The following is a 110,504-nucleotide window of genomic DNA, read 5'->3' on the forward strand; positions in this document are numbered from 1 at the left end:
CGTCGGGGCTCGCGAGGAACGCGACGACGCGCGCGATGTCGTCGGGCTGGCCGAGCCGCTCGAGCGGGTTCAGCTTCGCGAGCCGATTGACGAGTTCGGGGCTCTTGCCCTGCAGGAACAACTCGGTCGCGACCGGCCCCGGCGCGACGGCGTTCACGCGGACGCCGCGCCCGCGCATTTCCTGCGCGAGCACCTGCGTGAGGCTTTCGACCGCCGCCTTGCTGGCGACGTACACGCCGTAAGTCGGCATGCGCATGCCGATCACGCTGGTCGACAGGTTGATGATGCGTCCGCCGTCGCGCACCCGTTTTGCCGCTTCGCGGCATACGTTGAACGTGCCTTTCACGTTGATGGCGATCGTTTCGTCGAAGAGCGCATCGTCGCAGTCGGCGATGGCCGCCAGCTTCATCACGCCCGCGGAATTGACCACCACGTCGATGCCGCCGAATGCGTCGCGGGCGGCGTCGAACAGCGCGGCCACGGCGGCCGGGTCGGCGACGTTCGCCTGCACCGCGACGGCATGGCCGCCGTCGGCGACGATCGCGTCGACCACCTCGCGGGCCGGGCCGGCGCTCCCGGCATAGTTGACGACGACCCGGAAGCCGTCCCGGGCGAGCTGGCGGGCGATTTCCGCGCCGATGCCGCGCGACGAACCCGTGACGAGGGCGACCTGTTCCGATGTGCTCATGTCCTGCTCCTGGTGAATGGATGGGTGCCGTTCGATCCGGCGACAGGACTACTGTAGGCTTCCTCGGTGAATAAAAATAATGAATAATGATCAGCCAATGAATGACTAAAAGTATGTCTCATGGGATTCGACAGCAGGCTGCTCAGCGGTATCGGCGTGCTCTCCGCGGTGATCGAGGCCGGCACCTTCGCGCGGGCGGGCGAGGCGATGGGGCTGACTCAGCCGGCGGTGAGCCGCGCCGTCGCCCGGCTGGAAGAGCGGGTCGGCATCCGGATCTTCAACCGGACGGCGCGCGCGATCACGTTGACCGACGAAGGACGACGCTTTTACGAGGCGGTCGCGCCGCTGCTGGCCGGCATCGAGGAGGCGGCGCTCGACGCCGGCGAGTCGAAGGCGCGCGTGAGGGGGCGGTTGCGGGTCAACGTGGACGGCACGTTCGGTCATTACGTGCTGGCGCCGCGGATGGCGGAATTTCTCGATCGCTTTCCCGATCTGTCCGTCGAGATCAGCGTGCGCGACCGGATGGGCGACCTCGTCGCCGACGGCTTCGACGTGGCGGTGCGCTTCGGCATCCCGGAGCCGTCGTCATATCGTGCGCGACTGCTGCTCGAGACGCGCGTGCTGACCTGCGCGTCGGCGGCCTATGTCGAACGTCACGGCGAGCCGCGTCATCCGCGCGATCTCGCGCACGGGCATCGTTGCGTGCTGATTCGCGACCCGGTGACGGGGCGGCCGTATGAATGGGAGTTTCATCGGGGCAAGGAGGTCGTGCCGATCGACGCCGCCGGCAGGCTGATGGTGAACGACACAGGCGGGCTGCTCGGCGCGTGCCTCGGCGGCGCGGGCATCGCGCAATTGCTGGAACTCTACGCGCGGGACATCGTTGCCGACGGGAAGCTGGTCCTGCTGCTGCCGGAGTGGACGGACGAGACATTTCCGCTCTACGCGTATCACCACGCGTCCAATCTCGTTGCCGCGAAGGTGCGCGTGTTTCTCGACTTCGTCCGCGAGTTGACGGTCTGAGTGTCTGCACGGCGAAGGGCGGCCGGCAGGTCATTCGGTGCGATGGGGAATGTTGTCCGGGAACGGATAGGGCGCATGCGGCCCGGGCCAGTCGGGTACCGGCGGCGCGCTCAGCACGTCGCACCCGTCAAGCATGAGCGCCAGCCCCGCGGCGAGCACGCCGCGGCAGATCCGGCATGAAATCGTGCGCATGAACATGGGTGGCCTCCGTGGTCGGCATTCCCTGATGCTTGGACTGCCGGGCGGGATACCTGTTGCGGCGAACGCGGCGCAAAAACAAAAAACCCGCGAAGCGGCGAGCTTGCGCGGGTTTCGACAGTTGCAGCGCATGACGCTGCGAAATACTGGTGCCCAGGGCCGGAATCGAACCGGCACGCCTTGCGGCGGGGGATTTTGAGTCCCCTGCGTCTACCAATTTCACCACCTGGGCTTGATCCTGGCCGCGCATGCGATGTGCAGATTGTGCGCGGCGAAACGCGGATTATGGCGGAAAACCGCGCACCCGGCAAGCAGCCCGGCACCCGGCCGCATACGACTTACTGGCTCAGGTAGACGAACTGGCCATGTTTGACGATCCCCATCACGCTCGCGCGCTGATCGAGCCCCACGTGATCCTTGTCGCTCGTATTGACGACGCCGTTAGGCACGACGAGCTCATGTGCGCGTTCGAGTTCGCGCCGCAGCGCGGCACGGAAGGCCGGCGTGCCGGGCTGCGCGGCCTTCAGCGCGCGACCGACCGCGTCCGCGAGGCGCAGGTACACGCCCGCCGCGTCGCCCGCGAACTGCGTGACGGTGCCTGCGCCATATCGGGCTTCATACGCGTCGACGAATGCCAGCGCGGCCTTGCGCGCCGGATGGTCGGCCGGCAGCGTGCGCGCGACGACGACCGGCTGGGTCGGGAACAGCGTCCCGTCGACGTCCTTGCCGCCGAGCTTGATGAATTCCGGCGTCGCGATCCCGTGGGTCTGGTAGATCGCACCCTTGTAGCCGCGCTCGATCAGCGTGCGCTGCGGCAGCACGGCCGGCGTGCCCGAGCCCGCGATCAGGATCGCATCGGGTTTCGCCGCGATCAGCTTCAGCGCCTGGCCGGTGACGCTCGCGTCGGTGCGGTTGAAGCGCTCGGTCGCGATCACGCGGATCTTGCGCAGGTCCGCGAAGCGCGTGAATTCGTTGAGCCAGCTGTCGCCGTAGCTGTCCGCGAAGCCGATGAAGCCGACCGTCTTCACGCCGTGGTTGGCCATGTAGCGCGTCATCACGTCGGCCATCGCGCTGTCGCTCTGCGCCATCTTGAACGCCCAGGTCCGCGCGCCTTCCTGCGGCTCGACGATCGCGCCCGAGCCGACCAGCGTGATCATTGGCGTCTGCGCGGCGGCCACCGCGTCGAGCGCCGCGAGCGCGGCCGGCGTGATGTTCGGCCCGACCACGACGTCGACGTGATCCTCGTCGACCAGCTTGCGGATGTTGCGCACGGCGGCGCCCGGGTCGGACGCGTCGTCGAGCACCGTGACCTGCACGGGCTGCCCGGCGATCGTCTTCGGCCACATCAGGATCGCGTTCTTGCTGGTGATGCCGATCGCGGCGGCCGGGCCGGTCGACGACAGGTCGACGCCGACCTTCAGGTCGGCATGCGCGGCCGCGCAGGCCAGCACGAGGGCGGCGCCGGCGGCGCGGCGCAACAGGGCGGGAAGCGTCATGCGGGAATCTCCATCTCCGTCGGGCAACAAAAAGGGGCGCAATATGCGCCCCTGTGTTTATACCTGTCCGTCAAAGCTCGTACGATTCGGATTCGCCCTTGAGCGCCTGCTCGATCAGCTTGCGGTTCAGCGTCGGCGACAGCAGTTCGACCAGCGTATACACATAGCTGCGCAGGTAGGCGCCCTGCTTGAGCGCGACGCGCGTCACGTTGCTGCCGAACAGGTGGCCGACCGGAATCAGCCGCAGGCCGCGATCGCGCTCGGGATTGAACGCGATGTCGGCCATGATGCCGACGCCGAGGCCGAGTTCGACGTAGGTCTTGATCACGTCGGCGTCGATCGCCTCGAGCACGATGTCCGGCGACAGCCCGCGCAGCGCGAACGCGTGATTGATCTTCTTGCGGCCCGCGAACGCGTCGTCGTACGTGATCAGCGGATATTGCGCGAGATCGTCCAGCGTGACCGGCTTGCGTTCGAGCAACGGATGGTCGGCCGGCACGACGGCGGCGTGATGCCACTGGAAGCAGGGCAGCGACACGAGTTCCTTGTAGTCGGAGATCGCCTCGGTCGCGATCGCGAGATCGGCCTGGTCGTGGATCACCATCTCGGCCACCTGCGTCGGGCTGCCCTGCAGGATCGACAGGTGCACCTTCGGGAAGCGTTTCTTGAACTCGGCGATCGCGGCCGGCAGCGAGTAGCGGGCCTGCGTGTGGGTCGCCGCGATGGTCAGGTTGCCCTGGTCCTGCGCTGCATAATCTTTTCCGACCCTTTTGAGGCTTTCAACCTCCTGAAGAATCCGCTCGACCGAAGCAAGAATGATCCGGCCCGGCTCGGTGAGCGAGCGCACGCGCTTGCCGTGCCGCGTGAAGATCTCCACGCCCAGCTCGTCCTCGAGCTCGATGATCGCCTTCGATACCCCCGGCTGCGACGTATAGAGCGCCTTGGCGGCCTCGGTGAGGTTGAAATTCTGCCGGACGGCCTCGCGCACGAAGCGGAATTGGTGCAGGTTCATTTATAACCCCTTGGCATATCAAAAGATTTTTTTAGTCGTTTGAAATATAAGGGGAGTTTATTACGATTCACCGGAGTTTTTCAAATATGGATATCTGTTTTCGTCATTAGCAATCCAGCCGGCAGCGGATGGCCGGCGGCGGTGACGACGGAACGGAAATTCGGGCGCGACGTGGCTAGGACGTCGCGCGGTCAACACGAAAACCCTGGGGTCCCCGAATGTATCAGTACGACCAATACGACCAGACGATCGTCGACGAGCGAGTCGCGCAGTACCGCGACCAGGTGCGCCGCCGGCTGTCGGGCGAGTTGAGCGAAGACGAATTCCGTCCGCTGCGTCTGCAGAACGGCCTGTACATGCAGCGTCACGCGTACATGCACCGCATCGCGATTCCGTACGGCAACCTGCGCAGCGAGCAGCTCCGGATGCTGGCCCGCATCGCCCGCGAACACGACCGCGGCTACGGCCACTTCTCGACCCGCTCGAACATCCAGTTCAACTGGATCGAGCTGGAAGAGACGCCCGAGATCCTCGCGAAGCTCGCGTCGGTGCAGATGCACGCGATCCAGACGTCGGGCAACTGCATCCGCAACATCACGGCCGACCAGTTCGCCGGCGTCGCGCAGGACGAAGAGATCGATCCGCGCCCGTGGGCCGAGATCCTGCGCCAGTGGTCGACGTTCCATCCCGAATTCGCTTGGCTGCCGCGCAAGTTCAAGATCGCGGTGTCGGGTTCGAAGCATGACCGCGCGGCCGTGCAGATCCACGACCTCGGCGTGTACCTGAAGAAGAACGCGCAGGGCGAGGTGGTCGCGAGCATCCTCGCGGGCGGCGGCCTCGGCCGTACGCCGATCGTCGGCGCGGTGATCAAGGAAGACCTGCCGTGGCAGCACCTGATCACGTACTGCGAAGCCGTGCTGCGCGTGTACAACCGTTACGGCCGCCGCGACAACCTGTACAAGGCGCGCATCAAGATCCTCGTGAAGGCGCTGTCGCCGGCGAAGTTCGCGCAGCAGGTCGAGGAAGAATGGCAGCACCTGAAGGACGGCCCGTCGACGCTCACGCAGGCCGAGCTCGACCGCGTGTCGCAGTATTTCAAGCCGCCGGTCTACGAGAAGCTGGCCGACACCGACGCATCGTTCGAACAGCATCTGCTCGAGAACAAGGCGTTCGCGCGCTGGGTCGAGCGTAACGTCGCGCCGCACAAGGTGCCCGGTTACGCCGCGGTCACGCTGTCGCTGAAGGATCACCGCGTGGCCCCGGGCGACGCAACCGACGCGCAGATGGATCTGGTCGCCGACTGGGCCGACGCGTACTCGCTCGGCGAACTGCGCGTGTCGCACGAGCAGAACCTGATTCTCGCGAACGTGAAGAAGCGCGACCTGTTCGCGTTGTGGGAAAAGGCGAAGGCAGCCGGTTTCGCGACGCCGAACATCGGCCTGTTGACCGACATCATCGCGTGCCCGGGCGGCGACTTCTGCTCGCTCGCGAACGCGAAGTCGATCCCGATCGCCCTCGCGATCCAGCAGCGTTTCGACGATCTGGATTACGTGTACGACCTCGGCGACCTGTCGCTGAACATTTCCGGTTGCATGAACTCGTGCGGTCATCACCACGTCGGCAACATCGGCATCCTCGGCGTCGACAAGGACGGTGCCGAGTGGTACCAGGTGTCGCTCGGCGGCGAGCAGGGCACGGGCCGCAACGGCGCGCGCCTCGGTCGCGTGATCGGGCCGTCGTTCTCCGCGGAAGAAGTGCCGGACGTGATCGCCAAGCTGATCGACACGTTCGTCGAAGCGCGCATCGACGGCGAGCGCTTCGTCGACACCTACGATCGCATCGGCATCGCGCCGTTCAAGGAGCGCGTGTATGCGGCGCGCCAGGCAGTGAACGCGTAACCAACCGGCTAGAAGGAATTTGCAGATGGCTTCGATTATCAAGAACCGCGCAGTGATCGACGACGCATGGCAGGTCGTGCGCGCGGCGGAAGACGGTGCGCTGCCCGCGGTCGACGCATTGCCGGCCGGCAAGGTGCTGGTGCCGTTCGCGTTGTGGCAGGCCGAGCGCGCGGCGCTCGTCGCCGCGAAGACGAAGGACGAACTCGGCGTGTGGCTCGCGCCGGACAGCGAACCGGCGAACCTCGCGGCCGACTTCGGCGCGATCTCGCTGATCGCCGTCGAGTTCCCGCGCTTCGCGGACGGCCGCGGCTACAGCATCGCGCGCCTGCTGCGCGAACGTCATGGCTGGACCGGCGAGTTGCGCGCGATCGGCGACGTGCTGCGCGACCAACTGCTGTACATGTCGCGTTGCGGCTTCGACGCCTTCGCGGTGCGTGCCGACAAGGACATTCACGACGCGCTGAATGCGTTCACGGAATTCACGCAGCGTTACCAGGGCGCGTTCGACGAGCCGGCGCCGCTGTTCCGCCGCCGCGAGGCCGCGGCCGACAGCAAGGTGAGCGCATGAGCACCGCGACCGCCACCGAACTGACGCCGGAACTCGCCGCGAAGGTCGAGCGCCTCGACACGCTGCTCGCGCAAATCGGCGCCCGTCACGACAAGGTGAAATTCGCGAGCAGCCTCGCGGCGGAAGACATGCTGCTCACGCACGCGATCCTGTCGAAGGGCGTGTCGATCGGCATCTTCTCGCTGAACACGGGGCGCCTGCACGCGGAAACGCTCGGCATGATCGACCGCGTGCGCGAGCGCTACGGCTACGAGATCGAGCAGTTTCATCCGCAGCAGGATGCGGTCGATCAGTACGTCGCCGAGCACGGCCTGAACGCGTTCTACGAGAGCATCGAGCTGCGCAAGTCGTGCTGCCACATCCGCAAGGTCGAGCCGCTGAACCGCGCGCTGTCGGACGTCGGCGCGTGGGTGACGGGCCAGCGCCGCGAGCAGTCGGTCACGCGTGCGGAGCTGCACGAGGAAGAACAGGACGAAGCGCGCGGGATCGCGAAGTACAACCCGCTCGCCGACTGGACGGAAGCCGACGTGTGGGCGTACCTTAACGCGTTCGACGTGCCGGTCAACCCGCTGCATGCGCGCGGCTACCCGAGCATCGGCTGCGAGCCGTGCACGCGCGCGATCCGTCCCGGCGAGGACAGCCGCGCGGGCCGCTGGTGGTGGGAATCGCGCGACACGAAGGAATGCGGGCTGCACATCACGACGATCACGCCGATTCCCGCGAATGCCGAAACCGGCGCCGCGCACTGAAAGCAGACAAGAAACTGAATATTGCGCCGCCTGCGACAGCGGGCGGCACGAACCCGGAAGAGAAGGACTGAAATCATGAGCACGACGCTCGAGCAATCCGCCTTTGCCCCGCCCACCGGCGCCGACAGCCGCATGGGCCACCTCGACTGGCTCGAAGCCGAGTCGATCCACATCCTGCGCGAACTCGTTGCCGAATGCAGCAAGCCGGCGCTGTTGTTCTCGGGCGGCAAGGATTCGGTCGTCGTGCTGCATCTGGCACTGAAGGCGTTCGGCCTCGGCGCGAACCGCAAGACGACGCTGCCGTTCCCGCTCGTGCATATCGACACGGGCCACAACTACGAGGAAGTGATCGACTTCCGCGACCGCCGTGCGCAAGAACTCGGCGCCGAGCTGGTGGTCGGCCACGTCGAGGATTCGATCAAGCGCGGCACGGTCGTCCTGCGCCGCGAAACCGATTCGCGTAACGCCGCGCAGGCCGTCACGCTGCTGGAAACGATCGAGCAGCACGGTTACACGGCGCTGATCGGCGGCGCGCGCCGCGACGAAGAGAAGGCGCGCGCGAAGGAGCGCATCTTCTCGTTCCGCGACGAATTCGGCCAATGGGACCCGAAGGCGCAGCGCCCGGAACTGTGGAGCCTGTACAACGCCCGCCTGCACAAGGGCGAGCATCTGCGCGTGTTCCCGATCTCGAACTGGACCGAGCTCGACGTGTGGCAGTACATCGCGCGCGAGAACCTCGAACTGCCGTCGATCTACTACGCGCACCAGCGCGAGATCGTGCGCCGCAACGGGCTGCTCGTGCCGGTCACGCCGCTCACGCCGATGCGTGACGGCGAGACAAGCGAGCTTGCGCAGGTGCGCTTCCGCACGGTCGGCGACATCAGCTGCACGTGCCCGGTCGAGAGCGACGCGGACGACGTCGAGAAGATCATCGCCGAAACGGCGGTGACCGAGATCACCGAGCGCGGCGCGACCCGAATGGACGACCAGGCGTCCGAAGCGGCGATGGAACAGCGCAAGAAGCAAGGTTATTTCTGAAGCACACGAGGACATTCACATCATGAGCATCATCGAAAATCACGAAGACCTCGGCGTGCTGCGCTTCATCACCGCGGGCAGCGTCGACGACGGCAAGAGCACGCTGATCGGCCGCCTGCTGTACGACAGCAAGGCCGTGCTGTCCGACCAGCTGTCCGCGCTGTCGCGCGCGAAGAACAAGCGCACGGTCGGCGACGAGCTGGATCTCGCGCTGCTGACGGACGGGCTGGAAGCCGAGCGCGAGCAGGGCATCACGATCGACGTCGCGTATCGCTATTTCGCGACCGCGAAGCGCAAGTTCATCATCGCCGACACGCCGGGCCACGAGCAGTACACGCGCAACATGGTGACGGGCGCGTCGACCGCGCACGCGTCGATCATCCTGATCGACGCGACGCGCGTGACGATCGAGAACGGCATCGCGGACCTGCTGCCGCAGACCAAGCGCCACAGCGCGATCGTCAAGCTGCTCGGGCTGCAGCACGTGATCGTCGCGATCAACAAGATGGACCTCGTCGACTACAGCGAGGCGCGTTTCAACGAGATCCGCGACGCGTACGTCGCGCTCGCGAAGCAGCTCGGCCTGACCGACGTGCGCTTCGTGCCAGTGTCGGCGCTGAAGGGCGACAACATCGTCGGCGCGAGCGAGCGCATGCCGTGGTACGCGGGCGAACCGCTCCTCGACGTGCTCGAGTCGCTGCCGGTCGAGACGCAGGCGCATGACGCGCTGCGCTTCCCGGTGCAGTGGGTCGCGCGCCAGGACGGCAGCTCGGCCGACGATTTCCGCGGCTACATGGGCCGGATCGAGTCGGGCGAAGTGAAGGTCGGCGACGCGATCGTCGTGCTGCCGTCGAACCGCACCGCGACGGTTGCGGAGATCGTCGCGCCGGTGCCGGGCGGTACCGCGTCCGTCGCGCACGCGTTGGCGGGCCAGACGGTGACGCTCCGTCTCGCGGAAGATGTCGACGTGTCGCGCGGCGACATGTTCGTCACGACCGCCGAGCCGGTCGAGCCGGCCAAGAAGCTCGAGGCCGACTTGTGCTGGTTCGACGAGACGCCGCTGTCGCAGCAGCGCAAGTACCTGCTGAAGCAGACCACCAGCACGGTGTTCGCGAAGATCGGCTCGGTCAAGCAGGTGCTCGACGTGCATACGCTGTCGCACGCGACCGACCGTCAGGAACTGAAGATGAACGACATCGGCCGCGTGGCGCTGACGCTGCAGAAGCCGATCGTCTGCGACACGTACGATGCGCACCCCGGTACGGGCGCGTTCGTGCTGATCGACGAGGCGACGCATCACACGGTCGCCGCAGGCATGATCCGCGCGTTCTCGGCGTAATCGTCAATCCGCGCGGCGGCGAACCGGCCGCCGCGGCAGGACCCTAGCGAAGCGACAAACATGGGCAAGGTATATCTGATCGGAGCGGGGCCGGGCGCGGCGGACCTCATTACGGTGCGCGGCATGCGGCTGCTCGAGCAGGCCGACGTCGTGCTGCACGACGCGCTCGTCGAGCCCGCGATGCTCGACTATGCGCCGAACGCGCGGAAAATCGCGGTCGGCAAGCGTTGCGGGCAGCGCTCGACCGCGCAGCATTTCATCAACAAGCAGATCGTCGACGCGGCGCGCGAGCATGCGTGCGTGGTGCGGCTGAAGGGCGGCGATCCGATGCTGTTCGGCCGCGCCGAAGAGGAAATGCGCGCGCTCGACGCGGCCGGCATCGACTACGAGGTCGTGCCGGGCATCACCGCGGCGCTGGCCGGCGCGGCGACGCTGAAGCGTTCGCTCACGTTGCGCGGCGTGTCGCGCAGCGTCGCGTTCGCGACGCACAGCCGCGCACCGGGCAGCGACGAGATCCGCGAGGCCGCACGCGCCGATTCGATCGTCTACTACATGGGCCGCGACAGCGCGCCCGGCATCGCGCAGGAATTGATCGACGCCGGCCGTGCGCCGACGACGCCGGTGGCGATCGTCGAGGCATGCAGCACCGCACGCGAACGCACGCTGACGCTGACGCTCGCGCGGATGGCGGCCGGCGACGCGCAGGCGTGGCTCGATCCCGCGGAACCGAGCCTGCTGATGATCGGCGATGCATTCGCCGAACGCACGCGGCAGGCACAGGCGGGCGATCCGATGCGCAATGCCGCCTGAGCGCGGCTCGAGCGCGGTCCCAAACGAAAAAAGCGCCGGCAGATGCCGGCGCTTTTGCGTTGGGGGCGGCGAATGCGTCGGCCGCTACGCGTCGTCGCCGAGCTGGTCGACACAATAGCGCGCGACCGCGTCGAGCACGCCGTCGTCTTCGCCAACGGCCGTCGCGCAGCGGATCTCGACGCCCGGATGTGCGGCGCGGCATGCGTCGACGAGCTGCGGCAGGTCGCGGCGGACATGGCCGCCCTGGCCGAAGAACACGGGCACCACGGTGATGCGGGCGCAGCCGGCCGCGACTTGCGCGGCGACGGCCTCAGCGAGCGACGGCGTCATCAGTTCGAGGAACGCGAGCGACACCTGCGCGGCAGGGGAGCCGGCGCCGCGCAGCCGCGCGGCGAGCCGCTCGAACGGCTCGGCCCAGCGCGGGTCGCGGGCGCCGTGGCCGAACAGGACGATACCGTGCGAATGCATGTCGAAGCCTCCGTCGCGACGCGGCGCTCAGTGCCGGTCGACCCACTTGAGCGCGAACAGGCCGAGCGCGAGATAGATGAGGCCCGGCGTCGCCGCGGTGAGCGGCGCGGGCCACGTGTTCAGCGTGCCGATGTGCGAGAACAGCGTGTTGAGCAGCTGGAAACTCATGCCGAGCATGATCCCGCCGAACACCTTCACGCCGACCACGCCCGCCCGCGTGTGCAGGTACGCGAACGGCAGCGACAGCACGAGCATCACGAATACGGCGAACGGATACAGCAGCTTGCGCCACAGCGCGATGTCGTAGCGCTGCGTGTCCTGCTGGTTTTCCTTCAAGTGCTGGATGTAGCGGAACAGGTTGACGATCGACATGCGCTCCGGCGACACGAGCAGCACCGACAGGATCTGCGGCGTCAGGTCCGAACGCAGCCGGTATTCGGGCAGCGATACCTGCTGCGACCGGAACACGGGGTTCAGCGCGTCGGCCGGCTGGCCGCTGATCGGCTTGATCGGCGTCAGCTCCGTCTCGGTGACGCCCGTCAGCAGCCAGTGGCCGGGCGGCTCGTAGCGGCCGGTTTGCGCGATCCGCACGTTCTGCAGCTGGAATTTCGAGTCGAATTCGTAGATGCGCACGTTGCTGATCGTCGAGTCGGGCGACAGGCTGCCGACGTTCACGAAGCGCGTGACCTGCTCGCCGTTCTCGCGGGCCGCGAGCGTGTCCTTCACCCACACGCCCGACTGGAAGTTCGACGACACCGATGCGCCGAGCGCCTGCAGCCGCACGCGTTCGGACAACTGGTCGGCGTACGGGCCGACGAATTCGCCGATCAGGTAGGTGACGATCACGAGCGGCACGCCGATCTTCAGCAGCGAACGCAGCGCCTGGTTGGTCGCGAGGCCAGACACGCGGAAGATCGTGAATTCCGAGTTCGCGGCCATCTGCGCGAACACGTAGATCGCGCTGATCAGCGCGGCGACCGGGATGATCTCGTAGAAGCGCGACGGCGTCTGCAGCGCGACGCGCAGCACCGCGTAGCCGAACTTGTAGTTGCCGTGCCCGACCGAGTTCAGCTCGCTGATCAGGTCGAAGAAGAAGAACAGACCGGAGAACGCGAACAGGATGAAGATGAACGTGACGTAGATCTGCCGCGCGAAGTACTTTTCATAGAGCCGCATCGATCATGCTCCCGAGCGGCCGAACAGCGCGCGTGTCAACAACGGACGATTGCGCACGCGCAACCAGAAAATGAACGCGACGATCGCCGCGACGAGCACGTGCAAGCCGACGAGACCGACGCCGAACGACATCTTGCCCTGCTCGATCTGCGCCTGCACGACGTTCAGCAGGTTCGAATACGTGAGGTAGATCAGCACGGCCATCACGAGGTTGATCGTGCGGCTGCGGCGCGGGTTCTGGTACGCGAGCGGGATGCCGAGCACCATCAGGTTCAGCGCGATCAGCGGCAGCCCCGCGCGCCACGCGAATTCCGCGAGATTGTCGCGCGTAGGGTTGCGCAGCAGGTCGGGCGTGGGCGTGCTGTTGGTGGTCTGGACGTTGACGACCGGCTTGCTGGTGATCTTCACGCCGTAGCGCTCGAACTCCATGATCTTGAAGTTCGGCTGGCCGGGCGTGCCGTCGTAGCGGCGGCCGTCTTCGAGGACGACGAAACGATCGCCGTCCTTCGAGGTTTCCGTATGGCCCGTCTGCGACACGACCACGTTGAGCTTGCCGTTTTCCGTCGACGTGACGAATACGTTCTGGACCTTGCTCTGGTCGGGCGTCATCTTCTCGATGAAGAACACGCGATGGTTCGCGGCCGATTCGCGGAACTGGCCCGGCGCGAGCAGCGAGATTTCGTCGCGCTGCTGGAAGCGCGCGCGGATCATCTTGCTCTGCTGGTTCGACCACGGCCAGCCGACGAACGCGAAGAACGTGATCAGCAGGATGATCGGCGCGGCGAACACGCCGATCGGCTTGATGAGGCGCGTGAGGCTCACGCCCGATGCGAGCCACACCACCATTTCGGAGTCCCGGTACCACCGGGTCAGCACGAACAGGATCGACACGAACAGCGTGACGACGAGCATCACGGCGAGGTAGCCGATCACGGTGAGGCCGATCAGCACGAGTACGTCCCGCGGATCGATTTCGCCGGACGCGGCGTAGCCGACGATGCGAATCATCATCGTCGTGAGCATGATCGTGAGCAGCACCATGAACACGGCACCAGCCGTATACGCAAGCTCGCGCTGGAGGGAGCGTTCGAAGATCATTCTTGATGAGAAGAGGGCGGGAGGCTGCGCACGCGTGGTGGAGCGCTCGCGCCGCCACGGGAAAAATAGCGGATAATTGCGGCTTTCATCCTTAGCCCAGATTTTATCCGAGGACAAGCGCGATGGACTTTAGCATAAAAGGCTGTGATTGGAGCAAAGGCGAGGCCAAGGGGTTCCTGACCGGGAAGTCCGACTGCATCGTGCTCGGCATCTTCGAGGCGCAAACCCTGTCGGGCGCGGCGCTCGACATCGACACGGCCACCAAGGGGCTGATCTCGCGCGTCGTGAAGGCCGGCGACATGGACGGCAAGCGCGGCAAGACGCTGTTCCTGCACGAAGTGTCGGGCATCGGCGCGTCGCGCGTGCTGCTCGTCGGGCTCGGCAAGCAGGATGCTTTCAATCAGAAAGCCTACAACGACGCCGTGACGGCCGCCTGGCGCGCGCTGCTGGCGACCAAGGTCGTCCAGGTCACGTTCTCGCTCGCGCAACTGCCGGTCGACGAGCGCAGCTCCGACTGGGGCGTGCGCGCCGCGATCCTCGCGCTGCGCAACGAGACCTACCGCTTCACGCAGATGAAGAGCAAGCCGGAACCGGCGTCGCACACGCTCAAGCGCGTCGTGTTCAGCGTCGACCCGGCGGACGAAAAGGCCGCGAAGGTCGCGGTCAAGCAGGCCGTCGCGCTCGCGAACGGGATGGATCTCACCCGCGATCTCGGCAACCTGCCCGGTAACGTCTGCACGCCGACCTATCTCGGCAACACCGCGAAGAAGATCGCGAAGGATTGGGGCCTGAAGGCCGAAGTCCTCGGGCTCAAGCAGATCCAGGCGCTGAAGATGGGGTCGTTCCTGTCGGTCGCGCGCGCGTCGGTCGAGCCGCCGCAATTCATCGTGCTGCACTACCAGGGCGCCGCCGCGAAGGCCGCGCCGGTCGTGCTGGTCGGCAAGGGCATCACGTTCGATACGGGCGGCATCTCGCTGAAGCCGGGCGAAGCCATGGACGAGATGAAGTACGACATGTGCGGCGCGGGCTCGGTGCTCGGCACGATCCGTGCGGTGGCCGAGATGGGCCTGAAGATCAACGTCGTCGCGATCGTGCCGACCTGCGAGAACATGCCGGGCGGCAACGCGACGAAGCCGGGCGACATCGTCACCAGCATGAAGGGGCTGACGATCGAGGTGCTGAACACCGACGCCGAAGGCCGCCTGATCCTGTGCGACGCACTCACGTATGCCGAGCGCTTCAAGCCGGCCGCCGTGATCGACGTCGCGACGTTGACGGGCGCATGCGTGATCGCGCTGGGCGGCCACAACAGCGGGCTGTTCTCGACGAACGACGCGCTCGCGGGCGAACTGCTCGACGCGTCGCGCGAGGCGAGCGACCCGGCATGGCGCATGCCGCTCGACGACGAGTACCAGGATCAGCTGAAGTCGAATTTCGCGGATCTCGCGAACATCGGCGGGCGTCCGGCCGGCGCCGTGACGGCCGCGTGCTTCCTGTCGCGCTTCACCGAGAGCTATCCGTGGGCTCACCTCGACATCGCGGGCACCGCATGGAAGGGCGGCGCCGCGAAGGGCGCGACGGGCCGTCCGGTGCCGTTGCTCGCGCAGTTCCTGATCGACCGCGCCGGCCAGTGATGGCGGGGCTGACGACGCTGCGGGTGCGCGGGCAATGACGCGAATCGATTTCCACTCGAACGTCGGCGATTCGCTCGCGTACGCGTGCCGGCTGCTGCGCAAGGCCTATCAGGCCGGGCAGCCGGTCGTCGTGCTCGCCGAGCCCGCGCGCCTGCGCGCGCTCGACGAGCGGCTCTGGACGTTCTCGCCGCTCGATTTCATCCCGCATTGCGGCGTCGACAGCGAGCACGCCGCCGGCACGCCGATCGTGCTGGCCGCCGATCTCGACCGCGTGCCGCATCATCACGTGCTGCTGAACCTCGGCGCGACCGTGCCCGCGCAGTTCGCCCGCTTCGAGCGCCTGCTCGAAGTGGTCGGCAACGTGCCGGACGAGCTGGCCGCGGGCCGCGAGCGCTACCGGTTCTACCGTGACCGCGGCTATGCGCTGAACAACTACAAGCAGGGCGGCTAGCCGCAACCGTCGACGGAGTGTTCCCGTGACAGAAGCCGATTCATCCTCGATCCCGACGCTGACCGACGTGCTGGTGCCGGGCAAGCCGGCGCCGGCGCGCTCGCCCGCGTCCGCCGCCCCCCGGCCGCACGATGACGCGGCGATTCCGGTGCTCACCGACGTGATCACGCCGGCCGCCGCCGGTGCCGCGCCGGCTGAATCCGATAAAACCGAAGCCGACCCCGATTCCGTCATGGTCGAACCCGTGCCGACACCGCACGTGCCGACCGTGGAGCTGCCGGGCGATGCGGCAACGGCAACCGCCGCGGGTGAGACCGATGCGCCGGCCGAGCCCGGCGCCGCGGAGCACGTGGTCGCCGAAGACGCGGCGGCGATGACGGCGCCGCTGCGCTCGTCGCTGGTCGATGACGACACGCCGCCGCACACGTTCGCCGCGATGGCGCGCGAGGCGGCCGCATACGTGCCCGAGCCGGCGATGCCGGAGGCGGCCCTGCCGAGCGCAGCGCCGCAGCCGGATGCGCAGGCCGCAGTCGCGCTGACACCGGAAGATGCGCAGCACATCGCCGAACGGCTTCGCAATCGCCTGACGAACTATCTGACCGGGGCAGGGCGCGAGGCCATCGAAGCGCGTTGTCGCGATGCGCTGCACGAGCATTCGGCCTGGCTGGTCGGCCAGGTCACGCGCGAAGTCGCACTCGCGCTGGAAACCGAAGTGATGGACTGGGTGCGCGATGCGGTCGATGAAGAGATCGCCCGTCGTCGCGCCGGCCATTCCGGCTGAACGCGCAATCGTTCGCGGTGGCGAAAAAGAGGGTGCAGGTTCGGTAAGCGCCTGCTAAGCCCGCCGGGGAGGCGCGCTGGTTGGTCGGGCCGGCCCGTCCTCTTGCGACGTCCTGCACCCAATGCGGGTACGCCGCGCGGGTATCCGCTTCAGCGTACCGACAGCACCCACTGAGCGAGCGTGTGGGCCTCGGTGCTCGTCAGTTGCGTATTGGCGGGCATCGGCACGCTGCCCCATACGCCGACGCTGCCTTTCACGATCGATTGCGCCAGGTAATCGGCGCCGTCGCCGCGCGTCGCGTACTTGCCGGCGATGTCGCGGAACGACGGACCCATCAGCGGCTTGCCGATCGCATGGCAGGCCATGCAATTCTTGCGCTGCGCCAGCGCGAGCCCGTCGGCCTGGTCAGCATGCGCCGCCGCCGCGCTGCCGGTCAGCAGCATGGCGAGCAGCACGCGCGATATCGTCTGTTTCATGCGGTTCTCCGCCGGCGGGGACGGCCGGCTTCATGGTCCGCGCATTATAGAAGCAAAGGGGAAGCACGTTTTGCGCGTTCCCCCCGGGCGGCCCGATTATCGGGGCCGCATGCCGTGGCGCCTGTGCATCAACCCGTGACCGCCCCCAGGTTCGCCGGCCGGGCGAGCGCCGCGAATTTGGCGAGCACGCCGCGCGTATAGCGGGGCGCCGGCTGCTGCCACGCAGCGCGGCGGCGCGCGAGTTCCGCATCGTCGACGTTCAGTTGCAGCAGCAGCCGGTGCGCGTCGATCGTGATCGAATCGCCTTCCTGCACCAGTGCGATCGTGCCGCCGACGAACGCCTCCGGCGCGACGTGGCCGACCACCATGCCCCAGGTGCCGCCCGAGAAGCGGCCGTCCGTGATGAAGCCGACCGATTCGCCGAGCCCCTTGCCGATGATCGCGGACGTCGGTGCGAGCATTTCCGGCATGCCGGGGCCGCCCTGCGGGCCGAGGTAGCGCAGCACGAGGATGTCGCCCGCGCGGATCCGGTCGCCGAGGATCGCATCCATCGCGCTCTGCTCGTCGTCGAACACGCGCGCCGGGCCCGTGATCACCGGGTTCTTCAGGCCGGTGATCTTCGCGACCGCGCCGTCTTCCGCGAGATTGCCCTTCAGGATCGCGAGATGGCCTTCCTTGTACAGCGCGCGGTCGATCGGGAAGATCACGTCCTGATCCGCGCGCGGCACGCTCGGTACGTCCTTCAACTCGTCGGCGATCGTGCGGCCGGTGATCGTCATGCAGTCGCCGTGCAGCAGCCCCGCATCGAGCAGGATCTTCAGCACCTGCGGAATCCCGCCGGCCCGGTGCAGGTCGGTCGCGACGTACTTTCCCGACGGCTTCAGGTCGCAGATCACCGGTACGCGCTTGCGGATGCGCTCGAAGTCGTCGATCGTCCAGTCGACCTCGGCCGCGTGCGCGATCGCGAGATAGTGCAGCACCGCATTGGTCGAGCCGCCGGTGGCCATGATCACCGACACCGCGTTCTCGATCGATGCCTTCGTGATGATGTCGCGCGGTTTGAGGTCGCGCTTCACGGCCTCGACCAGCACCCGCGCCGATTCGGCGGCCGAATTGACCTTCTCCTGATCGGGGTTCGCCATCGTCGACGAATACAGCAGCGACATGCCGAGCGCCTCGAACGATGAACTCATCGTGTTCGCGGTGTACATGCCGCCGCACGAACCGGACGTCGGGCACGCGTTTTTTTCGACGCCTTCGAAGTCCTCCTGCGACATCCGGCCCGCGGTGAATTCGCCGACGGCTTCGAACGACGACACGATCGTCAGGTCGCGGCCCTTCCAGTTGCCGGGGCGGATCGTGCCGCCGTAGACATAGATGCCCGGCACGTTCAGGCGCGCGAGCGCGATCATGCCGCCGGGCATGTTCTTGTCGCAGCCGCCGACCACCACCACGCCGTCCATCCACTGGCCCTGCACGCAGGTCTCGATGCAGTCGGCGATCACTTCGCGCGACACGAGCGAGTACTTCATCCCTTCGGTGCCCATCGACATGCCGTCCGAAATCGTCGGCGTGCCGAAGATCTGCGGGTTCGCGCCGGCCGCCTTGACGGCGTCGACGGCTGCGTCCGACAGGCGCTGCAAACCGGAATTGCACGGCGTGATCGTCGAATGGCCGTTCGCGATGCCGACCATCGGCTTGTCGAAATCGTCCTTCTGGTAGCCGAGGGCGTAATACATCGAGCGGTTCGGCGAACGGGCCACGCCTTGCGTGATGTGCTTCGAGCGACGGTTGTACGACATGGGGGACTCCATCGTTGTGTGGGCGTCGCTCGGGAGGGCGCGCCGGTTCGGGTCGAACAAGCATGGAGTTTCCCGATTGGGATGTCCAATATATTATTTGTCGCCTATTAAGTCGTTTTGCGAATGAGTCGAACATGGCCGATCTGATCCCCGACCTGCGCCAGTGGCGCTATTTCGTGACCGTCGCCGACGAGCGCCATTTCGGCCGTGCGGCCGAGCGCCTGTCGATGACGCAGCCGCCGCTGTCGCAGGCGATCCGCGCGCTCGAGGACGCGCTGGGCGTCGCGCTGTTCGTGCGCACCAAGCGCTCGGTGGCGCTCACGGCGGTCGGCGCGGCGCTGCTGCCCGACGTGCGCCGGCTGCTGGCGTCGGCCGATGCGCTGCCGCCGCTGGCGCGGCGGCTCGCGCGCGGCGAGGCCGGTTCGTTGTCGCTCGCGTTCGTGTCGACCGCCGATTACGGGCTGTTGCCGTCGTTGCTGCGTGCCTTCGGCGCGCGCTATCCGCAGGTGCGGCTGCAACTGGTGGAAGCGACGAGCGACGTGCAGATCGACGAACTCGTCGCCGGGCGCATCGACGCCGGGCTCGTCATTCCGCCCGTGCCGCCGCGTCACGCGGCCGGGTTGTCGTACCTGCCCGTCGTGCGCGAGCCGCTGGTGGTCGCGATGCCGAGTACGGCCTCCGACGCGCCCGAGGATGAGCCCGTGCAGCTTGCCGACGTCGCCGCGTTGCCGCTCGTGATCTTTCCGCGTCGTTTGGCGCCCGGCTTTTATGACATCATTACGGGCTGCTACGGCGCGGCGGGGGAAACCCCGCGCATCGGCCAGGAGGCCATCCAGATGCAGACGATCGTCAGCCTCGTGTCGGCCGGCATGGGCGTCGCACTGGTGCCGCAATCGCTGCGTAACCTGCGGCGCACCGGCGTGGTCTACCGGCCGCTGGCCGGCCATGCGCCGGTCGTCGAGACGGGCCTCGTGTGGCGCACCGGCGACGTGAGCCCCGTGCTCGCCGGGTTCATCGACGTCGTGCGCGCGCAGGGTCTTGCCGCGTGACGTGAACGATGGCGTGCCGGCGCCGTCCAACGCGCGGTGCTGCGCGCGTGCGACGGCCGTACCGTATTCGAAAACTTCTTCGCTAATCCATGATCATTCACCCGAATTTCGACCCCGTTGCGATCCATCTCGGGCCGCTGGCCGTGCGCTGGTACGGCCTCATGTATCTCGTCGGCTTCATCGCGGCGATCGTCGTCGGCCGGATCCGCCTGAAGCTGCCGCATGTCGCGGCGCAGGGCTGGACCGCGAAGGACATCGACGACATGATGTTCTACGGCGTGCTCGGCACCGTGCTCGGCGGCCGGCTCGGCTACGTGCTGTTCTACAAGGCCGATTTCTACTTCTCGCATCCGCTCGACGTGTTCAAGGTGTGGGAAGGCGGCATGTCGTTTCACGGCGGCTTCCTCGGCGTGACGCTCGCGATGATGCTGTTCGCGTGGCAGCGCAAGCGGCACTGGCTCCAGGTCACCGATTTCGTCGCGCCGATGGTGCCGACGGGGCTTGCGGCCGGGCGCCTCGGCAACTTCATCAACGGAGAGCTGTGGGGCCGCGTGACCGACCCGACGTCGCCTTGGGCGATGCTGTTCCCGGGCGCGATGCGCGACGATGCGGCATGGTTGCCGAAACATCCGGAGCTCGTCGAGAAGTGGCATCTCGCCGACGTGTTCATGCAATACCAGATGCTGCCGCGCCATCCTTCGCAGCTCTATGAAATCGCGCTCGAGGGGATCGCGCTGTTCTTCGTGCTGTTCTTGTTCGCGCGCAAGCCGCGGCCGATGGGCGCGATATCCGCGCTGTTCCTGATCGGTTATGGCCTCGCACGTTTCACGGTCGAGTTCGCGCGCGAGCCGGACGACTTCCTCGGGCTGCTCGCCCTCGGCCTGTCGATGGGACAGTGGTTGTCGCTGCCGATGATTCTCGCGGGTATCGCGCTGATGGTCTGGGCGTATCGCCGCCGCGCGGCGAACGCGAATGCGACTGCATGACGGGGTATCGATGTACGCGTGATCGACGCGTGCATCGGCTACCCGGACGCGCATGAAAAACGCCGGCCCTCGGGCCGGCGTTTTTCGTTTCCGACAGCCGCGCGATGCGCGTTACTTCATCTGCACCGAGCCGTTGACGGTGACCGACACGGTGGCCTTGCCGCCTTCGACCGCGATCGGCGCGCTCATCTTCGCGCTGTCCATCGGCGCCGCGGCCATCGCCATCATGCGCGTGTACGGCTGCACGTTGCGGCCGCTGCCGACGTTCACGTCGCGGATCGTGTAGCTGCTGTAGCCGAACGCCTTCGCGGCTTCGTCCGCGCGGGCGCGGAACGACTTGATCGCGTCGGTCGTGAGCTTCTGCTCGGCCGTGCGCTGCGCTTCCGGCGACAGCGAGAACTCGACGTTCGCGACCTGCATCAGGTTCGACAACTGGCCTGCCAGCTTCGACGCCGCGGCGAAATCGCGCGATTCGAGCGCGACCTCGGTGCGCCCGCGCCATGCGGAGATCTTCCCGTCGCGATCGGTGCTCGGATACACGGAGAACGCGCCCGTGTGCGCGGTGACGCCCGACACGCCCTTCGCCTGCGACAGGGCCGCGTCCGCGCGCTGGTTCAACTGCGCGGTGAGGCTGCCCGGATCCTTGGCCTGCTGCTCGTAGAACAGCGTGATGTGGATGATGTCCTGCGGCACGTCGGCACTGGCCTGCGACGAAAGCGACAGCACGCCCGCCGGCTCCGGAAAGTGCGGGTTCGCCGCCTGGGCGTGCGCGGCGGGCGACGCGAGCGTCAGCGCGACGGGAACGGCGGCGGCGAGGGCGAGCGACAGCGCGAGTGCGGTTTTCTTGGTCATTGTTGGACTCCTTGTGCGAGGGCGCGCACGCGGGTCACGCGTGCGCGACGCGGGCGTACCGCGCGACGAAAAAACGACAGCCGGCCCGATCGGCCGACAGCGGTTGCTTAGGCTGCGCGAAAGTGCCGCGAGTTCCGTTACGGCAGCGCGTCCTGACCGGATTTGACCTTTGACGCGCGTCTACTTCATCAACTTTTCGGTGATGAATCGCCATTCCGCACGCGTGACGGGCGTGATCGACAGCCGGTTGCCGCGCGCGAGCACGCGCATGTCGGCGAGCTCGTCGTGCTCGCGCAGCGCGGCGAGCGGCACGAGCGGCGACTTCTTCACGAAGCGCACGTCGACGAGCAGCCAGCGCGGCGCTTCCTGCGTCGATTTCGGGTCGTAATAGGGGCTTTTCGGATCGAACTGCGTGGGATCGGGGTAGGGCGTCGACGATACTTCGGCGAGGCCGGCGATGCCCGGCTCGGGGCAGCTCGAGTGATAGAACAGCACGCCGTCGCCGATCTTCATCGTGTCGCGCATGAAATTGCGCGCCTGATAGTTGCGTACGCCGGTCCACGGCAGCGAGCGCTGCGGTGCGTGGGCGAGATCGTCGATGCTTGCTTCGTCCGGTTCGGACTTCATCAGCCAGTATTGCATGGTCGTGATCGACGCAGAAAAGGCTGCCACAAAAGAAAACGGCACCGGGACTTGCCCGATGCCGTTGGATAGGCCCCCACCTTGGCCGCTAGGCCGGCATCCTGAACCTGAGGTTCAGAGTTGGTCGCAGTTAGCAGCACTTCGGGTACATCAGACAGTGTGACGCGCGCGCCCGTGCTACAAATTTCCGCAACCGTGCACATGGCATTGGTTCAAGGAATATATGACCTTGGCGAACCAGGCAGGGAAGCTGACTGAACTGTGATTCGATGCGCCAATTTGACCACCGTTGACCGTCGAGATCAAGGGAAATCGACGCACCGTTTGAAACGTTACTGCGTCTCGTGCTGTGCGAGCACCGCGCCGAGCTGTTCGTTCATCTGGTGCATTGTACGACGGATTTCCTCCGCCGGAAATGCTTCACCATGCCGCACGCTCGTTTGCAGCCGCAGCAATTCCGATGCAAGCGACAGCGCCGCCATCACCGCGATGCGATCGGTGCCGCGCACCGAACTGTTCGAGCGGATTTTCGACATTTCGGCGTCGACGCGCGCGACCGCTTCGAGCAGCGCCGCTTCGGTCTCGGCCGAACAGGCGAGCCGATAGGGCTGACCGAGAATCGAGACTTCGATCTGCTTGGTGCTCATGCATGTTCTCCGTGGCTGGCCGCGTCATCGCCATCCGCGCGCGCCTGCGCATCCAGCAGGTCGAGCTGGTTGTCGGCTTGCTCCGCGCTCTTCGAGCGCGGCAGCTTTTCGAGAATCGCGTTCAGTTTCACCTGGGCGTCGTCGATTTTCGCCGACAACGTGTCGCGCTCGGCCGCGAGCGCATTGCGTTCGTCGCGCAGTTGCGCGAGTTCCGCGCGGACCGTGTCCGCTTCCGCGCGCAATTGCGCGACCTGCTCCTCGAGCGCGAGCCGTTCCGAGTGATAGCGCTTGTTCAGCGAAATCAGACGGCCAATATTTTGAGACAGGGTTTCGAGTTCGTTGAGCATTTGCTGCGTCCTCTAAAGACCCAGCATTTTAGCGCGGAATAACGCGCAATCCGACATCTGTAACGTTTCCAGTCGTAACACCCCTGCTTCTTGCCGCGAATAAGCGCGTCCCGCGCGGGTCCGGACGCTTCCTTGACGCTCGCGCGACCGGCTCCTAAACTGGCGCCGCCTCGGTGCTCGCGCGCAGGACGCGCGGTTAAACGGGAAGCAGGGTGCGGGCTCCAGGAGCGCGCCAACCTGCGCTGCCCCCGCAACGGTAAGCGGCCGCGTCGCGTGACGCAGGCCGGCTCGGGCGCGTTTCGCGTGCAGGTCGCATGCGGGCGCGGGCCACTGCGCGTCATGGCGCGGGAAGGCGAGCCGGACCGCCGCCAGCCCGGATACCGGCCGAGACGGGGAGCCCGCACGGGCTCCATGACGCGCGGCCTGCGGGGAAGCGGGGCGCGCAATGTTTCACGGAACGTTCTTCGATGCCGACCCCAATCGTCCGCCCTGCGCCGCTGTCGCGCCCGGCCGACTCCCGCAAGCGGATGTGCCGCGCGTCGTGCGCGCGGCCGTGCGCGGCATGAGCGCCGCGCGCGCCGTCGCGATCTGGGCCGCGCTGGCCGCTGTGGTCGCGCTGCTGTTCGTCGCGTCGCTGTCGATCGGCAGCGTGCCGATGTCGCCGTGGCAGGCGCTCGCGTCGCTCGTGCCGCACGGCGGCGATACCCTGTTTGCCGATATCGTCCGGACGCTGCGCCTGCCGCGCTCGCTCGCGGGTTTCGCGTGCGGCGCACTGCTCGCGCTCGCCGGCGCGTTGTTGCAGGTGCTGCTGCGCAATCCGCTCGCGGAGCCGTACGTACTGGGCGTGTCCGGCGGCGCGGCCGGCTTCGCGCTCGTCGCGATGATCGCGGGCGGCGCATGGTGGCTCGTCGACGCGTCGGCGTTCGCCGGTTCGCTCGTATCGGTCGCGCTCGTGCTCGGTCTCGCGAGGCGCGAGCTGTGGCGCGGCGAATCGCGCGACGCATCGCCGCGGCTGCTGCTCACGGGCGTCGTGATCGCGGCGGGGTGGGGCGCGCTCGTCACGCTGTTGCTGTCGCTCGCGCCCGACGCGCGGCTGCGCGGCATCATCTTCTGGCTGACGGGCGACCTGAACGGCGCGACGGCGCCGTGGTTCGCGTGGGGCGCGCTGTTGCTGAGCGCATGCGTCGCGCTGCCGGCCGCGCCGCAACTGAACGTGCTGCTGCGCGGCGACGCGACCGCGCTCGCGCTCGGCGTGCCGGTCGCGCGCCTGCGCGTGCGGATCTATCTCGTCGCGTCGCTGGCTGCCGCGGCCGCCGTGACGACGGCCGGCACGATCGGCTTCGTCGGGCTCGTCGTGCCGCATGCGTTGCGGCTCGCGTTCGGCAACGACCAGCGGATGCTGCTGCCGGCCGCGATGCTGGCGGGCGGCGGCGGCGTGATGGCGGCCGACCTGCTCGCGCGCACCGCGATCGCGCCCGCGCAATTGCCGGTGGGCGTGATGACCGCGTTGATCGGCGTGCCGGTGTTCCTGTGGATGTTGCTGAGGAGGCCGATGTGATGACGGGCACCACCGCACCGCACGCCGCTGCCGGCGACATGTCCTGTACGGCCGTGGACCTGACGCTGAAGGCCGGCGCCCGCACGTTGCTCGACCGCTTCACGCAGGGGTTCCGCCCCGGCGAGATCTGGTGCGTCGCCGGACCGAACGGCGCGGGCAAGACGACGCTGCTCGCCACGCTCGCGGGATTGCAGCCGCCCGTCGGCGGATACGTCGAGATCGACGGTCGGCCGCTTGCCGCGTGGCGCCCCGAGCAACTCGCGCAGCGTCGCGCGCTGATGCCGCAGCAATTGCACGATGCGTTCAGCGCGACCGTGTTCGACACAGTGCTGCTGAACCGCTTTCCGTATCTCGGCGGCTGGGGCTGGGAGCGCGACGGCGATCGCGCAGCGGCGCGCGATGCGCTCGCGACGTTCGACCTGACCGCGCTCGCGTCGCGCGACGTGATGTCGCTGTCGGGCGGCGAGCGGCAGCGGGTCGCGCTGGCCGCGACGCTGTGCCAGGATGCGCCGCTGATGCTGCTCGACGAACCGCTCGCGCATCTGGACCTGCATCACCAGATCGACTGCCTGACCGCGCTGGCCGCCTGGCTCGCGGCAGGCCCGCGCGCGGTGATGTTTTCGTGTCACGACCTGAACCTCGCGCGGCGTTTCGCGACGCATGCGCTGTTGCTCGACGGTCGCGGCCATGCGTGGGCCGGCCCCGTGCACGACGTGCTGACGCCCGAGCGCGCGAGCGACGCGTTCGGCTATCCGCTCGTGCTGATCCGCGAGAACGGCCGCGATGCGTTGCTGCCGGCATGGCCTGCGCGACAATGACCCTTCCTGTTCCGATTTTTCCGATGCGCGGCGCATGCCGCGCGCACGACACGGCTCCTCGATGACGACTCCGACCCATTTCCCGCCCGCGATCGCGCCGCTCGACGACGCGCTGCGCACGCGCCTGCAACATGTGATCGACCACAAGACCAAGCCGCCCGGCAGCCTCGGCCAGCTCGAGGCGCTCGCGCTGCAGCTCGGCCTGATCCAGCGCACCGAGCGGCCGGTCGTGCAGCGTCCCGTGACGATCGTGTTCGCGGGCGACCACGGCATCGCGGCCGAAGGCGTCAGTCCTTATCCGCAGGCGGTGACGGCGCAGATGGTCGCGAACTTCCTGGCCGGCGGTGCGGCGATCAACGCGTTCTCGGGCGTCGCGCAGAGCACGCTCGAGATCGTCGATGCGGGCGTCGCGTCGCCGCTGCCGCTGTCGGACCGGCTGGTGTCGCTGCCGGTCGCGCGCGGCACGCGCAACTTCGCGGCGGAACCCGCGATGACGCGTGAAGAAGCGATGACGGCGCTCGAGGCCGGCGCGGCGCGCGTCCGCCTGCACGCGTCGCTCGGCACGAACGTGATCGGCTTCGGCGAGATGGGGATCGCGAACACGTCGTCGGCCGCCTGCCTGATGAGCCGCCTGCTCGACGTGCCGATCGATGCCTGCGTCGGCCGCGGCACGGGGCTCGACGACCAGGGCCTCGCGCACAAGCGCGCGGTGCTCGGCCGCGCGCTCGTCAAGCACTCGCATGCGCTTGCGCCGCTCGACGTGCTCGCGACGTTCGGCGGCTTCGAGATCGCGATGATGACGGGCGCGTACCTCGCGGCCGCGAGCGAGCGGATGACGATCTTGGTCGACGGCTTCATCGCGACCGCCGCGCTGCTCGTCGCCGAGCGCATCGCGCCCGGCGTGCGCGACTACTGCGTGTTCTCGCATACGTCGCACGAGGCCGGCCACCGGCGCATGCTCGAGCATTTCGGTGCGAAGCCGCTGCTCGCGCTCGATCTGCGGCTCGGCGAAGGCACGGGCGCCGCGCTCGCGCTGCCGCTCGTGCGCGCCGCGGCCGCGTTCCTCGGCGAGATGGCGAGCTTCGAATCCGCCGGCGTCGACAATCGTGACGCCTGAGCGCACGCGCGGCATGCGGGCCGAACTGCGCTACTTCTTCGTCGCGCTCGGCTATTTCACGCGCGTGCCCATGCCGCGCTCGATCGGCTACGCGGCCGGCGACCTTGACCAGGCCGCGCGTTATTTCCCGCTCGTCGGCGCATGCGTGGGCGCATGGGGCGCGCTGGTCTATCTCGTTGCGCTGCGCGCGCTGCCCGCGTCGATCGCGGTCGGGCTGTCGATGGCCGCGACGTTGCTCGCGACCGGCGCATTCCACGAAGACGGCCTTGCCGACAGTTGCGATGCGTTCGGCGGCGGTTACACGCGCGACGACGTGCTGCGCATCATGCACGATTCGCGGATCGGCACGTTCGGCGCGGTCGCGCTCGTGATCGCGCTCGGGCTGAAATGGCAGGCGCTGACGTCGATGCTGCCGTTGCGCGCCGCATGGACGATGATCGCCGCGCACGCGGCGAGCCGCACGATGGCCGTGAGCCTGCTGATGTCGCTCGACTACGTGCGGCCCGAAGGCAAGGCGAAGCCGGTCGCGCAACGGATGAGCGCACGTGCCGCGTGCGTCGCGGCGGTGTTCGGACTGCCGTGGCTGTTCTGGCCCGACTGGCGCATGGGCGTTGCCGCATGCGTGGCGCTCGTCCTGGTGCGCGCGGGGCTGGCCCGCTATTTCGTGAAGCGGATCGGCGGTTATACCGGCGACTGTCTCGGTTTCGCGCAGCAACTGGGCGAACTGGCGATCTATCTCGTGGTGCTCGGATGGACATCGTCCTGATCCGCCATCCGGCCGTCGGCATCGAGCCCGGCATCTGCTATGGGCGCAGCAACGTGCCGCTCGCCGATTCGGCCGAGGGCGGCGCGCAGGCCGTGCGTGCGCATGTGTCGACACTGGGCGCACCGATGCCCGAACGGGTCTGGACGAGCCCGCTCACGCGTTGCGCGTCGATTGCCGAACGGCTCGCGCGGGCATTCGACGTGCCGCTGCGGCGCGATGCCGACTGGCAGGAAATGGATTTCGGCGCGTGGGAAATGCAGCGCTGGGACGATATCGACCGCGCGGCACTCGATGCGTGGGCGGCCGACCTGATGCATGCATGCGCGCACGGCGGAGAAAGCGTGGCGCGATTCGTCGAACGCGTGGCGCGGCAGGCCGATACGCTTGCGGAGCTCGACGGCTCGCAATGGGTCGTCACGCATGCGGGCGTGATCCGCGCATTCGCGTCGCATGTGTTGCGCATGCCGCTCGACACGCTGCTGTCGCGGCCCGTGCCGACGGGCGGGGCCGTCTGGCTGCGCACGCACGACGGCGCGCAAACATGGGAAGTCGTGCACTGGGATGCATAGGCGTACGTGCGTCCGCAGGTGAACGACGACGCTGCGCACGATCGGTCCGTCTCGAGCGCCGGACGCATCCGGCGTCGGTGCGCGACGAACGCGCCGGCCGCCGGAAATCAGCGCGCCGGCCGCCGCGCACGCGCGGCATCCAGATCCTCGCACAGCGCGGCCGCGCCCTGCACGATCCGCGGCGACGGCCGCGTCAGCAGATCGCCGTCGATCGCGAACAGGTTGTGGCGCGCCACGGCCGTCAGCGCGGGCCACGCGCGCCAGCGCGCGAGGCTCGGCAGCGGTTCGTTCGAACGGGTCGCGCCGGCACTCGTCGTCACGATCGCTTCCGGATTCGCCGCGAGCACGGCCTCGTCGGTCACGGTCGGCGCGAGCGGCTTGAGCGACGCGAACACGTTGCGGCCGCCGCAGAGTTCGAATACTTCGTCGATCAGGTGCGTGCCGTTGAGCGTCGTCAGCGGGCGGTCCCACACCTGGAAGAACAGCGTGACGGGCGGGCGTGCCGCGTAGCGTGCGCGTAGTGTCGCGAGGTCCCGTGTGAAGGCAGCCGCGGCGGCATCGGCGATCGGTTGCGTGCCGAGCAGCATGCCGAGCCGGCGCAGCGACGACGACACGTCGTCGAGATGCTTCGGCTCGCTGAAGAACAGCGGGATGTGCAGCGCGCGCAGCGCATCGGTCTGCCGCTCGGCGTTGCCGTGCCGCCAGACGACGATCAGGTCGGGCTTCAGCGCGGCGATTCGTTCGAGATCGAGCGCCTTGTTGTCGCCGACGCGCGGCACCGCTTGCGCGGCGGCCGGGTAGTCGCTGTACGTGACGGTGCCGACGAGCTTCGCGCCACCGCCGGCCGCGTAGACGAGTTCGGTCGCGTGCGGCGCGAGGCTGATCACCCGCTGCGCGGGCGCGGGCAGCGTGACCGTATTGCCGGCGTCGTCGCGCGTCGTGACGTCGGCGTGGACGAGCGGCGCGCGAGCGAGCGCCGCCAGCAGCGCGGCCGGCGCGAGCCGGCGGAACATGGGCGGACTCATGCGGCGGCCCGCGGCAGCAGCGGCACGCAATGCGCGAGCGCGTCGCCGAGGCGCCGCCATTCGGCTTCGCTGCCCGGCAGGCCGACGCGCACGCTCGACGGCATCGGGAAGTGCCGCGTCCAGATGCCGCGCGTCGCGAGCGCCGCATGCAGCGCCGCGGCGCGCGGGTCGTCGGTCCAGCTGAAGAGCGGCGTCGCGCGAACCGCGAAGCCGTGCGTGCGCAGCAGCGCGGCCAGTCGTTCGCCGTCGGCCGCGAGCCGCTCGCGGGCGGCCGCTTGCCACGCGCGATCGGCGAACGCCGCGGCGACGACGTGGCGTGCGGGGCCGCTCACCGTCCACGCGCCGAGCCTGTCGCGCAACGCGACGATTTGGTCGGGGCACGCGAGCACGAAGCCCGCGCGGATCCCGGCGAGCCCGAAGAACTTGCCGACCGAGCGCAGCACGACGAGCCCCGGATGATCGACCCGCGGCGCGAGCGATGGCGTGGCGCCCGTATCGGCGAACGCTTCGTCGACGATCAGCGTGCCGCCGCGTGCCGCCAGTTGCGCATGCCAGCCGAGCAGGCGCCCGGTCGGCACGAATTCGGCGGTCGGATTGTTCGGATTCCCGACGATGACGTGGCGCAGCGTCGCGGGCAGCGTGTCGGCGCGGATGTCAAGCGCGACGACGCGATGGCCGTGGCGCGCGAACGCGGGCGCGTATTCGCCGTACGCGAGCGCCGCGACGCCGGCGTCGCCGGCCGGCAGCAAGCCGGGCAACGCGCGGATCGCGGCCTGGCTGCCGGCGACCGGCAGCACGTGCGCGGCATCGGGCGCGTGGTAGTACTGCGCGGCGCGGGCCGCGAGGCCGTCGCCGTCGTCGGGCAGCCGGCGCCATGCGTCGGCCGGGACGGGCGGCACCGGAAAGCCCGCCGGATTGATGCCGGTCGACAGATCGAGCCACGCGTCGTACGGAATGCCGTGGCGGCGGGCGGCTTCATGCAGGTTGCCGCCGTGCGCGATGGATGAGTCAGACATGATGGGTGGCCATGACGAGTGCGCCGCTCGCGACCAGCAGCGCGAGCCACAAGGCGAGCGTGCGCGTGACGAGCGACAGCGCGGCGACGACGTGGACGGCCGTGGCCGTGGCGCCGGTGCCGAGCGCCGGGCGATCCTCGATCTCGCCGTGATAGACGGCCGGGCCGCCGAGCTGCACGTTCAGGCTGCCGGCGCCCGCGGCCATGACGGGGCCCGCGTTCGGGCTGTCCCAGTGGCGCGCCTGCGTGCGCCAGCAGCGCCACGCGGCGGCCGTGTCGCCGAGCAGCGCGTAGCTCGCGGCGGTGAGGCGCGCGGGAATCCAGTTCAGCGCGTCGTCGATGCGTGCGGCAGCCCAGCCGAAGGTCAGGAAGCGTGGCGTGCGATAGCCCCACATCGCGTCGAGCGTGTTCGCGAGCCGGAACAGCAACGCGCCGGGACCGCCCGCGACGACGAACCAGAAGAGCGCGCCGAAGATTGCATCGTTGCCGTTCTCGAGCGCCGATTCGACGGCGGCGCGCGACAGCGCACCTTCGTCCGCGCTGCTGGTGTCGCGCGACACGATGCGCGCGGTCAGCGCGCGCGCCGCGTCGAGGTCGCGCCGCAGCAGCGCGGCGGCGATCGGCGCGACGTGGTCGGCGAGGCTCTTCGCGCCGAGCGCGAACCACAGCAGCGCGACGTGCAGCGCAGCCGCGAACGGCCACGGCAGCACGCAGACGAGCCAGGCCGCGACGGCCACCGGCGGCACGACCGCCGCGAGCCACGCGGCGACGCCGACCACGCGGCCGCGCCGGCCCGTGTTCAGCGCGGCTTCGATGCGCGCGGCGACGCGGCCGAACGCGACGAGCGGATGCCAGCCGGCCGGCTCGCCGATTGCGCGGTCGACGAGCGCGGCCGCGACCGCGAGCATCGCGACGACGGGCAACGACAGCATCAGCATGGCTGCGTGCCCGCCTTGAGGTCGAGCGGCAGCCCGGCAACCAGCAGCGTGACGCGCGTCGCAAGCGCGGCGATGCGCTGGTTCAGGCGCCCGAGCTCGTCGACGTAGCGGCGCGTGACCGACCCGAGCGGCACGACGCCGAGCCCGATCTCGTTGCTGACGACGATCACCTTCGCGCGCGCGCCGCGCAACGCGTGCTCGAGCCGTTCGACGTGCGCCGCGTACCGCGCGTCGTCGAGCGGTTCGCCGTCGGCGGGGCACAGCAGGTTCGTGAGCCACAGCGTCAGGCAGTCGACGAGCAGGCAGGCGTGCGGATCGTCGAGCCGCGTGAGCGTGCCCGCGAGATCGACGGGCGCGTCGGCGAACCCCCAGTCGGCCGGCCGGCGCGCGCGATGATGCGCGATGCGCTGAGCGAATTCGGCATCGGCGGCGGTCGCGGTCGCGATGTAGGTGACGGGGCGGCCGCTGTCGGCGGCGAGCCGCTCGGCATGCGCGCTCTTGCCCGAGCGCGCGCCGCCGAGGACGAAGGTGAGGTCGTGCGGAATCATCGCGTGATTGTAACGGTGCGGGCGACCCGCCGCGGGCGATAATGCCGCCTTTGCTTCGCGACGACCTTTGACACGATGAATGCACCCGAGCCGCGGCCGCGCGGCACGCTGATGATCCAGGGCACGACGTCCGACGCGGGCAAGAGCACGCTCGTCGCGGGCCTATGCCGCCTCGCGCGCCGCGGCGGCGCGCGCGTGGCGCCATTCAAGCCGCAGAACATGGCGCTCAACAGCGCGGTGACGGTCGACGGCGGCGAGATCGGCCGCGCACAGGCGTTGCAGGCGCTGGCCGCCGGCGTCGCGCCGCATACGGATTTCAATCCGGTGCTGCTGAAGCCGACGAGCGACCGCGGCGCGCAGGTGATCATTCATGGCAAGGCGCGCATGAATCTCGACGCGCGGGCGTATCACGACTACAAGCCGGTCGCGTTCGAGGCGGTACTCGAGTCGTATGCGCGCCTGCGCGCCGGGTACGACACGGTGATCGTCGAAGGCGCCGGCAGCCCGGCCGAGATCAACCTGCGCGACGGCGACATCGCGAACATGGGGTTTGCGGAGCGCGTCGACTGCCCGGTCGTGCTCGTCGCCGACATCGATCGCGGCGGCGTGTTCGCGCACCTGGTCGGCACGCTCGCATGCCTGTCGGACAGCGAGCGCGCGCGCGTGCGCGGCTTCGTGATCAACCGCTTCCGCGGCGATCTCGAGCTGCTCGAACCGGGGCTCGACTGGCTGCGTGCCCGGACGGGCAAGCCGGTGTTCGGCGTGCTGCCGTACCTGCACGGGCTGCTGCTCGACGCGGAGGACATGTTGCCCGCACAGGCGCGCAGCGCCGCCGCGCGGGGCGAGGCCGGCGTGTTGCGCGTCGTCGTGCCCGCGCTGCCGCGCATCAGCAACCACACCGATTTCGACCCGCTGCGCGCGCATCCTCAGGTCGAATTCACGTACTGGAAGAGCGGCCCCGTGCCCGACGCCGACCTGCTGATCCTGCCCGGTTCGAAGAGCGTGCAGCGCGACCTCGCGTGGCTGCGCGACGCGGGCTGGGAAGCGCTGATCCGGCGCCATCTGCGCTACGGCGGCAAGGTGATCGGCATCTGCGGCGGCATGCAGATGCTCGGCCGCACGCTCGACGATCCGCTCGGCCTCGAAGGCGCGCCCGGCAGCGTGCCGGGGTTCGGGCTGCTCGATTTCGACACGACGCTGCAACCCGACAAGACGCTGAAGAACGTGACCGGGCAACTCGCGCTGCCGGGTGACGCGGCCGTACGCGGCTACGAGATCCACATGGGCGACACGCGCGGGCCGGCGCTCGCGACGCCCGCGCTGACGCTGGATGCCGATGCCGCGCGGGATGGCGTGCGTCCCGACGGCGCGATGTCGGCCGACGGCCAGATTCTCGCGACCTATGTGCACGGGCTGTTCGACGCGCCCGACGCATGCGCGGCGCTGCTCGCGTGGGCGGGGCTCGACGGGGCGGCCCGCATCGACTACCCGGCGCTGCGCGAGGCGTCGCTCGAGCGGCTGGCCGACACGTTCGCCGAGCATCTCGACCTCGACGCGCTGTACGCCGAGTTTCGTTGACGGCGAGCCGGTCCGCCCTCGCTTTTTTCGCCCGATCGCGTACAACGGAGGAGGGCGGGGGTCCGCCCGAAGGAGAGCGACGATGAGGGCTCGATGGTGGTGGAGCATGCTGCTTGCGGCGCTGCTGGGCGCGGCGGCGGCGTATGCCTGCGATTCGTCTGCGCCGGGCGGCGCGCAGTCCGGCGGTGACGCAACGCAAGGCAAGAGCGGTTACTGAACTGGATGCGGGGCATGATTGGTCATGCCCTTTTTTTGCTTCTATTCGTTCCTGAATGGAATCAATTTAATCGACGTGGCGTGTTTATCGGTCGAATCGATTCGAATAGAGTGCGTCCATTCCCCGTCCACTCCCGAAGGAATCCGTCATGAACCCCAACCGCCTGAATGATTTCGCCGCGACGCTGCTGCGCGTCGCCCTCGGCGTGCTGTACCTCGCGCACGTCGCGCAGAAAATATTCGTCTTCACGCTGCCCGGCACCGCGCAGTTCTTCGCGTCGATCGGCCTGCCGTCGTGGCTCGCGTATCTGACCACGTTCGTCGAGCTGGCGGGCGGCCTGGCGCTGCTCGCGGGGTTCCGCGTGCGTATCGCCGCGCTGGTGCTGCTGCCGTTCATGCTCGGCGCGCTCGCCGCGCATCTGCCGAACGGCTGGAGCTTCTCGTCGCCGCACGGCGGCTGGGAATATCCGGCGTTCTGGGCCGTCACGCTGGCCGTACAGGCCCTGCTGGGCGGCGGCGCGCTCGCGATCGGCGCGCGGGAGGGCACGGCCCAGCGCGCGTAATGTGAAGGAAAGGGGAAGGAAGCGCACGAAAGCGGCCCGCGGTTCGCCGCGACCGGTTCCGGTGACACCCCTTTGCCGATATCATCGCTCCCTGTATCCGCAATCGAGCGGCGCCTGCCATGCGGCCGGCGCCGCGCGGCATTTTCGGGGGAATTCATGACGGTCATCGTGGTGGCGAATCCGAAGGGCGGCGTGGGCAAGAGCACGCTGTCCACCAATCTAGCCGGCTATTTCGCGGCGCAGGGCGCGTGGGTCGCGCTGGCCGACCTGGATCGGCAGCAGTCCGCGCATGCGTGGCTGGACCTGCGGCCGGCGGGCCTGCCGGCGATCGAGGCGTGGGATCTCGATCCGGACGCGCCGTCGAAGCCGCCGCGCGGCCTCGAATATGCGGTGATCGATACGCCGGCGGGCCTGCACGGCACGCGGCTCAACGTCGCGCTGCAACTGGCCGACAAGGTGATCGTGCCGCTGCAGCCGTCGATGTTCGATATTCTCGCGACCCAGCAGTTTCTGGAGCGCCTCGCCGGCGAGAAGGCCGTGCGCAAGGGCAGCGTCGAGGTCGGGATCGTCGGGATGCGGGTCGATGCGCGCACGCGCTCGTCCGATCAGCTGCACCGGTTCGTCGAAGGGCTCGGCCTGCCGGTGCTCGGCTACGTGCGCGACACGCAGAACTACGTGCAGATCGCCGCGCACGGCCTGACGCTGTGGGATGTCGCGAAAAGCCGGGTCGAGAAGGATCTCGAACAGTGGCGGCCGATCGTCGAATGGGCCGAGCGCCGCGTGCCGAAGGCCGACAAGGCCGCCAAGACGTCCTGAGCGCCCGGCCGCCCGGGCCCGGCGTGACACGCAAAGAGAAAGGCACGGATTCCGTGGCGAACGGCGTCCGTGCCTTCGGTCGCGAGCGGGAGTGCCGCGCGGCGGCCCGTGCGCCACGGCACGCGGCCGTGCCGCTCAGCTTACGTCCAGTTCTGCGTCGGGACGTGGTCCCGGTGGCCCTTGATCTTGTTGCCGTCGTCGATGAACACGAGCTTCGGCTTCCAGCCGGCCTGCAGTTCGGCTTCGTCGACCATCGCGAACGCCGCGATGATCACGAGGTCGCCGAGCTGTGCGCGGCGCGCGGCCGAGCCGTTCAGCGAGATCATCCCGCTGCCGCGCTCGCCCTTGATCGCGTACGTCGAGAAGCGTTCGCCGTTGTTGATGTTCCAGATGTCGATCCGTTCGTTTTCGATCAGGCCCGCCGCTTCGAGCAGGTCTTCGTCGATCGCGCACGAACCTTCGTAGTGCAGTTCGCAGTGCGTGACCGCCGCACGGTGGATCTTCGATTTGAGCATGTGGCGCTGCATGGTGTCTCCGTGATGCGTCGTGAGAGGCGCGGGCGGGCCGCCCGTCAGATTTCGAGGTTGTCGATGAGGCGCGTCGCGCCGAGCTTCGCGGCGGCGAGCACGACGAGCGGCTCGCCGGCTTCGAGCTCGGCGGCGCTCGGTGCGATCAGGTTCGCGCGGCGGCGGATCGACAGGTAGTCGGGCGCCCAGCCGCGATCAGCCAGGTGCGTGCGGGCCTGCTGTTCGAGCTTGCCGAGATCGTGCTCGCCGGCGAGCACGCCGTCGCGCACGCGCTGCAGCGTCTTCGCGAGCTCCGGCGCTTCCTTGCGCTCGTCGACCGACAGGTAGCGGTTGCGCGACGACAGCGCGAGGCCGTCCTCGTCGCGCACGGTTTCGGCCGCGATGATGTCGACCGGCAGCGCGAGCTGCTGGCACATCCGGCGCACGATCATCAGCTGCTGGTAGTCCTTCTTGCCGAACACGGCGACGCGCGGCTGCACGCAGGCCATCAGCTTCGACACGACCGTGCACACGCCGGTGAAGAAGCCGGGCCGGAATTCGCCTTCGAGAATCCCGCCGAGATCGTCCGGCGGCAGCACGCGGTATTCCTGCGGTTCGGGGTACATGTCGCGCTCGGTCGGCGCGAACAGCACGTACACGTTTTCCTGCTGCAGCTTCTCGATATCGTCCTGGAGCGTGCGCGGATACTTGTCGAAATCCTCGTTCGGGCCGAATTGCAGCCGGTTGACGAAGATGCTCGCCACGACCGGGTCGCCGTGCTGGCGCGCGAGGCGCATCAGCGACAGGTGCCCTTCGTGCAGGTTGCCCATCGTCGGCACGAACGCCGTGCGGTTCTGTCCGCGCAGCTGGTCGCGCAGTTCCTGGATCGAGCTGATGACTTTCATGATCGGGTAGCGGGTTCCTCGCGCAGGCGCGCGTTGACGCCGCAACAGCGGCGTCGGGGTCGAAGCGGAGAACGCCGGCGCGCGGGCGGCGCATCGGGCGTCGGCGGATTGTAGAGGATTTGGCCGCGGCACGCATCGATAAAAGAACGATCGTTCACTTTTTATTGACGCGTGCCGGACACCCGCCGGACGGCCATCGGCCGCGGCGAAGCGGTGAGTGTCCGAACGAACCGGGGAGCGGGAAGCGGCGGGGGCGGCTCTTACGCGGGCAGGTACGCGAGGCGCACGTAGATCGGTGCGAACGGCTCGGCCTGCGTGATCTCGAGCAGCGATTCGCGCGCGAGTTCGAGCATCGCGATGAAGTTCACGACGACGACCGGCACGCCGCGCGACGTGTCGAACAGGTCGGCGAACTCCATGAAGCGCGCGTTCTGCAGCCGGCGCAGGATCAGGCTCATGTGTTCGCGCACCGACAGCTCCTCGCGGGAGATCTTGTGGTGCTGGACGAGCTTCGCGCGCTTGAGCACGTCGGCCCACGCGGCGCGCAGATCGTCCGAATTCACGTCGGGAAAGCGCGGCGTGACGCTTTGCTCGATATACACCTCGGCGCGCAGGAAATCGCGGCCGAGCTGCGGCAACTGGTCGAGCCGCTGCGCGGCGAGCTTCATCTGCTCGTACTCGAGCAGCCGGCGCACGAGTTCGGCACGCGGATCCTCGGCCTCCTCGCCCGTGTCGGCCTTCTTGACCGGCAGCAGCATCCGCGACTTGATTTCGATCAGCATCGCGGCCATCAGCAGGTACTCGGCCGCCAGCTCGAGATTCGACGTGCGGATCTGGTCGACGTAGCCCAGATATTGCGCGGTGACCTGCGCCATCGGGATGTCGAGCACGTTGAAGTTCTGCTTGCGGATCAGGTAGAGCAGCAGGTCGAGCGGGCCTTCGAAGGTCTCGAGAAAGATTTCGAGCGCATCGGGCGGGATGTAGAGATCCTGCGGCAGCTTGAAGAGCGGCTCGCCGTACAGGCGAGCGAACGCCGCGACACCGTCGACCGTGTCGGGCGTCGAATCGGCGCCCGCGGGCGCGGCGATCGCGTCGTCCTGCCGGGCGGCGCTGGCCTCGTCGGCGGCGCTCACGTCGTCAGAAGTTCTGGTAGTAGACGTACGACGTTTGCTTCACGCGCGATTCCTGCTGCTCGGCGCGCTCTTCGAGATCGATCGGCTGCTTGTCCCACAGCAGGGAACGGCCCTTGCGCTGCTCTTCCTCGAGCGTCGGCTTCTGCTGCTTGAGCTGGTTCAGGAACTGCGTGACGTCGGACTGGTACGGCATGGCTGGATCTTCCGTTTCGGGCGGCGCACGATGCGCCGGATTCGCGATGGCGGGATTTTACCGCATCGCGGGGAACAGCCGGCGCCAATCGCGCGTCGAATCCGCTGGCGGTGCCGGCGGGCATGGGGCGGCGGCCCTGTCGGGCGCTGGCATTCTTTCACAATCGTTTGGCTGCGACGCCCGCGCCCTGTGGTCAAATACAGGGTTTTCCACGAAACCGTAACGATCCAGGACGGCGAGGTCATATTTGGCGGGGCAGTCGAACCAGCAAGCACACATGGCGCATGACGCGGGCTCGCGCGCGGCCCGCGATCGCGCCGGCGCCGCGGCCCGCGTCGCGCGGGCGGCCCTCGCGGGTTGCCTGGCCGCGTGCTTCGCGCTGCCGGCCCACGCGAAGTACGACGTCGACATCGACGCGCCGCGCTCGATCCGCAAGCTCCTCAAGACCCATCTCGATATCGCCCGCTTCGCCAAGCGCGACGACATCAGCGACGATCAATTCGACTTCCTCGTGACCGCCACGCCGCAGCAGGTCCGCGACCTGGCCGCGACGGCCGGCTATTTCTCGCCGGTCGTGCGTACCGACGTGCGCACCCGCGACGGCAAGCGCGACGTGCGCATCGCGGTCGATCCGGGGAAGCAGACCATCGTGTCGACGGTCGACCTGACGTTCAAGGGGCCCGTCGAAACCGAGGAGCCGAAGCAGGAGACCGCCACCCGTTTCGCGTTCTCGATGAAGCCGGGCGACCCGTTCACGCAGTCCGACTGGGACGACGCGAAGGGTGCGGCGCTGCGGCAACTGCAGTCGCGCCGCTATCTCGGCGCGAAGATCGTGTCGTCCGAGGCGCGCATCGATCCGCGCACGCAGCGTGCGACGCTCGCGGTCACGTTCGACAGCGGCCCGACGTTTACGATCGGCAAGGTCGACGTCGACGGCGTGCGCCGTTATCCGGAAAAGATCGTCACGAACGTCAATCCGCTGTCGGAAGGCGAGATCTACGACGTGCGGCGGATCAACGAATTGCAGCGGCAGTTGCAGAACACGCCGTACTACGCGAGCGTCGCGATCGACGTCGGCGACGATACGTCGAAGCCCGAGCGCACGCCCGTGCACGTGAAGGTCAGCGAGTTCCCGTACAACAACATTCGCGGCGGCGTCGGCTTCGCCACCGATACCGGTCCGCACGTGCAGGGTTCCTATACGTATCTCGACACCTTCGGCGCCGCATGGCCGCTGACCGTGTCGGGCCGGCTCGACCAGATCCAGCAGTACGGGCAGGTCCAGCTGTCGATGCCGCCCGGCGAGAAGGGCTGGACCAACAGCGTGCTCGCGTCGTATACGAACACCAACGTGTCCGACACGCGCATCTACAGCGCGCGGGTCGGCGTGCAGCGCGCGCGCACCGGCCAGTTCATCGACTATTCGTATTCGCTGATGTACTACCAGGACCGACTCGACCAGAACGGCGCGGGGCCGACCACGAGCCGCGCGCTCGTGCCGCAGTGGGCGTGGACCCGCCGCAACGTCGACGATCCGCTGTTTCCGCGCTCGGGCAACCTGATTCATGCGGAGGCCGGCTTCGCGGTCAAGGGCGCGCTGGCCGACGAAACCTTCGTCCGCGGCTACGCGCGCGGGCAGCAGTACCTGCCGATCGGCAAGCGCGACCTGTTCGTGTTCCGCGCGGAGCTCGGCGGCGTGTTTACGAGCGGCAGCTCGACCGGCGTGCCGGCGTCGCTGCTGTTCCGCGCGGGCGGCTCGAATTCGGTGCGCGGCTACGGCTACCAGAGCATCGGCAACAGCGTCGACGGCTCCGTCCTGCCGACCAAGTACCTGGTGACGGGCACCGCCGAATACCAGCACTGGTTCAACCGCGACTGGGGCGCCGCGACGTTCTTCGACATCGGTACCGCGACCGATGCATGGGGCGAGCGCGTGTTTTACCCGGGCGTGGGTGTCGGTGCGCGCTGGCGCAGCCCGGTCGGCCCGATCAACGTCGACGTCGCGTACGGCTTGCGCAATCACAGCGTGCGCCCGTATTTGACGCTCGGCATCGCTTTCTGAACCTGCCGTCCTATCCACGACGAACCGCATGACGAAGGACCCGAACGACACGCCGCCGCCTCACGATCCGGATTCGCCCGACGGCGCGCCCGACACGCCGCCGCGCGGGCCGCGCCGCGGCCGCGCGTGGCGGGTCGTCGCGTGGACGCTCGCGACGGTCGTGCTGCTCGTCGTGCTGGCGGCGGGGCTCGTGCTGGGCGCGGTGACGACCGAACGCGGGACGCGGCTCGCGTGGCAGGCGGCCGGCAAGGTGCTCGGCACGCGGCTCGCGGGCACGCTCGAGGGGGGCTCGCTCGCGACCGGCGTGCGCTTGCGCGGGTTCGCATGGACCAGCCCCGACGGCACCGGCACCGAAGTTCGCATCGACCGGCTCGACGGCCGCTGGGCACTGACGCGCGCGCCGTGGCGGCTGTCCGTCGCCTATCTGCGTGCCGGCACGATCGACGTGCGGATCGCGCCGGGGCCGTCGACGCCCGGTACGACGCCGCAGGACCTGAGCCTGCCGCTGCAGGTGCGGATCGACGACCTGCGCGTCGACCGCCTCGCCATTCACGAAGGCGCATCGACGACGCAGCTCGACCATCTCGCGCTGAACGGCCGCAGCGACGGCCGGCACCATGAACTCGTGCTCGACGGCGTCGATACGCCGTACGGCGCGCTGACCGCGCGGGCGAAGCTCGACGGCGTGAAGCCGTTCGCGCTGACGGGCGAAGCCACCTATGCAGGCAAGCTGTCCGACGAAGCGGTCGATGCGCGGGCCCGCGTGTCGGGCTCGCTCGAGGCGCTCGTCGCCGAGGTCGATGCGAGCGGGATGAAGCTGAACGGGCGCGCACACGTCGAGGCCGCGCCGTTCGGCGCCGTGCCGCTCACGCGCGCGTCGCTCGCGTTCGATCACGTGAACCCGCAGGCGCTGTCGCCCGGCGCCCCGGCGGCCGATCTCGCGGTGCGCGCGGAACTCGCGCCGGTGAGCGCGCCGGCCGGTTCGGCGCCGGCGAAGGGGTTCGCGGTGACGGGCCCGGTGTCGATCGTCAACGCGAAGCCGGGCACGCTCGGCGACCATCTGCTGCCGTTGATCGACGCGCACGCGAACGTGCATCTCGACGCGCACGCGCAACGGATCGACGGCCTCGCGCTGAAGCTGATCCGCGACGGCAGCGTGACCGGCGGCGGCACGCTCGCGGGCGGCAAGGGCCGCTTCGACCTGAAGGTCGCGAACCTCGACCTGAACGCGTTCGTCGCCGAGCTGCGGCCGATGCGCCTCGGCGGCCCGCTTGGCGTCACGCTCGCGCGCGACGTGACGACCGTCGATTTCGACCTGAATGACCCCAAGCTCGCGCTCGGCGCGCGCGCCAAGGTCGCGCTGACGCAGAAGCAGACCGTGCTGACCGACACGCGCGTGACGGCCGGCAAGGGGCGCATCGACCTGACCGGCGTGTTCCGCCACGACGCGCATTCGAGCTACGACGCGAAGGCGACGCTGACGGCGTTCGATCCGCTGCTGCTCGCCGCGATGAGCGCACCGAAGGCGGGCGGCGGCAAGGCGCCTGCGAAGGCGGTCAAGGCGCCGGCCAAGCGCGGCGAGACGCGCGTGTCGGGCACGCTGACGGCATCGGGCGCGTTCGCGCCGCAGGTCTCGACGAAGGCGACCTTCAAGCTTGGCGACAGCCTGTACGACGGCGTGCCGCTGACCGGCGCCGGCGTCGTGCAGCTCGCCGGCTCGCGGATCCTGCCGAGCAACGCGAACCTGTCGATTGCCGGCAATCACGTCGACCTGCGCGGCAGCTTCGGCGCGCCCGGCGACCGGCTGCGCTTCGTCGTCGACGCGCCGCAGCTCGACCGGCTCGGCTTCGGCGTCGAAGGGCTCGTGCAGGCGCAGGGCGACCTGACCGGCAGCTTCGCGCATCCGAACGTGACGGCCAGCTACAAGGCCGAGCACGTCGTCGTCGGTTCGAACCGGATCGGCTCGGCGCAGGGCCGCGCGGACATCCGCGACGGCGCGCACGGCGCGCTCGTGTTCACGACCGACGCGGCCGACGTCGCGCTCGGCTCGTTCAAGCTGAAGTCGTTGCGCGCGAACCTCGACGGCACGCGCGCGAAGCACACGCTCGACGCATCGGCGCTCGGGAATGCCGGCGGCCGCGTGATCGACCTGACGCTCGCGGCGAACGGCGGCGTGGTCGAGAACCGCGACGGCATGAGCTGGAACGGCACCGTCACGCGGCTTGCGAATCGCGGCACGCCGGCGCTCGCGCTGCAGGCGCCGCTGACGATATCGGCCGGCGCCGGGCGCGTGACGCTCGGCGCGACGCGGCTCACGCTCGAAGGCGCGTCGATCGACCTGAAATCGTTCGTGTTCGATCGCGGCCAGATGCGCTCGGCGGGCGCCGTGACCGGCGCATCGGTCGCGCGTTTCCTCGAGGTTCGCCAGGCGCTGACCGGCCAGCGGCCGCCGGTGCGGACCGACGTCGTGCTCGATGCCGATTGGGATTTCTCGCTCGGTGCGAACGCGACGGGGTACGTGCAGGTGAAGCGCCGCGGCGGCGACGTGACGATCGAGACCGGGCGCGGCATCGCATCGCTCGGCCTGACCGATCTGTCCGCACGCGCGAGCTTCGCGCCCGGCAACCGGCTCAATGTGACGGCGCTCGCGAAGGCGAGCCGGATCGGCACGCTCGACGCGAACGTCGCGGTGCCGTTCGCGCTGCGCGACGGCGTGTTCGGCATCGTCGACGACGGTCCGCTGTCGGGCCGCATCGACGCCGACATCCCCACGCTGAAGACCACCGGCAACCTGTTCGGGCCGAGCTACCTGCTCGGCGGGCGCGCGGCGCTGAAGCTGACGGTCTCCGGCACGCCGGTGAAACCGAACCTGTCGGGAACGCTGACGGGCGACGACCTGTCCGCGACGCTCATCGATCAGGGCGTGCAACTGAAGGACGGCATCGTGCGCGTGAAGCTGTCGGACAACCTCGTCGAATTCGAGCAGGTCGAATTTCACGGCGGCGACGGCACGCTGCGCGCGCTCGGCCGCGTGCGCCTGGACGGCGAGGCGCCCGACCTGACCGCCAGCATCGTCGCGGACAAGCTCGAACTGTTCGCGGCGCCGGACCGCAAGCTGTCGCTGTCGGGCAAGGCCACCGTCGCGAACGACGGGCCGCGCGGCGCGCTGTCGATCGACGGCAAGTTCGTGGTCGACCGTGCGCTGTTCGACCTGCCCGAGCAATCGGCGCCGCACCTGTCCGACGACGTCGTGATCGTGCGGCCGGACGGCACGGTGCGCGGCGAGACGCCGACCGGCACCGCGGTCGCGAAGCCGAAGCCGGTCGAGAACAAACCGGCGCCGTCGCTGGCGCCGCGCGCGAACATCGACGTCGGCCTCGGCAACAACTTCCGCTTCAAGGGCCACGGCGCGGATCTCGGGCTGCGCGGCACGATCACCGTGATGAGCGCGCCGGGCGTGCCGTTGCGCGCGGTCGGCAACGTGCGCGTGACCGAAGGCTCGACGTACACGACGTTCGGCCGCAAGCTCGCGGTCGAGAACGGCTTCTTCACGTTCAACGGCCCCGTGTCGAACCCGGGCGTCAACATCCTCGCGATGCGGCGCAACCAGGAGGTCGAGGCCGGCGTGCAGGTGACGGGCACGATCCAGTCGGCGACGGTCAAGCTCGTGTCGGAGCCGAACGTCACGGACAACGAAAAGCTGTCGTGGCTGCTGTTCGGGCACGGCACGGACCAGGGCAACAACGTCGGCCAGCAGGGGGCGATGACGGCGGCACTCGGGCTGCTCGGCAGCGTGACCGGCAAGCGCGTCGCGCAGACCTTCGGCCTCGACGAGGTCTCGGTCGGCCGCAGCGAAGTCGGCCTGACCGATTCGCAGGTCGTGCTGGTGTCGAAGGCGATCAACGAGCGGTTCGTGCTCGGCTTCGAGCAGGGGCTTCAATCGGCGAGCAACGCGTTCAAGGCGACGATCAACCTGACGCGCTTCTGGTCGGTGTCCGCGTACGGCGGCACGTTCCAGGGCGTCGACCTGAATTACACGCGGCGCTTCGATCGGTGGTTCGGGCAGCGGTGAGGGAGGAGGCATGACAGGGCACCGGGGATGGCCCCTGGCCTTCTGCACGTCGGGGGCACGGGGGCCTCAAGAGTCTGGTTCAGCATTCTTGCTCGTCGCCAAGGCCATAGTTGCAAGCAAAGGGATCGTGCCACTTATTTCTTTTATATAGCAAGTTGACTGATCCGCCTCTTGACCAAAATAATGTCGAAGTTCCTCCTGAATATAGTTGAAATTTGCCTGAGCTGTTGTCGCTGAATGTAATTGTCCCGGTGGTGTAGCAGGGGGAGTAGCGTTCTGTCGTAATCGTGTAGCTCTCGACAGGATATGCCTTTTCGAAATAATGTCTCACTTGGTTGATCGTTGGCTTAAATTTCTTGCACCCTTCCATCAAATTGGAGTCCTGGGTGTCAAGATTTAATCCCGTTTCATCGATCGTCGCTTTTTTTACGGTTCTTGCTTGGGTTGTTGTTTGTAATGTTATAAAAACAAGTGCGAGCAAGAGTCTGGTCGGCCGGGAATTTACCATCTTGCGGTGGCTGCTTCTGTCGGTGTTTTATAGGATAGCTGGGGGTGGCGATAAATTTCCTGGGGTGAAATATAAAGAGTCTCTGTTAATTCTTTGATTAGCCATCGAAGAGATGAATTTTGCTTCCCTGTAACATCTTCGTAAATCTTCTCCTTCCGGTTAGTGCCGGGCTTGTCTTTGTCATGTGATTCTCCAACTAATTCAATGCCAATCGAGTCGTTGTTCGATGGATAGCGATTCGGCCATGTTTTTTTGTGCTCGTGAATCGATAGCTTTGTATATTTGTGTTCTATTCCGGATGCTATCTTCAATTCCGCGGCAGGGCATTCATGTGTAATGATGCAGCGAGATTTGAGTTTACCAACATGATTGGTTCTTTTGAGTAGTGAAGCTGTTTGATGGATTGTTCCGTCTTTGTCGATTAGGAAATGTGCGCCATTGGCACCTTTTTTCCTGTAGCTATTAAAGGTGCTTTCTGCTGTTGGACCGTCTGTTTGATGAACAACGATTCCATTGATCTTGTTCATCGGGCCTCGCTCAATTTCCGAGAATATCTTGACCTGGATGCGCTCAGCATCGACATGGCCTTGTTTTGAAATGAACAGCATGATATGTCCCGTTGTCAGATGGTCTTGTTGGCTTTAATGTCGTAACCCATGCCCACTGTTCCGACGCTACCGCCCTGAGCGTTCTGAATCACGTATTCTTGCTTCACACGCGAGAAAGACAATCGAACTTCTTAGCGCGGGACCCGCATGTTGGGGTTGCTAACCGGCTTGACTCCGGTAATGAGCACGTCCTCCATCGTGATCTTCAGGTATTCGAGTGGTTTGCCGCCAGCTTTGCGCATCACCAGCACAGCCCTGTCGAGGGGCCTGCCTATCAAGCAATACTGAATCAGATTCGGTGTGGCGCGATCGATATAGTGCTCGAACGTTAGATCGTCAACGGTGCATCTGCCTGCACCACCACCGCTTCCCATGTGCATATTGGATTGCTGGCTTACCGACCAGGTCCACGTAAGTACCTCGATTTCATTCGAATGACTGCGATCGGTCGACTCGCCCTCGATACCCGTGAGCTTCAAGAAAATATCCTGCGCCATCTTACTTCTCCCGTCGGATTATTGAGAAATCGAAGGCACCTATCTGCTGCTCAAGGGCTCTCGTGTGAAAAGTTACTCATCCCGGAGCATTGAATCCATGGGACATGTATGGTTTTGACGGATTTTTGCGTTGGCGTCGGGGTAATCTCGCAGGCCGTTGCAAACGGAAAGCAGCGTTGGTAGATGTCATTGGCGCTAACAAGGTCAGCATCGGCAACGGCGTGGCGCAGGCAAAAAAAAACCCGCACGCTACCGACGTGCGGGGTTGTTGCTCAGGCAGCGCGCCGCTTACTTCACGCGCATGCCGGGCTTCGCGCCGCTGTGCGGTTCGAGGATATAGAGGCCCGGTTCCGCCTTCTCGTCGGTGGCCGACGCGGCGAGCACCATCCCTTCGGACAGGCCGAACTTCATCTTGCGCGGCGCGAGGTTCGCGACCATCACCGTCAGCTTGCCGACGAGCTGCTCCGGCTGGTACGCGGACTTGATGCCCGAGAACACGTTGCGGGTCTTTTCCTCGCCGACGTCGAGCGTGAGCTGCAGCAGCTTGTCCGAGCCTTCGACGGCCTGGCACGCGACGATCTTCGCGATGCGCAGGTCGATCTTCGCGAAATCGTCGATCGAGATCGGTGCGTCGTCGGCGCCGTTCGCGACGGCCGGCTTCGCGTTCGCCTTGGCATTGCTCTTCGCATCCTTCGCGGCGTTCGCGCTCGCGGCGGCCGCACCCGTTGCTTCGGCCTGCAGCGAATCGCGGTTCGCGGCGAGCAGCGCTTCGATCTGCTTCGCATCGACGCGCGTCATCAGGTGCTGATACGCCTTGATCGGCTGTGCCGACGACAGCGGCTTCGCGGCATCGGCCCACGCGAGCGGCGCGATCCCGAAGAACGCCTCGACCGCTTCGGCCACGCGCGGCATCACCGGCTTCAGCGCGAGCGACAGCAGGCGGAAGGCTTCGAGGCTCACGCTGCAGGTTTCGTGCAGCGCGACCGCATTGGCCGGATCCTTCGCGAGATCCCATGGCTTCGCGCCGTCGACGTACGCGTTCACTTCGTCCGCGAGCTCCATCGTATGGCGCAGCGCGCGGCCGTATTCGCGTGCTTCGTAGCTCGCGGCGATCTGCGCGATCGCATCGCGCAGCTTCGCGACGAGCGGATGATTCATCGCGCTGTCCTGCACGCGGCCGTCGAAACGCTTGATCAGGAAGCCTGCCGCGCGACTCGCAATGTTCACGTACTTGCCGACGAGATCGCTGTTCACGCGCGCCTGGAAGTCGTCGAGGTTCAGGTCGATGTCTTCCATCGTCGCGTTCAGCTTCGCGGCGAAGTAGTAGCGCAGCCACTCGGGGTTCAGACCCGTGTCGATGTAGCTCTGCGCGGTGATGAACGTGCCGCGCGATTTCGACATCTTCGCGCCGTCGACCGTCAGGAAGCCGTGCGCGAACACGTTGGTCGGCGTGCGGTGGCCCGAGAACTCGAGCATCGCGGGCCAGAACAGCGTGTGGAAGTACAGGATGTCCTTGCCGATGAAGTGGTACTGCTCGGTCTTCGAGCCCGGGCGGATCCACGCATCGAAATCGATGCCGTTGCGGTCGCACAGGTTCTTGAAGCTCGCGTAGTAGCCGACCGGCGCGTCGAGCCACACGTAGAAATACTTGCCGGGCGCGCCCGGGATCTCGAAGCCGAAGTACGGCGCGTCGCGCGAGATGTCCCAGTCGGCGAGCTTGGCCTCGCCGGCGTCGCCGAGCCATTCGCGCATCTTGTTGGTCGCTTCGGGCTGCGCGAGGCCGCTCACCCATTCGCGCAGGAACGATTCGCAGCGCGGATCGGACAGGCGGAAGAAGTAGTGCTTCGAGATCTTGCGCACCGGCGTCGCGCCCGACACGACCGAATACGGGTTCAGCAGTTCGGTCGGCAGGTAGGTCGAGCCGCACACTTCGCAGTTGTCGCCGTACTGGTCCTTCGCGTGACACTTCGGGCACTCGCCCTTGATGAAGCGGTCCGGCAGGAACATTTCCTTGACTGGATCGTAGGCCTGCTCGATTTCGCGTTCGGCGATCAGGCCGGCTTCCTGCAGCGCGAGATAGATCTTCTCGCTCAGCACGCGGTTTTCTTCCGAATCGGTCGAGTAGAAGTTGTCGAACGACACGCCGAAGCTGTCGAAGTCGCGCTTGTGCTCGGTCCACACGCGGTCGATCAGCTGCTTCGGCGTCAGGCCTTCCTTCTCAGCGCGCAGCATGATCGGCGTGCCGTGCGTATCGTCGGCGCCGATGTAGTAGACCTCGTGGCCGTGCATTCGCAGCGCCCGCACCCAGATGTCGGTCTGGATGTACTCGACCAGGTGGCCGATGTGGATCTGCCCGTTGGCATAGGGCAGTGCGGACGTAACGAGGATCTGGCGGCCGCCTTGCGGCGCCGCAGCCTGCACGGAAGTGAGGTCGGATGCGGACATAGGGTCTGGAAAAGGACAGCAGAAAACGACGGGAAACCGCGATTCTAGCAGGGGCGCGGGCCGGCGCGGCGGGCACGCGCCGCGGACCGGGCGGCAGACGGGGCAGAGCCGCTCATGCGGCATGCCCGACAGCATTGTGCTGCGTTGCAGCACGAATTTCGCAGGCAAAAAAAACCGGGGCGGATACGGCCCCGGAGCAACAACGACAAGAGGAGAATGGTGACGCGCCGGCAACACCAGCCACGTACCGTAAATACTGACCACGGCCTGCGACAGAAGTTCGAAAATTTTTTCGATTTGTTACCGACCCCGCCGAAAGCCTTGTCAGGCGGGGCTGTGCGGGCAGGGCGCCCGCACGTTTCCTCTCGTGGTCGCGCTTACTGATGCTGTTGCGGTGCGCGCAGATAGATCTCGACGCGGCGGTTTTGCGCGCGACCGGCTTCGGTCGCGTTGTCGGCGATCGGGTTCGATGCGCCCATGCCTTGCGCCGACAGACGACCGCCGTTCACGCCGCGCTGCACGAGCGCGTTCACGACGCTTTGCGCGCGGTTCTGCGACAGCGTCTGGTTCAGCTGCGCCGAGCCCGTGCTGTCCGTGTAGCCGACGATCGACGCCGTCACTTGCGGGTTCTGGTTCAGCGTCGTCGCCAGGTCGTTCAGCAGCGGCGTGAACGCCGGCGTGATCGCGTACTGGTTCGTCGCGAACGTGACCGAGCTCGGCACGTTCAGCTTCAGCGAGCCGTCCGGCTGTTCGGTGACCTGCGTGCCCGTCTGCGCTGCCGACGGCGCGAGCTTGTTCTTGATCGCTTGCCAGTTGTAACCCGTCACGCCGCCGACCAGTGCGCCGACGCCCGCGCCGATCGCCGCGCCCTTGCCGCCGCCGGCCAGTGCGCCGATGCCTGCGCCCAGCGCCGCACCCGTGCCGGTGCCGACGGCCGCATTGTTGCCCTGCTGCGTGGCGCAGCCTGCCAGCAGCGCGCCGGCGAGTGCGAAGACGGACAGGCGAGTCGCGATTTTCATGTTCATGTTGGATTCCTCTCTTGGTTGAACGAGTCGACAACGACGACAAACAACAGTTACGGCTTCCTGCGCGGGCCGTCCGAAAAAGGAAGGCCGGCCTGCGCTCGCGGCAGCCGCCGAGGCGGTCGCATGCCCTGTCCGTCAGCGTGGCTGTTCGGACAGCGCGGCGCGTCAGCCTCTACAATATAGGCGGTAAGTGGCCGATTTGGCCCTATAGCATGCCGCACGCGAAGAGTGCGCCGGGTCGCGCGTTCGCGCAATGGCGTGCAACAGATTCTTTCACTTTTCCCGACTTTCGCAGCGTAATTTGATATTTTTTGACGTTTGCGCGCGAGAAAAACGTTTTCACGGAGTTTCGATGAGCATTGACCGGGCACAAGTCGACGCCGCACTGGCGGCAGTCGTCGACCCCAATACCGGCCGCCCGTACGCGGCGAACAAGGGCGTGCGCAACGTCGCGATCGACGGCGATGTCGTGGCGCTCGACGTGGTGCTCGGTTATCCGGCGCGCAGCCAGCACGACGACGTGCGCGCGCGCGTCGTCGCGGCGCTGCAGGCCGTGCCGGGCGTGCGCGACGCGCGCGTCGCCGTGTCGCAGGAGATCGTCGCGCATACGGTGCAGCGCGGCGTGAAGTTGTTGCCGAATGTGAAGAACATCGTCGCGGTCGCATCGGGCAAGGGCGGCGTCGGCAAGAGCACGACGGCCGTGAACCTCGCGCTCGCGCTCGCCGCGGAAGGCGCGTCGGTCGGCATTCTCGACGCCGACATCTACGGCCCGTCGCTGCCGACGATGCTCGGCATCCACGGCCAGCGCCCCGAGTCGCCGGACAACCAGTCGATGAACCCGCTCGTCGGCCACGGGCTGCAGGCGAACTCGATCGGCTTCCTGATCGAGGAAGACAACCCGATGGTGTGGCGCGGCCCGATGGCGACGTCCGCACTCGAGCAGCTGCTGCGCCAGACCAACTGGCGCGAGCTCGACTACCTGATCGTCGACATGCCGCCCGGTACGGGCGACATCCAGCTCACGCTCGCGCAGCGCGTGCCCGTCACCGGCGCGGTGATCGTCACGACGCCGCAGGACATCGCGCTGCTCGACGCGAAGAAGGGGCTGAAGATGTTCGAGAAGGTCGGGATTCCGATCCTCGGCATCGTCGAGAACATGAGCATCCACATCTGCTCGAACTGCGGCCACGAGGAGCACATCTTCGGCGCGGGCGGCGCGGAGCGGATGGCGAAGGATTACGACGTGACCGTGCTCGGCAGCCTGCCGCTCGACATCGCGATCCGCGAGCGCGCCGACAGCGGCACGCCGACCGTCGCGGCCGAGCCGGACGGCGCGCTGGCGCGTCGTTACCGCGATATCGCGCGCGGCGTCGCGCTGGCGATTGCCGAGCGATCGCGCGACATGACGTCGAAGTTCCCGTCGATCGTTGTTCAAAATACGTAAAACCCTTGCGGGGCGGGGCCTCACGCTGCTTACGGCGCCGCGAGGCGCGGTATCATGGCGACTTTTCCCGGGTCCCTTTACCCGCCCGGCGCGGCCGTCGTCTCGAATGGCCGCCAGCCGGCATGAGGATCGAATGAAACAACGACATCACGGCGTGCGCGCCGGCCGCGCGCGGCGCGCGCTGCTGGCCGCCACCGCGCTGGGCCTGCTGGCCGGCTGTACCGCCTTTTCCTCGTCGCACGAAAAACGGGCCGACGCGCAACTGCAGCCGACGGTCGGCTCGCAGGCGCGCGGCGCGGTCACGTTCGTCGAGCGCCCCGACGGCGTGCAGGTCACCTACAACCTGGTCGGCCTGCCGCCGAACAGCGACCACGCGCTGCAGGTGCACGAACGCGGCGACTGCAACGCGGGCGACGGCTCGAGCGCCGGCCAGGTGTTCGCGCCGGCCGCCGACCGGCTGCGCGCGGGCGCGCGCGTCGCCGGCGATCTCGGCAACATCCATGCGGATTCGAACGGCGTCGCGGCCGGTTTCATCGTCGCGCCCGATCTGGCCCTCGACGGCGTGCGCTCGGCGCTGAGCCGCGCGGCGCTGGTGCACCGCGACGCGAGCGATCCGGCGTTTCCGCAGCATGGCGCGGGGCCCGCGCTGGCCTGCGGCGTGATCCGTTGACGGCCGCCGCGTGCCCGGGACGATGATCGCGTAAAATGTGCGCCTTTCCCGGCCGCCGTCTCGAACCGGCGGCCTTTGCTTAACACCTACCGTCACGCAGCGTATCCAGGCGCCCCGATATGAGCATCAAGTCCGACAAATGGATTCGGCGCATGGCCGAAGAGCACAAGATGATCGAGCCGTTCGTGCCCGGTCAGGTCCGCGAGTCCGAGGACGGTCGCAGGATCGTCAGCTACGGCACGTCGAGCTACGGCTACGACATCCGTTGCGCGGACGAATTCAAGATCTTCACGAACATCAACTCGACGATCGTCGATCCGAAGAACTTCGACGAGGGTTCGTTTGTCGATTTCAAGGGCGACGTGTGCATCATCCCGCCGAATTCGTTCGCGCTGGCCCGCACCGTCGAATATTTCCGCATCCCGCGCACCGTGCTGACGGTCTGCCTCGGCAAGTCGACCTACGCGCGCTGCGGGATCATCGTCAACGTGACGCCGTTCGAACCCGAGTGGGAAGGCTACGTCACGCTGGAATTCTCGAATACCACGCCGCTGCCCGCGAAGATCTACGCGAACGAAGGCGTCGCGCAGGTCTTGTTCTTCGAGAGCGACGAGGTGTGCGACGTGTCGTACGCCGATCGCGGCGGCAAGTATCAGGGTCAGCGCGGTGTCACGCTGCCGAAAACCTGATCTGGTTGCATAACGTCTCACCAGTTTCCGGGTGACCGCTGCGCGTGACGCGCCGCGGTCGTTCTTTTTGGAGAATCGCCCATGAAGTTTCGTTTCCCCGTCGTCATCATCGACGAAGATTTCCGCTCCGAGAACATCTCGGGCTCCGGCATCCGGGCGTTGGCCGAAGCGATCGAGAAGGAGGGCGTCGAAGTCCTCGGCCTCACGAGCTACGGCGATCTGACGTCGTTCGCGCAGCAATCGAGCCGCGCGTCGTGCTTCATCCTGTCGATCGACGACGACGAACTCATGCTCGGCGAAACCGGCGCGGACGGCGAGCTGCCCGAGCTGGCCACCGCGATCATCGAGCTGCGCGCGTTCGTCACCGAAGTGCGTCGCCGCAACGCGGACATCCCGATCTTCCTGTACGGCGAGACGCGCACGTCGCGGCATCTGCCGAACGACATCCTGCGCGAACTGCACGGCTTCATCCACATGTTCGAGGACACGCCGGAGTTCGTCGCGCGCCACATCATCCGCGAAGCGAAGGTCTATCTCGATTCGCTCGCGCCGCCGTTCTTCAAGGAACTCGTCAAGTACGCGGACGAAGGTTCGTACTCGTGGCACTGCCCGGGTCACTCGGGCGGCGTCGCGTTCCTGAAGAACCCGCTCGGCCAGATGTTCCACCAGTTCTTCGGCGAGAACATGTTGCGCGCGGACGTCTGCAACGCGGTGGACGAACTCGGCCAGCTGCTCGATCACACGGGCCCGGTCGCCGCGTCCGAGCGCAACGCGGCGCGCATCTTCAGCGCCGATCACCTGTTCTTCGTGACCAACGGCACGTCGACGTCGAACAAGATCGTCTGGCACGCGACGGTCGCGCCGGGCGACATCGTGCTGGTCGACCGCAACTGCCACAAGTCGATCCTGCACGCGATCACGATGACGGGCGCGATCCCCGTGTTCCTCACGCCGACGCGCAACCATTTCGGCATCATCGGCCCGATCCCGCGCGACGAATTCAAGCCGGAGAACATCCGCAAGAAGATCGAGGCGAACCCGTTCGCGCGCGAGGCGCTGCGCGAGAACCCGGACATGAAGCCGCGGATCCTGACGATCACGCAGAGCACGTACGACGGCGTGGTCTACAACGTCGAGATGATCAAGGACCTGCTCGGCGACCTGCTCGACACGCTGCACTTCGACGAAGCGTGGCTGCCGCACGCGACGTTCCACGATTTCTACCGCGACATGCACGCGATCGGCGACGGCCGTCCGCGCACGGGCGCGCTCGTGTTCGCGACGCACTCGACGCACAAGCTGCTCGCCGGCATCTCGCAGGCATCGCAGATCGTCGTGCAGGATTCGGAGAACCGCACGTTCGACAAGCACCGCTTCAACGAGGCGTACCTGATGCACACGTCGACGAGCCCGCAGTACGCGATCATCGCGTCGTGCGACGTCGCGGCCGCGATGATGGAGCCGCCGGGCGGCACCGCGCTCGTCGAGGAATCGATCGCCGAGGCGATCGACTTCCGCCGCGCGATGCGCAAGGTCGACGCCGAATACGGCGACGACTGGTTCTTCAGCGTGTGGGGCCCGGACAACCTGTCCGAGGAAGGCATCGGTTCGCGCGAGGACTGGATGCTGAAGCCGAACGACCACTGGCACGGCTTCGGCCCGCTCGCGGAAGGCTTCAACATGCTCGACCCGATCAAGGCGACGATCATCACGCCGGGGCTCGACGTCGACGGCGAGTTCGGCGAGACCGGCATTCCGGCCGCGATCGTCACGAAGTATCTGGCCGAACACGGGATCATCGTCGAGAAGACCGGCCTGTACTCGTTCTTCATCATGTTCACGATCGGCATCACGAAGGGCCGCTGGAACTCGATGGTGACCGAGCTGCAGCAGTTCAAGGACGACTACGACAATAACCAGCCGCTCTGGCGCGTGCTGCCGGAATTTGTCGCGCAGCATCCACGCTACGAGCGCGTCGGCCTGCGCGACCTGTGCACGCAGATCCACGACGTGTACCGCGCGAACGACATCGCCCGCCTGACGACGGAGATGTACCTGTCGGACATGGAGCCGGCGATGAAGCCGTCGGACGCGTTCGCGAAGCTCGCGCACCGCAAGATCGACCGCGTGCCGCTCGACGAGCTCGAAGGCCGCGTGACGAGCATCCTGCTCACGCCGTACCCGCCGGGCATTCCGCTGCTGATCCCGGGCGAACGCTTCAACAAGACGATCGTGAACTACCTGCGGTTCGCGCGCGACTTCAACGAGCGTTTCCCGGGCTTCCACACCGACATCCACGGCCTGGTCGCGGAAGAGGTGAACGGCCGCGTCGAGTACTTCGTCGACTGCGTGCGCGACTGATGGCGACGCACGGACGATTCCGGACGATGCGTGCGGCGCTGGCCGCGCTCGTCGTCTGGGCGGCAGGATTGACCGGGCTCGCAGGCGCGGGTGTCGTTCATGCGGAAGTCGCGGCGGCCGACCCGATCGACGTCGCGATGCGGCAATGTCTCGCGCGGCGCGACCGGTCGTCGCCGGCCGGCCAGATCCAGTGCATGGGCGAAGCGCAGCAGCAGTGGCAGGCAGTGATGGACGGCGCGTACCAGCGCCTGTTGAAGGATGCGCCGGCCGACGCGAAGCGCGGCTGGCAGGACAGCCAGCGCCGCTGGCTCACGTGGCGCAAGGACGAAGTGCATCTGCTGCAGGCCGTGTACGACACGACGCGCGGCACCGCGTATGCGATGTCGAGCGCCGACATGCAGCTGCAGCCGGTGCGCGATCGCGCGCTGGCGCTGCGCGGGGCGGCCGATCGCTATGCACCGCCGCCCGCCGCCGTGCCGGTCGCGGCGACGAGCGGTGCGCAGGGCGGTGCGGGTGCGGCGGTGCCGGCCGGCGCCAAGCCGGCGAACGTGCCGCGCGATCCTGCGATCCGCCGCGTGCGGCCGTGCGCGCAGGACGCCGCGTGCGAACATGCGCTGTTCGACCTGAACCGCTATTACCAGAAGCTGCGCCGCAAGATGCCCGCGCATTCGGCCGCGACGCTCGTGCGCGCGCAGCGCGCGTGGGTGGCGTTCCGCGATGCGACGGCGCCGCTCGTCGGCGAGGACGGCCGCGTCGATCTGATCGGTGCGCGCATCGCGACGATGAAGCGGTTGTCGGAGACTGCCGGCAACGGGTAGGAACCGCCGCGATGCCAGTGATCCGGCGCGGCAACGCAAAACGGGCACCCTCGGGTGCCCGTTTGCATTGGCGGCTCGCGTGCGCCGCTTACGCGGGCTGCTGCGTGTCCAGCCGGCCGAACCACGACGGCACGAGCGCGACCGCATCGTCGAGCGACGCGAGCACGTGCAGGCTCAGCGCGACGATGTCGGGCGTCGGTGCCTTCAGATCGGGCACGGTGACGACCGCGGCGCCCGCGCCGGCGGCCGACTGCGCGCCGAAGTCGCTGTCCTCGAACGCGACGCACGCGTGGGCCGGCACGCCGAGGCGCTCGGCCGCGAGCCGGTAGACGGCCGGGTCGGGCTTGCCGCGCGCGACTTCGTCGCCGCCCGCGATCGCGCGGAAGAACGGCAGCACGCCCACTGCGTCGAGCCGCGCGCGGATCACGTCGCGCGCGGACGACGACGCGACCGCGCACGGAATGCCGGCCTGCGCGAGCGTTTCGAGCAGCGCGAGCGCGCCCGACTTCAGCGGAAACTTCGGATGGGGTTCGGGTGCGGCGAGTTGCTCGCGCACGCGGATGCGCACCGCGTCGAACGTGTCGGGGTGGCCGATCAGTCGCGCGAGGATCACCTGGCCTTCGGCGAACGAGCGGCCGACGATCTGCAGATAATCGATCTCGGTCAGCACGACGCCGTGCGCGTTCGACACGTCGATCCACGTGTTCATGATGGTCCGTTCGGAATCGACGAGCAGGCCGTCCATGTCGAAGAGCGCGGCGGAAAAGGTCATCGGGGCATCCGTGAAGCGGGGAAAGCGATGGGCGGCGCGCCGGCCGCCCGAATGAAAAACGGACGCCGAAGGCGTCCGTCCGGGACTGCAGGCGTTACTTGCCCAGCGCGGCGCGGGCAGCCTTGACGGCCTCACGCACCTGGTCGGGCGCGGTGCCGCCCGGATGGTTGCGGCTCGCGACCGACCCTTCGAGCGTCAGGTAGCCGAACACGTCGTCGCCGATCAGGTGCGCGACGTTCGGCAGTTCCTGCTTCATCTCGTCGAGCGTCAGGTCGGCGAGGTCGATGCCGCGGTCGTCGCAGATCTTCACCGCGTGCGCGACGGCTTCGTGCGCGTCGCGGAACGGCAGGCCGCGCTTCACGAGGTAGTCGGCGAGATCGGTGGCGGTCGAGAAGCCCTGCAGCGCGGCCGCGCGCATCGCGTCCGGCTTCACGGTGATGCCGGCGACCATCTCGGCGAAGATCCGCAGCGTGTCGGCGACGGTGTCGACCGTGTCGAACAGCGGTTCCTTGTCTTCCTGGTTGTCCTTGTTGTACGCGAGCGGCTGACCCTTCATCAGCGTGAGGAGCGCCATCAGGTGGCCGTTCACGCGGCCGGTCTTGCCGCGCGCGAGCTCGGGCACGTCCGGGTTCTTCTTCTGCGGCATGATCGAACTGCCGGTGCAGAAGCGGTCGGCGATGTCGATGAAGCCGACGCGCGGGCTCATCCACAGCACGAGCTCTTCGGAGAAGCGCGACACGTGCGTCATCACGAGCGCGGACGCCGCGGTGAATTCGATCGCGAAGTCGCGATCGGACACCGCGTCGAGCGAGTTCGCGCAGATGCCGTCGAAGCCGAGCGTCTTCGCGACCGCGTGACGGTCGATCGGGTAGCTCGTGCCCGCGAGCGCGGCCGCGCCGAGCGGCAGGCGGTTCACGCGGGTGCGGCAGTCGCGCATGCGTTCCGCGTCGCGCGTGAACATCTCGACGTACGCGAGCAGGTGGTGGCCGAACGTGACCGGCTGCGCGACCTGCAGGTGCGTGAAGCCCGGCATGATCGTGTCGGCGTTCTGTTCCGCGAGGTCGATCAGCGCGCCGCGCAGGTCGTTCAGCAGGCCGCCGATGCGGTCGATCTCGCCGCGCAGCCACAGGCGGATGTCGGTCGCGACCTGATCGTTGCGCGAGCGGCCCGTGTGCAGGCGCTTGCCGGCATCGCCGATCAGCGCGGTCAGGCGCGCCTCGATGTTCAGGTGGACGTCTTCCAGGTCGAGCTGCCATTCGAATTCGCCGCGCTCGATCTCGCCCTTGATCTGCGCCATCCCGCGTTCGATCGCGGCCAGGTCGTCGGCGCTGATGATCTTCTGCGCGGCGAGCATGTTCGCGTGCGCGAGCGAGCCGGCGATGTCGACGAGCGCGAGGCGCTTGTCGAAAAACACCGACGACGTGTAGCGCTTGACCAGCTCCGACATCGGTTCCGAGAAGCGGGCCGACCAGGCCTCGCCCTTTTTGTGCAGTTGGGACGTCATGGCGATTCTTCGAAGGGGTGTTGGGCGGCGTGCGCCGCCGAGGGAATCCCGCGATTCTAACATTCGCGGGCCGGCCCGCCCGCCTTTGCGGGCGCGGCCGATGCTCAGTCGCGCACCAGCACGACGAGCTTCAGATCTTCCCGATGCGCGGGCTTCAGCGTGATCTGCTGGTACACGAGGCGGCCGTCGGCCGGGTGGTCGAATTCGCGCAGCCCGCCTTCGCGCTCGAACACGTCCTGGGATGCCCAGTACTGCGCGAACGCGTCGCTGCCGGCCGTCAGCGCGTCGATCAGCGCGCGCGTCGGCGCATCGGTCAGGTGGCGGATCGCATCGGCGCGGAATTCGGCCGCGAGCCGCCGCGCGCGGGTTTCCCAGTCGACGATCAGCGTGCGGGCGGCCGGCGACATGAACGTGAAGCGCAGCAGGTTGCGGTCGTGCTCGCCGTCGAGCCAGCCGGAAAAGAGCGCGGCGGCCGGCGCATTCCACGCGAGCGCGTTCCATTGGCGGTCGAGCACGTAGGCGGGCGTCGCGATCGCCGCGACGGTCGCGGCGAGCGTCGGCGGCAGGTCGCCGCCCGCGACGTCGGGCTCGGCCGGGTCGCGCTGCGCGGCCAGCTCGAACAGGTACGCGCGCTCGGCCTTCGACAGTTGCAGCGCGACGGCGATCCGGGCCAGCGCGTCGGCCGAGGCCGATACGGGCCGGCCCTGTTCGATCCACGTGTACCAGGTCGGGCTGACGCCGCACAGTTGCGCGACTTCCTCGCGCCGCAGCCCCGGCGTGCGGCGGCGCGGGCCGGGCGGCAGGCCGACGGCCTGCGGCGACAGTCGCTCGCGATGGGCGCGGATGAATTCGCCGAGCGCGCGAGCGGGCGAGGCGTCGAGCGGCGGGACGGGGGCGGAGGACGGCTGGTTCATGCGGAAACGGCGAAGTGGATACGAAGACGCGGCAACGATCAGACGGGTGGATCGAATACCAGAATAACTGCTTAACTTGTACTGGTACACATGCGGGCCTATTGTAGCGGCTCGCGCGTCGGCAGGGCAGCGCGCGTCCCACAAAACGTTGCACGGGGCCGGATCGCGCGCTCAAGCGTGGGTTTGACCGACTGCATCACGGAAAGGAGCGAACGATGAAACACCACGACCAGGTCGCCGACGCATTCGGCACGACGGCCGCCGCCTATCTGACGAGCACGGTTCATGCGACGGGCGCCGACCTGCAGACGCTCGCCGACGCGGTGCGTGCGACGCCCGATGCGGCGGTGCTCGACCTCGGTTGCGGCGCCGGCCACGCGAGTTTCGCGGTCGCGCCGCACGTGCGCGACGTGGTCGCGTACGATCTCGCCGCCCCGATGCTCGCGACCGTCGACGCGGCCGCACGCGAGCGCGGGCTCGCGAACATCCGCACGCGGCAGGGCCCCGCCGAGCGGCTGCCGTTCGACGCCGCGACGTTCGACTGGGTCGTGAGCCGGATGAGCGCGCACCACTGGCACGACATGCGCGCGGCTCTCGCCGAGGTGCGCCGCGTGCTGAAGCCGGGTGGGCGCGTGCTGATGATCGACATCGCCGGCAACGACCATCCGCTCCTCGATACGTACCTGCAGGCCGCGGAAGTGCTGCGCGACGCGTCGCACGTGCGCGACTACCGCGCGGACGAATGGCTCGCGATGTTCCGCGCAGCCGGCTTCGACGCGCAGGTGCACAGCCGCTGGCGGCTGCCGATCGATTTCGACACGTGGGTCGCGCGCATCCGCACGCCGGCCGACAGCGTCGCCGGCATTCGCGCGCTGTGGGCGCATGCGCCGGACGAGGTGCGCGGCTATTACGCGGTGCAGCCCGACGGTTCGTTCGAGCACGATGCGTTGCTGATCGACGCGCACTGAGCGTGCGGCGCGCGCTGCGCCGGTTGCGGCCGCATGAAAAAAGCCGCGATACGCATGGGCGCGTATCGCGGCTTTCGTTATCCCGGCCGGCGCCGAACAGGCCCGGCGCCCGCGCGGCCCGCGGTCAGCCGGTGTTGCGCAGGCCGGCCGCGATCCCGTTGATCGTCAGGTGAATCCCGCGGCGCAGCCGCGCGTTCGTGTCGCCCGCGCGGTGACGCTTGATCAGCTCGACCTGCAGGTGATTCAGCGGATCGAGATACGGGAAGCGGTTCTTGATCGAGCGCGCGAGCAGCGGGTTGGTCGCGAGGCGGCCTTCGTGCCCGGTGATTTCAGCGAGCGCCTGCGACGTGCGCTCCCATTCCGCGACGATCCGCTCGAACACGTGCTTGCGCAGCTTGCGGTCGGGCACGAGTTGCGCATAGCGCGACGCGACCGCGAGATCGGTCTTCGCGAGCACCATGTCCATGTTCGACAGCAGGTTCGCGAAGAACGGCCAGGTCTTGTTCATCTTCTTCAGCAGCGTGACGCGTTTCGCGCGTTCGGCGTCGTCGGACGCGCCGTCGAGATACGCGCTCACCGCGCTGCCGAAGCCGTACCAGCCGGTCAGCAGCAATCGGCACTGACCCCACGAGAAGCCCCACGGAATCGCGCGCAGGTCCTCGATCTTGCGCTGCTTCGGATCCTGCAGCTTGCGCGACGCCGGGCGGCTGCCGATGTTCAGCTCGGCGATCTCGGTGATCGGCGTCGACGCGAAGAAGTAGTCGGTGAAGCCCGGGGTTTCGTAGACGAGCGCGCGATACGCGGCCATCGCCGAGTCCGACAGCGTCTGCATCGCGCCTTCGAACGCGGGCAACTGCGCCGGTGCGTTCGACTGCGGCAGCAGCGACGCCTCGAGCGTCGCGGCGACGACCGTCTCGAGGTTGCGCCGGCCGATCGACGGGTTCGAGAACTTGCTCGCGATCACCTCGCCCTGTTCGGTCAGGCGGATCTGGCCGTTCACGGTGCCCGGCGGCTGCGACAGGATCGCCTGGTAGGTCGGGCCGCCCCCGCGGCCGACCGTGCCGCCGCGGCCATGGAACAGTCGCAGCGTGATCTTGCGCTCGCGGAACAGGTCGACGAGCGCGAGTTCCGCGCGATACAGCTCCCAGTTCGACGTGAGGAAGCCGCCGTCCTTGTTGCTGTCGGAGTAGCCGAGCATCACTTCCTGTTCGGCGCCCTGGTGCGCGATCAAAGCGTCGATGCCCGGCAACGCGAAGTATTCGCGCATGATGCGCGACGCGTCGCGCAGGTCGGGGATCGTCTCGAACAGCGGAATTACCATCAGGCTGTTGCGCGCGTTGCTGCCCTGCACGCCGAGCGTGCCTTCGAGCAGACCCGTCTCCTTCTGCAGCAGCAATACTTCGACGAGGTCGCTGACGGTTTCCGTGTGCGAAATGATGTAGTTGCGCACCGCACGCGCACCGAATTGCGCGCGGACCTCGCGCGCCTTCTCGAACACGCCGAGCTCGCTTTGCGCGAGCGCCGAGTATTCGAGGTACGGCGAACGCAGCGGGCGCGGATCGGCGAGCGCGGCGAGCAGCACGCGCAGCTTGTCTTCCTCGGCGAGCGCCGCATAGTCGGCCTCGACGCCCGCGCGCGCGAACAGCTCGGCGACCACCGCCTCGTGGATGTCGGAACTCTGGCGCAGGTCGATGCTCGCCAGATGGAAGCCGAACACTTCGGCCGCGCGCACGAGCGGCGCGAGGCGCGGCGCGGCGAGCGACGTGCCGTGGTGTTCGTCGAGCGACGCGGTCAGCACCTTCAGATCGGCGACGAACGCTTCGGAATCCTCGTACGGAATCGCGCGCACCGGCGGCGCGCCGCGGCCCGCGCTGCGCACGGGTACCGTGCCTTCGCCGACGCGCACGCGCGCGCTCGCGGCGAGCCGCGTGTAGATGCCGATCAGCGCGCGGCGATACGGTTCGTCGACGCGGTGCGGCGACTGGTCGGGCGATGCTGCCGCGAGCGCCTTCACCGCATCGTTCGCGCCGACCAGCAGGTTCGACACCGACAGCTCGGCGCCGAGCTTGTGCACCTGTTCCAGATAGTGTTCGAGAATCACCGCGGCCTGGCGGTTGATCGCCTCGTCGAGCGTCGGCGCGGTCACGTTCGGGTTGCCGTCGCGATCGCCGCCGATCCAGCTGCCCATCTGGAAGAACGCGGGCACGCGGGCCGACAGGCCGTGCTCGGCGAGCGCGGCCTCGATGTCGCCGTACAGCGCGGGAAGCTCGTCGAGGAACGTCGCGCGGTAGTACGACAGCGCGTTCTCGATTTCGTCGCCGACCGTCAGGCGCGAGTCGCGCAGCATGCGCGTCTGCCACAGCGCGGTCACGCGCGCGCGCAGCATCGCTTCGTTGTACTGGCGCTCGCGCGCGGTCAGTTCCTGATCGCGCTCGGCGAGCAGGCGCGCGATGTCGTGCTGCGCGTCGAGGATGCTCTTGCGCTGCACTTCGGTCGGGTGCGCGGTCAGCACCGGCACGATCAGCGCATCGTCGAAGAAGCGTTGCAGCAGGCGCTTCGACGCGTTGCCGGTGGTTTTCAGCTGGTCGAGCGCGTACGCGACCGTGCCGGGCTGCGGCGCGGAGCCCGCCAGCGCGTGGATGCGGCGGCGGCGGTTGTGGTGGCGGTCTTCCGCGATGTTCGCGAGGTGCGAGAAGTAGCTGAACGCGCGCACGACGCTCACCGTCTGCTCCGGCGTCAGCTTGCGCAGCTTCTTCTCGAGCGTCTGCGCGGCTTCGCTGTCGTCCTCGCGGCGGAACTTGACCGCGGTCTGACGGATCGCCTCGACCACGTCGAATACGGTATCGCCTTCCTGTTCGCGCACGACGTCGCCGAGCAGGCGGCCGAGGAAGCGGATGTCCTCGAACAGCGGGCGGTCCTTGTCGTCGCGCGTGCGGGTGCCGGCCTTCGGCGCGACGGCCTGGCGGGCGGCGGGGCCGGCGGCCTGCATCGCGCGTTTTGTCTGACGTATCGGGTCTTTCGGTTTCGTTGCCGTGGGTTTCTTTGCCGTTTTCGCACGGCCGTTCGCGGCGGTGGCGAGCGTGCCCGTGGGGGCGTCGGGGGAGGGCAAGGCAGCATTGCGGCGCGCCGTACGCGCCGATCCGGAAGACTTCACGATGGGTTTCCTTGGGAAAGCTCGAGTCAAAAGGAACTGCGGAAACTGCGGGAACTGCGGTCAAGCAACCAGCTACGTGCGACACATCCGCACAACGGCGCCGCGACCCGCACGGAAGCAGGCCGGGCGCAGGCTCCGGGCTCGGGCGGCCGGGGCGTGCGTGCTACCATTGTTCGGTCTTCAATCCCGTCCTTCGATGTTCCAGCAATGAATTCCGAGACCCCCGCGGCCGGGCCGCAACAGGCACGGCCGCCCGCGACGTTGACGATTGCTTCGCGCGAGAGCCGTCTGGCGATGTGGCAAGCCGAACATGTGCGTGATGCGCTGCGCAAATTATATCCAGCTTGTGACGTGAAAATCCTCGGGATGACGACGCGCGGCGATCAGATTCTCGATCGCACGCTGTCGAAGGTCGGCGGCAAGGGCCTGTTCGTGAAGGAACTGGAGAGCGCGCTGGCCGACGGCCGCGCCGATCTCGCGGTGCATTCGCTGAAGGACGTGCCGATGGCGCTGCCCGACGGCTTTTCGCTCGCCGCGATCATGGAGCGCGAGGATCCGCGCGATGCATTCGTGTCGAACGACTACGCGTCGCTCGACGCGCTGCCGGCCGGCGCCGTCGTCGGCACGTCGAGCCTGCGTCGCGAAGCGATGCTGCGTTCGCGTTATCCGCAGCTCGAGGTCCTGCCGCTGCGCGGCAACCTCGACACGCGTCTCGCGAAACTCGACCGCGGCGACTACGTGGCGATCATCCTTGCGGCGGCGGGCCTGAAACGCCTCGGCCTCGAAGCGCGGATCCGCGCGCTGCTCGACGTCGAGGCCAGCCCGCCCGCGGCCGGCCAGGGCGCGCTCGGCATCGAGATCGCCGCGCACCGCGGCGACATCGCCGCGTGGCTCGCGCCGCTGCATGACCGGCAGACCGCGCTCGCGGTCGAGGCCGAGCGGATGGTGTCGCGCGCGCTCGGCGGCAGTTGCGAGGTGCCGCTCGCCGCGCACGCGGTGTGGCGTGCGGGCGAGCTGTACCTGACGGGCCGGGTGTCGACCACCGACGGCAAGCGCGTGCTGACGGCCGAGGCGTGCGGTGCGGCCATGACCGTCGCCGATGCGCTCGCGCTCGGCCGCGCGGTGTCCGACGACCTCGAGGCGCAAGGCGCGCTCGACATCGTCCACGCGCTGCTCGCGAGCTCGCAGGCCGCGGGCAAGGGCGACGCCTGATGGCGGGCGGCGCGCGCGCGTTCACCGCTGTCCTGACGCGTCCGGACGGCCAGTCCGACGCGCTTGCGTCGCAACTGGCCGATGCCGGTTGCGACGTGCTCGAATTCCCGCTGATCGACATCGCGCCGGTCGACGATCCGGCGCCGCTCGACGCCGCGTTCGCCGCGCTGGCCGACTACGCGCTGGTGATTTTCGTGTCGCCGAACGCGATCGACCGTGCGCTCGCGCGGTACGGTGCGATCTGGCCGAACGCGCTGCCCGTCGGCGTGGTCGGGCCCGGCAGCGTCGCGGCGCTGGAGCGTCACGGCATCGCGGCGCCCGCGCATCGCGTGATCGCACCGCAGGCGCCGGCCGACGGCGGCGTGCCCCATTACGATTCGGAAAGCCTGTTCGCGAGCATCGAGGCCGCGTTCGGCGACGCGCAGGCGCTGGCGGGCAAGCGCGTGCTGATCGTGCGCGGCGACGGCGGGCGCGAATGGCTCGCCGAGCGCCTGCGCGAGGCCGGCGCGGACGTCACGCTCGTTGCCGCCTACCGGCGCGTCGTGCCGGAGCCGCGCGTCGGCGCGTGGGAGCGCGTGCACGTGCTGCTCGACGGCCAGCCGCACGCATGGCTGGTCACGAGTTCGGAAGGTGTGCGCAACCTGCACGAGCTCGCGCAGGCCCATCTGAACGACGCCGAGATCGACGCGCTGAAGCATGCGCCGCTCGTGACGCCGCACCCTCGGATCGAGCAGACCGCGCGCGCATTGGGTTTTGATAGGATTACGCTGACCGGCGCGGGCGATGAGCGCATCGTCCGCGCGTTTCGAACGATGGCCGACGAGGCCGTCCAACCGGCGACAGCCGCACCGGTGACTAAACGCATGACAGATACCAACGATTCCAAAAGCGTCGCTTCCCAGCCGGCCGCTGCATCTGCGCCGCCGTCCAGCCCCCCTTATCTCGCACCCGAGCCGCGTGCGCGCCGCGGCGGCAGCGCGGTGCTGTGGTTCGTCGTCGTCGTGCTCGGCTGCGCGGCGGGTGTCGGCGGCTACGCGCTGAACCGCAAGATCGATCGGCTCGACGGCTCGTTCGTCGCGCGCCAGAAGGCGCTCGACGCGCAAGCGGCCGAAACGCGGATGAAGACCGAGCAGGCGCTCGCCGGCACGCACCAGGTCGACACGCAGCTCGCGCAGCTCGACGGCAAGCTCGCCGATGCGCAGAGCGCGCAGCAGGCGCTGCAGCAGCAATACCAGGACCTGTCGCGCAACCGCGATGCGTGGATGCTCGAGGAAGTCGACCAGATGCTGTCGAGCGCGAGCCAGCAGCTTCAACTGACCGGCAACACGCAGCTCGCGCTGATCGCGCTGCAGAACGCCGACGCGCGTCTCGCGACGTCGCAGAGCGCGCAGGCCGTCACGGTGCGCAAGGCGCTCGCGCAGGACATCGAGAAACTGAAGGCCGCGCCGGCAGCCGATCTCACCGGCCTCGCGATCAAGCTCGACGACGCGATCGGCAAGATCGACGCGCTGCCGCTGTCGGGCGAGGCGATCGTGCCGCACGCGGCGCCGAAGGCCGCGCCGGCCGACGCCGCATCGTCGGTCGTCGCCGGCGAGCCGCGCTGGAAGGTGTGGTGGCACGACTTCTCGGCCGGTCTCGGCCAGCAATTGAAGGGCCTCGTGCAGGTGCGCCGGATCGACAACGCGGACGCGATGCTCGCGTCGCCCGACCAGGGCTACTTCGTGCGCGAGAACGTGAAGCTGCGCCTGCTCACCGCGCGGCTGTCGCTGCTCGCGCGCAACGACAGTGCGATGAAGGCCGACCTGCACGCCGCCCAGGCGTCGCTCGGCAAGTATTTCGATCAGGCGTCGAAGGACACGCAGACCGTCGAGGATCTGCTCAAGCAGGTTGACGGCGCATCGCTGACGGTCGCGGTGCCGAACCTGAACACGAGCCTGAACGCCGTTCAGCAGTTCAAGAGCCGGGGGTAACGATGACGCTTCGAGGAATCGTCTGGCTCGCGGTCCTGTTCGCGATCGCCGCCGCGCTCGCCACCGTCGGCCGTTTCGACGCGGGGCAGGTGCTGCTCGTCTATCCGCCGTACCGGATCGACGTGTCGCTGAACCTGTTCGTGATCGCCATCGTCGTGCTGTTCATCGTCGTGTATGCGCTGCTGCGCATCGTGCGCAACATCTGGCGCATGCCGCAGCGGGTCGCCGCATATCGCGCGCGTTCGCGCAACGAGAAGGCCCAGGCGTCGCTGCGCGATGCGATCGCGAACCTGTACGCGGGCCGCTTCTCGCGTGCTGAAAAGGCTGCGCGCGAAGCGCTGTCGGTCGACGCGAACCTGGGCGCCGCGAGTCTCGTCGCGGCCACCGCCGCGCACCGGATGCACGAGTACACGCGCCGCGACGACTGGCTGTCGAAGGTCGATGCGCCCGAATGGCAGGATGCACGGCTGCTCGCCGCGGCCGACATGCGCGCGGACGCCCGCGATGCCGACGGTGCGCTCGCCGCGCTGGCTGACATGCAGGCCGGCGGCAAGCGCATCCACGCGCAGCAGGTCGCGTTGCGGGCGCAGCAGCAACTGAAGAACTGGGCCGAGGTGCTGAAGCTCGCGAAGGCGCTCGAAAAGCGCGAGGCGCTGCATCCGGCCGCGGCCGTGCGGCTGCGGCAGCAGGCAGCGGAAAACCTGCTGCGCGAACGCCGGCACGACCCGGACGCGCTGCTCGAAGTGTGGCAGTCGCTGTCGCCGGTCGAGCGCCAGTCGCCGCGTCTGGCCGATCTCGCGGCCGAGCTGCTCGTGCCGCTCGAGCGCCGCAACGAAGCGCGCCGCATCGTCGAGGACGCGCTCGCGCACAACTGGGATGCGCGCCTGCTGCGTCGTTATCCGGACACGGCGGGCGCCGATGCGCTGCCGCTGATTCAGAAGGCCGAAGGCTGGAAGAAGGATCATCCGGAAGATGCCGACCTGCTGTTCGCACTCGGCCGCCTCTGCCAGCAGCAGCAGCTGTGGGGCAAGGCGCAGTCGTTCCTCGAATCGGCGCTGAAGCTGGCCGACAACGAGGCGCTGAAGGTGCGTGCGCATCGTGCGCTCGCCCGTCTGTTCGAGCATCTCGGCGAAACCGACAAGGCCGCGAAGCACTACCGCGAAAGCGCGCTCGCGATCACCGTGGTCTGACGCGTGCCGCGGTAAAAGCCCCGAACGCCGATCGGCCTTCGGGGCTTTTTTTCGTCCGGGGCGAGGCAGTCCGGACGCAGGGTGCCGTCATCCGGGCGGCGGAGCACTCGGCCGGTGCGGGTGTTGCCCGTCCGAAGTCGAAAACGCCCCGGCGGCCGGGCAATGCCGGGCGTCGGGGCGTTTCGTGGGCCGGCCGTCGGCCGGCGGGTTCGGCTGTTCGGCGTGCCGGTGCGCTTTTACGCACCCCGCATCACTTGTCGACGAGCCGCTTTGGCACCGACAGCGCAAGCAGCCCGCCGAGCACGAGAAACCCGGCCAGCATGTACATGCCCGAATCGTTGGCGCCCGTCACCTGCTTGAGCCAGCCCATCAGGTACGGGCTCAGGAAGCCGGCGAGGTTGCCGATCGAGTTGATCATCGCGATGCCGGCCGCGGCGGCCGTGCCGCCGAGGAACGCGGTCGGCAGGCTCCAGAACAGCGGCAGCGTCGTCAGGATGCCGATCGTCGCGAGCGTGAGGCCGAGCATCGCGAGTGACGTCTGGTGCGCCCAGATCACCGACAGCACGAGGCCGAGCGCGCCGATTGCGGCCGGAATCGCGAGGTGCCAGCGGCGTTCGCGGTGCTTGTCCGCGCTGCGCGCGATCAGGATCATCGCGACCACCGCGGCCGCATAGGGAATCGCCGACAGCAGGCCGATCATGAACGTGTCGGTCACGCCCGTCGCCTTGATGATCGTCGGCAGCCAGAAGCCGACACCGTAGAGCCCCATCACGAACGAGAAATAGATCAGCGCCATCAGCCACACGCGCGGGCTCGACATCACCGCGCCGAGCGACAGGTCTTCCTTGGTGGCTTCCTCTGCGTCGACGTTGCGCGCGAGCAGCGCCTTTTCCTCATCGGTCAGCCACGTCGCCTTCGCGATCCGCTCGTCGAGCGCGAAGAACACGAGCACGCCGGCGAGCACCGACGGAATGCCTTCGAGCAGGAACAGCCATTGCCAGCCGTGCCAGCCGCTCACGCCGTCGAACGCCTTCAGGATGAAGCCCGAGATCGGGCCGCCGATCACGCCGGACAGCGCGACGGCCGTCATGAAGAACGTCGTCATCCGGCCGCGCCGGTGCGCGGGATACCAGTAGGTGAGGTAAAGGATCACGCCGGGGAAGAAGCCCGCTTCGGCGACGCCGAGCAGGAAGCGCATCACGTAGAACATCGCGGGCGTCGTGACGAACATCGTCAGGATCGAGATCACGCCCCACGTCGCCATGATGCGGGCGATCCACACGCGGGCGCCCACCCGGTGCAGGATGATGTTGCTCGGCACCTCGAACAGGAAATAGCCGAAGAAGAAGATCCCGGCGCCGAGCCCGTACACGGTATCGCTCAGGTTCAGGTCGCTCGCCATCTGCAGCTTCGCGAACCCGACGTTCACGCGGTCGAGATACGCGACCACGTAGCACAGCAGCAGGAGCGGCACGAGCCGCCACGACACCTTGCGGTAGGTTGCTTCCTCGAATGCGCCGGACGAGCCCGGCAGCGACTGCGTCGATGTAGCCATGTTGTCTCCTGTCGATCAAAGTTGGCGCTCGAGCGGTTACCTGGATCCCGTGCGCCACTGTCGTTGTAGTTGGCCGGCTCGGACGCAGCGGCGCGTCCGAGCCGGTTTCGTGCGAAGCAAGACGGAGTAATCGTGCCGCCTGGTACGGCTAGATGCAGCGCCCGCCGTCGACTTCGAGGCAGACGCCGGTGATGAATTCGGCTTCGTCGGACGCAAGGTACAGCGCGGCGTTCGCGATGTCCTGCGGCGTCGAGAAGCGGCCGAGCGGGATCGTCGCGAGGAAGCGGCGGCGATTTTCCGGGGTGTCCTCGCAGCCCATGAACTCGGTCATCAGCGCGGTTTCGCCGAGTACGGGGTTGATGCAGTTCACGCGGATGCGGTCGGCGCCGAGCTCGGCCGCGAGCGACTTGCTCGCGGTGATCATCGCGCCTTTCGTGCTGTTGTACCAGACGAGGCCCGGGCGCGGGCGCACGCCGGCCGTCGACGCGACGTTCACGAACACGCCGCCGCCCTGGGCGCGGAAGTACGGCACGAAGGTCTGCACGCACCAGAACAGGCTCTTCATGTTGACCGCGTACACGCGGTCGAATTCGGCTTCCGTCACGTCGAGCACGGGCTTGTTGCGGTGCGTGGTGCCGGCGTTGTTCACGACGATCTGCACCGAATGGAAATCGTCGAGCGCCGCCTGCAGCAGCGCGCGCCAGTCGTCCTCTTTCGATACGTCGCCGGCCACCGCGATCGCCTTGCCGCCCGCGAGCGCGATCTCGCTCGCGACGCGCTCGGCCGCCGCGCCGTTCAGGTCGTTGACGACGACGTTCGCGCCTTCGCGCGCATACGTCTTCGCGATGCCTTCGCCGAACCCCGAGCCGCCGCCCGTGACGATGGCCGTCTTGCCGCTCAACCGCATGGTGTGTCTCCTGTGCTGGTCATGAGAGTCGTCGTGCGTCGACAGGCGGTCGGGCGCTGCCGGCCGCCTGTCGCGTGCTGCGTGCCGTGCGTTCAGCCGTGCCGGATCGCGATCGTCTTCAGCGCGGTGAAGCCGTAAAGCGCCTCGAAGCCTTTCTCGCGGCCGTGGCCCGAATGGCCGACGCCGCCGAACGGCAACTCGACGCCGCCGCCCGCGCCATAGTTGTTGATGAACACCTGGCCCGCGCGCAGGCGCCGCGCAAGCCGCATCTGGCGTGCGCCGTCGCGCGTCCAGATGCCCGCGACGAGGCCGTACGGCGTGCCGTTCGCGAGCGCGACGGCTTCGTCCTCGTCGACGAAACGCATCGCCGCGAGCACGGGGCCGAATACTTCCTCCTGGGCGAGCCGATGCGACGGCGGTACGTCGCGCAACAGCGCCGGCGCCTGGTAGAAGCCGCTTTCGGGCGCATCCGCGACGACCTGCCCGTGCGCGGCCATCGGAATGCCGTCGTGCTGCGCGTCGGACAGGAAATCCCACACGCGTTGCTGCTGCTTCGCGTTGATCAGCGGGCCGCAGTCGAGATCGGCGCGGCTCGGGCCGACGCGCAGCCCGTTGAACGCGGTGGCGAGGCGCTCGATGAGCGGCTCGTACACCGCGCGCTCGATCAGCACGCGGCTACCGGCCGAGCAGGTCTGCCCGCCGTTCTGCACGATCGCGGACACGAGTACGGGTAGGGCCGCTTCGAGATCGGCATCGGCGAACACGATTTGGGGCGACTTGCCGCCGAGCTCGAGCGTGACCGGCACGTGGTTCTCGGCCGCCATTTGCGTGACCAGCTTGCCGGTGGCCGGCGAACCCGTAAACGAGATGTGGTCGATGCCCGGATGGCGGGCGAGCGCGGCGCCCGCTTCATGGCCGTAGCCGGTGACGATGTTGAGCGCGCCGGCCGGCAGCCCGGCCTCGGCGGCCAGCTCGGCCACGCGCAGCAGGGACAGGCACGCGTCCTCGGCCGGCTTGACCACGCAGGCGTTGCCGGCCGCGAGCGCCGCGCCGACGCTGCGCCCGAAGATCTGCATCGGGTAGTTCCACGGCACGATATGGCCCGTGACGCCGTGCGGCTCGCGCACCGTCAGCACCGTGTAGCCGGCCTGATAGGGGAGGGTTTCGCCGTGCAGCTTGTCGGCGGCGCCCGCGTAGAACTCGAAGTAGCGCGCGAGCGCGGCCGCGTCGGCGCGCGCCTGCTTCAGCGGCTTGCCGGTGTCGCGCGCCTCGATCGCGGCGAGTTCCTCGAGATGGTCGGCCACGCGCGCCGACAGCCGCATCAGCACGCGGCCGCGTTCGGCGGCGCTCGTGGCGCCCCACGGGCCCGCGAACGCGTCGCGGGCCGCGGCGACCGCGCGTTCGATGTCGGGCGCGGTGCCGCGCGCGATCGTCGCGAACGGCTGGCCGTCGGACGGATCGACGACCGCGATGGTTTCCAGTTGCGCGGGCAACGTCCATTCGCCCGCGATGAAGTGCTTCGCCTCTTCCATGCTTGCTCCTGTCGACCCAAGTTAGCGCTTTAGCGCTTACTTGGGTCCCATGCATCGCGGTCGACCCAAGTTGGCGCTTTAGCGCTTGGTTGGGTCCCATGCATCACGGTCGACCCAAGTTGGCGCTTTGGCGCTTGGTTGGGTCCCATGCATCGCGGTCGACCCAAACTGACGCTTTGGCGCTTGCCCGGATCCCGTGCTTCGTAGTCGACGTGCAACGCGGCCGCCGGTTCGACGGCCGGACATCCGGAACGATTATCGCGCCGATCGTCATCCGGACGCCACCGGTCGATTGGCTATAATGGCGCATTCCTTTTTTGGGGGACGCCCGCGGCGGTGCATCGGCCGAGGCGCCCTGTCCCGAATTCCCATCGACCTACAGAGAGTGCTCATGAGCTTCAATCATGTTCCGGCCGGCAAGGACCTGCCGCAAGATTTCAACGTGATCATCGAGATTCCCGCGCAAAGCGATCCGGTGAAGTACGAGGCGGACAAGGAACTGGGCCTTCTCGTCGTCGACCGCTTCATCGGCACGGGCATGCGCTACCCGGTGAACTACGGCTACATCCCGCAGACGCTGTCGGGCGACGGCGATCCGGTCGACGTGCTGGTGATCACGCCGTTCCCGCTGCTGGCCGGCTCGCTCGTGCGTTCGCGCGTGCTCGGCATGCTGCAGATGACGGACGAGTCGGGCGTCGACGCGAAGCTGGTCGCGGTGCCGCACGACAAGATCTGCCCGATGACGGCGAACCTGAAGACGATCGACGACGTGCCCGAGTACCTGAAGGACCAGATCAAGCACTTCTTCGAGCAATACAAGGCGCTCGAGAAGGGCAAGTGGGTGAAGGTCGAAGGCTGGGCCGGCATCGAAGCCGCGCACAAGGAAATTACCGACGGCGCCGCGAACTACAAGAAGTAAGCGGCGTGCCGGCCGACGGCCGGCTCGTACGGAACGCCAACCGCGCGGGTCTCCTCAGGAGGCCGCGCGGTTTTGTTTTGCGCGCACGGTTTTCCGGCGAGCGGGCGGGGAAGCGGGCGGCAGCGGGGCGGCCGGTGCTTTCTTCGCGCGCTTCGCGCGGGGCGGGGCAACGGACGGAGCGATCGCCCCGGCGGCTTTCGTGGCCGCCGGACGGCGGCGGGCCGATGCGGAAGCGGCGTCTTCGCGTACGTTCGCGGCCGCTGTGGCGGCCGGTGCCTTCCTTTTTGGCGACGCGGAGGAGGGCGAGCCGGTTTTCTTTACCGGCGTGCCACGCGACGACGTCTTTTTTGCGGCTGCCGCTGCATCGCCGTCGGTTTTTGTACGTTTCGCGTCCGGCGCGGCTTTATTTGTCTTCGTCGACTTCGACGCTTGTTTGCCCTTCGCAGGCTTTGCCGTCTTTGCAGGCTTCGCGGCCGTTGCGGATCCGGCAAGTTTCCTGGTCTTCGCCTTTTTCCCGGCGGCCTGTTCCGTTGCAGCCGTCTTCGCCGCATCGTCGACGTTCTCTGTCTTCCCCTTCTTCCGCCCACGCGCCATCGCTTTCGTCCCCGCCGTGTCGCCACTTTCGTCGAGCGTGACCGCCACCGGCAACACCGATTCCAGTGTCCGTATGCCGGCTGCCAGCTCGCGCTTTTTCGCGGGCGTGAGCCGCTTCACCCAGTATTCGGCGCGCGACGCGCTCGACCGGTCGGGCAGCGGAAACGACGCGAGCACCGCGCGCGGCTTGCGCGAGCGCGTGTAGCGCGCGCCCTTGCCGGACGCGTGCTCGTCGAAGCGCGCGGCGACATCGGTCGTGATGCCCGTGTAGACGCTGTCGTCGGTGCATTCGATCAGATACAGAAACCAGGACATGGCAGGGCGGCGGGATGCGAAGCCGCCAGTGTCTCAGAAAAAACGGGCGTCAACGCCGCCGGTCGCCGTGCCCGTCGCGAAAGCGGCTGGGCGCCGCGCCGAGTTCGCGCGTGAAGAAGCGCGTGAACGCACTCGTCGAACGGAAGCCGACGCGCACGCCGATCTCGCCGATCGGCAACTGCGTATTGAGCAGCAGGTCGCGCGCCTCGCCGAGCCGCGCCTGCGCGACGAGCGCATGGAAACCGACCGCTTCGCGATGCAGGCGCCGGCGCAGCGTCCAGCGCGACATCGCGAAGCGCGTGCATACGTGCTGCATCAGCGTATCGGTCGGCACGTCGGTGTCGTCGGCGGTGCGCAGCCAGTCGCGCACGCATTGCTCCACCGACGAGCCGAACGTCGAACGTGCGCGCACGCGTTCGCGTGCGGCGTCGGCCGCATGACGCTGGATGGCGGCGAGCGGTGCGTTGTAGCACTCGAACGGCGTGTCGACGTGCGCGGAGCGCAGCACGATGCGGTTGTGCGGGGCATCGAACGACACCGGCGCGCCGAGCATGTCGCGCAGCGCGGCAACGGGCGCGAACGCGCGGCCGGCGAATGCGGCGTCGTCGATGCGCACGTGCGGATCGTACAGGCGCGCGAGCGCCACGAGGATCGCGAGATTCGCGAACGCGCTGCCCGCGTGCCGGCCGTCTCCTTCGTTCACGTACTCGAGCGCGATCGCGTCGCCGTTCTCGTGCGCGAACACCCAGTCGACGTTGCCGATCAGCTCGCGGTAGTGCAGGTAGCCGTGCAGCGCGTCGCGCAGCGTCGCCGCATTGCACGTGATACCCGCGAGTTCGGGAAACGGCACGAGCCACGGCACGACCTGCGGCGGCGGGCGATGCCATGACAGCGGCCAGCCGCTCGTCAGTTGCATCGCGGCCACGTGCCGGTCGCCCGCGATGCGGCGCGTGTCGTCGGCGAGCTCGGCTGGCCCGATGCCGAGCGTCGCGTAAAGCGGTGCGGGATCGATGCCGTTCGCACGCGCGTCTTCGCACAGCCAGCGGTAGATCCGGACGGATACCGATTTCTGTTGCAACTCCATGTCTGTCTCCCTGTCGTCATGCCGTTCGGGTTTGTCCCCGCTGCGAGAGGTCAACGCATGCTCCTGCCGGTCAAGCGTGGTGACCGGTCGATTCTTAGACTTGGACGCTGGAGTGAGGCGACAAGTACAACAGAACGATTCTGGAGGATCAATGAAAACTTCGCTGTTCCGGTGTTCGACGATTGCGTCCGCATGTGCGCTCACGGTGCTGCTTGCGTCGTGCGGCGGCGACGACATCCATGCGCCGGCCGACCCCGACGCGGCCGCCGACCAGCGCGCGGCCGCGCTCGTCGGGCAACTGACGACCGACGAGAAGCTGCAGCTCGTGCATGGCACCGGCATGCCCGCGCTCAGCCTGGGTGGCCCGTTTCCGCCCGACGCGCTGAACGGCGCAAGCTACATCCCGGGCGTGCCCCGGCTCGGCATTCCGGCGGTCAGCAGCGCCGATTCGGCGGGCGGCGTGAACGTGAAGAATGCACGCGTGACCGCGCTGCCCGCGCCGGTCGCACTCGCGGCGACGTGGGACCCGGCGCTCGCGGGCACCTACGGCACGCGCATCGCGCTCGAATTGCGTGCGCTCGGCTTCGCGGAAGGTCTCGGCGGGGGCGTGAACCTCGCGCGCGAGCCGCGCAACGGCCGCACCTTCGAATACATGGGCGAGGACCCGGTGCTCGCGGGCACGCTGAGCGCCGCGCGCACGCAGGCCACGCAGGCGCAGAAGGTGATCGCGACAATCAAGCATTTCGCGTTCAACGACCAGGAAACCAACCGGATGACGGTCGATTCGGTCGTCGACGAGCGGACCATGCGCGAGGCAGAACTGCTCGCGTTCGAGATCGGCGTGAAGGGCGGCCAGCCGGGCAACGTGATGTGCTCGTACAACAAGCTGAACGGGGTGTATGCGTGCGAGAACCCGTATCTGCTGACGACGGTGCTGAAGAACGAGTGGGGTTTCAAGGGCGTCGTGCAGTCCGACTGGGGCGCGACGCACTCGACGGTCGCGGCCGTGCAGGCCGGGCTCGACGAGGAACAGCCGGGCGCGGCCGACGACGGCAACGCGCCGCTCGGCTCGTACTTCAATTCGAAGCTGCGCGCGGCGCTGCAGGCCGGCAGCGTGTCGGTCGCTCGGCTGAACGACATGGTGCAGCGCAAGCTGCGCACGCTGATCCGCATCGGCGTGATGGACGCGCCGCCGAAGCCGGGCGGCGCGATCGACGAAGTCGCCGGCAACGCCGACGCGCTCGCGATCGCACGGCAAGCGGCGGTACTGCTGAAGAACGCGGCCGCGCCGGGCGACACGCAGCCGGTGCTGCCGCTCGCCGCCGGCACGCTCAAGTCGGTCGTCGTGATCGGCGGCCACGCGGACGCGGGCGTGCTGTCGGGCGGCGGCTCGGGTGCGGTGCCGGCGATCGACGGCAACGCGGTGACGTCCTGCCAGCAACCGGCCAATATGCTGTTCGGCGGGTGCGCGACCTGGTACAAGTCCGCGCCGCTCGCGGCGATTCGCGCGAAGGCGCCGAACGCGTCGGTCAGCTATCTCGACGGGACCGACGCGAATGCCGCGGCGAGCGCGGCCGCACAGGCCGATGTCGCGATCGTGTTCGCCACGCAGTGGCAGACGGAAGGGCTCGACCTCGCGAGCCTGTCGCTGCCCGATGCGAAGGCGGACCCGTACAACCAGCAATACGACCAGAACGCGCTGATCGCCGCGGTCGCCGCGAAGGCCAAGCGCGTGATCGTCGTGCTCGAGAACGGCAGCCCGGTGTTGATGCCGTGGCTCGCGAACGTGCATGGCGTGCTGGACGCGTGGTATCCGGGCGCGCAAGGCGGCCAGGCGATCGCCGACCTGCTGTTCGGCGATGCGAATCCGTCGGGCCGGCTGCCGCTGACGTTCCCGAAGCAGGAGGCCGACCTGCCGCAGCCGACGATCGATCCGTCGAACCTGCGGAACGTTTATGCGGAAGGGCTCGCGTACGGCTATCGCTGGTTCGACGCCAAGGCGATCGAGCCGCTGTTCCCGTTCGGCTACGGGCTGTCGTACACGACGTATGCGTTGTCGGCGATGTCCGCGCAGGCTGACGCCGCGGGCAACGTGACGGTCGGCGTGACGGTGACGAATACCGGTGCGCGCGCCGGTACGCATACGGTGCAGATCTACGCGGCGCTGCCCGCGTCGCTCGGCGAGCCGCCGAAGCGGCTCGTCGGCTGGACCAAGGTCGCGCTGCAGCCGGGCGAGGCGCGCACGGTCAGCGTCGCGGTGCCGGCGCAGCGCTTCGCGGTGTGGGATGCGAGCGCGCACGCATGGCGGATCGGCGCGGGCAGCTACGGGCTGTCGGCGGCCGCGTCGTCGCGCGACCCGCAGGCGCTGTCGCAGACGGTGACGCTCGCCGCGCACTGAACCGGCGGCGGCCGTGCGGCATGCGGCGAGCCCATGCATGGCTTCGCCGCATGCCGGTGCGCGGGATGCCGCTAGCCGGCGTCGCGCCGAAAAGGATCGTGCTCGCGCAGTTCGTCGACGTACGCGTGGATATGCTCGGTCTCGCGTTCGAGAAAGCGCGCGACCGCATCGGAAAAAGCCGGATGCGCGAGCCAGTGCGCGGAGTGCGTGACCGTCGGCAGAAAACCGCGCGCGAGCTTGTGCTCGCCCTGCGCGCCGCCCTCGAACGTGTCGAGCCCGGCTTCGATGCAGAATTCGAGCAACTGGTAGTAGGCCGTTTCGAAATGCAGGCAGGGCACGTGCTCGATCGCCCCCCAGTAGCGGCCGTACAGCGTGCCGCCGCCGTGCTCGCCGCGCCGGTAAACGGCGAGCGCGCTCGCGATCGGCCGGCCGTCGGCTTCCGCGATCACGAGCAGCAGGTTCTCGGGCATCGTCGCGCCGATCGTGCGGAAGAAGTCGAGGTTCAGGTACGGGCTCGAATAGTGCTCGCGGTAAGTCTGCCGATAGCAGCGCGAGAAGAAGCGCCAGTCGGCGTCGGTGATCCGATCGCCGGTGAGCCGCCGGAAGGTCACGCCCGCATCGTGCACCTTGCGCCGCTCCGCGCGGATGTTCTTGCGCTTCTTCTGTTCGAGCGTGCCGAGGAAATCGTCGAAGTGGCGGTAGCCGTCGTTGATCCAGTGGAACTGCACGCCTTCGCGCAGCATCATCCCCATCGATTCGAGGAGCCGCGCTTCGTCGCCGGTCGGGAACAGCACGTGCAGTGACGACACGTCGCTCTGCTCGGCGAACGCGAGCAGCGTGGCCGCGAGCCGGCGGCGTGCGTCGTCGTCGGCCGCGAGGAGGCGCGTGCCCTGCACCGGCGTGAACGGCACCGCGCACAGCAGCTTCGGGTAATAGGGCAGGTCGTTGCGCTGGTACGCGTCGGCCCACGCCCAGTCGAACACGTATTCGCCGTACGAATGCTGTTTCGCGTAGACGGGGGCGGCGGCCGCGAGGCGGCCGGTGCGCGCGTCGGTCAGCGTGACGAAGTGCGGCGACCAGCCGGTGTCGTCCACCGCGCAGCGCGCGACGTGCAGTGCGTCGAGGAATTCGTGGCGCAGGAACGGCGTGGGCTGCGCGTCGCGCGCGAGCAGCGCGTTCCATTCGTCGGCCGGCACCTCGGCGGGGGACGACAGGATGCCCGTGCGATAATCGATGCGTTCGTGTTTCAAGCGTGAATCCGTACCGTTGGATGTTGCCGGGTGCGGGCCGCCGTGGCCCGCGCCCGGATCGATTTCGTCAGCCGTTCAAGGCGCGCCGCCGGGTTGCGCCGATCCCGCCATGAAGACCCGACTCGCTCTCGCCCAGATCAACGTCACCGTCGGCGATTTCGCCGGCAACGTCGCGCGTATCGTCGCCGCCGCGCGTGCCGCGCACAACGATGGTGCGCAACTGATGGTCGCACCCGAACTCGCGCTGTCCGGCTATCCGCCCGAAGACCTGTTGCTGCGGCCCGCGTTCTACGCGGCGGCGGCCGCCGCACTCGATGCGCTCGCCGACGCGCTGAAGGCGTTCGACGGGCTCGCGGTGCTGGTCGGCCATCCGTTGCGCGGTCCGGGCAGGGGGCCGGGCAGGGGTGCGGGCAGCGGTGCGGACAGCGCGTCAGCCGTCGATGGTAATGCAAACCGCCCGATCGAGCGCGGCGTGCCGCCCACCGACACCTTCAACGCGGCGTCGCTGATCGTCGGCGGCGAGATCGTCGGCACCTACCGCAAGCAGGATCTGCCGAACGCCGAGGTGTTCGACGAGAAGCGCTATTTCGCGACCGACACCGAGCCGCTCGTGTTCGAGCTGAACGGCGTGAAATACGGCGTGATCATCTGCGAGGACGCGTGGCATGCGTCGGCCGCGCAGATCGCGAAGGCGGCCGGCGCGCAGGTACTGCTGATCCCGAACGGCTCGCCGTATCACATGAACAAGGAAGCGGTGCGCATCGACATCCTGCGCGCGCGGATTCGCGAGACCGGGCTGCCGATGGTGTACGTGAACCTCGTCGGCGGCCAGGACGAACTCGTGTTCGACGGCGGTTCCTTCGTGCTCGACGCGCAGGGCGCGCTCGCCGCGAAGATGCCGCAGTTCGACGAAGGGCACGCGATCGTCGAATTCGACGGCCCGCGGCCGCTGCCCGGCGCGATCGCGCCCGAGCTGTCGACTCACGCGCAGGTGTACCGCGCGCTCGTGACCGGCGTGCGCGACTACATCGGCAAGAACGGCTTTCCCGGCGTGCTGATCGGGCTGTCGGGCGGCGTCGATTCGGCGCTGGTGCTGGCCGTCGCGTGCGATGCGCTCGGGCCTGAGCGCGTGCGCGCGGTGATGATGCCGTCGCGCTTCACGGCCGACATCTCGACCACCGATGCGGCGGAGATGGCGCGGCGCGTCGGCGTACGCTACGACGAGATCGCGATCGCGCCGATGTTCGATGCATTCCGCGCCGCGCTCGCGGGCGAATTCGCGGGCCGCGCGGAAGACGCGACGGAGGAGAACATCCAGGCGCGCATCCGCGGCACGCTGCTGATGGCGCTGTCGAACAAGTTCGGTTCGATCGTGCTGACGACCGGCAACAAGAGCGAGATGGCGGTCGGCTACTGCACGCTGTACGGCGACATGGCTGGCGGTTTCGCGGTGATCAAGGACATCGCGAAGACGCTCGTGTACCGGCTGTGCCGCTATCGCAACGAAACGGCCGACTACGGGCCGCGAGACGTGATTCCCGAACGGATCCTGACGCGCGCGCCGTCGGCCGAGCTGCGCGAGAACCAGACCGACCAGGACAGCCTGCCGCCGTACGACGTGCTCGACGCGATCATGCGGATGTACATGGAAGAAGACCGGCCGCTCGCCGAGATCGTCGAGGCCGGCTACGCGCGGGCCGACGTCGAGCGCGTGACGCGGCTCATCAAGATCAACGAATACAAGCGCCGCCAGGCGCCGATCGGCATCCGCGTCACGCATCGCGCATTCGGGCGCGACTGGCGCTACCCGATCACGTCGTGCTTTACCGAACGGCTCGATTGAGCGGTGCTGGGCCGGATGCGGCTCGCCGGCTTACAATCGGGATCGCGATTTTTCATCCAAACGAGCATTGGGGGACAACCACCATGAAACGCATCACTGCCATCATCAAGCCGTTCAAGCTGGACGAAGTCCGCGAAGCGCTCGCCGAAGTGGGTCTCACGGGCCTGACCGTGACGGAAGTGAAGGGCTTCGGCCGCCAGAAGGGCCATACCGAGCTGTATCGCGGCGCCGAATACGTCGTCGACTTCCTGCCGAAGATGAAGATCGAGGTGGTCGTCGCGGAAGCGCAGGTCGATCAGGTGATCGACGCGGTGATCGGTGCGGCGCGCACCGGCAAGATCGGCGACGGCAAGATCTTCGTGTCCGACGTCGAGCGCGTGATCCGCATTCGCACCGGCGAAGAGAACGAAGCGGCCGTCTGAGCGCCGCGTCCGCGCCATTCGATCAATCGCGGCCGCTTCGGCCGCGTCCGCCGATCGGGCCACGGGTCGCACGAACCCGGCCCGCCAAGAAAAAACGGTGCGGATACCCGTTTGGGTACCGCACCGATACGCGCCTCTCGCAGCAGCGTGGAAAGTGTTGTCGAATCGTTGTTTGACGGCGCCCGATCAGAACAGGTGCTGGATGCCGGCGTAGACGCCGGTCTGGCTGCCGCCCTGATGCGGGTTGCCCGTCGACACGGCCGTACCGGCGCCGTTCGCGTTCAGGCCGAAGTTGGCCGACGAGCTGTTGCGCACCGTCGCGACCTGCAGGTCGAACAGCGTGCGCTTCGAGATGTTGTACGAACCGCCGACCGTGTAGATGTTCGCGTTGCCGCCGCCGTGGTTCGCGTTCACGTGATACACGGCTGCGATCAGCGCCGCTGCCGGCGTGGCTTGCCACGTCACGCCGCCCCACACCTGCTGCGTACCCGTCACGCCGGCGTTCACTGCCGGGCCACCGCTGCCGTCGGCGCGCGATGCCTGGTAGGCCGCCTGAACCTTGAACTGGCCGAGGAACACGTTCACGCCCGCGAAGTATTCGCGCGAGTAGTTGAACACGTCCGAGAAGCGGCCGTTGCTGTCGCGCGTTTCGTCGTAGATGCCGCGCAACTGGAACAGCGAGTTCGTGTAGGTGACCTGACCGCCCATTGCACGGCCCGGTTGGCCGGCCGTCGTGTTGCCGTTGAAGCTGGTCGAGTTCGAGAAGGAGAACTGGCCGTAGAAGTCGAGACCATAGAGCGACGGCGACTGGTACGACACGTTGTTGCTGGTCTTGTTCCAGTTACGGCCGCGCACCAGCGAGGCCGTCGACCAGGACGACTGGCCGAACGGGTCGAAGTCCCACACGCCGTTGGCGATCGCGAGTTCGCGACCCAACAGCAGCGTACCGTAGCGGTCGTTGGAGATACCGACGGTCGCGAAACGATCCCAGATCGAGCCGCTGAAGCCGCCCGTCATCGTGTTGAACGCGCCTTCGAGGTGGAACAGGATCTTGTTGCCGCCGCCGATGTCCTCGCTACCCTTCAAGCCCCACAGGCTCGTGCCCCAGTCGCCGCTTTCCGCGCGCACTTGGTGGCCGTTTTGGAGGCCGTTCATGTACTCGATGCCTGCATCCAGGCGGCCATACAGCGTGACGCTGCTCTGCGCGTGCGCCGTCACCACCCCAGCAGCCATCAGCGCGGCCGCGACCAAAGCTTTCTTCATCGTCTCCTCCATACCCTGTCAAAAAGTCAACCCAGAACTGCACGAGATGCCCGGCGCGGCACGCACCGGGCAAAAGCGGGATAACCAGGGAGACCTCGTGCAGGGCCGGTAAGCGCGGCACGCGGGCAAGCAGACGGAAATACCGTTGAGCGGTCCCGCGCAGCCGGGTCGGCCTGCGGGTCTCCTTGTAGTGTCGTGAAGCTAAACTACATTTCACGAACTTCGTTTTGCTACTTTGGTTACTAATTTAGCAAAAATACAATTTTGTGGCGACGGAAATCGTTGTTTGACTAACCGCTGTCGCCAATTTGCCATGCAACACGGTGCCCAAGGGTTCTCGATTACCGGAAAACCCTTGTCCCGCAAGGGAGACATGGATTCCATGGGCATGGGTCAAGGATTGCCACTATTGACGTTGCCGGGGCGCCGGCGTAGGCGCGAAAGTTGCAAAATTGGTAAGTATTTCGTAATGATTCGGGCGATTGCCGCCATCGCCGATCGACGCCTGAAACGCCCGTCCTGCAACGCGCCGCGCTTAGTCCGGGCTCGGTCGTGCGTCGAGCAACTGGGCGCGAATCCAGCGATGCGCATCGGTGCGCGCGTGCTTCGCATGCGAGTAGACCTTCACCGTGTAGCGCGGGATCTCGAACGGCGCGGGGAAGATGCGGATCGGCGCCGCGTGCCGCAGCGCCTGCGCGGCGCGGTTCGGCACGGTCATCACGAGAGCCGATTCGGCGATCACGAACGGCGCGGCCAGCACGGTCGGCAACTGCACGGCCACATGCCGCGCAAGGCCGAGCCGGTCGAGCACGTGGTCGACGACGCCGCGCGACTCATTCCACGGCGTGACGACCACGTGGCGGGCCGCCAGATACTGGTCGAGCGTCAGCCGCCGGCGGATGTCCGGATGCGTGGCGCTCGCGATCACGACATAGTCGTCGGAGAACCAGTCGAAATCCTCGATGCCGGGCGCGTCGGCCGCCGATTCTTCGTGGTAGCCGAGGGCGAAGTCGATGCGGCCGGCCGCGAGCGCATCGACGGAAATCTTGCGGTCCGAATGGACGACGCGGATCCGCAGGTGCGGCGCCACGTGTTGAATGCGCGCCAGGAACGCCGGCAGCACCGCGAACGCCGTGTAGTCGGTCGCCGCGAACACGAACGTACGGTCGCTTTGTGCGGGATCGAAGCGGCGCGCGCGGGCGAGCCCCTTCGACATCGCGTCGAGCGAGTCACCGGCCCACGTGGCGATGTCGTCGGCGCGTACGGTCGGCTGCATCTCGTTGCCGAGGCGCACGAACAGCGCATCGCCGATCGCGTCTCGCAGGCGGGCGAGCGCGTGGCTCAACGCCGACGGGCTCAGCGCGAGTTCATGCGCGGCCGCCGCGACCGACCGCTGGCGGTACAACGCGTCGAATACGAGCAGCAGGTTCAGGTCGAGGCGGCGCAGGTCGGGATGCATCATGTTCAGGTCTGGATGAAAAAACTGCACTTTCTGCAGTTGCGCCGTGAACGTAGCATGTCGATCCGACCCGCGCCAAGTGCGCGCGGGGGCGCCGTATTCCATTTTTCCGTCCGGGCCGAAGGAGGGCTCCCCACCGTGCAAATCGATATCCGTTGCGCCACCGTCGCCGACGTGCCGCTGATCCTGCGCTTCATCACCGAACTGGCCGTCTACGAGAAGGCCGAGCACGAAGTCGTCGCGACGCCCGAATCGCTCGAGCGCAGCCTGTTCGGCGAAGGCTCGCCGGCGCGTGCGCTGATGTGCGAGATCGACGGCGAGCCGGCCGGCTTCGCCGTGTATTTCTTCTCGTATTCGACGTGGCTCGCGCGGCAGGGGCTGTATCTCGAGGATCTGTACGTGTCGCCGCGTTTTCGCGGCGCGGGCGCGGGGCTGCGGCTGCTGAAGGCGCTCGCGCGCATCGCGGTCGAGTCGGGCTGCGGACGTTTCGAATGGAGCGTGCTCGACTGGAACGAGCCGGCGATCCGCTTCTACGAGAGCGTCGGCGCGGCGCCGCAGAGCGAATGGGTGCGTTACCGGCTGGCGGGCGACGAACTGCGCGCGTTCGCCGACGGCGCGCCGGTGAGCGCCGCGTAAACGCAAGACGGGCGCCGCGCGGCGAACCGCGGGGCGCCCGTTCGAGCGTGGCGGGTATGGCGGGTGACGCGCGTTACTTGAGGCTACCCGACAGGAAGCCGCGCAGGCGTTCGCTCTTCGGGTTCGCGAACACCTCGGCCGGCACGCCTTCTTCCTCGACGCGGCCCTGGTGCAGGAACATCACGTGATTCGACACGTTGCGCGCGAAGCCCATCTCGTGCGTGACGACGATCATCGTGCGGCCTTCCTCGGCCAGCTTCTGCATCACCTTCAGCACTTCGCCGACGAGTTCCGGGTCGAGCGCGGAGGTCGGTTCGTCGAACAGCATCACGTCCGGATGCATCGCGAGCGCACGCGCGATCGCCACGCGCTGCTGCTGGCCGCCGGACAGATGCGACGGATACTGCTTCTCGACGCGCGGCGCGAGGCCGACCTTCTCGAGGTATTCGCGCGCACGGTCCTCGGCTTCCTTCTTCGGGATGCCGAGCACGTTCACCGGCGCTTCCATCACGTTCTCGATCACGTTCATGTGCGACCAGAGGTTGAAGTGCTGGAACACCATCGACAGCTTGGTGCGTACGCGCTGAAGCTGCTTCGAATCGGCCGCGCGCAGCGCGCCCGTCTTGTCGAGCGCGGTGCGCACTTCCTCGCCGTCGACGAAGATGCGGCCCGCGTTCGGCTGCTCGAGGAAGTTGATACAGCGCAGCATCGTGCTCTTGCCGGAACCGGACGAGCCGATCACGCTGATCACGTCGCCCGAGTTCGCCTTCAGCGACACGCCCTTGAGCACCTCGTTGTCGCCGTACCGCTTGTGGAGATCGTCGACGAAAAGCTTTTGAGTCTGGGAATTCATCAGTATTCCTGCGGAAACTTACTTGCCTTGCGGGCGCAGATAGGCGAGCCAGCGGCGCTCGGCCTGGCGGAACAGCCACACGAGCGTGAACGAGATCGCGAGGTAGAGCAGGGCGGCGATGCCGAACGCGTGGAACGACATGTAGGTCGCCGAGTTCACGTCGCGGGCGATCTTCAGGATGTCCGGCACGGTCGCGGTGAAGGCCACCGTCGTCGCGTGAAGCATCAGGATCACTTCGTTGCTGTACAGCGGCAACGCGCGGCGCAGCGCCGAGGGCAGGATCACGCGGCGATACATCGTGAACGGCGTCATCCCGTATGCGCGCGCGGCTTCGATCTCGCCGTACGACGTCGCCTTGATCGCACCCGCGAAGATCTCGGTGGTGTACGCGCAGGTGTTCAGCGTGAACGCGAGCAGCGTGCAGTGCATCCCGTCGCGGAAGAACGCATCGAGCATCGGCGTGCCGCGCACGGCCTGCAGGCTGTAGAGGCCCGTGTAGCAGAGCAGCAGTTGCACGTAGAGCGGCGTGCCGCGAAACACGTACGTGTACAGCCACACGGCGCTCGACAGCCACTTCCTCTTCGACACGCGCGCCACGGCGAGCGGCACCGACAGGCAGAAGCCGAGGCCGATCGACACGACCAGCAGCCACAGCGTGATCGCGACACCGGTGATGCGATAGCCGTCGGTGTAGAGATAGTTGCGCCAGTATTCTTGGATGAGTTCGATCATAGGTCAGCCTTGCGGACACCGGTCGAGTAACGCTTTTCGAGCCACATCAGCACGAAGTTCGAGATCGTCGTGATGGCGAGGTAGACCGCTCCCGCGATCAGCGTGAAGAAGAAGAACCGCAGCGTGCCCTTGCCGGCGTCCTGCGACGCCTTCACGACGTCGGCCAGGCCGATGATCGACACGAGCGCGGTCGACTTCACGAGCACCTGCCAGTTGTTGCCGATACCCGGCAGCGCGAAGCGCATCATCTGCGGGAACATGATGCGCGTGAACACCTGCCAGTTCGTCATCCCGTAGGCGCTGCCGGCCTCGAGCTGGCCGCGCGGCACCGACAGGAACGCGCCACGGAACGTCTCGGTGAAGTACGCGCCGTAGATGAAGCCGAGCACGAGCACGCCGGCGAGGAACGGGTCGATGTCGATCTGGTCCCAGCCGAGCGCGTCGGTCGCCATGTTCAGCCAGATCTGCAGGCTGTAGAACAGCAGCAGCATCAGCACGAGGTCGGGTACGCCGCGGATCAGCGTCGTATAGACGGTGCCGACGCCGTTCGTCACGCGATTGCGTGACAGTTTCGCGCCGGCGCCGAGCAGCCCCAGCAGGAACGACAGCGCAAGCGAAAGCACCGCCAGTTTGACGGTTTGCCAGGTGCCGGCGAGGATCAGCGGGCCGTAGCCTTGTAGAAACATATGGGGTCCCTGGTGTGGTCCCTGAGGGCGCACGCAGTGCGCCGCGAAAGACGCGTCCGCCAAGCTGCGCGGAACGCCCCGTGCGTATCATGACCGTCCGCCCCGGCAACGGTGCCGGGCCCGCCCGTCGCGCGAGCGGCGGGCAAGGGAGCGGGCGGCGCGTGGTTGACTGCCTGTACTGCCCGGACGCGGGGCCGCCCCCGCATCCGCTGCTTCTTCTTGTCGGCGTTCAGCGGGCCGGCGCCGAATAGACGCTGAACGAGAAGTACTTGTGCGACAGCCGGTCGTACGTGCCGTCCTTGTGCATGTCGGCCAGCGCGCGGTTGATCTTGAGCTTCAGGTCCGTATCTTCCTTGCGCAGGCCGATCGCGGTGCCGTCGCCGATCGTCTTCGGATCCTTCACTTCCGGCCCGGCGAACGCGAAGCCCTTGCCGCGCGGCGTGCGCAGGAAGCCGTAGTCGGCCTGCAGCTCGTCCTGCAGCGTCGCGTCGAGGCGGCCCGAGCCGAGATCGGTATAGACCTGGTCCTGGTTCTGGTAAGGAACGATCGTCACGCCCTGCGGTTCCCAGTACGCCTTCGCGTAGGTTTCCTGCGTCGAGCCCTGCTCGACGCCAACGCGCTTGCCTTTCAGCGACGCGACCGTCGGCAGCAGCGGCGAGCCGGTCTTCGCGATCATCCGCGCGGGCGCGTCGTACACCTTGTCGGAGAAGTCGATCTGCTCGCGGCGCTTGTCCGTGACGGTCAGCGACGACACGATGACGTCGTATTTCTTCGCCTTCAGCGCCGGAATGATCCCGTCGAGATCCTGCGCGACCCACACGCATTTCACGTTGATCCGCTTGCAGATTTCCTTGGTGAGATCCACGTCGAAACCGACGATCTCGCCGCTCGGCGCGGTCGACTCGAACGGCGGGTAGCTGGCGTCGACACCGATCCGCACGGTCTTCCACTCCTTCGCGAAGGCGCTGCCCGCCACGAGGGCGAGGGCGGCGCACAGGGCGGCCTTCTTCATTTCCATCCTTCTGTTGCAGACTTTCCGGGGGCGCTCGCGGCCGGTCGGACCGGGCGCCGCGGCGTATTCTAGACGGCCAAAAATCGCCGATCGGCGCTCTGGCGTTGGCGGCCGCCGGAAGGGCGAACGCCAAAAGGGCGGTATTTTACCCGAACGCGATATCCGGAAAACGGCAATCCGGCACGGTCGACCGATTCCTCGATTCGGCTGTTGCGGTAATCGTTGTAGTCGCAATGAATATTTTGGCAATTGATCGCGCGGATGCAACGATGCGGTGCGCGGGCGGCGGATTGTGGCGCGTGCGAGCGCCCTCTACAGTGGAGGTAAACCCGAACAGACCATCCGCGTCCTGAGCGTCCACCCCATGTTTCAGATCCTGCGCGCCGAAGACCGCTGCCACACGCACCACGGCTGGCTTGAATCGAGTCACAGTTTTTCGTCTGCCTGCCGCGCCGCGCATGCGCACGCGCCGGTGCGTCCGCCCGTCGGCGGGCTGTACGTGCTGAGCGAGGACCTGATCGCGCCGACGCGCGGGTTCGGGATGCTGCCGCGCCGCGACGTGGAGATCGTGACTTACGTGCTGGATGGCGCGCTCGCGCACCGCGACAGCCTCGGCAGCGGCGCGATCGTCCGGGCCGGCGGCATCCAGCGGATGAGCGCCGGCACGGGGCTCGTGCACAGCGTAACCAACGCGTCGCGCGATCGGCCGCTGCACCTGTTGCAGATCTGGCTGCAGCCGGCCGAGCCGGGCGGGCGGCCCGGCTACGAGCAACGGCGTTTCGCCGACGACGAGAAGCGCGGCCGGCTGAGGCTCGTCGCGGCGCCCGACGGCGGCGACGGCGCGCTGTCGATGCGGGCGGACGCCCGCATCTTCGCGGGGCTGATCGACGGCGACGAGACGATCGCGTTCGACGTGCCGGCCGGGCGCAGCATCTACGTGCACGTGGCGCGCGGCGACGTCGACGTCAACGGCCGCGCGCTGGCTGCCGGCGACGGCGCGCGGATCGGCGGCGTGGACGCGGTGGCGTTCGCGCGCGGCCGCACGGCGGAGGTGCTGCTGTTCGACGTCGCCTGAAACAAAAAGGGGGACGCAGGCGGTGCTTGCGTCCCCCTTCGGCGCCGCCGCGGGAGCGGCCCGCCGGCTTACTGCGCCGGCGCCGACGCGCCCTTGGCGGCCGCGCGATGTTGCTCCCAGCGCTCCTTCATCTTCTCGTGGCGCTGCTCCATCTTCGCGAACTGCTGCTTGAGCGCCGTGCTGACCATCGTCTTCTGCTGGTCGTTCAGCCCGTTGTAGAACGTGAGCCACGCGGCGGACGTCTGCTCGCGCAGTTGCGCGTTCTGCGCCTCCGCCTGCTGGCGGGTCGAATGCATCGCGCTCAGGTCGAGGATCGGCTGATTCTGCTGCGCCTTGAACTGCTCGCGCATCTGCTCGTGGCTCTTGCGCATCGCGTCACGGTTCTGCTTCATCGTGTTGACGGCCGCCTGCCATTGCTGTTCCTGCGACGCGTTGAGCTTCAACTGGTCGTGCAGTTTCATGATCGCGCCGAACGGGCCGCCTTCGTGCCCGTCGTGCATCCGCTGCATGCCGGGGCCGCCCGGCGGCGGCATGTCGTTGGGCTGCGCGGCATGCGCGGTGCCGAATGCGAGAGCGAGCACGGTGGCGGCCGCGATGGCCACGCGGGAAGTCTTCTTATACATTTCAGAAACTCCTTGTATCCAAAGGGTCCGGCGATGCGGTGCCGGGAAAGCCGGTTACCGCATCCGGTAAGACGCAGGTTAGCGATACGGGCCCCGGCGGGTGTTACGCGGGGCGGCGGCCCGGTTACCGTGCATTACAGTTCCCTTGCGCGGTAACCCGCAGTAACCCTTTCGTCCCATTGTTTCGTTCTTCGACTCCACCCTCGCGCGGTAAACTTCAAGCCATGACTACCCAGATCCTCATCGTCGACGACGACCAAGAACTCCGAGACCTGCTGCGCGACTACCTCGTGCGCCAGGGGATGGAAGTGTCCGTGCTGCACGACGCGGCGACGCTCGAGAAACGCCTCGAGCGCGAACGGCCCGACCTGATCGTGCTGGACCTGATGATGCCGGGCGTGGACGGCCTGACCGCGCTGCGCCAGTTGCGCGCGGCCGGCGACGACATCCCCGTGATCATGCTGACCGCGCGGGCCGACGACGTCGACCGCATCGTCGGGCTCGAGCTCGGCGCGGACGACTACCTCGGCAAGCCGTTCAACCCGCGCGAGCTGCTCGCGCGCGTGCAGGCCGTGCTGCGGCGCCGCCGCGCGACGCCGTCGGCGGCCGCGCCCGAGCAGCGCGAGCCGTTCGCGTTCGGCCGCTTCCTGCTCGACTTCCAGGCGCGCACGCTGTCGGTCGACGGCAAGCCGGCCACGCTGTCGAGCAGCGAATTCGCGCTGCTGAAGATCTTCGTCAACCACGCGCTGCGCACGCTCACGCGCGAGCGACTGCTCGAGCTGCTGCACGGGCCCGAGTACGACGGCACCGACCGCGGCATCGACGTCCAGGTGTGGCGCCTGCGCCGCATCCTCGAAACGGATCCGTCGACGCCGCGCTTCATCCAGACGGTCCGCGGGCGCGGCTACGTGTTCGTGCCCGACGGCGAGGCCCATGCGCAAACCCATTGATTCGCTGTTCGGGCGGCTGGCGCTGCTCGTCGTCGGCGTCCTGCTCCTGTCGCACTTCGCGTGGTTCTTCGCGATGCGGCTCGAGCGCAACCAGATGCAGACGCGTTATGCGGTCGAGGAGGCCGCGTTCCTCGTCGACGCGGTGCGCCAGCACGTGGCGCGCACGCCCGACCAGCCGCTGCCGTCGCGCGTGCGGCTCGTGTCGCCGGACAGTGCCGATGTGCCGAAGGGCGGCGATTCCGGGCTGCCGCCGCCGCTGAAGCGGTTCCGCGACGACGTGAGCGAGCGCATGCCGCCCGGCACGCAGGTCGAGATCGGCACGCCCGGCCATCCGCCGGTGCTGTGGGTGAAGGAGCCGGCCGATCGCAACTGGATCGTGGTGCCCGTGCAGCCGCTGCGGCCGCCGCGCTCGCTCGACCGGATGCTGCTGTGGCTCGGCACGATCTTCTCGGCCGGCGTGATCGCCGCGCTGTTCGCGGCCTGGCAGTTGCAGCAGCCGCTGCGTTCGCTCGCGCGCGCGGTCGCGCGTTTCGGCCGCGGGCAGCCGGTGCCGCCGCTGCGCGAACGCGGGCCGCGCGAGCTGCGCCAGCTCACGCACGGCTTCAACCAGATGGTGGAGCAGGTGTCGCAGGCCGAGAGCGATCGCGCGGTGATGCTGGCAGGCGTCGCGCACGACTTGCGCACGCCGCTCGCCCGGATGCGCCTGCGGGCGGAAATGATGGACGACGCACGGCTGCGCGACGGCGTCGTGCGCGACGTCGACTCGATGTCGCACATCGTCGACCAGTTCCTGGTGTTTGCACATGGCGGGGCCGATCGCAGCGAGCCGGTGCCGGTCGACCACGCGTGCGAGCGGATCGCGCGCAGCTATCGTGCGGTCGCGCCGAACGCGCCGACGGTCCAGACGCGGCTGGAGGCCGATCCCGGCTTCCGGCTGCCGACGGCGACGCTCGACCGGATCCTGTCGAACCTGCTGGACAACGCGCATGCGTATGGCGCACCGCCCGTGCTCATCGAGACGGCGCGCACGCCGACCGGCTACGTGCTGTCGGTCAGCGACAGCGGCGGCGGCATCGCGCCGCGCGACCTCGCGGCCGCCACGCGGCCGTTCGTGCGGCTCGATCCCGCGCGCGGCGGGAACGGCCACAGCGGGCTCGGGCTCGCGATCGTCGAGCGGCTCGTGCTCAGGCTGGGGGGCGCGTGCGACATCGGCAATCGCCCCGAAGGCGGCTTGCGTGTATCGATGACGTTCCCGTTCGAGGCCGTGCCGAAGGACGAGCCTCACGCACAGGCCGCTTGAGCGGCTGCGGCGCCTGCCCGGCCGGGCGGGCGCCGCGCGGCGTCACTCGCCGAACAGCGTGCCGAGCGTCTCGGCCGCGTTGCTGTCGATCGTGTTGTAGGTCACCGTGGTGGCCTCGAAGATATAGACGGTCGTATACCGGCCAAGACGCTCCAGGATTTCCTCCTGCAGCGATTCCGGCACGACGTTCATGTTCAGGTACCACGCCGTGGACGACAGCCGCGTCTGGAACGACCCGTACTCCTGCATGAGTTCATAGAACGCGTCGGCATCCTGATCGCGGCAGACGATCACCAAGTTTCCTGCCATTCCCTTCCTCCCGCTCGTCGGTCGATCCCCGGGGCCTGTCGACGCAGATGCCGCGTGCGCATTGCCGCGGCACGGCCGAAACGGATCCGGGGGCTAGCCCCGATCATACCTGCTTCGCCGTGTCCGGCTGCTGATGCCGGACACGGTTTGTGCCCGCGTGCGGATGGCGGGTTCCCGGCCGGGCCGGATCACGGCATAATTCGGGCCTGCGTGCCGGCCGCGGGACTGCGGCCGGGCTGTTCCGTACCGCGCGCCCGCCATCCGCCCACGCGCCGGGCACGATCCATGCGCTGCCCGCGCCGTCCGGGGACGGTTGTACCTGAAATACAGGTTGGTGTAGTGTCGTGCCGTCGCGGCCCGGCTGGGCCGGCCGCGGCAGCGCATGCGCCCGCGCCGCGCGTGCGCGAAATCGCCAGCCAATCGAATTACCGCGCCCGTGCGCTTTGCCATGAATCAACATCGACTGCCGGCTTCGTTCGGCCTTACCGGGGAGGGCGCCTGATGAACGTCGGATTCTTCAATCCGAACCGGATCGCCAACGCATCCGCGTGGCGCGTGCTGCCGAACCGGTGGGATTTCATCGCATTTCCGCTGATCATCTGCCTGATCGCGATGGCGGTGGTCGGCTTTCACGAAACGATGGCGCCGATCGGCGTGCTGCAGACGCAGAAGATCTCGCTCGATCCGTCGAACCTGCCCGAATACGCGCTGCGCACCACGCTGCGGATGCTCGCCGCGATGGTCGCGTCGCTCACGTTCACGCTCGTCTACGGCACGCTCGCGGCCAAGAGCCGCCGCGCGGGCATGGTGCTGATCCCGATCCTCGACATCCTGCAGTCGGTGCCGGTGCTCGGCTTCATCTCGTTTACGGTCACGTTCTTCCTCGCGCTGTTCCCGAGCCGCGTGCTCGGCGCCGAGCTGGCCGCGATCTTCGCGATCTTCACGAGCCAGGCGTGGAACATGACGTTCAGCTTCTACCAGTCGCTGCGCACGGTGCCGCGCGACCTGGACGAAGTGTCGCGCGGCTTCCACCTGACGTCCTGGCAGCGCTTCTGGAAGCTCGAGGTGCCGTTCTCGATGCCGGGCCTGATCTGGAACATGATGATGTCGATGTCGGGCGGCTGGTTCTTCGTCGTCGCGTCGGAGGCGATCACCGTCGGCAACCAGACGATCACGCTGCCGGGCATCGGCGCGTATCTCGCGCAGGCGATCTCGGACAAGAACTTCGGCGCGATCGGCTGGGTGATTCTGACGATGACGGTCGTGATCCTCGCGTATGACCAGTTGCTGTTCCGCCCGCTCATCGCGTGGGCCGACAAGTTCCGGATGGAGAACACCGCGTCGGGCGATGCGCCGCAATCGTGGCTGCTCGACCTCGTGCGCCGCACGCGGCTGATCCATCAGCTGCTCGTGCCGGCCGGCTGGCTCTTCGCGAAGGCCGCGCGGATCCCGCTGCGCCTGCCGCTGTCGGGTGCGATGCGCTTCGCGCTGCCGAAAGTCGAGAAGAAGGCGTCGCGCACGGTCGACATCGCGTGGGCGGGGCTCTTGCTGATCGGCACGGCCTATATCGTATGGCGCGTCGTCAGCTTCGTCGCGACCGGCGTGACGATGCCCGAGGTCGGCCACGTGCTCGTGCTCGGGCTCATCACGCTGCTGCGCGTGGTCGTGCTGATCTCGATCGCCTCCGTGATCTGGGTGCCGATCGGCGTGTGGGTCGGGTTGCGCCCGAAGCTGGCCGAAAAGCTGCAGCCGCTCGCGCAGTTTCTCGCCGCGTTCCCGGCGAACCTGCTGTTCCCGGTATTCGTGATCGTGATCGCGCGCTTCCACCTGAACGCGGACATCTGGCTGTCGCCGCTGATCGTGCTCGGCACGCAGTGGTATATCCTGTTCAACGTGATCGCCGGCGCAACGTCCTACCCGAACGACTATCGCGAAGCGGCGACCAACTTCCGCATCCGCGGCTGGCAGTGGTGGCGTCAGGCGATCCTGCCCGGCATCTTCCCGTACTACGTGACGGGTGCGATCACCGCATCGGGCGGCGCGTGGAACGCGAGCATCGTGTCGGAAGCCGTGCAGTGGGGCAACACCAGGATCGAGGCGCACGGCCTCGGCGCCTACATCGCGCAGACCACCGCCGACGGCGATTTTCCGAAGATCATCCTGGGCATCGCCGTGATGTCCCTGTTCGTCACCCTGTTCAACCGCCTGCTGTGGCGCCCGCTGTATGCCTTTGCCGAAGCGAAGCTGCGGCTCGACTGAGACCGATTGAGAGCGAAACGCGATGCACAATCCGAATGCTGTAAACGCCCCCGTCCAGACGTCCCAGCCGCTGCAGCCGCCCCGGCTCGGTGAAGAGATCCTGCGCGTCGATCACGTCTGCCGCGGCTTCAACAAGACCCAGGGCGAGCTGCTCGTGCTCGACGACGCGAACCTGTCGCTGCGCGAAGGCGAGATCGTCGGGCTGCTCGGCCGGTCGGGCTCGGGCAAGTCGACGCTGCTGCGCATCATCGCCGGGCTGATCGAGCCGACCGGCGGCGAAGTGACGTACCTCGGCCAGCCGCTGCGCGGCCCGGCCGAGGGCGTCGCGATGGTGTTTCAGACCTTCGCGCTATTTCCGTGGCTCACCGTGCTGCAGAACGTGGAAGCCGGGCTGGAGGCGCTCGGCGTCGGCGCGCGCGAGCGGCGCGAGCGTGCGCTGGCCGCGATCGACCTGATCGGTCTCGACGGCTTCGAGAACGCGTATCCGCGCGAGCTGTCGGGCGGGATGCGTCAGCGCGTCGGCTTTGCGCGCGCGCTCGTCGTCGATCCGACCATCCTGCTGATGGACGAGCCGTTCTCCGCGCTCGACGTGCTGACCGCCGAAACGCTGCGTACCGACCTGCTCGATCTGTGGACGCAGGGCCGCATGCCGATCAAGTCGGTGCTGATCGTCACGCACAACATCGAGGAAGCGGTGTTCATGTGCGACCGGATCCTCGTGCTGTCGTCGAACCCGGGCCGCGTGATCGCCGAGATCAAGGTGCCGTTCAAGCACCCGCGCAATCGTCTCGATCCGGCGTTCCGCAAGCTGGTCGACGACATCTACGCGAAGATGACCGCGCGTCAGACCGGCGAGGCGACGAAGAAGGGGCTCGAGCTCGGAAGCTGGCTGCCGCAGGTGTCGACCAACCTGATGGCCGGCCTGATCGAGACGCTCGCGATGGCGCCGTACCATGGCCGCGCGGACATGCCGGAAATCGCGCGCACGCTGCACCTCGAGGTCGACGACCTGTTCCCGATCGCGGAAGTGCTGCAGTACCTCGGCTTCGCGGACGTGCGCGAAGGCGACGTGTTCCTGACGCCGCCGGGGCGCGTGTTCGCGGAATTCGGCACGCAGGAGCGCAAGCTGATGTTCGCCGATCACCTGCTGAAGCACGTGCCGCTCGCCGCGCGGATCAAGAAGGTGCTGAACGAGCGTCCGGGCCACCGTGCGCCGCGCGTGCGCTTCGAGCAGGAGCTGGAGGATTTCCTGTCGGACGGCGCGGCCGAGGAAACGCTCGACGCGGTGATCGACTGGGGGCGGTACGGCGAGATCTTCTCGTACAACGACCAGACCGAGATTTTCAGCCTCGAGGACGTCGAGTCCTGATCGCGCCGGGCCGGGCCGTGCGGCCCGGTATTCGCGTGCGCCGAACATCACGCGCCGCGCATCGCCCCGTTACTGCAAATTCCCCCACCGATCGACGGCTGGTTCCGCCGACGCCCACTTCCAGTGCGTGCCTTGCTGGCACGCATTCGCGAAGTACCAGTCGGCCTTGTCGCCGTCCTTCACCGAGAACGCGAATTCCTTGCACAGCGCGAGCGCCGACGAGTACGCGCGCGTGACGCGCACCTCGCCTTCGCCGTTTTCCAGCGGCAGCGTGTTCTTCACCTTCCACGGCTTCACTTCGCCGACGGCGAGAGTGCCGGCCGTCTTCGCGATCGCGTCCTGCTGGTTCTGATGGAGCTGCTTCATCGTGCGGTTGACGGCTTCGTCGGTCGCGGCCTGCACGGCAATCCCGACGCCGACGCCGACCGCCGGGTTCGCGGTGACGAGGCCCGTCGCCGCGCCGGCCAGCGCGCCGCTCGCCGCGCCGACCGACCCGCAGCCCGACAGCGCGAGCGTCGCCGCGCACAGCGCGCCGATCGCCGCGATACGGATCGCGACGCTCATTGCAGCGCGCCCCAGCGTTCGGTCGCCGGTTCGGCCGACGCCCATTTCCATGTGGGCCCGTCGCGGCAGAGGGTGGCGACGTAGAACGCCGATTGCGCGGCCTTGTCGGCCTTCGCCGGCGTGTCGACCGCGAACACGATTTCCTTGCAGTCGAGCGGACCGACGCTGATCATTCGGCTGACCGTCACGCGGCCCTGCTCGTCGTCCTCGATCGGGAACGAATGGTGCGTCGACCACGGCGCGACGCCGCCGACGTCGAGCGGGCCGGCCGCCTTCGCGATCTGCTCCTGCGTGTAGCGGTGCGCGACGCGTTGCGAGTACTGGACGCCAGCCCGCGCGCCGGCGACGGCGCCGAGGCCGATGCCCGTCGCGACGGCGGCGTTGTTGGTGACCTTGGAGGCGATCGCGGCGCCCGCGATACCGGCGCCGGCTGTCGCGCCTTCGCTGTACAACGAATTGCAGCCGGACAGCAATGCGGCCGTGGCGATCACGGCCAGCACGACGCGCGCCGGCGTGGCCCGGCGCGGCGATTCGAAACGAATGTTCATCCCTGAGTGCAGTCCTGTCTGGGTGAGCGGCAACGCGTGCACGCCCTGATGCCGCGTCATTGTTTCGCAATTGTCATGGGAAAACTGCAAAGCTTTGACAAATCGCCGCGCGGCAGGCCGCGTGCACGCGGGCGGCGTTATTGTCGGATAGATGATCGACGAGGGGTCGAAACGTTACAAATTGAAGGTAATTGTTACCTTCGTCCGCGAGGAAGCGACCTAGACTGTTTTGTTATGGAATGTTTCTACGACGGCCTCGAGCCGCGCCGCATATGAGACACCCAGCCATGCGCCGTTCAAAACGGTTGTCACACCGGCCGTCTGACGCGGCGGCCGGCCATCCGGAAGACCGCCCGCGTCCGCAGACCGACGCGCCATCGGCACCGCCCGCGGGCGCGCCGGACGAGACGCCGTTGGACGGCGATCACAACCAGGGTGGTGCTCGCCCGGAAGGGCTCGACTATCAACGCGACCTCGGGCAGGAGCAGGACGCCTGATACGGTCGTCGCCGCATTCCACCGCCGTATTTCATTGCAATTCTCGGAACTGAATCGCCGCGCGGCCGCCTTCGGGCCGCCGCGCCTGCTTCGGCGCGCGTCGCGCGCCGGCCAATCGAATCGAGGAGGGGAAGTCGCATGAGCAGATTGATCGTGGTATCGAATCGTGTCGCCGCCGGCGAGGATACGCGCCCGAGCGCGGGCGGCCTGGCCGTCGGCGTGATGGACGCGCTGAAGGAAACGGGCGGCGTCTGGTTCGGCTGGAACGGCGAGATCGTCGGTGCGCCGGATGCCGAGCCCGCGATCCAGCGGGACGGCAACGTGACCTACGCGACGGTCGGGCTGACCCGGCGCGACTACGACCAGTACTACCGCGGCTTCTCGAACGCGACGCTGTGGCCGGTGTTCCATTACCGCGGCGATCTCGCGCGCTTCGATCGGCAGGAGTACGCCGGTTACCTGCGCGTGAACGCGATGCTCGCGAAGCAACTCGCCGCGCTGCTGCGTCCCGACGACCTGATCTGGGTGCACGACTACCATCTGCTGCCGTTCGCGCACTGCCTGCGCGAGCTCGGCGTGAAGAACCCGATCGGCTTCTTCCTGCACATCCCGTTTCCGTCGCCCGACATGCTGCGCCTCGTGCCGCCGCACGAGGAACTCGTGAAGTTCATGTGCGCATACGACGTCGCGGGGTTCCAGACCGAGGCCGACAAGCAGGCCTTCACCGACTACATCGAGCGGCGCGGCATCGGCGCGGCGAGCGACGACGGGATGCTGCACGCGCATGGCCGCGTCGTGAAGGTCGCCGCCTATCCGATCGGCGTGCATCCCGACGCGATCGCGCAGGCGGCCGTCCAGTACGGCACGCGCAAGCCGGTGAAGATGCTGCGCGAGGCACTGGGCGACCGCAAGCTGGTGATGAGCGTCGACCGTCTCGACTATTCGAAGGGGCTCGTCGAGCGCTTCCAGTCGTTCGAGCGGATGCTCGCGAATGCGCCGGGCTGGCAGGGGCGCGTGTCGCTCCTGCAGATCGCGCCGCCGACGCGTTCCGACGTGCAGACCTATCAGCACATCCGCGAAACGCTCGAAGGCGAGGCCGGCCGCATCAACGGCCGCTTCTCGCAGCTCGACTGGACGCCGATCCAGTACCTGAACCGCAAGTACGAGCGCAACCTGCTGATGGCGTTCTTCCGGATGTCGCAGGTCGGCTACGTGACGCCGCTGCGCGACGGGATGAATCTCGTCGCGAAGGAATACGTCGCGTCGCAGGATCCGGCCGATCCGGGCGTGCTCGTGCTGTCGGAGTTCGCGGGCGCGGCGGCCGAGCTCACCGGCGCGCTCCTCGTCAATCCGTACGACCTGTCGCAGATGGCCGAGGCGCTCGAACGCGCGCTGTCGATGCCGCTCGCGGAGCGGCAGGCGCGTCACAAGGAGAACCTCGCGCGGCTGCGCGAGAACGACCTGTCGGTCTGGCGCGATACGTTCGTCGCCGACTTGCGCAGTGTCGCGGCGGCGGCGTCGGTCACGCAGCGCGCGGGCCGGCGGGTCGCGCATGCGTGAGTTCGCGCCGGGCGCCGCCGCGCCGGCCGCCGCCGGTCGCGACGAAGAAGTGGCCGACGACACGAGCGGCCGCTTTTTCGTCGTGACGGGCGGCCCGGGTTCGGGCAAGAGCACGTTGCTCGATGCGCTCGAGCGCGCCGGGTTCGCGCGCTCGCAGGAAGCCGGGCGCGGCGTGATCCGCGACCAGATGGCGGTCGACGGTCCTGCGCTGCCGTGGCGCGACCCCGCGGCGTTCGCCGAGCTGATGCTGAGCTGGGAGATGCGGTCCCACCATCTCGCGCGGCAGGCGCGCGGGCCCGTGTTCTTCGACCGCGGCGTGCCCGACGTGATCGGCTATCTGATGCTGGCCGGGTTGGCCGTACCCGCGCACGCGGAAGCCGCGGCGCGGCGTTTCCGCTATCACCGGCGCGTGTTCATCGCGCCGCCGTGGCCCGACATCTATGCGCAGGACAGCGAGCGCCGGCAGGATTTCGCGGAAGCGGTGCGGACCCATGACGCGATGGTCGAATGCTATACGTCGTATGGCTATCGGCTGATCGAGTTGCCGCGCGTGAGCGTGAAGGCGCGCGTGCGCTTCGTGATGGATACGCTCGACGCCGCCTGACGCCCGCCGCGCGTGCGGCGCGCGAGGGATGTCAGGCCGCCGTGTCCGGTCGCGGCGACGCGATGCGCAGCAGGCTGACGACCGCGGCCACTGCCGCGAACCCCGTGGCGACATAGAGTGCGATCGTCGGCCCGCGGTCGGGCACGAGCCCGAAAATCAGCGCGACGAGTGCAGCGCCGAGCGTCTGGCCCGTCAGGCGTGCGGTGCTCAGCATGCCGCCGGCGCCGCCGCTGCGCTCGCGCGGCGCCGACGACAGCATCGCGCGGTTGTTCGGCGACTGGAACAGCCCGAAACCTGCGCCGCACAGCGCCATCCGCCAGACGATGTCGACCGTGCCCGGGTGCGCGCCGATCGTCGCGAGCGACAGCAGCCCGGCCGCAAACAGTGCAAGCCCGATCCCGCCGAGAACGCCGGCCGAATAGCGGTCCGACAGCACGCCCGCGAGCGGCGCGGCGAACACGATCACGAGCGGCCACGGCGTCATGTAGAGGCCTGTCTCGACCTGCGAGAAACCGAGCGAATTCTGCAGCCAGAACGGCAGCGCGACGAACGCGAGCATCTGCGACGTGAACGACGCCGTCGACGTATAGACCGACAGCGCGAACATCGGGATGCGCATCAGGTCGACCGGCAGGAGCGGCGCCGGCTGCGACAACTGACGCTTCACGAAGAAGTAGCCGACCACGAATGCGATGGCCAGTTCGGCCGCGACGTACGCATGACCCTCGCCGTGACCGAGCCCGTCGACGGCCGTGATCAGCAGGCCGAACACGCACGCGTTCATCAGCGCGCTCGCGAAGTCGTACGGCGCATCGTGCAGCGGGTTGGCCGGCAGCGCGCGCAGGCTGCCGAGCACGGCCGCGATGCCGATCGGTACGTTGACCGCGAAGAGCCACGGCCACGATGCGAACGACAGGATCGCCGATGCGACCGTCGGCCCGATCGCCGACGACAGCGCGACCACCATCGCATTGATCGACAGCCCGCGCCCGAGCATCGACGACGGGTAGATCATCCGCACGAGCGCCGCGTTGACGCTCATGATGCCGGCCGCGCCGAACCCCTGGATCACGCGCATCACGGCCAGCATCGGCAGCGAGCCGGCGAGCGCGCAGCCGAGCGACGCGGCGGTGAACAGCGCGAGCCCGGCGATGTAGATGCGGCGATAGCCGATGCGTTCGCCAAGCGACGCGAGCGGCAGTAGCGTGATCGTGACCGCGAGCTGGTACGCGTTGACGATCCAGATCGACGCGGCGTCGGACGCGTGCAGGTCGCGCGCGATGGTCGGCAATGCGACGTTCGCGATGGCGCCGTCGAGCACGGCGAGCGTGATGCCCAGGGCGACGCAGACGATCGCCCAGTAGCGTTGCGGAAGCGGCAGGCCGGTATCGGCGTTCATGACGGGAGCGAGAGCGTGGTTGTCCGCGCGCCCGCTTGCCGGTTGCGTGCGCAACCACGTGCAAGGGAGGCGGCGGCGATGAACGGCCCGGCCGGCGCGGCTGCACCGGAACGGGGCCGGTCGAGTGTATCACCGGCCCGCATCGCGCGACGCCGCGCCGCGCGGTGGCCGGCCGGCGCGCGCATTCAGCCTTCGAAATCCAGACCGCCGAGCCGCACGAGCGGGTCGGCCTGCGTGCGCGACGCGAGATCGATGTCGCGCGCGGCCTGCCACGCGCCCAGCTTTCTCGGCAGCGCGGCCAGATAGTGCTCGAAGCGCTGCGGGCCGTCCGGTTCCATCAGCCGCTCGATCTCGTCGGTGTCCCACGTCAGTTCGAGATTCAGCGGATGCACGAAGCCGCTCACGTGCTCGTGCGGCGCGCTGCGGATCCGCACGCGCGTCGGGTGCCCGTGCCCGCCATAGGGGACGACATCGGCTTGCACGTGCTCGGCGAAGAACGCGGCGATCGCCTGCGCGATGCGCGGTGCGAATTCGGTATCGAAACGGCGGGCGGTTTCGGGCTGCATGACGGCGTCTCCTGTATGCCGAAAATCGTAGCACGGCGACGACGCGTTTCGATGGGTGCGATACCGGTAATCGCGCGTTACCACTTGCTGCATCTATTACGGTCGCGTGCCGCCACAATGCATCGCATCCAGTACCACTTCGCGTGGGAGTCCATCATGAAAAAGATTGCCGCAGTATGTGTCCTTGCCGGTTCGCTCGCGGTCGCGGGCCCGGCGTCCGCGCATGGCCGCGACGGCGGCGCCGTCATCGGCGCATTGATCGGCGGCGCGGTGCTGGGCGCGATCGTGACGTCGGCGATGAATCCGCCCGTCGCCTATCAGGCACCCGCGTACCAGGCGCCGGCCTATCAGCCGCCGACCTACTATCAGGCGCCCGCGTACCAGCAGCCTGCCTACCCGACCTATCAGCAGGCGCAGTACCAGGACGACGGCCCGAACTATTGCTACGACCGCTACCAGCGTGCGTACGTGTGTGGGGCGCCGGTGCAGCAGGGCGGCTACGCGCAACCGGCCGGCTGGTAAGCGGCGGCGCGCGAGCGGGTTCGGGCCGGACGGCCGCGCACCCGCCGACGATCGATCGCTTCGCCGGGCCGGACGACGAAAGGCCCTCGCTCGATGCGAGGGCCTTTGTCTTGGGCGTGGCCGTCCGTTCGCCGGTGTGATGCGCCGCCGGCTATCGGCGGCCCGTGCGTGGATACAAACGGTTGCAATTGGGTGTCAGTGGCGATGACCGCCGCCGTCGCCGCGGCCGCCACCGCCGCCTTCGTTCCAGTCGCCGCGGCGTCCGCCGCCGCGCCCCCAGCCGTTGCCGCGGTTGCCGCGATCGCCGTCCCAGCGATGGTAGTCGCGCCGGCCGCGATCCCAGTCGCGTCCGCCGCCACCGCCCCAGATGTTGACCGTCCCGTACACGGGAGACGGGGCATACGCATAGCCGGGATCGGAATAGTAGGGCTGCCCGTAGCCGTATCCGGCGTCCGGGGCGACGACGCAGCCGGCCAGCAGGGTGGCGACGCCGGCGGCAGCAATGAGCTTCAGCATGATGTTCTCCGTTGGTTACGCTATAAGTACCGCGCCCGCGGATTGCCGGCTGTTTGCAATTGTGTCGCCAAATTACAGCCTCGTAAGGTCTTGCGACGAAAGTGTTAGCATCCGGGGCTCATTTGTTTTTCAGGAGCACATCGATGAAATTTGCGATCCGGGCCGCGCTGGCCGCCTTCTGCGTGACGACGGCCGCCGCATGCGTGGCCGCGCCGGCATCCGCGCCCGCCGTGCCCGCCGAGTCGATCAAGATGTTTCCGCAGGCCGAAGCCGGTCAGCAGCGCGCCGTGATCGCGCTGCCCGCGCTCGAGAACGAGGGCGATGCGCGCGTCGAGCTGATGATCGGCAAGACGCTGCAGACCGACTGCAATCAGCAGTGGTTCGGCGGCGAGCTGACCGCCGAGGACGTGAAGGGCTGGGGCTACACGTATTACCGGCTCACCGACGTGAAGGGGCCGGCGTCGACGCTGATGGCGTGCCCGGGCCAGGCGCCGCAGCAACGGTTCGTGCAGGTGCGCGGCGACGGTCAGCTGCTGCGCTACAACAGCCGCCTGCCGCTCGTCGTGTATGTACCGGATGGCTTCGACGTACGCTATCGCGTGTGGCATGCGTCGAAGGACGTGCAGCAAGCCGCGAAGCAGTAATCTCCCGGCGGCGTCCTGCCGCTACACACCGGCCGCGCTGCGCGTGCCGACGAGCGCCGGCCATGCGGCCAGCGCGGCCTGCGCGACGGCCTCCAGATCGCGGCGGCTCGCGCCGTCGCGCGCCTGGATCGACATGCCCTGCTGAACCGTCACGTAGTAGCGCGCGATCGCATCGAGGTTCGCGTGCGCCGATATTTCGCCGGTCGCGACGCCTTGCGCGAGCCGCTCCCGCAGCGCATCGACCGTGCCCTCGCGCATCGCGATCAACGTTTGCCGGACCATGTCGGAACGTTCGGCCGGATGCAGCGCCGACAACACGATCAGGCAGCCGGCCGGCTTCGAGCGCCGCGTGAACACGCGTGCGGTCTCCATCAGGTAGTTCCGCACGGCGTCGTACGCGCTGGCCGCCCGTTCGACACCCCCCCAGATTTCCCGTCCCTCGGTTGTGCGGTAATGATCGAGGGCTTGCCGGAACAACGCTTCCTTGCTGCCGAAGGCCGCATACAGGCTCGGCGACGCGATGCCCATCGCGGCCGTCAGATCCGTCATCGACGCCCCTTCGTAGCCGAGACGCCAGAACACCTCCATCGCGCGATCCAGCGCCGCTTCCTTGTCGAAGCTTCTCGGTCGGCCTCGTTCAGCCATTGCGTCCGTCCCTTCGTTGATATCTGTATCGATCGACACAATAAATCAATTGACTGTGCGACGCAACTTGTCACATTCTGTGTTGGTTGTTACATAAATGAGGAAAGGAACCGACATGAACCGACTTCAGGGCAAGCGTGCACTCATCACGGGCGGTAGCCGCGGCATCGGCGCGGCGATCGCAAAGCGGCTGGCGGCCGATGGCGCCGACGTGGCGATCACGTATGAAAAATCGGCCGAGCGGGCGCAGGCCGTCGTCGCCGGCATCGAAGCGCTGGGCCGTCGCGCCATTGCGATCCAGGCCGACAGCGCCGATCCGGTTGCCGTGCGCGACGCGGTCGATCGTGCCGCGGAGGCGTTCGGCGGCCTCGACGTTCTCGTCAACAACGCAGGGATTTTCCGGGCCGGCGCGCTGGACGACCTCACGCTCGACGATATCGACGCGACGCTGAACGTGAACGTGCGTGCGGTGATCGTCGCATCGCAGGCGGCGGCGCGTCATCTCGGGGAGGGCGGGCGCATCGTGTCGACCGGCAGTTGCCTCGCGACGCGCGTGCCCGATGCCGGGATGAGCCTCTATGCGGCGAGCAAGGCTGCGTTGATCGGCTGGACGCAAGGGCTCGCGCGTGATCTCGGCTCGCGCGGCATCACGGTCAACATCGTGCATCCGGGGTCGACCGATACCGATATGAACCCGGCCGACGGCGAACATGCCGATGCGCAACGTTCGCGAATGGCGATTCAGGAATACGGCAAGGCCGACGACGTGGCCGCGCTCGTGGCGTTCGTCGTCGGGCCGGAAGGACGATCGATCAACGGGACCGGCTTGACGATCGACGGCGGGGCGAATGCGTAAAGGCCGATGCCGGGCGTGAGCGGGCCGGGTATCGGTGGGAGGCGTTATCAGCAGCCGAGCCGCTGGTGCTCGGCTTCCAGGTCGGCCCGTTTGTCGTAGGCCCGCAGTTCGTTGCGCGGCTTGCCGTCCGGGCCCATCCCGCGCACGACCTTCTGGCCGCGATCGGGCGAGTGCGTGACCGCGTCGATGCCGGCGGCCAGTTCCCGGCAGCGGGCGTCGGGGGAAGTATTATCCGCACGCGGGGCTGCCGAGGCAGTTACGTTGGCGATGCCCGGGCTGACGTAGCGCTGTTTGGCGGAGGCCGTGCCGGTGTCGGCGGCGTTGGCCGTGCCGATCATCGCTGAAAGCGCGGCGAGCGCCGCGATCGTCCGAAGCATGGGTGAAGTCCGTGTGCTGAACCGAAGAAGGTTCGGAATTCTACGCAACGTTCGGCGCATCTCTGCGGCGAACGGACGAGGTGCGCTCGCGTGTTGCATATCGTGGCGAATGCTCGATTGCACACATCATTCGTGTGCTATCTGCGCGCGCAATCAACATTCCCGGACCGTCCAACAGCAAAAAGCCCGCTTGCTTTCGCAAAGCGGGCTTCGGCATTTGGTTGCGGGGGTAGGATTTGAACCTACGACCTTCGGGTTATGAGCCCGACGAGCTGCCAGACTGCTCCACCCCGCGGCGCGAAGTGTACTTGGGTCGGTGCGCAGAGTCAAACGATTCGTGCGAAGACGGTCCGATGACATATCGGGCCTGTTCCTTGAAACGGCTGCGACGCAGTGAAGCCGACGCGTACGGCCGGAAATTTTTCATACTCGCCACAATATTCGCGGGCCTGAAACGTCTTCAGACGCATGGAACCGCCACCCACTTCGCAAACGATGACCGACCCAGACCGCGACATCACTGCGACGGTGATGCGTGAACGAACGAGGCTAGGGAACTTCATTCGGCGCCGGATACGCGACCCGGACGATGCCGAGGACGTTCTGCAGGATGTGCTCCACGAATTCGTCCAGGCTTATCGACTTCCCGCGCCGATCGAACAGGCGAGTGCGTGGCTGTTCCGTGCCGCGCGCAACCGCATCATCGATCGTTTTCGCAAAAGGAAGGAGCAGCCGCTGACCGATCTGGTCGATGCCGACGACGAAGCGGACAGCGAATATCGGCTGGATCTCGCGTTACCGGCGCACGATGCCGGCCCTGAAGCGCTCTACGCTCGCACGCTGTTGCTCAAGGCGTTGCAGGATGCGCTCGACGAGTTGCCGGCGAATCAGCGCGAGGTTTTTATCGCACACGAACTGGAGGGGCTGTCCTTCAAGGAGATGGCCGCGCAAAGCGGCGTCACGCTCAATACGCTGCTTGCGCGCAAACGCTACGCGGTCTTGCATCTGCGTGCTCGGCTGCAACCCATTTATGACGAACTGGATAGCTAGAGGAGTCGACGGATGAATTTTCGAATCAGATGTGCGGGCAAGGCGCTGCTCGTGGTGGTCGCCATAGGCGTGCTCGGATGGGTCGTCATGATGCTGTGGAACTGGGTGGTTCCGGCGCTATTCGTCGGCGCCCGGACGATCGACTTCGCCCATGCGCTGGGCCTCCTCGTGTTGAGCCGCATCCTGTTCGGTGGATTTCGCGGACACCGCGGCTGGCACGGCCGGCGCCACTGGCGCAAGTGGGAAGCCATGACGCCCGAAGAGCGCGAGCAGTTCCGGGCCGCATGGCGATCGCGCGGCACCCGGCGCACGGAGGAGTGAACATGCGCGAAAAATCATCGGACGACTGCAAACAGAAGGCGGGTGTGATTGCGCCGGTCGTCGATCTGAAACGTTGCGAAGGCAAGGGGGATTGCGTCACCGTTTGCCCGGAAAACGTGTTCGAGGTGCGGCGCATCGATCAGGCCGATTACGTCGACCTCGGTCTGATGCATCGCTTGAAACTGCGCGTGCATGGAATGAAAGTCGCCTACACGCCGAATGCGCAAGCCTGCCGATCATGCGGGCTTTGCGTGACGGCGTGTCCCGAACGCGCGATCACGCTCGCCAGAAGGGCGTAGCGTCGGCCGTGCTCGCAGATGATGGAGCGGTATCGCGGCAGTCGGGCGGATGGCAGCCGCTGGATACGCCGTTCATGTGATCAATCTCGTCAAGGAATGCACTTGGCTTCAACCATCGACGTTCTTCTGCAACGGCTTCATGAAGAAAGCCGGAGCGAAATCATCGCCCGGGCCCGCGCGCAGTTCCAGGGGCCGAATGCGGCGTTTCCGACGCTCGTCGACGAATACGAAGCGCTCGCACCCCGGCTGCGAGGGCGCTTTCTCGAAACGTTCGGCCTCTTCAGCGACGATTTCGAATCGTCGGAAAGCGGTGCGCTATCGTTGGCCGTGTCGGCGGAAACGGGACGATTCTTGCGCAACACCGTGTTGTCGCAACGGTCGGGCAGAATTCTTGAACTTGGCAGTTCCTGTGGCGTGTCGACTCTGTATTTCGCCGACGCGCTGCGTATGTTGGGCCGTGGCGTGGTCATCGCGACCGAACGTGATGCGCTCAAATGCGCGCGTTTGCGGGCTCACGTCGAAACAGCAGGGCTGGACGCCTATGTCGACTTGCGGGAGGGCGATGTGTTCGAGACGGTTGCCGAACTGGACGGGACCGTCGACATGGTGTTTATCGACGTATGGGCTGACGCCTATCTGAAGCTGTTCAAGCAGATCGAGCGCCTGCTGCGGCCGGGATCGGTCGTGCTGGCTGACAACATGTACACGGCCGAAGACGCCGTCCGACCGTACAAGCATTACCTCGACGAGGATCCGCGGTTTTCGACCACGACGCTGGATTTTGAGTCGGGGGTCGAGTTTACGGTGGTCGTGGCTTGAGCGGGGGCTTGAATCTTGGGGGAAGTTTGGAGCTTGGCTGATCCCCCTGACAGAATTCATATTTCTAGGTTGGACAAGTAGATGGTGAGCGTTCCTGAGATTTGTTGATCTGTTCTCCGCGTTTGGTGCGGTGGCGGTGTAGAGTCCGTTCCTGAGAGGAACGACACTATGAACGAATCACAAGACATCGAGAGCGCTGAATCTGGGCCTTCATCAGGTGCGATCACGCTCGCTATCGCTACCTTCATCGGATTGTGGATTCCGTGGATCGGCTTTGCATACTGCTATGTCGAGGTCGGCGGATTTCATAGCGGAATTTTTACAGCCGGCACAACGGGCTTCGTTTTGTTGACCGCTGCCACGTGGGTCGTCACCCCGCTCTTTACATTGATTTACGTCGTTTATGCGATGCGATCAGCGCTTCGCAATACATACGACCAAGTAATGTTCGCCATCGAGTGTCTGGTTCTTCTTGGAATGTGGGCGGTTGCAGTATCTCCATTCGTCGGCCGCTAGGTTGAAACATGCGGCACTGCGGCTAACGCTAGCACGAGTGAGGCCCCCGCATCCGGAGTCGCAGCAAGGGAAGGTGGGCAAATGGCGTGGATGATATTGACCGGTCGCCGCCGCGATTTCGGCAGCCCGTTTCGCGTCCTTCTGCCCGGATTGATGTCAGCCGCGGTCTGCTCGCCGGCCTCGTCGCGCTTCTTCCGTGCTGTCGCGTTGTTCGCGATGCGTACGTTTAAAACGACGTTGCGCAGGTGTTCGGCGAAATTCCGGTACCATTGCGCCTTTCGTCCGCCGGCGAGGCTGCGGACGGTATCGCCGAATTTCATTATCCCGAGCGCAACATGAGCGAAGTAACCGAATACCAGAGCTGGGTCTGCCTGATTTGCGGGTGGGTCTACAACGAAGCTGAAGGACTGCCCGACGAAGGCATCGCGGCCGGCACCCGTTTCGCCGACATTCCCGCCGACTGGCGCTGCCCGCTGTGCGACGTGGGTAAGGACGATTTCGTCGTCGTCGATTTCTGATTTTCCGTTCCGATCGCGGTTGATTAATTGACACGCACGTCGGTGTGCATTCCGCCCCGCCGACGCGCCGCGCGTTTGCTATACTCTGCGCGCTGTCCATGCCGCCGTCCGGTTCGCGTTTTTTACGCGACTGCGGACATGGCCCTCCCCGTAGTTCAATGGATAGAACAAGCGCCTCCTAAGCGCTAGATACAGGTTCGATTCCTGTCGGGGGGACCAGTCAAGCTCCAAACCATCCCCAAGATTCACAAGACATCGCCCCGTTCAGGCCCGTCTGGCGACGCTCTCCTCACATCGTTACCCAAGGTTGCTCAGTGACAGCCGGAGAAAGTGTTGGTATCGGCAGATACCAACAATGCCTCTCACTGACGTACAGGTACGGAACGCGAAGGCCAGCGCGGCACGGTACAAACTCACGGACGGTGGCGGGATGTTCTTGCTCGTCCAACCGAGCGCCGCGAAGTACCGGCGCTCGTCTTACCGCTTCCTTGGCAAGCAGAAGACGCTCGCCTTGGGCATCTATCCGACCGTAACGCTTCGACGCCGACGCGTCGGCCGCGCATGCAGTGTATGCTTCGTGAGCCTGTCAATCTGAAGGAGGTAACGATGCTCAACAGAAAGTGGATCGCGGGTGCAGTCTGTGTCGCGGCGCTGGCCGTGTCGACACTCGCGCGCGCCGAAGCGCGTGTGTTCTTCGTCGAGCCGCAGGACGGCGCGACGGTGTCGAGCCCCGTGCACGTGAAGTTCGGTCTCGACGGCATGGCGCTCAAGCCGGCCGGCGACATGACCCCGGATACCGGTCACCATCATCTGCTGATCGACGGCAAGCCGGTGCCGAAGGGCGATGTGATCCCGGCGACCGACCGTTCGCTGCATTTCGGCAAGGCCCAGACCGAAACCGACGTGAAGCTGCCGCCCGGCCAGCACACGCTGACGCTGCAGCTCGGTGACGGTGCGCACCGTTCGTACGGCCCCGAAATGAGCTCGACGATCACGGTCAACGTGAAATAACCGTGCATCCCGCGCAGGCGGATGCGCCGCGCGCGGGATCTGCCGATCGGCCGGCTCTGGCATCCGGCCGGCATTCGGCCGTTTTCGCGGGTACGCAAACCGCGGCCGGCATCCGTACCGGAAACCGGCCGCAACCCGCTCACGGCACCGCGCCGATGCGCTTCAAGCGCGACCTGCGGCGTTCGTCCATCCGGCCGAGCCGATACCGGCCTCCGCGACCGGTACAATGGGCGCTTCCGATTCCTCTCTTCGCCGTCTCCCCATGTCGCTCTATTCCATTACCGGCGCGCAGCTCGCGTTCGGTCACGTCGCGTTGCTCGATCACGCGGATTTCTCGCTGGAAGCCGGCGAGCGCGTCGGCCTGATCGGCCGCAACGGCGCGGGCAAGTCGTCGCTGCTGAAGATCGTGGCCGGCCTCGCGAAGGCCGACGACGGGCTGATCACGCGCCAGCAGGAGCTGGTGACCGTCTACGTGCCGCAGGAGCCCGAATTCGAGCCGGGCGCGACGGTATTCGACGCGGTCGCGTCGGGGCTGGCGCACACGCGCGAACTGCTCGAAGAATACGATTCGATCGCACACCGTCTCGCGGAGATACCGGAAGGCGCCGAGCACGATGCGCTGCTCGCGCGGATGAACGCACTGCAGTCGTCGCTGGACACCCACGACGCGTGGAACTGGCGCACGCGCGTATCGATGACGCTCGCGCAGATCGGCCTGCAAGACGGCGACGCCAGCGTCGACGCACTGTCGGGCGGGATGCAGAAGCGCGTCGCGCTGGCGCGCGCGCTGGTGCTGCAACCCGACGTGCTGCTGCTCGACGAACCGACCAACCACCTCGACTTCGACGGCATCCGCTGGCTCGAGGAGCTGCTCGTCGCGCAGCGCGCGGGGCTGCTGTTCATCACCCACGATCGCGCGTTCCTCGATCGCGTCGCGACGCGCATCGTCGAGCTCGATCGCGGCCGGCTGCTGTCGTATCCGGGCAATTTCTCCGCGTACCAGACGCGCAAGGCGCAGCAGCTCGAAGTCGAGCGCGTGGAGAACGAGAAATTCGACAAGCTGCTCGCGCAGGAAGAGGTGTGGATCCGCAAGGGCGTCGAAGCGCGCCGTACGCGCAGCGTCGGCCGCATCGCGCGGCTCGTGCAAATGCGCAACGAGCATGCCGAGCGCCGCAATGCGCAGGGCAACGTGAAGCTCGACGTCGCGCAGGGCGAGAAGTCCGGCAAGATCGTCGCGGAGCTGACCGACGTGACGAAGCGTTACGGCGGCCGCACGGTGGTCGACCGTTTCTCGACGACGGTCATGCGCGGCGACAAGATCGGCTTCGTCGGCCCGAACGGCGCCGGCAAGACCACGCTGCTGAAGCTGATCCTCGGCGACCTGAAGCCAGACGAAGGCACGGTGCGCACCGGCACGAACCTGCAGGTCGCGTATTTCGACCAGATGCGCGCGCAGCTCGACCAGGAGAAGAGCCTCGCGGATACGATCAGCCCCGGCAGCGAATGGGTCGAGATCGGCGGCGTGCGCAAGCACGTGATGAGCTATCTCGGCGATTTCCTGTTCGCACCGGAACGCGCGCGTTCGCCGGTGAAGTCGCTGTCGGGCGGCGAGCGCAACCGGCTGCTGCTCGCGCGCCTGTTCGCGCGGCCGGCCAACGTGCTGGTGCTCGACGAACCGACCAACGATCTCGATATCCCGACGCTCGAACTGCTCGAAGAGCTGCTGGCCGACTACGACGGCACGGTGCTGCTCGTCAGCCACGATCGCGCGTTCCTCGACAACGTCGTGACGTCGGTGATCGCGGCCGAGGGCGACGGCAAGTGGCGCGAATACGTCGGCGGCTTCACCGACTGGCAGATCCAGAGCGAACGCTCTGAGCAGCTCGCGCAGCAGGAGGCGGCGAAGCGCACGGTCAAGGAAGCGGCGCCCGCGAAGGACGAGCCGGCGAAGAGCGCGGCGGGCCGCAACGCGCAGCGCACGGTGAAGCTGTCGTTCAACGAGCAGCGCGAACTCGATTCGCTGCCGGAGAAGATCGCCGCGCTCGAAGCGGAGCAGAAGACGATCAATGCGCAGCTCGACGACGGCTCGATTTTCGCGAAGGATCCGCAGGAAGGCACGCGCCTGACCGAGCGGTTCGCGGCGATCGACGACGAACTGCTCGCCGCGCTCGAACGGTGGGAAACGCTCGAGGCGAAGCGCAAGCCGGCGTGACGCGTGCGGCGCGCGCCGATCCCGCGATTGGCGCGTCACGCGGAACCAGTAAAATACCGCGCGTTCAGGGGCGCGCCGCGCACGCCGCGCGCCCGCTTTCGGAGCAGTCCAAGCACACCGTTGTTTCGATTCGCTTTTTTACAGAACTCAACGTTTTGTCCACGACGTTATCCACACGAGGTGTGGACAACGTCCCGATGAATGACGAAATTCAGCGCCTATGTCAACGAAGAAACCCAGCGCGGCCTATAGCGAAGCATCGATCAAGGTGCTCAAGGGTCTCGAGCCGGTCAAGCAGCGGCCCGGCATGTACACCCGTACCGAAAATCCGCTGCACATCATCCAGGAAGTCATCGACAACGCGTCCGACGAGGCGCTCGGCGGTTACGGCAAGCAGATCACGGTCACGCTGCACGCCGACCAGTCGGTGTCGGTCGACGACGACGGCCGCGGCATCCCGTTCGGCATGCACCCCGAAGAAGGCGTGCCGGTCGTCGAGATCGTGTTCACGCGCCTGCATGCGGGCGGCAAGTTCGACAAGGCCGCGGGCGGCGCCTATACGTTCTCGGGCGGCCTGCACGGGGTCGGCGTGTCGGTGACGAACGCACTTGCGACGCGTCTCGACGTGACGGTCTGGCGCGACGGCAAGATCGCCGAGCTCGGCTTCGCCGACGGCGACGTCGTGAAGCCGCTCGCGACGCAAGGCGCAGGCCGAGGCGAGAAGAAATCCGGCACGCGCG

At 67.5% G+C, this 110,504-nt stretch carries 107 protein-coding genes, 3 tRNA genes, 1 other RNA gene, 2 pseudogenes and 1 riboswitch (2 of these 114 only partly in view); of the genes and pseudogenes, 59 read left to right on the forward strand and 54 right to left on the reverse strand.

From position 1 onward, the window contains the following. Window positions 1-688, reverse strand: the 5' portion of a protein-coding gene (locus tag HWX09_RS29165; RefSeq protein ID WP_027785176.1) for an SDR family oxidoreductase. It extends 50 nt beyond the left edge of the window; only the first 688 of its 738 coding nucleotides appear in the window; its start codon is at window positions 686-688; the stop codon falls past the left edge of the window. A gap of 120 nt (window positions 689-808) precedes the next feature. On the opposite strand from HWX09_RS29165, the gene HWX09_RS29170 reads away from it, so the two are divergent. Further along, window positions 809-1,711, forward strand: a complete 903-nt coding sequence (locus HWX09_RS29170) for a LysR family transcriptional regulator (protein WP_027785175.1) — start codon at window positions 809-811, stop codon at window positions 1,709-1,711. A gap of 30 nt (window positions 1,712-1,741) precedes the next feature. On the opposite strand, the gene HWX09_RS29175 is transcribed toward HWX09_RS29170, so the two are convergent. The 4 genes from HWX09_RS29175 to HWX09_RS29190 form a co-directional block, all read right to left on the reverse strand. Beyond that, entirely contained in the window at window positions 1,742-1,909 is a 168-nt protein-coding gene (locus HWX09_RS29175) for a hypothetical protein (RefSeq protein ID WP_175888615.1), read from the reverse strand. A 147-nt stretch (window positions 1,910-2,056) separates the two neighbouring features. Continuing rightward, window positions 2,057-2,141: transfer RNA gene (locus HWX09_RS29180), tRNA-Leu, on the reverse strand. Window positions 2,142-2,247: 106 nt separating this feature from the next. Continuing rightward, window positions 2,248-3,405 (reverse strand): ABC transporter substrate-binding protein, encoded by a 1,158-nt coding sequence (locus HWX09_RS29185; protein ID WP_027785174.1) that lies wholly within the window; start codon window positions 3,403-3,405, stop codon window positions 2,248-2,250. A 70-nt stretch (window positions 3,406-3,475) separates the two neighbouring features. After that, window positions 3,476-4,417, reverse strand: a complete 942-nt coding sequence (locus HWX09_RS29190; RefSeq protein WP_027785173.1) for a CysB family HTH-type transcriptional regulator — start codon at window positions 4,415-4,417, stop codon at window positions 3,476-3,478. Window positions 4,418-4,635: 218 nt separating this feature from the next. Here HWX09_RS29190 and HWX09_RS29195 point away from each other — a divergent pair, with 218 nt between their 5' ends. The 6 genes from HWX09_RS29195 (at window position 4,636) to cobA (ending at window position 10,819) form a co-directional block, all read left to right on the forward strand. After that, window positions 4,636-6,315, forward strand: coding sequence for a nitrite/sulfite reductase (locus HWX09_RS29195; protein ID WP_027785172.1), 1,680 nt, complete (start codon window positions 4,636-4,638; stop codon window positions 6,313-6,315). A gap of 25 nt (window positions 6,316-6,340) precedes the next feature. Further along, a complete protein-coding gene (locus tag HWX09_RS29200; RefSeq protein ID WP_027785171.1) occupies window positions 6,341-6,883 on the forward strand; it encodes a DUF934 domain-containing protein in 543 nt (180 codons plus the stop codon). Next, window positions 6,880-7,632, forward strand: a complete 753-nt coding sequence (locus tag HWX09_RS29205; RefSeq protein WP_027785170.1) for a phosphoadenylyl-sulfate reductase — start codon at window positions 6,880-6,882, stop codon at window positions 7,630-7,632. The genes HWX09_RS29200 and HWX09_RS29205 overlap by 4 nt, the downstream gene beginning before the upstream one ends. A gap of 75 nt (window positions 7,633-7,707) precedes the next feature. After that, the gene (gene cysD / locus HWX09_RS29210; protein ID WP_006478076.1) at window positions 7,708-8,670 is read left to right on the forward strand and encodes a sulfate adenylyltransferase subunit CysD; all 963 of its coding nucleotides are present in this window, start codon (window positions 7,708-7,710) and stop codon (window positions 8,668-8,670) included. A 22-nt stretch (window positions 8,671-8,692) separates the two neighbouring features. Then, window positions 8,693-10,009, forward strand: coding sequence for a sulfate adenylyltransferase subunit 1 (locus HWX09_RS29215; RefSeq protein ID WP_027785169.1), 1,317 nt, complete (start codon window positions 8,693-8,695; stop codon window positions 10,007-10,009). Window positions 10,010-10,069: 60 nt separating this feature from the next. After that, a complete protein-coding gene (gene cobA / locus HWX09_RS29220) occupies window positions 10,070-10,819 on the forward strand; it encodes a uroporphyrinogen-III C-methyltransferase (protein ID WP_027785168.1) in 750 nt (249 codons plus the stop codon). A gap of 84 nt (window positions 10,820-10,903) precedes the next feature. On the opposite strand, the gene HWX09_RS29225 is transcribed toward cobA, so the two are convergent. Genes HWX09_RS29225 through lptF form a run of 3 tightly spaced genes read right to left on the reverse strand, consistent with a single transcriptional unit; the run spans window position 10,904 to window position 13,561 of the window. Further along, a complete protein-coding gene (locus HWX09_RS29225) occupies window positions 10,904-11,287 on the reverse strand; it encodes a CbiX/SirB N-terminal domain-containing protein (RefSeq protein ID WP_027785167.1) in 384 nt (127 codons plus the stop codon). Between the two features lie 27 nt (window positions 11,288-11,314). Then, a complete protein-coding gene (lptG, locus tag HWX09_RS29230) occupies window positions 11,315-12,463 on the reverse strand; it encodes an LPS export ABC transporter permease LptG (protein WP_027785166.1) in 1,149 nt (382 codons plus the stop codon). A gap of 3 nt (window positions 12,464-12,466) precedes the next feature. Then, window positions 12,467-13,561, reverse strand: a complete 1,095-nt coding sequence (gene lptF, locus HWX09_RS29235; RefSeq protein ID WP_027785165.1) for an LPS export ABC transporter permease LptF — start codon at window positions 13,559-13,561, stop codon at window positions 12,467-12,469. A gap of 122 nt (window positions 13,562-13,683) precedes the next feature. On the opposite strand from lptF, the gene HWX09_RS29240 reads away from it, so the two are divergent. The 3 genes from HWX09_RS29240 to HWX09_RS29250 are packed head-to-tail and all read left to right on the forward strand — an operon-like array spanning window position 13,684 to window position 16,427. Continuing rightward, complete coding sequence (locus HWX09_RS29240) at window positions 13,684-15,195, forward strand: leucyl aminopeptidase (RefSeq protein ID WP_027785164.1); 1,512 nt, start codon at window positions 13,684-13,686, stop codon at window positions 15,193-15,195. Between the two features lie 34 nt (window positions 15,196-15,229). Beyond that, window positions 15,230-15,646, forward strand: a complete 417-nt coding sequence (locus tag HWX09_RS29245; protein WP_027785163.1) for a DNA polymerase III subunit chi — start codon at window positions 15,230-15,232, stop codon at window positions 15,644-15,646. A gap of 25 nt (window positions 15,647-15,671) precedes the next feature. Then, window positions 15,672-16,427: a DUF2486 family protein gene (locus HWX09_RS29250; RefSeq protein WP_027785162.1), complete on the forward strand. Its 756-nt coding sequence runs from the start codon at window positions 15,672-15,674 to the stop codon at window positions 16,425-16,427. Between the two features lie 149 nt (window positions 16,428-16,576). Here the strand turns inward: HWX09_RS29250 and HWX09_RS29255 are convergent, their stop codons facing one another. Both HWX09_RS29255 and ilvD read right to left on the reverse strand, forming a co-directional pair. Then, window positions 16,577-16,903, reverse strand: coding sequence for a c-type cytochrome (locus HWX09_RS29255; protein WP_027785161.1), 327 nt, complete (start codon window positions 16,901-16,903; stop codon window positions 16,577-16,579). A 128-nt stretch (window positions 16,904-17,031) separates the two neighbouring features. Continuing rightward, window positions 17,032-18,705 carry a dihydroxy-acid dehydratase gene (ilvD, locus tag HWX09_RS29260; protein WP_027785160.1) on the reverse strand — a complete coding sequence of 558 codons (1,674 nt, stop codon included), beginning with the start codon at window positions 18,703-18,705 and terminating at the stop codon, window positions 17,032-17,034. Between the two features lie 134 nt (window positions 18,706-18,839). Between ilvD and HWX09_RS29265 the strand changes: the two genes are divergently transcribed. Both HWX09_RS29265 and lgt read left to right on the forward strand, forming a co-directional pair. Then, window positions 18,840-19,754 (forward strand): LysR substrate-binding domain-containing protein, encoded by a 915-nt coding sequence (locus HWX09_RS29265; RefSeq protein ID WP_027785159.1) that lies wholly within the window; start codon window positions 18,840-18,842, stop codon window positions 19,752-19,754. A gap of 89 nt (window positions 19,755-19,843) precedes the next feature. Next, window positions 19,844-20,740 (forward strand): prolipoprotein diacylglyceryl transferase, encoded by an 897-nt coding sequence (lgt, locus tag HWX09_RS29270; protein ID WP_027785158.1) that lies wholly within the window; start codon window positions 19,844-19,846, stop codon window positions 20,738-20,740. A 111-nt stretch (window positions 20,741-20,851) separates the two neighbouring features. Here lgt and HWX09_RS29275 read toward each other — a convergent pair whose 3' ends face one another. The 5 genes from HWX09_RS29275 to HWX09_RS29295 form a co-directional block, all read right to left on the reverse strand. Next, window positions 20,852-21,592: an SIMPL domain-containing protein gene (locus HWX09_RS29275; protein ID WP_027785157.1), complete on the reverse strand. Its 741-nt coding sequence runs from the start codon at window positions 21,590-21,592 to the stop codon at window positions 20,852-20,854. Window positions 21,593-21,772: 180 nt separating this feature from the next. Continuing rightward, on the reverse strand, window positions 21,773-22,234 hold the full coding sequence (locus tag HWX09_RS29280) for an EVE domain-containing protein (protein WP_027785156.1): 462 nt from the start codon (window positions 22,232-22,234) through the stop codon (window positions 21,773-21,775). Between the two features lie 69 nt (window positions 22,235-22,303). Next, window positions 22,304-22,485, reverse strand: a non-coding RNA gene (gene ssrS, locus HWX09_RS29285) — 6S RNA. A gap of 81 nt (window positions 22,486-22,566) precedes the next feature. Continuing rightward, window positions 22,567-22,881 (reverse strand): cell division protein ZapA, encoded by a 315-nt coding sequence (locus tag HWX09_RS29290; protein WP_006478091.1) that lies wholly within the window; start codon window positions 22,879-22,881, stop codon window positions 22,567-22,569. Then, window positions 22,878-23,228, reverse strand: a complete 351-nt coding sequence (locus tag HWX09_RS29295) for an ATPase (RefSeq protein WP_027785155.1) — start codon at window positions 23,226-23,228, stop codon at window positions 22,878-22,880. Before HWX09_RS29295 ends, HWX09_RS29290 begins: the two co-directional genes overlap by 4 nt. Window positions 23,229-23,382: 154 nt before the next feature. Next, window positions 23,383-23,632: riboswitch (cobalamin riboswitch) on the forward strand. A gap of 158 nt (window positions 23,633-23,790) precedes the next feature. Here HWX09_RS29295 and HWX09_RS29300 point away from each other — a divergent pair. The 5 genes from HWX09_RS29300 to cobC all read left to right on the forward strand — a co-directional run bounded on the left by HWX09_RS29300 (window position 23,791) and on the right by cobC (window position 28,056). Next, window positions 23,791-24,786, forward strand: coding sequence for an iron ABC transporter permease (locus tag HWX09_RS29300; RefSeq protein WP_027785154.1), 996 nt, complete (start codon window positions 23,791-23,793; stop codon window positions 24,784-24,786). Next, the gene (locus HWX09_RS29305) at window positions 24,786-25,604 is read left to right on the forward strand and encodes an ABC transporter ATP-binding protein (RefSeq protein WP_027785153.1); all 819 of its coding nucleotides are present in this window, start codon (window positions 24,786-24,788) and stop codon (window positions 25,602-25,604) included. Before HWX09_RS29300 ends, HWX09_RS29305 begins: the two co-directional genes overlap by 1 nt. Before the next feature lie 61 nt (window positions 25,605-25,665). Continuing rightward, window positions 25,666-26,721, forward strand: a complete 1,056-nt coding sequence (gene cobT / locus HWX09_RS29310; protein ID WP_027785152.1) for a nicotinate-nucleotide--dimethylbenzimidazole phosphoribosyltransferase — start codon at window positions 25,666-25,668, stop codon at window positions 26,719-26,721. A 13-nt stretch (window positions 26,722-26,734) separates the two neighbouring features. Then, window positions 26,735-27,487: an adenosylcobinamide-GDP ribazoletransferase gene (locus HWX09_RS29315; protein ID WP_034185434.1), complete on the forward strand. Its 753-nt coding sequence runs from the start codon at window positions 26,735-26,737 to the stop codon at window positions 27,485-27,487. Further along, on the forward strand, window positions 27,472-28,056 hold the full coding sequence (cobC, locus tag HWX09_RS29320; RefSeq protein WP_027785150.1) for an alpha-ribazole phosphatase: 585 nt from the start codon (window positions 27,472-27,474) through the stop codon (window positions 28,054-28,056). Before HWX09_RS29315 ends, cobC begins: the two co-directional genes overlap by 16 nt. Before the next feature lie 107 nt (window positions 28,057-28,163). Here the strand turns inward: cobC and HWX09_RS29325 are convergent, their stop codons facing one another. From HWX09_RS29325 to cobU, 4 genes are read right to left on the reverse strand one after another with little or no spacing between them, the layout of a single operon-like run. Beyond that, complete coding sequence (locus HWX09_RS29325) at window positions 28,164-29,081, reverse strand: cobalamin-binding protein (RefSeq protein WP_027785149.1); 918 nt, start codon at window positions 29,079-29,081, stop codon at window positions 28,164-28,166. Further along, complete coding sequence (cobD, locus tag HWX09_RS29330; RefSeq protein WP_027785148.1) at window positions 29,078-30,097, reverse strand: threonine-phosphate decarboxylase CobD; 1,020 nt, start codon at window positions 30,095-30,097, stop codon at window positions 29,078-29,080. Before cobD ends, HWX09_RS29325 begins: the two co-directional genes overlap by 4 nt. Then, a complete protein-coding gene (gene cbiB / locus HWX09_RS29335; protein ID WP_027785147.1) occupies window positions 30,090-31,034 on the reverse strand; it encodes an adenosylcobinamide-phosphate synthase CbiB in 945 nt (314 codons plus the stop codon). The genes cobD and cbiB overlap by 8 nt, the downstream gene beginning before the upstream one ends. After that, window positions 31,028-31,582: a bifunctional adenosylcobinamide kinase/adenosylcobinamide-phosphate guanylyltransferase gene (gene cobU, locus HWX09_RS29340; protein ID WP_027785146.1), complete on the reverse strand. Its 555-nt coding sequence runs from the start codon at window positions 31,580-31,582 to the stop codon at window positions 31,028-31,030. The genes cbiB and cobU overlap by 7 nt, the downstream gene beginning before the upstream one ends. 75 nt (window positions 31,583-31,657) lie before the next feature. On the opposite strand from cobU, the gene HWX09_RS29345 reads away from it, so the two are divergent. The 4 genes from HWX09_RS29345 to HWX09_RS29355 all read left to right on the forward strand — a co-directional run bounded on the left by HWX09_RS29345 (window position 31,658) and on the right by HWX09_RS29355 (window position 34,755). Then, on the forward strand, window positions 31,658-33,160 hold the full coding sequence (locus HWX09_RS29345) for a cobyric acid synthase (RefSeq protein WP_027785145.1): 1,503 nt from the start codon (window positions 31,658-31,660) through the stop codon (window positions 33,158-33,160). Window positions 33,161-33,242: 82 nt separating this feature from the next. Beyond that, a complete protein-coding gene (locus HWX09_RS33920) occupies window positions 33,243-33,377 on the forward strand; it encodes a hypothetical protein (RefSeq protein WP_256980616.1) in 135 nt (44 codons plus the stop codon). A gap of 148 nt (window positions 33,378-33,525) precedes the next feature. Beyond that, entirely contained in the window at window positions 33,526-33,939 is a 414-nt protein-coding gene (locus HWX09_RS29350; protein ID WP_027785144.1) for a DoxX family protein, read from the forward strand. Window positions 33,940-34,095: 156 nt separating this feature from the next. Beyond that, complete coding sequence (locus HWX09_RS29355; protein WP_027785143.1) at window positions 34,096-34,755, forward strand: ParA family protein; 660 nt, start codon at window positions 34,096-34,098, stop codon at window positions 34,753-34,755. A gap of 140 nt (window positions 34,756-34,895) precedes the next feature. Here HWX09_RS29355 and panD read toward each other — a convergent pair whose 3' ends face one another. The 4 genes from panD to HWX09_RS29375 form a co-directional block, all read right to left on the reverse strand. Then, window positions 34,896-35,282 (reverse strand): aspartate 1-decarboxylase, encoded by a 387-nt coding sequence (gene panD, locus HWX09_RS29360; RefSeq protein WP_011545962.1) that lies wholly within the window; start codon window positions 35,280-35,282, stop codon window positions 34,896-34,898. Window positions 35,283-35,326: 44 nt separating this feature from the next. Next, the gene (gene panC, locus HWX09_RS29365) at window positions 35,327-36,166 is read right to left on the reverse strand and encodes a pantoate--beta-alanine ligase (protein ID WP_027785142.1); all 840 of its coding nucleotides are present in this window, start codon (window positions 36,164-36,166) and stop codon (window positions 35,327-35,329) included. 260 nt (window positions 36,167-36,426) lie between these two features. Next, window positions 36,427-37,299: a ScpA family protein gene (locus HWX09_RS29370; protein WP_027785141.1), complete on the reverse strand. Its 873-nt coding sequence runs from the start codon at window positions 37,297-37,299 to the stop codon at window positions 36,427-36,429. Window positions 37,300-37,303: 4 nt separating this feature from the next. Further along, on the reverse strand, window positions 37,304-37,492 hold the full coding sequence (locus tag HWX09_RS29375) for a DUF3460 family protein (protein WP_006478107.1): 189 nt from the start codon (window positions 37,490-37,492) through the stop codon (window positions 37,304-37,306). A 247-nt stretch (window positions 37,493-37,739) separates the two neighbouring features. Here HWX09_RS29375 and HWX09_RS29380 point away from each other — a divergent pair, with 247 nt between their 5' ends. Together HWX09_RS29380 and HWX09_RS29385 are read left to right on the forward strand one after the other, a co-directional pair. Continuing rightward, window positions 37,740-39,554, forward strand: a complete 1,815-nt coding sequence (locus HWX09_RS29380; protein WP_027785140.1) for an autotransporter assembly complex family protein — start codon at window positions 37,740-37,742, stop codon at window positions 39,552-39,554. 28 nt (window positions 39,555-39,582) lie between these two features. Then, a complete protein-coding gene (locus tag HWX09_RS29385; RefSeq protein WP_027785139.1) occupies window positions 39,583-43,626 on the forward strand; it encodes a translocation/assembly module TamB domain-containing protein in 4,044 nt (1,347 codons plus the stop codon). 501 nt (window positions 43,627-44,127) lie between these two features. On the opposite strand, the gene HWX09_RS29390 is transcribed toward HWX09_RS29385, so the two are convergent. The 4 genes and pseudogenes from HWX09_RS29390 to HWX09_RS29405 all read right to left on the reverse strand — a co-directional run bounded on the left by HWX09_RS29390 (window position 44,128) and on the right by HWX09_RS29405 (window position 48,709). Continuing rightward, on the reverse strand, window positions 44,128-44,742 hold the full coding sequence (locus tag HWX09_RS29390; protein ID WP_080681359.1) for a peptidoglycan recognition family protein: 615 nt from the start codon (window positions 44,740-44,742) through the stop codon (window positions 44,128-44,130). 14 nt (window positions 44,743-44,756) lie between these two features. Further along, a pseudogene (locus HWX09_RS29395) lies at window positions 44,757-45,239 on the reverse strand (type VI secretion system tube protein Hcp). A gap of 288 nt (window positions 45,240-45,527) precedes the next feature. Further along, window positions 45,528-47,684: a methionine--tRNA ligase gene (gene metG, locus HWX09_RS29400; protein WP_027785138.1), complete on the reverse strand. Its 2,157-nt coding sequence runs from the start codon at window positions 47,682-47,684 to the stop codon at window positions 45,528-45,530. A gap of 377 nt (window positions 47,685-48,061) precedes the next feature. Next, window positions 48,062-48,709: an OmpA family protein gene (locus HWX09_RS29405; protein ID WP_027785137.1), complete on the reverse strand. Its 648-nt coding sequence runs from the start codon at window positions 48,707-48,709 to the stop codon at window positions 48,062-48,064. A 352-nt stretch (window positions 48,710-49,061) separates the two neighbouring features. Between HWX09_RS29405 and apbC the strand changes: the two genes are divergently transcribed. From apbC to HWX09_RS29430, 5 genes are all read left to right on the forward strand, one after another. Next, window positions 49,062-50,153, forward strand: coding sequence for an iron-sulfur cluster carrier protein ApbC (gene apbC, locus HWX09_RS29410; protein WP_027785136.1), 1,092 nt, complete (start codon window positions 49,062-49,064; stop codon window positions 50,151-50,153). Window positions 50,154-50,286: 133 nt separating this feature from the next. Continuing rightward, window positions 50,287-50,823, forward strand: a complete 537-nt coding sequence (sodC, locus tag HWX09_RS29415; RefSeq protein WP_027785135.1) for a superoxide dismutase [Cu-Zn] — start codon at window positions 50,287-50,289, stop codon at window positions 50,821-50,823. A gap of 119 nt (window positions 50,824-50,942) precedes the next feature. Beyond that, a complete protein-coding gene (gene dcd / locus HWX09_RS29420; protein WP_027785134.1) occupies window positions 50,943-51,512 on the forward strand; it encodes a dCTP deaminase in 570 nt (189 codons plus the stop codon). A gap of 81 nt (window positions 51,513-51,593) precedes the next feature. Next, entirely contained in the window at window positions 51,594-53,873 is a 2,280-nt protein-coding gene (locus HWX09_RS29425; protein ID WP_027785133.1) for an arginine/lysine/ornithine decarboxylase, read from the forward strand. Beyond that, complete coding sequence (locus tag HWX09_RS29430) at window positions 53,873-54,691, forward strand: lysozyme inhibitor LprI family protein (RefSeq protein WP_027785132.1); 819 nt, start codon at window positions 53,873-53,875, stop codon at window positions 54,689-54,691. Before HWX09_RS29425 ends, HWX09_RS29430 begins: the two co-directional genes overlap by 1 nt. Before the next feature lie 88 nt (window positions 54,692-54,779). On the opposite strand, the gene HWX09_RS29435 is transcribed toward HWX09_RS29430, so the two are convergent. From HWX09_RS29435 to HWX09_RS29445, 3 genes are all read right to left on the reverse strand, one after another. Beyond that, window positions 54,780-55,463, reverse strand: a complete 684-nt coding sequence (locus HWX09_RS29435) for an HAD family phosphatase (RefSeq protein ID WP_027785131.1) — start codon at window positions 55,461-55,463, stop codon at window positions 54,780-54,782. 94 nt (window positions 55,464-55,557) lie between these two features. Further along, the gene (gene argH, locus HWX09_RS29440; RefSeq protein ID WP_027785130.1) at window positions 55,558-56,967 is read right to left on the reverse strand and encodes an argininosuccinate lyase; all 1,410 of its coding nucleotides are present in this window, start codon (window positions 56,965-56,967) and stop codon (window positions 55,558-55,560) included. A gap of 104 nt (window positions 56,968-57,071) precedes the next feature. After that, window positions 57,072-57,881, reverse strand: a complete 810-nt coding sequence (locus HWX09_RS29445; protein WP_027785129.1) for a helix-turn-helix transcriptional regulator — start codon at window positions 57,879-57,881, stop codon at window positions 57,072-57,074. A 215-nt stretch (window positions 57,882-58,096) separates the two neighbouring features. Here HWX09_RS29445 and HWX09_RS29450 point away from each other — a divergent pair, with 215 nt between their 5' ends. Continuing rightward, a complete protein-coding gene (locus HWX09_RS29450; RefSeq protein ID WP_027785128.1) occupies window positions 58,097-58,849 on the forward strand; it encodes a class I SAM-dependent methyltransferase in 753 nt (250 codons plus the stop codon). A gap of 124 nt (window positions 58,850-58,973) precedes the next feature. On the opposite strand, the gene ppc is transcribed toward HWX09_RS29450, so the two are convergent. Beyond that, the gene (ppc, locus tag HWX09_RS29455) at window positions 58,974-62,003 is read right to left on the reverse strand and encodes a phosphoenolpyruvate carboxylase (RefSeq protein ID WP_027785127.1); all 3,030 of its coding nucleotides are present in this window, start codon (window positions 62,001-62,003) and stop codon (window positions 58,974-58,976) included. Between the two features lie 207 nt (window positions 62,004-62,210). Here ppc and hemC point away from each other — a divergent pair, with 207 nt between their 5' ends. Genes hemC through HWX09_RS29470 form a run of 3 tightly spaced genes read left to right on the forward strand, consistent with a single transcriptional unit; the run spans window position 62,211 to window position 66,375 of the window. Continuing rightward, window positions 62,211-63,215 (forward strand): hydroxymethylbilane synthase, encoded by a 1,005-nt coding sequence (hemC, locus tag HWX09_RS29460; RefSeq protein ID WP_027785126.1) that lies wholly within the window; start codon window positions 62,211-62,213, stop codon window positions 63,213-63,215. Then, entirely contained in the window at window positions 63,215-65,185 is a 1,971-nt protein-coding gene (gene hemDX, locus HWX09_RS29465) for a fused uroporphyrinogen-III synthase HemD/membrane protein HemX (RefSeq protein WP_027785125.1), read from the forward strand. The genes hemC and hemDX overlap by 1 nt, the downstream gene beginning before the upstream one ends. Window positions 65,186-65,187: 2 nt before the next feature. Continuing rightward, entirely contained in the window at window positions 65,188-66,375 is a 1,188-nt protein-coding gene (locus HWX09_RS29470; RefSeq protein WP_027785124.1) for a heme biosynthesis protein HemY, read from the forward strand. Between the two features lie 250 nt (window positions 66,376-66,625). Here HWX09_RS29470 and HWX09_RS29475 read toward each other — a convergent pair whose 3' ends face one another. The 3 genes from HWX09_RS29475 to HWX09_RS29485 form a co-directional block, all read right to left on the reverse strand. Next, window positions 66,626-67,930, reverse strand: coding sequence for an MFS transporter (locus HWX09_RS29475; RefSeq protein ID WP_027785123.1), 1,305 nt, complete (start codon window positions 67,928-67,930; stop codon window positions 66,626-66,628). A gap of 148 nt (window positions 67,931-68,078) precedes the next feature. Continuing rightward, window positions 68,079-68,837, reverse strand: a complete 759-nt coding sequence (locus HWX09_RS29480) for an SDR family oxidoreductase (protein WP_027785122.1) — start codon at window positions 68,835-68,837, stop codon at window positions 68,079-68,081. A gap of 92 nt (window positions 68,838-68,929) precedes the next feature. Next, window positions 68,930-70,369, reverse strand: a complete 1,440-nt coding sequence (locus tag HWX09_RS29485; RefSeq protein ID WP_027785121.1) for an aldehyde dehydrogenase family protein — start codon at window positions 70,367-70,369, stop codon at window positions 68,930-68,932. 391 nt (window positions 70,370-70,760) lie between these two features. Here HWX09_RS29485 and ppa point away from each other — a divergent pair, with 391 nt between their 5' ends. After that, window positions 70,761-71,288 carry an inorganic diphosphatase gene (gene ppa / locus HWX09_RS29490; RefSeq protein WP_027785120.1) on the forward strand — a complete coding sequence of 176 codons (528 nt, stop codon included), beginning with the start codon at window positions 70,761-70,763 and terminating at the stop codon, window positions 71,286-71,288. 54 nt (window positions 71,289-71,342) lie between these two features. On the opposite strand, the gene HWX09_RS29495 is transcribed toward ppa, so the two are convergent. Both HWX09_RS29495 and HWX09_RS29500 read right to left on the reverse strand, forming a co-directional pair. After that, entirely contained in the window at window positions 71,343-72,197 is an 855-nt protein-coding gene (locus tag HWX09_RS29495) for a GIY-YIG nuclease family protein (RefSeq protein ID WP_027785119.1), read from the reverse strand. A 49-nt stretch (window positions 72,198-72,246) separates the two neighbouring features. Then, window positions 72,247-73,281 (reverse strand): AraC family transcriptional regulator, encoded by a 1,035-nt coding sequence (locus HWX09_RS29500; protein WP_027785118.1) that lies wholly within the window; start codon window positions 73,279-73,281, stop codon window positions 72,247-72,249. 151 nt (window positions 73,282-73,432) lie between these two features. Here HWX09_RS29500 and HWX09_RS29505 point away from each other — a divergent pair, with 151 nt between their 5' ends. Continuing rightward, the gene (locus HWX09_RS29505) at window positions 73,433-75,679 is read left to right on the forward strand and encodes a glycoside hydrolase family 3 C-terminal domain-containing protein (RefSeq protein ID WP_027785117.1); all 2,247 of its coding nucleotides are present in this window, start codon (window positions 73,433-73,435) and stop codon (window positions 75,677-75,679) included. 71 nt (window positions 75,680-75,750) lie between these two features. Here HWX09_RS29505 and HWX09_RS29510 read toward each other — a convergent pair whose 3' ends face one another. Then, a complete protein-coding gene (locus tag HWX09_RS29510) occupies window positions 75,751-76,929 on the reverse strand; it encodes a GNAT family N-acetyltransferase (RefSeq protein ID WP_027785116.1) in 1,179 nt (392 codons plus the stop codon). 109 nt (window positions 76,930-77,038) lie between these two features. Between HWX09_RS29510 and HWX09_RS29515 the strand changes: the two genes are divergently transcribed. Continuing rightward, window positions 77,039-78,772: an NAD+ synthase gene (locus HWX09_RS29515; RefSeq protein WP_027785115.1), complete on the forward strand. Its 1,734-nt coding sequence runs from the start codon at window positions 77,039-77,041 to the stop codon at window positions 78,770-78,772. An 83-nt stretch (window positions 78,773-78,855) separates the two neighbouring features. After that, the gene (locus tag HWX09_RS29520; protein WP_006398637.1) at window positions 78,856-79,194 is read left to right on the forward strand and encodes a P-II family nitrogen regulator; all 339 of its coding nucleotides are present in this window, start codon (window positions 78,856-78,858) and stop codon (window positions 79,192-79,194) included. 186 nt (window positions 79,195-79,380) lie between these two features. Here the strand turns inward: HWX09_RS29520 and HWX09_RS29525 are convergent, their stop codons facing one another. Beyond that, window positions 79,381-80,457 carry a porin gene (locus HWX09_RS29525; protein ID WP_027785114.1) on the reverse strand — a complete coding sequence of 359 codons (1,077 nt, stop codon included), beginning with the start codon at window positions 80,455-80,457 and terminating at the stop codon, window positions 79,381-79,383. A gap of 535 nt (window positions 80,458-80,992) precedes the next feature. Further along, entirely contained in the window at window positions 80,993-81,919 is a 927-nt protein-coding gene (locus HWX09_RS29530; RefSeq protein WP_027785113.1) for a LysR family transcriptional regulator, read from the reverse strand. A 135-nt stretch (window positions 81,920-82,054) separates the two neighbouring features. On the opposite strand from HWX09_RS29530, the gene HWX09_RS29535 reads away from it, so the two are divergent. Next, complete coding sequence (locus HWX09_RS29535; protein WP_027785112.1) at window positions 82,055-82,552, forward strand: GNAT family N-acetyltransferase; 498 nt, start codon at window positions 82,055-82,057, stop codon at window positions 82,550-82,552. Window positions 82,553-82,625: 73 nt separating this feature from the next. Here the strand turns inward: HWX09_RS29535 and HWX09_RS29540 are convergent, their stop codons facing one another. The 4 genes from HWX09_RS29540 to HWX09_RS29555 form a co-directional block, all read right to left on the reverse strand. Continuing rightward, the gene (locus tag HWX09_RS29540; RefSeq protein ID WP_006489654.1) at window positions 82,626-83,405 is read right to left on the reverse strand and encodes an ABC transporter ATP-binding protein; all 780 of its coding nucleotides are present in this window, start codon (window positions 83,403-83,405) and stop codon (window positions 82,626-82,628) included. 18 nt (window positions 83,406-83,423) lie between these two features. Further along, the gene (locus HWX09_RS29545) at window positions 83,424-84,137 is read right to left on the reverse strand and encodes an ABC transporter permease (protein ID WP_027785111.1); all 714 of its coding nucleotides are present in this window, start codon (window positions 84,135-84,137) and stop codon (window positions 83,424-83,426) included. Beyond that, the gene (hisQ, locus tag HWX09_RS29550; protein WP_006489645.1) at window positions 84,134-84,823 is read right to left on the reverse strand and encodes a histidine ABC transporter permease HisQ; all 690 of its coding nucleotides are present in this window, start codon (window positions 84,821-84,823) and stop codon (window positions 84,134-84,136) included. The genes HWX09_RS29545 and hisQ overlap by 4 nt, the downstream gene beginning before the upstream one ends. Before the next feature lie 229 nt (window positions 84,824-85,052). Beyond that, window positions 85,053-85,835 (reverse strand): ABC transporter substrate-binding protein, encoded by a 783-nt coding sequence (locus HWX09_RS29555; RefSeq protein ID WP_027785110.1) that lies wholly within the window; start codon window positions 85,833-85,835, stop codon window positions 85,053-85,055. A gap of 364 nt (window positions 85,836-86,199) precedes the next feature. Between HWX09_RS29555 and HWX09_RS29560 the strand changes: the two genes are divergently transcribed. Then, a complete protein-coding gene (locus tag HWX09_RS29560; protein WP_027785109.1) occupies window positions 86,200-86,910 on the forward strand; it encodes a pirin family protein in 711 nt (236 codons plus the stop codon). Between the two features lie 68 nt (window positions 86,911-86,978). Here the strand turns inward: HWX09_RS29560 and HWX09_RS29565 are convergent, their stop codons facing one another. Further along, entirely contained in the window at window positions 86,979-87,533 is a 555-nt protein-coding gene (locus HWX09_RS29565; protein ID WP_027785108.1) for a periplasmic heavy metal sensor, read from the reverse strand. Window positions 87,534-87,757: 224 nt separating this feature from the next. Between HWX09_RS29565 and HWX09_RS29570 the strand changes: the two genes are divergently transcribed. Continuing rightward, a complete protein-coding gene (locus HWX09_RS29570; protein ID WP_006493394.1) occupies window positions 87,758-88,483 on the forward strand; it encodes a response regulator in 726 nt (241 codons plus the stop codon). Further along, window positions 88,467-89,783: an ATP-binding protein gene (locus HWX09_RS29575; RefSeq protein WP_027785107.1), complete on the forward strand. Its 1,317-nt coding sequence runs from the start codon at window positions 88,467-88,469 to the stop codon at window positions 89,781-89,783. Before HWX09_RS29570 ends, HWX09_RS29575 begins: the two co-directional genes overlap by 17 nt. Window positions 89,784-89,825: 42 nt before the next feature. Here the strand turns inward: HWX09_RS29575 and HWX09_RS29580 are convergent, their stop codons facing one another. Further along, window positions 89,826-90,092, reverse strand: coding sequence for a hypothetical protein (locus HWX09_RS29580; protein ID WP_011545926.1), 267 nt, complete (start codon window positions 90,090-90,092; stop codon window positions 89,826-89,828). Window positions 90,093-90,593: 501 nt separating this feature from the next. Between HWX09_RS29580 and HWX09_RS29585 the strand changes: the two genes are divergently transcribed. Beyond that, window positions 90,594-92,351 (forward strand): ABC transporter permease subunit, encoded by a 1,758-nt coding sequence (locus tag HWX09_RS29585; RefSeq protein WP_027785106.1) that lies wholly within the window; start codon window positions 90,594-90,596, stop codon window positions 92,349-92,351. A gap of 22 nt (window positions 92,352-92,373) precedes the next feature. After that, window positions 92,374-93,720, forward strand: coding sequence for a nitrate/sulfonate/bicarbonate ABC transporter ATP-binding protein (locus HWX09_RS29590; RefSeq protein ID WP_027785105.1), 1,347 nt, complete (start codon window positions 92,374-92,376; stop codon window positions 93,718-93,720). A 69-nt stretch (window positions 93,721-93,789) separates the two neighbouring features. Here HWX09_RS29590 and HWX09_RS29595 read toward each other — a convergent pair whose 3' ends face one another. Together HWX09_RS29595 and HWX09_RS29600 are read right to left on the reverse strand one after the other, a co-directional pair. Further along, on the reverse strand, window positions 93,790-94,284 hold the full coding sequence (locus HWX09_RS29595; protein ID WP_027785104.1) for a hypothetical protein: 495 nt from the start codon (window positions 94,282-94,284) through the stop codon (window positions 93,790-93,792). Then, window positions 94,281-94,832, reverse strand: coding sequence for a hypothetical protein (locus HWX09_RS29600; RefSeq protein ID WP_027785103.1), 552 nt, complete (start codon window positions 94,830-94,832; stop codon window positions 94,281-94,283). The genes HWX09_RS29595 and HWX09_RS29600 overlap by 4 nt, the downstream gene beginning before the upstream one ends. Before the next feature lie 287 nt (window positions 94,833-95,119). Between HWX09_RS29600 and HWX09_RS29605 the strand changes: the two genes are divergently transcribed. The 3 genes from HWX09_RS29605 to HWX09_RS29615 all read left to right on the forward strand — a co-directional run bounded on the left by HWX09_RS29605 (window position 95,120) and on the right by HWX09_RS29615 (window position 97,493). Further along, window positions 95,120-95,329 carry a hypothetical protein gene (locus HWX09_RS29605; RefSeq protein WP_080681386.1) on the forward strand — a complete coding sequence of 70 codons (210 nt, stop codon included), beginning with the start codon at window positions 95,120-95,122 and terminating at the stop codon, window positions 95,327-95,329. 138 nt (window positions 95,330-95,467) lie between these two features. After that, window positions 95,468-96,889 (forward strand): alpha,alpha-trehalose-phosphate synthase (UDP-forming), encoded by a 1,422-nt coding sequence (otsA, locus tag HWX09_RS29610; RefSeq protein WP_027785102.1) that lies wholly within the window; start codon window positions 95,468-95,470, stop codon window positions 96,887-96,889. Beyond that, window positions 96,882-97,493 carry an AAA family ATPase gene (locus HWX09_RS29615; RefSeq protein WP_027785101.1) on the forward strand — a complete coding sequence of 204 codons (612 nt, stop codon included), beginning with the start codon at window positions 96,882-96,884 and terminating at the stop codon, window positions 97,491-97,493. Before otsA ends, HWX09_RS29615 begins: the two co-directional genes overlap by 8 nt. A 31-nt stretch (window positions 97,494-97,524) precedes the next feature. Here the strand turns inward: HWX09_RS29615 and HWX09_RS29620 are convergent, their stop codons facing one another. Together HWX09_RS29620 and HWX09_RS29625 are read right to left on the reverse strand one after the other, a co-directional pair. Continuing rightward, entirely contained in the window at window positions 97,525-98,892 is a 1,368-nt protein-coding gene (locus HWX09_RS29620; protein ID WP_027785100.1) for an MFS transporter, read from the reverse strand. A gap of 185 nt (window positions 98,893-99,077) precedes the next feature. Further along, window positions 99,078-99,458 (reverse strand): DUF5594 family protein, encoded by a 381-nt coding sequence (locus tag HWX09_RS29625; RefSeq protein WP_027785099.1) that lies wholly within the window; start codon window positions 99,456-99,458, stop codon window positions 99,078-99,080. A gap of 117 nt (window positions 99,459-99,575) precedes the next feature. Here HWX09_RS29625 and HWX09_RS29630 point away from each other — a divergent pair, with 117 nt between their 5' ends. After that, entirely contained in the window at window positions 99,576-99,980 is a 405-nt protein-coding gene (locus tag HWX09_RS29630; RefSeq protein ID WP_027785098.1) for a hypothetical protein, read from the forward strand. A gap of 195 nt (window positions 99,981-100,175) precedes the next feature. Here the strand turns inward: HWX09_RS29630 and HWX09_RS29635 are convergent, their stop codons facing one another. Next, a complete protein-coding gene (locus HWX09_RS29635) occupies window positions 100,176-100,496 on the reverse strand; it encodes a hypothetical protein (RefSeq protein WP_027785097.1) in 321 nt (106 codons plus the stop codon). Window positions 100,497-100,639: 143 nt separating this feature from the next. On the opposite strand from HWX09_RS29635, the gene eco reads away from it, so the two are divergent. After that, window positions 100,640-101,140: a serine protease inhibitor ecotin gene (gene eco / locus HWX09_RS29640; protein WP_027785096.1), complete on the forward strand. Its 501-nt coding sequence runs from the start codon at window positions 100,640-100,642 to the stop codon at window positions 101,138-101,140. Window positions 101,141-101,161: 21 nt separating this feature from the next. On the opposite strand, the gene HWX09_RS29645 is transcribed toward eco, so the two are convergent. Then, on the reverse strand, window positions 101,162-101,785 hold the full coding sequence (locus tag HWX09_RS29645) for a TetR/AcrR family transcriptional regulator (protein WP_027785095.1): 624 nt from the start codon (window positions 101,783-101,785) through the stop codon (window positions 101,162-101,164). A gap of 115 nt (window positions 101,786-101,900) precedes the next feature. Between HWX09_RS29645 and HWX09_RS29650 the strand changes: the two genes are divergently transcribed. Then, a complete protein-coding gene (locus HWX09_RS29650) occupies window positions 101,901-102,641 on the forward strand; it encodes an SDR family NAD(P)-dependent oxidoreductase (RefSeq protein WP_027785094.1) in 741 nt (246 codons plus the stop codon). A 47-nt stretch (window positions 102,642-102,688) separates the two neighbouring features. Here the strand turns inward: HWX09_RS29650 and HWX09_RS29655 are convergent, their stop codons facing one another. Together HWX09_RS29655 and HWX09_RS29660 are read right to left on the reverse strand one after the other, a co-directional pair. Further along, entirely contained in the window at window positions 102,689-103,018 is a 330-nt protein-coding gene (locus HWX09_RS29655; RefSeq protein ID WP_027785093.1) for a hypothetical protein, read from the reverse strand. Window positions 103,019-103,236: 218 nt separating this feature from the next. After that, window positions 103,237-103,313: transfer RNA gene (locus tag HWX09_RS29660), tRNA-Met, on the reverse strand. A gap of 173 nt (window positions 103,314-103,486) precedes the next feature. Here HWX09_RS29660 and HWX09_RS29665 point away from each other — a divergent pair. The 5 genes from HWX09_RS29665 to HWX09_RS29685 all read left to right on the forward strand — a co-directional run bounded on the left by HWX09_RS29665 (window position 103,487) and on the right by HWX09_RS29685 (window position 106,023). Beyond that, the gene (locus tag HWX09_RS29665) at window positions 103,487-104,068 is read left to right on the forward strand and encodes a sigma-70 family RNA polymerase sigma factor (RefSeq protein ID WP_027785092.1); all 582 of its coding nucleotides are present in this window, start codon (window positions 103,487-103,489) and stop codon (window positions 104,066-104,068) included. A gap of 12 nt (window positions 104,069-104,080) precedes the next feature. After that, the gene (locus tag HWX09_RS29670; protein ID WP_027785091.1) at window positions 104,081-104,389 is read left to right on the forward strand and encodes a hypothetical protein; all 309 of its coding nucleotides are present in this window, start codon (window positions 104,081-104,083) and stop codon (window positions 104,387-104,389) included. A 2-nt stretch (window positions 104,390-104,391) separates the two neighbouring features. After that, entirely contained in the window at window positions 104,392-104,688 is a 297-nt protein-coding gene (locus HWX09_RS29675; protein ID WP_027785090.1) for a 4Fe-4S dicluster domain-containing protein, read from the forward strand. Window positions 104,689-104,784: 96 nt separating this feature from the next. Next, a complete protein-coding gene (locus HWX09_RS29680) occupies window positions 104,785-105,507 on the forward strand; it encodes a class I SAM-dependent methyltransferase (RefSeq protein ID WP_089500518.1) in 723 nt (240 codons plus the stop codon). A gap of 168 nt (window positions 105,508-105,675) precedes the next feature. Further along, window positions 105,676-106,023 (forward strand): hypothetical protein, encoded by a 348-nt coding sequence (locus HWX09_RS29685; protein WP_155257373.1) that lies wholly within the window; start codon window positions 105,676-105,678, stop codon window positions 106,021-106,023. Here HWX09_RS29685 and HWX09_RS29690 read toward each other — a convergent pair. Continuing rightward, on the reverse strand, window positions 106,020-106,343 hold the full coding sequence (locus HWX09_RS29690; RefSeq protein WP_080681357.1) for a hypothetical protein: 324 nt from the start codon (window positions 106,341-106,343) through the stop codon (window positions 106,020-106,022). The genes HWX09_RS29685 and HWX09_RS29690 overlap by 4 nt on opposite strands. Window positions 106,344-106,358: 15 nt before the next feature. Between HWX09_RS29690 and HWX09_RS29695 the strand changes: the two genes are divergently transcribed. The 6 genes and pseudogenes from HWX09_RS29695 to parE form a co-directional block, all read left to right on the forward strand. Then, window positions 106,359-106,541 carry a rubredoxin gene (locus HWX09_RS29695; RefSeq protein ID WP_027785088.1) on the forward strand — a complete coding sequence of 61 codons (183 nt, stop codon included), beginning with the start codon at window positions 106,359-106,361 and terminating at the stop codon, window positions 106,539-106,541. Between the two features lie 144 nt (window positions 106,542-106,685). Beyond that, window positions 106,686-106,760: transfer RNA gene (locus HWX09_RS29700), tRNA-Arg, on the forward strand. Between the two features lie 136 nt (window positions 106,761-106,896). Further along, window positions 106,897-107,079 (forward strand): annotated as a pseudogene (locus HWX09_RS34020) (Arm DNA-binding domain-containing protein); the annotation flags it as partial. Between the two features lie 68 nt (window positions 107,080-107,147). Beyond that, window positions 107,148-107,552 (forward strand): DUF4399 domain-containing protein, encoded by a 405-nt coding sequence (locus HWX09_RS29705; RefSeq protein ID WP_027785087.1) that lies wholly within the window; start codon window positions 107,148-107,150, stop codon window positions 107,550-107,552. A gap of 262 nt (window positions 107,553-107,814) precedes the next feature. Next, window positions 107,815-109,764: an ATP-binding cassette domain-containing protein gene (locus tag HWX09_RS29710; RefSeq protein ID WP_027785086.1), complete on the forward strand. Its 1,950-nt coding sequence runs from the start codon at window positions 107,815-107,817 to the stop codon at window positions 109,762-109,764. Window positions 109,765-109,984: 220 nt separating this feature from the next. Then, window positions 109,985-110,504, forward strand: the 5' portion of a protein-coding gene (gene parE, locus HWX09_RS29715) for a DNA topoisomerase IV subunit B (protein ID WP_027785085.1). Its footprint extends 1,463 nt past the window's final position; 520 of the gene's 1,983 nt are visible here — the first part of the coding sequence; its start codon is at window positions 109,985-109,987; its stop codon lies beyond the right edge, outside the window.

This window comes from Burkholderia sp. BCC1208 (genome assembly GCF_902833095.1).
Lineage (GTDB): Bacteria > Pseudomonadota > Gammaproteobacteria > Burkholderiales > Burkholderiaceae > Burkholderia.

Excerpts from the sequence above, each read along its gene's own strand:
- HWX09_RS29575 (WP_027785107.1), top strand. The coding sequence starts at position 88,467 with ATGCGCAAACCCATTGATTCGCTGTTCGGGCGGCTGGCGCTGCTCGTC.
- HWX09_RS29345 (WP_027785145.1), top strand. The coding sequence starts at position 31,658 with ATGAATGCACCCGAGCCGCGGCCGCGCGGCACGCTGATGATCCAGGGC.
- HWX09_RS29570 (WP_006493394.1), top strand. The coding sequence starts at position 87,758 with ATGACTACCCAGATCCTCATCGTCGACGACGACCAAGAACTCCGAGAC.
- lptF (WP_027785165.1), bottom strand. The coding sequence starts at position 13,561 with ATGATCTTCGAACGCTCCCTCCAGCGCGAGCTTGCGTATACGGCTGGT.
- HWX09_RS29190 (WP_027785173.1), bottom strand. The coding sequence starts at position 4,417 with ATGAACCTGCACCAATTCCGCTTCGTGCGCGAGGCCGTCCGGCAGAAT.
- cysD (WP_006478076.1), top strand. The coding sequence starts at position 7,708 with ATGAGCACGACGCTCGAGCAATCCGCCTTTGCCCCGCCCACCGGCGCC.
- HWX09_RS29690 (WP_080681357.1), bottom strand. The coding sequence starts at position 106,343 with ATGAAATTCGGCGATACCGTCCGCAGCCTCGCCGGCGGACGAAAGGCG.
- HWX09_RS29665 (WP_027785092.1), top strand. The coding sequence starts at position 103,487 with ATGGAACCGCCACCCACTTCGCAAACGATGACCGACCCAGACCGCGAC.
- HWX09_RS29355 (WP_027785143.1), top strand. The coding sequence starts at position 34,096 with ATGACGGTCATCGTGGTGGCGAATCCGAAGGGCGGCGTGGGCAAGAGC.
- HWX09_RS29585 (WP_027785106.1), top strand. The coding sequence starts at position 90,594 with ATGAACGTCGGATTCTTCAATCCGAACCGGATCGCCAACGCATCCGCG.
- HWX09_RS29635 (WP_027785097.1), bottom strand. The coding sequence starts at position 100,496 with ATGCTGAAGCTCATTGCTGCCGCCGGCGTCGCCACCCTGCTGGCCGGC.
- HWX09_RS29275 (WP_027785157.1), bottom strand. The coding sequence starts at position 21,592 with ATGACCAAGAAAACCGCACTCGCGCTGTCGCTCGCCCTCGCCGCCGCC.
- HWX09_RS29375 (WP_006478107.1), bottom strand. The coding sequence starts at position 37,492 with ATGCCGTACCAGTCCGACGTCACGCAGTTCCTGAACCAGCTCAAGCAG.
- HWX09_RS29630 (WP_027785098.1), top strand. The coding sequence starts at position 99,576 with ATGCATCGCATCCAGTACCACTTCGCGTGGGAGTCCATCATGAAAAAG.
- panC (WP_027785142.1), bottom strand. The coding sequence starts at position 36,166 with ATGAAAGTCATCAGCTCGATCCAGGAACTGCGCGACCAGCTGCGCGGA.
- lgt (WP_027785158.1), top strand. The coding sequence starts at position 19,844 with ATGATCATTCACCCGAATTTCGACCCCGTTGCGATCCATCTCGGGCCG.
- dcd (WP_027785134.1), top strand. The coding sequence starts at position 50,943 with ATGAGCATCAAGTCCGACAAATGGATTCGGCGCATGGCCGAAGAGCAC.
- HWX09_RS29265 (WP_027785159.1), top strand. The coding sequence starts at position 18,840 with ATGGCCGATCTGATCCCCGACCTGCGCCAGTGGCGCTATTTCGTGACC.
- HWX09_RS29545 (WP_027785111.1), bottom strand. The coding sequence starts at position 84,137 with ATGATCGAACTCATCCAAGAATACTGGCGCAACTATCTCTACACCGAC.
- HWX09_RS29470 (WP_027785124.1), top strand. The coding sequence starts at position 65,188 with ATGACGCTTCGAGGAATCGTCTGGCTCGCGGTCCTGTTCGCGATCGCC.
- HWX09_RS29425 (WP_027785133.1), top strand. The coding sequence starts at position 51,594 with ATGAAGTTTCGTTTCCCCGTCGTCATCATCGACGAAGATTTCCGCTCC.
- HWX09_RS29620 (WP_027785100.1), bottom strand. The coding sequence starts at position 98,892 with ATGAACGCCGATACCGGCCTGCCGCTTCCGCAACGCTACTGGGCGATC.
- hemDX (WP_027785125.1), top strand. The coding sequence starts at position 63,215 with ATGGCGGGCGGCGCGCGCGCGTTCACCGCTGTCCTGACGCGTCCGGAC.
- hisQ (WP_006489645.1), bottom strand. The coding sequence starts at position 84,823 with ATGTTTCTACAAGGCTACGGCCCGCTGATCCTCGCCGGCACCTGGCAA.
- HWX09_RS29195 (WP_027785172.1), top strand. The coding sequence starts at position 4,636 with ATGTATCAGTACGACCAATACGACCAGACGATCGTCGACGAGCGAGTC.
- sodC (WP_027785135.1), top strand. The coding sequence starts at position 50,287 with ATGAAACAACGACATCACGGCGTGCGCGCCGGCCGCGCGCGGCGCGCG.
- HWX09_RS29615 (WP_027785101.1), top strand. The coding sequence starts at position 96,882 with ATGCGTGAGTTCGCGCCGGGCGCCGCCGCGCCGGCCGCCGCCGGTCGC.
- HWX09_RS29170 (WP_027785175.1), top strand. The coding sequence starts at position 809 with ATGGGATTCGACAGCAGGCTGCTCAGCGGTATCGGCGTGCTCTCCGCG.
- HWX09_RS29695 (WP_027785088.1), top strand. The coding sequence starts at position 106,359 with ATGAGCGAAGTAACCGAATACCAGAGCTGGGTCTGCCTGATTTGCGGG.
- cbiB (WP_027785147.1), bottom strand. The coding sequence starts at position 31,034 with ATGCTGATGCTGTCGTTGCCCGTCGTCGCGATGCTCGCGGTCGCGGCC.
- HWX09_RS29520 (WP_006398637.1), top strand. The coding sequence starts at position 78,856 with ATGAAACGCATCACTGCCATCATCAAGCCGTTCAAGCTGGACGAAGTC.
- HWX09_RS29300 (WP_027785154.1), top strand. The coding sequence starts at position 23,791 with ATGAGCGCCGCGCGCGCCGTCGCGATCTGGGCCGCGCTGGCCGCTGTG.
- cobT (WP_027785152.1), top strand. The coding sequence starts at position 25,666 with ATGACGACTCCGACCCATTTCCCGCCCGCGATCGCGCCGCTCGACGAC.
- cobD (WP_027785148.1), bottom strand. The coding sequence starts at position 30,097 with ATGTCTGACTCATCCATCGCGCACGGCGGCAACCTGCATGAAGCCGCC.
- HWX09_RS29430 (WP_027785132.1), top strand. The coding sequence starts at position 53,873 with ATGGCGACGCACGGACGATTCCGGACGATGCGTGCGGCGCTGGCCGCG.
- HWX09_RS29530 (WP_027785113.1), bottom strand. The coding sequence starts at position 81,919 with ATGATGCATCCCGACCTGCGCCGCCTCGACCTGAACCTGCTGCTCGTA.
- HWX09_RS29645 (WP_027785095.1), bottom strand. The coding sequence starts at position 101,785 with ATGGCTGAACGAGGCCGACCGAGAAGCTTCGACAAGGAAGCGGCGCTG.
- HWX09_RS29390 (WP_080681359.1), bottom strand. The coding sequence starts at position 44,742 with ATGCTGTTCATTTCAAAACAAGGCCATGTCGATGCTGAGCGCATCCAG.
- HWX09_RS29580 (WP_011545926.1), bottom strand. The coding sequence starts at position 90,092 with ATGGCAGGAAACTTGGTGATCGTCTGCCGCGATCAGGATGCCGACGCG.
- HWX09_RS29525 (WP_027785114.1), bottom strand. The coding sequence starts at position 80,457 with ATGAAGAAAGCTTTGGTCGCGGCCGCGCTGATGGCTGCTGGGGTGGTG.
- otsA (WP_027785102.1), top strand. The coding sequence starts at position 95,468 with ATGAGCAGATTGATCGTGGTATCGAATCGTGTCGCCGCCGGCGAGGAT.
- apbC (WP_027785136.1), top strand. The coding sequence starts at position 49,062 with ATGAGCATTGACCGGGCACAAGTCGACGCCGCACTGGCGGCAGTCGTC.
- HWX09_RS29485 (WP_027785121.1), bottom strand. The coding sequence starts at position 70,369 with ATGGAAGAGGCGAAGCACTTCATCGCGGGCGAATGGACGTTGCCCGCG.
- HWX09_RS29350 (WP_027785144.1), top strand. The coding sequence starts at position 33,526 with ATGAACCCCAACCGCCTGAATGATTTCGCCGCGACGCTGCTGCGCGTC.
- HWX09_RS29475 (WP_027785123.1), bottom strand. The coding sequence starts at position 67,930 with ATGGCTACATCGACGCAGTCGCTGCCGGGCTCGTCCGGCGCATTCGAG.
- HWX09_RS29680 (WP_089500518.1), top strand. The coding sequence starts at position 104,785 with ATGCACTTGGCTTCAACCATCGACGTTCTTCTGCAACGGCTTCATGAA.
- HWX09_RS29315 (WP_034185434.1), top strand. The coding sequence starts at position 26,735 with ATGCGGGCCGAACTGCGCTACTTCTTCGTCGCGCTCGGCTATTTCACG.
- cobU (WP_027785146.1), bottom strand. The coding sequence starts at position 31,582 with ATGATTCCGCACGACCTCACCTTCGTCCTCGGCGGCGCGCGCTCGGGC.
- HWX09_RS29670 (WP_027785091.1), top strand. The coding sequence starts at position 104,081 with ATGAATTTTCGAATCAGATGTGCGGGCAAGGCGCTGCTCGTGGTGGTC.
- panD (WP_011545962.1), bottom strand. The coding sequence starts at position 35,282 with ATGCAGCGCCACATGCTCAAATCGAAGATCCACCGTGCGGCGGTCACG.
- HWX09_RS29245 (WP_027785163.1), top strand. The coding sequence starts at position 15,230 with ATGACGCGAATCGATTTCCACTCGAACGTCGGCGATTCGCTCGCGTAC.
- eco (WP_027785096.1), top strand. The coding sequence starts at position 100,640 with ATGAAATTTGCGATCCGGGCCGCGCTGGCCGCCTTCTGCGTGACGACG.
- HWX09_RS29225 (WP_027785167.1), bottom strand. The coding sequence starts at position 11,287 with ATGCATTCGCACGGTATCGTCCTGTTCGGCCACGGCGCCCGCGACCCG.
- HWX09_RS29215 (WP_027785169.1), top strand. The coding sequence starts at position 8,693 with ATGAGCATCATCGAAAATCACGAAGACCTCGGCGTGCTGCGCTTCATC.
- HWX09_RS29255 (WP_027785161.1), bottom strand. The coding sequence starts at position 16,903 with ATGAAACAGACGATATCGCGCGTGCTGCTCGCCATGCTGCTGACCGGC.
- HWX09_RS29515 (WP_027785115.1), top strand. The coding sequence starts at position 77,039 with ATGAAGACCCGACTCGCTCTCGCCCAGATCAACGTCACCGTCGGCGAT.
- HWX09_RS29595 (WP_027785104.1), bottom strand. The coding sequence starts at position 94,284 with ATGAGCGTCGCGATCCGTATCGCGGCGATCGGCGCGCTGTGCGCGGCG.
- HWX09_RS29185 (WP_027785174.1), bottom strand. The coding sequence starts at position 3,405 with ATGACGCTTCCCGCCCTGTTGCGCCGCGCCGCCGGCGCCGCCCTCGTG.
- cobC (WP_027785150.1), top strand. The coding sequence starts at position 27,472 with ATGGACATCGTCCTGATCCGCCATCCGGCCGTCGGCATCGAGCCCGGC.
- HWX09_RS29710 (WP_027785086.1), top strand. The coding sequence starts at position 107,815 with ATGTCGCTCTATTCCATTACCGGCGCGCAGCTCGCGTTCGGTCACGTC.
- argH (WP_027785130.1), bottom strand. The coding sequence starts at position 56,967 with ATGACGTCCCAACTGCACAAAAAGGGCGAGGCCTGGTCGGCCCGCTTC.
- HWX09_RS29325 (WP_027785149.1), bottom strand. The coding sequence starts at position 29,081 with ATGAGTCCGCCCATGTTCCGCCGGCTCGCGCCGGCCGCGCTGCTGGCG.
- HWX09_RS29705 (WP_027785087.1), top strand. The coding sequence starts at position 107,148 with ATGCTCAACAGAAAGTGGATCGCGGGTGCAGTCTGTGTCGCGGCGCTG.
- ilvD (WP_027785160.1), bottom strand. The coding sequence starts at position 18,705 with ATGTCGTACAACCGTCGCTCGAAGCACATCACGCAAGGCGTGGCCCGT.
- HWX09_RS33920 (WP_256980616.1), top strand. The coding sequence starts at position 33,243 with ATGAGGGCTCGATGGTGGTGGAGCATGCTGCTTGCGGCGCTGCTGGGC.
- HWX09_RS29385 (WP_027785139.1), top strand. The coding sequence starts at position 39,583 with ATGACGAAGGACCCGAACGACACGCCGCCGCCTCACGATCCGGATTCG.
- HWX09_RS29565 (WP_027785108.1), bottom strand. The coding sequence starts at position 87,533 with ATGTATAAGAAGACTTCCCGCGTGGCCATCGCGGCCGCCACCGTGCTC.
- HWX09_RS29605 (WP_080681386.1), top strand. The coding sequence starts at position 95,120 with ATGCGCCGTTCAAAACGGTTGTCACACCGGCCGTCTGACGCGGCGGCC.
- HWX09_RS29480 (WP_027785122.1), bottom strand. The coding sequence starts at position 68,837 with ATGCGGTTGAGCGGCAAGACGGCCATCGTCACGGGCGGCGGCTCGGGG.
- HWX09_RS29625 (WP_027785099.1), bottom strand. The coding sequence starts at position 99,458 with ATGCAGCCCGAAACCGCCCGCCGTTTCGATACCGAATTCGCACCGCGC.
- HWX09_RS29205 (WP_027785170.1), top strand. The coding sequence starts at position 6,880 with ATGAGCACCGCGACCGCCACCGAACTGACGCCGGAACTCGCCGCGAAG.
- HWX09_RS29295 (WP_027785155.1), bottom strand. The coding sequence starts at position 23,228 with ATGCTCAACGAACTCGAAACCCTGTCTCAAAATATTGGCCGTCTGATT.
- HWX09_RS29280 (WP_027785156.1), bottom strand. The coding sequence starts at position 22,234 with ATGCAATACTGGCTGATGAAGTCCGAACCGGACGAAGCAAGCATCGAC.
- HWX09_RS29405 (WP_027785137.1), bottom strand. The coding sequence starts at position 48,709 with ATGAACATGAAAATCGCGACTCGCCTGTCCGTCTTCGCACTCGCCGGC.
- HWX09_RS29290 (WP_006478091.1), bottom strand. The coding sequence starts at position 22,881 with ATGAGCACCAAGCAGATCGAAGTCTCGATTCTCGGTCAGCCCTATCGG.
- hemC (WP_027785126.1), top strand. The coding sequence starts at position 62,211 with ATGAATTCCGAGACCCCCGCGGCCGGGCCGCAACAGGCACGGCCGCCC.
- HWX09_RS29560 (WP_027785109.1), top strand. The coding sequence starts at position 86,200 with ATGTTTCAGATCCTGCGCGCCGAAGACCGCTGCCACACGCACCACGGC.
- ppa (WP_027785120.1), top strand. The coding sequence starts at position 70,761 with ATGAGCTTCAATCATGTTCCGGCCGGCAAGGACCTGCCGCAAGATTTC.
- HWX09_RS29685 (WP_155257373.1), top strand. The coding sequence starts at position 105,676 with ATGAACGAATCACAAGACATCGAGAGCGCTGAATCTGGGCCTTCATCA.
- HWX09_RS29240 (WP_027785164.1), top strand. The coding sequence starts at position 13,684 with ATGGACTTTAGCATAAAAGGCTGTGATTGGAGCAAAGGCGAGGCCAAG.
- HWX09_RS29590 (WP_027785105.1), top strand. The coding sequence starts at position 92,374 with ATGCACAATCCGAATGCTGTAAACGCCCCCGTCCAGACGTCCCAGCCG.
- HWX09_RS29505 (WP_027785117.1), top strand. The coding sequence starts at position 73,433 with ATGAAAACTTCGCTGTTCCGGTGTTCGACGATTGCGTCCGCATGTGCG.
- HWX09_RS29175 (WP_175888615.1), bottom strand. The coding sequence starts at position 1,909 with ATGTTCATGCGCACGATTTCATGCCGGATCTGCCGCGGCGTGCTCGCC.
- HWX09_RS29200 (WP_027785171.1), top strand. The coding sequence starts at position 6,341 with ATGGCTTCGATTATCAAGAACCGCGCAGTGATCGACGACGCATGGCAG.
- HWX09_RS29650 (WP_027785094.1), top strand. The coding sequence starts at position 101,901 with ATGAACCGACTTCAGGGCAAGCGTGCACTCATCACGGGCGGTAGCCGC.
- HWX09_RS29435 (WP_027785131.1), bottom strand. The coding sequence starts at position 55,463 with ATGACCTTTTCCGCCGCGCTCTTCGACATGGACGGCCTGCTCGTCGAT.
- HWX09_RS29500 (WP_027785118.1), bottom strand. The coding sequence starts at position 73,281 with ATGGAGTTGCAACAGAAATCGGTATCCGTCCGGATCTACCGCTGGCTG.
- cobA (WP_027785168.1), top strand. The coding sequence starts at position 10,070 with ATGGGCAAGGTATATCTGATCGGAGCGGGGCCGGGCGCGGCGGACCTC.
- HWX09_RS29555 (WP_027785110.1), bottom strand. The coding sequence starts at position 85,835 with ATGAAGAAGGCCGCCCTGTGCGCCGCCCTCGCCCTCGTGGCGGGCAGC.
- HWX09_RS29600 (WP_027785103.1), bottom strand. The coding sequence starts at position 94,832 with ATGAACATTCGTTTCGAATCGCCGCGCCGGGCCACGCCGGCGCGCGTC.
- HWX09_RS29495 (WP_027785119.1), bottom strand. The coding sequence starts at position 72,197 with ATGTCCTGGTTTCTGTATCTGATCGAATGCACCGACGACAGCGTCTAC.
- HWX09_RS29450 (WP_027785128.1), top strand. The coding sequence starts at position 58,097 with ATGAAACACCACGACCAGGTCGCCGACGCATTCGGCACGACGGCCGCC.
- HWX09_RS29305 (WP_027785153.1), top strand. The coding sequence starts at position 24,786 with ATGACGGGCACCACCGCACCGCACGCCGCTGCCGGCGACATGTCCTGT.
- HWX09_RS29540 (WP_006489654.1), bottom strand. The coding sequence starts at position 83,405 with ATGAATTCCCAGACTCAAAAGCTTTTCGTCGACGATCTCCACAAGCGG.
- lptG (WP_027785166.1), bottom strand. The coding sequence starts at position 12,463 with ATGCGGCTCTATGAAAAGTACTTCGCGCGGCAGATCTACGTCACGTTC.
- HWX09_RS29675 (WP_027785090.1), top strand. The coding sequence starts at position 104,392 with ATGCGCGAAAAATCATCGGACGACTGCAAACAGAAGGCGGGTGTGATT.
- HWX09_RS29655 (WP_027785093.1), bottom strand. The coding sequence starts at position 103,018 with ATGCTTCGGACGATCGCGGCGCTCGCCGCGCTTTCAGCGATGATCGGC.
- HWX09_RS29445 (WP_027785129.1), bottom strand. The coding sequence starts at position 57,881 with ATGAACCAGCCGTCCTCCGCCCCCGTCCCGCCGCTCGACGCCTCGCCC.
- metG (WP_027785138.1), bottom strand. The coding sequence starts at position 47,684 with ATGTCCGCATCCGACCTCACTTCCGTGCAGGCTGCGGCGCCGCAAGGC.